General features: G+C 69.9%; 105 protein-coding genes and 1 pseudogene (1 of these 106 running past the window's edge). 41 read left to right on the forward strand and 65 right to left on the reverse strand.

Annotation, left to right across the window (positions count from 1 at the left end; genetic code table 11):
• Window positions 1–67: 67 nt before the first annotated feature.
• The 5 genes from ACWIFB_RS04470 to ACWIFB_RS04490 form a co-directional block, all read right to left on the reverse strand.
• Window positions 68–487: a MarR family winged helix-turn-helix transcriptional regulator gene (locus ACWIFB_RS04470; RefSeq protein ID WP_454057463.1), complete on the reverse strand. Its 420-nt coding sequence runs from the start codon at window positions 485–487 to the stop codon at window positions 68–70.
• Window positions 488–622: 135 nt separating this feature from the next.
• A complete protein-coding gene (locus ACWIFB_RS04475) occupies window positions 623–3,295 on the reverse strand; it encodes an AAA family ATPase (protein ID WP_454057464.1) in 2,673 nt (890 codons plus the stop codon).
• Window positions 3,292–4,479, reverse strand: a complete 1,188-nt coding sequence (locus tag ACWIFB_RS04480; RefSeq protein ID WP_454057465.1) for a metallophosphoesterase family protein — start codon at window positions 4,477–4,479, stop codon at window positions 3,292–3,294. The genes ACWIFB_RS04475 and ACWIFB_RS04480 overlap by 4 nt, the downstream gene beginning before the upstream one ends.
• 50 nt (window positions 4,480–4,529) lie before the next feature.
• Window positions 4,530–5,288 (reverse strand): hypothetical protein, encoded by a 759-nt coding sequence (locus ACWIFB_RS04485; RefSeq protein WP_454057466.1) that lies wholly within the window; start codon window positions 5,286–5,288, stop codon window positions 4,530–4,532.
• A complete protein-coding gene (locus tag ACWIFB_RS04490; RefSeq protein ID WP_454057467.1) occupies window positions 5,285–8,248 on the reverse strand; it encodes a DEAD/DEAH box helicase in 2,964 nt (987 codons plus the stop codon). Before ACWIFB_RS04490 ends, ACWIFB_RS04485 begins: the two co-directional genes overlap by 4 nt.
• Before the next feature lie 157 nt (window positions 8,249–8,405).
• On the opposite strand from ACWIFB_RS04490, the gene ACWIFB_RS04495 reads away from it, so the two are divergent.
• Window positions 8,406–9,122 carry an HNH endonuclease family protein gene (locus ACWIFB_RS04495; protein WP_454057468.1) on the forward strand — a complete coding sequence of 239 codons (717 nt, stop codon included), beginning with the start codon at window positions 8,406–8,408 and terminating at the stop codon, window positions 9,120–9,122.
• Between the two features lie 53 nt (window positions 9,123–9,175).
• On the opposite strand, the gene ACWIFB_RS04500 is transcribed toward ACWIFB_RS04495, so the two are convergent.
• Genes ACWIFB_RS04500 through ACWIFB_RS04520 form a run of 5 tightly spaced genes read right to left on the reverse strand, consistent with a single transcriptional unit; the run spans window position 9,176 to window position 15,693 of the window.
• Window positions 9,176–11,248 carry a DEAD/DEAH box helicase gene (locus tag ACWIFB_RS04500; RefSeq protein WP_452099995.1) on the reverse strand — a complete coding sequence of 691 codons (2,073 nt, stop codon included), beginning with the start codon at window positions 11,246–11,248 and terminating at the stop codon, window positions 9,176–9,178.
• A gap of 54 nt (window positions 11,249–11,302) precedes the next feature.
• Window positions 11,303–12,538 carry an MFS transporter gene (locus tag ACWIFB_RS04505; protein WP_452099996.1) on the reverse strand — a complete coding sequence of 412 codons (1,236 nt, stop codon included), beginning with the start codon at window positions 12,536–12,538 and terminating at the stop codon, window positions 11,303–11,305.
• Complete coding sequence (locus tag ACWIFB_RS04510) at window positions 12,535–13,869, reverse strand: M20/M25/M40 family metallo-hydrolase (RefSeq protein ID WP_452099997.1); 1,335 nt, start codon at window positions 13,867–13,869, stop codon at window positions 12,535–12,537. Before ACWIFB_RS04510 ends, ACWIFB_RS04505 begins: the two co-directional genes overlap by 4 nt.
• The gene (locus ACWIFB_RS04515) at window positions 13,866–15,047 is read right to left on the reverse strand and encodes an amino acid deaminase/aldolase (protein ID WP_454057591.1); all 1,182 of its coding nucleotides are present in this window, start codon (window positions 15,045–15,047) and stop codon (window positions 13,866–13,868) included. The genes ACWIFB_RS04510 and ACWIFB_RS04515 overlap by 4 nt, the downstream gene beginning before the upstream one ends.
• A 7-nt stretch (window positions 15,048–15,054) precedes the next feature.
• Window positions 15,055–15,693, reverse strand: a complete 639-nt coding sequence (locus ACWIFB_RS04520; RefSeq protein ID WP_452099998.1) for a TetR/AcrR family transcriptional regulator — start codon at window positions 15,691–15,693, stop codon at window positions 15,055–15,057.
• A gap of 142 nt (window positions 15,694–15,835) precedes the next feature.
• Between ACWIFB_RS04520 and ACWIFB_RS04525 the strand changes: the two genes are divergently transcribed.
• The 3 genes from ACWIFB_RS04525 (at window position 15,836) to ACWIFB_RS04535 (ending at window position 21,877) form a co-directional block, all read left to right on the forward strand.
• Window positions 15,836–17,170 carry a D-arabinono-1,4-lactone oxidase gene (locus tag ACWIFB_RS04525; protein ID WP_454057469.1) on the forward strand — a complete coding sequence of 445 codons (1,335 nt, stop codon included), beginning with the start codon at window positions 15,836–15,838 and terminating at the stop codon, window positions 17,168–17,170.
• A 116-nt stretch (window positions 17,171–17,286) separates the two neighbouring features.
• Window positions 17,287–17,982, forward strand: a complete 696-nt coding sequence (locus ACWIFB_RS04530) for a hypothetical protein (protein ID WP_454057470.1) — start codon at window positions 17,287–17,289, stop codon at window positions 17,980–17,982.
• A 130-nt stretch (window positions 17,983–18,112) separates the two neighbouring features.
• The gene (locus tag ACWIFB_RS04535; RefSeq protein WP_454057471.1) at window positions 18,113–21,877 is read left to right on the forward strand and encodes a multifunctional oxoglutarate decarboxylase/oxoglutarate dehydrogenase thiamine pyrophosphate-binding subunit/dihydrolipoyllysine-residue succinyltransferase subunit; all 3,765 of its coding nucleotides are present in this window, start codon (window positions 18,113–18,115) and stop codon (window positions 21,875–21,877) included.
• 115 nt (window positions 21,878–21,992) lie between these two features.
• Here the strand turns inward: ACWIFB_RS04535 and ACWIFB_RS04540 are convergent, their stop codons facing one another.
• Window positions 21,993–22,907: a glycine betaine ABC transporter substrate-binding protein gene (locus ACWIFB_RS04540; protein ID WP_454057472.1), complete on the reverse strand. Its 915-nt coding sequence runs from the start codon at window positions 22,905–22,907 to the stop codon at window positions 21,993–21,995.
• 142 nt (window positions 22,908–23,049) lie between these two features.
• Here ACWIFB_RS04540 and ACWIFB_RS04545 point away from each other — a divergent pair, with 142 nt between their 5' ends.
• Entirely contained in the window at window positions 23,050–24,123 is a 1,074-nt protein-coding gene (locus ACWIFB_RS04545; protein ID WP_454057473.1) for a magnesium and cobalt transport protein CorA, read from the forward strand.
• Window positions 24,124–24,138: 15 nt separating this feature from the next.
• Here ACWIFB_RS04545 and ACWIFB_RS04550 read toward each other — a convergent pair whose 3' ends face one another.
• Genes ACWIFB_RS04550 through ACWIFB_RS04560 form a run of 3 tightly spaced genes read right to left on the reverse strand, consistent with a single transcriptional unit; the run spans window position 24,139 to window position 26,281 of the window.
• Window positions 24,139–24,744: a suppressor of fused domain protein gene (locus ACWIFB_RS04550; RefSeq protein WP_452100003.1), complete on the reverse strand. Its 606-nt coding sequence runs from the start codon at window positions 24,742–24,744 to the stop codon at window positions 24,139–24,141.
• Window positions 24,744–25,250, reverse strand: coding sequence for a general stress protein (locus ACWIFB_RS04555; protein ID WP_452100004.1), 507 nt, complete (start codon window positions 25,248–25,250; stop codon window positions 24,744–24,746). Before ACWIFB_RS04555 ends, ACWIFB_RS04550 begins: the two co-directional genes overlap by 1 nt.
• Window positions 25,247–26,281, reverse strand: coding sequence for an HpcH/HpaI aldolase/citrate lyase family protein (locus tag ACWIFB_RS04560; protein ID WP_454057474.1), 1,035 nt, complete (start codon window positions 26,279–26,281; stop codon window positions 25,247–25,249). The genes ACWIFB_RS04555 and ACWIFB_RS04560 overlap by 4 nt, the downstream gene beginning before the upstream one ends.
• A 69-nt stretch (window positions 26,282–26,350) precedes the next feature.
• Between ACWIFB_RS04560 and ACWIFB_RS04565 the strand changes: the two genes are divergently transcribed.
• From ACWIFB_RS04565 to ACWIFB_RS04580, 4 genes are all read left to right on the forward strand, one after another.
• Complete coding sequence (locus ACWIFB_RS04565; protein ID WP_344993332.1) at window positions 26,351–27,667, forward strand: magnesium transporter MgtE N-terminal domain-containing protein; 1,317 nt, start codon at window positions 26,351–26,353, stop codon at window positions 27,665–27,667.
• Complete coding sequence (locus ACWIFB_RS04570; RefSeq protein ID WP_452100006.1) at window positions 27,664–28,215, forward strand: DUF1003 domain-containing protein; 552 nt, start codon at window positions 27,664–27,666, stop codon at window positions 28,213–28,215. Before ACWIFB_RS04565 ends, ACWIFB_RS04570 begins: the two co-directional genes overlap by 4 nt.
• An 88-nt stretch (window positions 28,216–28,303) precedes the next feature.
• Window positions 28,304–29,431, forward strand: a complete 1,128-nt coding sequence (locus ACWIFB_RS04575; RefSeq protein ID WP_454057475.1) for a lytic transglycosylase domain-containing protein — start codon at window positions 28,304–28,306, stop codon at window positions 29,429–29,431.
• A 39-nt stretch (window positions 29,432–29,470) separates the two neighbouring features.
• On the forward strand, window positions 29,471–30,610 hold the full coding sequence (locus ACWIFB_RS04580; RefSeq protein WP_230930408.1) for an Mrp/NBP35 family ATP-binding protein: 1,140 nt from the start codon (window positions 29,471–29,473) through the stop codon (window positions 30,608–30,610).
• Window positions 30,611–30,687: 77 nt separating this feature from the next.
• On the opposite strand, the gene tatB is transcribed toward ACWIFB_RS04580, so the two are convergent.
• From tatB to sigE, 4 genes are all read right to left on the reverse strand, one after another.
• Entirely contained in the window at window positions 30,688–31,182 is a 495-nt protein-coding gene (gene tatB / locus ACWIFB_RS04585; RefSeq protein ID WP_452100008.1) for a Sec-independent protein translocase protein TatB, read from the reverse strand.
• A gap of 66 nt (window positions 31,183–31,248) precedes the next feature.
• A complete protein-coding gene (locus ACWIFB_RS04590) occupies window positions 31,249–32,799 on the reverse strand; it encodes a S1C family serine protease (protein ID WP_454057476.1) in 1,551 nt (516 codons plus the stop codon).
• Window positions 32,800–32,809: 10 nt separating this feature from the next.
• Entirely contained in the window at window positions 32,810–33,277 is a 468-nt protein-coding gene (locus ACWIFB_RS04595; protein ID WP_452100010.1) for an anti-sigma factor family protein, read from the reverse strand.
• A gap of 127 nt (window positions 33,278–33,404) precedes the next feature.
• Window positions 33,405–34,028, reverse strand: a complete 624-nt coding sequence (sigE, locus tag ACWIFB_RS04600; protein WP_344993352.1) for an RNA polymerase sigma factor SigE — start codon at window positions 34,026–34,028, stop codon at window positions 33,405–33,407.
• A gap of 196 nt (window positions 34,029–34,224) precedes the next feature.
• Between sigE and ACWIFB_RS04605 the strand changes: the two genes are divergently transcribed.
• On the forward strand, window positions 34,225–34,830 hold the full coding sequence (locus ACWIFB_RS04605; RefSeq protein WP_454057477.1) for an O-methyltransferase: 606 nt from the start codon (window positions 34,225–34,227) through the stop codon (window positions 34,828–34,830).
• Window positions 34,831–34,870: 40 nt separating this feature from the next.
• On the opposite strand, the gene glgC is transcribed toward ACWIFB_RS04605, so the two are convergent.
• A complete protein-coding gene (gene glgC, locus ACWIFB_RS04610) occupies window positions 34,871–36,097 on the reverse strand; it encodes a glucose-1-phosphate adenylyltransferase (RefSeq protein ID WP_452100011.1) in 1,227 nt (408 codons plus the stop codon).
• Between the two features lie 143 nt (window positions 36,098–36,240).
• Here glgC and glgA point away from each other — a divergent pair, with 143 nt between their 5' ends.
• Window positions 36,241–37,410, forward strand: coding sequence for a glycogen synthase (gene glgA, locus ACWIFB_RS04615; RefSeq protein ID WP_452100012.1), 1,170 nt, complete (start codon window positions 36,241–36,243; stop codon window positions 37,408–37,410).
• On the opposite strand, the gene ACWIFB_RS04620 is transcribed toward glgA, so the two are convergent.
• From ACWIFB_RS04620 to dapE, 8 genes are all read right to left on the reverse strand, one after another.
• Window positions 37,399–38,394: a methyltransferase type 11 gene (locus ACWIFB_RS04620; protein ID WP_454057478.1), complete on the reverse strand. Its 996-nt coding sequence runs from the start codon at window positions 38,392–38,394 to the stop codon at window positions 37,399–37,401. The genes glgA and ACWIFB_RS04620 overlap by 12 nt on opposite strands.
• Window positions 38,391–39,974, reverse strand: a complete 1,584-nt coding sequence (locus tag ACWIFB_RS04625; RefSeq protein WP_454057479.1) for a leucyl aminopeptidase family protein — start codon at window positions 39,972–39,974, stop codon at window positions 38,391–38,393. The genes ACWIFB_RS04620 and ACWIFB_RS04625 overlap by 4 nt, the downstream gene beginning before the upstream one ends.
• Window positions 39,975–40,049: 75 nt before the next feature.
• Window positions 40,050–40,217 (reverse strand): DUF3117 domain-containing protein, encoded by a 168-nt coding sequence (locus ACWIFB_RS04630; protein WP_230930417.1) that lies wholly within the window; start codon window positions 40,215–40,217, stop codon window positions 40,050–40,052.
• Between the two features lie 105 nt (window positions 40,218–40,322).
• Window positions 40,323–40,658, reverse strand: coding sequence for a DivIVA domain-containing protein (locus tag ACWIFB_RS04635; protein ID WP_454057480.1), 336 nt, complete (start codon window positions 40,656–40,658; stop codon window positions 40,323–40,325).
• Between the two features lie 77 nt (window positions 40,659–40,735).
• Window positions 40,736–41,548, reverse strand: a complete 813-nt coding sequence (gene folP / locus ACWIFB_RS04640; RefSeq protein ID WP_452100024.1) for a dihydropteroate synthase — start codon at window positions 41,546–41,548, stop codon at window positions 40,736–40,738.
• 68 nt (window positions 41,549–41,616) lie between these two features.
• Window positions 41,617–42,171 carry an LOG family protein gene (locus tag ACWIFB_RS04645; protein WP_452100016.1) on the reverse strand — a complete coding sequence of 185 codons (555 nt, stop codon included), beginning with the start codon at window positions 42,169–42,171 and terminating at the stop codon, window positions 41,617–41,619.
• A complete protein-coding gene (locus tag ACWIFB_RS04650) occupies window positions 42,171–42,971 on the reverse strand; it encodes an LOG family protein (protein ID WP_454057481.1) in 801 nt (266 codons plus the stop codon). Before ACWIFB_RS04650 ends, ACWIFB_RS04645 begins: the two co-directional genes overlap by 1 nt.
• 67 nt (window positions 42,972–43,038) lie before the next feature.
• Entirely contained in the window at window positions 43,039–44,208 is a 1,170-nt protein-coding gene (gene dapE, locus ACWIFB_RS04655; RefSeq protein WP_454057482.1) for a succinyl-diaminopimelate desuccinylase, read from the reverse strand.
• 60 nt (window positions 44,209–44,268) lie between these two features.
• Between dapE and dapD the strand changes: the two genes are divergently transcribed.
• Window positions 44,269–45,234, forward strand: a complete 966-nt coding sequence (gene dapD, locus ACWIFB_RS04660; RefSeq protein ID WP_454057483.1) for a 2,3,4,5-tetrahydropyridine-2,6-dicarboxylate N-succinyltransferase — start codon at window positions 44,269–44,271, stop codon at window positions 45,232–45,234.
• Between the two features lie 220 nt (window positions 45,235–45,454).
• On the opposite strand, the gene dapC is transcribed toward dapD, so the two are convergent.
• The 3 genes from dapC to ACWIFB_RS04675 all read right to left on the reverse strand — a co-directional run bounded on the left by dapC (window position 45,455) and on the right by ACWIFB_RS04675 (window position 49,561).
• Complete coding sequence (gene dapC, locus ACWIFB_RS04665; RefSeq protein WP_452100702.1) at window positions 45,455–46,567, reverse strand: succinyldiaminopimelate transaminase; 1,113 nt, start codon at window positions 46,565–46,567, stop codon at window positions 45,455–45,457.
• A gap of 5 nt (window positions 46,568–46,572) precedes the next feature.
• Window positions 46,573–46,896 (reverse strand): ferredoxin, encoded by a 324-nt coding sequence (gene fdxA / locus ACWIFB_RS04670; protein WP_063972054.1) that lies wholly within the window; start codon window positions 46,894–46,896, stop codon window positions 46,573–46,575.
• A gap of 85 nt (window positions 46,897–46,981) precedes the next feature.
• Window positions 46,982–49,561 carry a bifunctional FO biosynthesis protein CofGH gene (locus ACWIFB_RS04675; protein ID WP_454057484.1) on the reverse strand — a complete coding sequence of 860 codons (2,580 nt, stop codon included), beginning with the start codon at window positions 49,559–49,561 and terminating at the stop codon, window positions 46,982–46,984.
• A gap of 98 nt (window positions 49,562–49,659) precedes the next feature.
• Between ACWIFB_RS04675 and ACWIFB_RS04680 the strand changes: the two genes are divergently transcribed.
• Both ACWIFB_RS04680 and ACWIFB_RS04685 read left to right on the forward strand, forming a co-directional pair.
• A complete protein-coding gene (locus ACWIFB_RS04680) occupies window positions 49,660–50,304 on the forward strand; it encodes a PH domain-containing protein (RefSeq protein ID WP_452100704.1) in 645 nt (214 codons plus the stop codon).
• A complete protein-coding gene (locus ACWIFB_RS04685; RefSeq protein ID WP_454057485.1) occupies window positions 50,301–52,022 on the forward strand; it encodes a PH domain-containing protein in 1,722 nt (573 codons plus the stop codon). The genes ACWIFB_RS04680 and ACWIFB_RS04685 overlap by 4 nt, the downstream gene beginning before the upstream one ends.
• Here the strand turns inward: ACWIFB_RS04685 and ACWIFB_RS04690 are convergent.
• Genes ACWIFB_RS04690 through typA form a run of 4 tightly spaced genes read right to left on the reverse strand, consistent with a single transcriptional unit; the run spans window position 51,993 to window position 57,112 of the window.
• Window positions 51,993–52,403 (reverse strand): hypothetical protein, encoded by a 411-nt coding sequence (locus ACWIFB_RS04690; protein ID WP_454057486.1) that lies wholly within the window; start codon window positions 52,401–52,403, stop codon window positions 51,993–51,995. The genes ACWIFB_RS04685 and ACWIFB_RS04690 overlap by 30 nt on opposite strands.
• Window positions 52,400–53,293, reverse strand: coding sequence for an N-acetyl-1-D-myo-inositol-2-amino-2-deoxy-alpha-D-glucopyranoside deacetylase (gene mshB, locus ACWIFB_RS04695; protein ID WP_452100707.1), 894 nt, complete (start codon window positions 53,291–53,293; stop codon window positions 52,400–52,402). Before mshB ends, ACWIFB_RS04690 begins: the two co-directional genes overlap by 4 nt.
• A complete protein-coding gene (locus ACWIFB_RS04700) occupies window positions 53,290–55,179 on the reverse strand; it encodes an ABC transporter substrate-binding protein (protein WP_454057487.1) in 1,890 nt (629 codons plus the stop codon). The genes mshB and ACWIFB_RS04700 overlap by 4 nt, the downstream gene beginning before the upstream one ends.
• A gap of 22 nt (window positions 55,180–55,201) precedes the next feature.
• Window positions 55,202–57,112, reverse strand: coding sequence for a translational GTPase TypA (gene typA, locus ACWIFB_RS04705; protein ID WP_452100709.1), 1,911 nt, complete (start codon window positions 57,110–57,112; stop codon window positions 55,202–55,204).
• A 402-nt stretch (window positions 57,113–57,514) separates the two neighbouring features.
• Between typA and ACWIFB_RS04710 the strand changes: the two genes are divergently transcribed.
• The 3 genes from ACWIFB_RS04710 (at window position 57,515) to aqpZ (ending at window position 59,950) form a co-directional block, all read left to right on the forward strand.
• On the forward strand, window positions 57,515–58,195 hold the full coding sequence (locus tag ACWIFB_RS04710; RefSeq protein WP_452100759.1) for an Rv1157c family protein: 681 nt from the start codon (window positions 57,515–57,517) through the stop codon (window positions 58,193–58,195).
• A 46-nt stretch (window positions 58,196–58,241) separates the two neighbouring features.
• Window positions 58,242–59,012: an SIR2 family NAD-dependent protein deacylase gene (locus ACWIFB_RS04715; protein ID WP_454057488.1), complete on the forward strand. Its 771-nt coding sequence runs from the start codon at window positions 58,242–58,244 to the stop codon at window positions 59,010–59,012.
• Window positions 59,013–59,188: 176 nt separating this feature from the next.
• On the forward strand, window positions 59,189–59,950 hold the full coding sequence (gene aqpZ, locus ACWIFB_RS04720) for an aquaporin Z (protein WP_452100712.1): 762 nt from the start codon (window positions 59,189–59,191) through the stop codon (window positions 59,948–59,950).
• Between the two features lie 61 nt (window positions 59,951–60,011).
• Here aqpZ and ACWIFB_RS04725 read toward each other — a convergent pair whose 3' ends face one another.
• From ACWIFB_RS04725 to ACWIFB_RS04760, 8 genes are all read right to left on the reverse strand, one after another.
• Window positions 60,012–60,584: a hypothetical protein gene (locus ACWIFB_RS04725; protein WP_454057489.1), complete on the reverse strand. Its 573-nt coding sequence runs from the start codon at window positions 60,582–60,584 to the stop codon at window positions 60,012–60,014.
• Between the two features lie 118 nt (window positions 60,585–60,702).
• Window positions 60,703–61,995 carry an acetyl-CoA hydrolase/transferase family protein gene (locus ACWIFB_RS04730; protein ID WP_452100714.1) on the reverse strand — a complete coding sequence of 431 codons (1,293 nt, stop codon included), beginning with the start codon at window positions 61,993–61,995 and terminating at the stop codon, window positions 60,703–60,705.
• Between the two features lie 41 nt (window positions 61,996–62,036).
• Window positions 62,037–63,023 (reverse strand): LLM class F420-dependent oxidoreductase, encoded by a 987-nt coding sequence (locus ACWIFB_RS04735; RefSeq protein WP_452100716.1) that lies wholly within the window; start codon window positions 63,021–63,023, stop codon window positions 62,037–62,039.
• A 90-nt stretch (window positions 63,024–63,113) separates the two neighbouring features.
• A complete protein-coding gene (locus ACWIFB_RS04740) occupies window positions 63,114–64,343 on the reverse strand; it encodes a glucose-1-phosphate adenylyltransferase family protein (protein WP_454057490.1) in 1,230 nt (409 codons plus the stop codon).
• 96 nt (window positions 64,344–64,439) lie between these two features.
• Complete coding sequence (locus ACWIFB_RS04745) at window positions 64,440–65,306, reverse strand: iron ABC transporter ATP-binding protein (protein ID WP_452100718.1); 867 nt, start codon at window positions 65,304–65,306, stop codon at window positions 64,440–64,442.
• A 14-nt stretch (window positions 65,307–65,320) separates the two neighbouring features.
• A complete protein-coding gene (locus tag ACWIFB_RS04750) occupies window positions 65,321–66,370 on the reverse strand; it encodes an iron chelate uptake ABC transporter family permease subunit (protein ID WP_454057491.1) in 1,050 nt (349 codons plus the stop codon).
• Window positions 66,363–67,385, reverse strand: a complete 1,023-nt coding sequence (locus ACWIFB_RS04755; RefSeq protein WP_452100721.1) for an ABC transporter permease — start codon at window positions 67,383–67,385, stop codon at window positions 66,363–66,365. The genes ACWIFB_RS04750 and ACWIFB_RS04755 overlap by 8 nt, the downstream gene beginning before the upstream one ends.
• Window positions 67,386–67,405: 20 nt before the next feature.
• Window positions 67,406–68,320 carry a siderophore ABC transporter substrate-binding protein gene (locus tag ACWIFB_RS04760; RefSeq protein WP_452100722.1) on the reverse strand — a complete coding sequence of 305 codons (915 nt, stop codon included), beginning with the start codon at window positions 68,318–68,320 and terminating at the stop codon, window positions 67,406–67,408.
• Window positions 68,321–68,489: 169 nt separating this feature from the next.
• Between ACWIFB_RS04760 and ACWIFB_RS04765 the strand changes: the two genes are divergently transcribed.
• The 3 genes from ACWIFB_RS04765 (at window position 68,490) to ACWIFB_RS04775 (ending at window position 71,201) form a co-directional block, all read left to right on the forward strand.
• Entirely contained in the window at window positions 68,490–68,810 is a 321-nt protein-coding gene (locus ACWIFB_RS04765) for a hypothetical protein (protein WP_452100723.1), read from the forward strand.
• A 63-nt stretch (window positions 68,811–68,873) separates the two neighbouring features.
• The gene (locus ACWIFB_RS04770; RefSeq protein WP_452100724.1) at window positions 68,874–69,440 is read left to right on the forward strand and encodes a protein-L-isoaspartate O-methyltransferase family protein; all 567 of its coding nucleotides are present in this window, start codon (window positions 68,874–68,876) and stop codon (window positions 69,438–69,440) included.
• Window positions 69,441–69,503: 63 nt separating this feature from the next.
• On the forward strand, window positions 69,504–71,201 hold the full coding sequence (locus tag ACWIFB_RS04775) for a fumarate hydratase (protein ID WP_454057492.1): 1,698 nt from the start codon (window positions 69,504–69,506) through the stop codon (window positions 71,199–71,201).
• A 25-nt stretch (window positions 71,202–71,226) separates the two neighbouring features.
• Here ACWIFB_RS04775 and ACWIFB_RS04780 read toward each other — a convergent pair.
• Window positions 71,227–71,706, reverse strand: a pseudogene (locus tag ACWIFB_RS04780) (VOC family protein).
• Between the two features lie 147 nt (window positions 71,707–71,853).
• On the opposite strand from ACWIFB_RS04780, the gene ACWIFB_RS04785 reads away from it, so the two are divergent.
• Window positions 71,854–72,369 carry an LGFP repeat-containing protein gene (locus ACWIFB_RS04785; RefSeq protein WP_452100728.1) on the forward strand — a complete coding sequence of 172 codons (516 nt, stop codon included), beginning with the start codon at window positions 71,854–71,856 and terminating at the stop codon, window positions 72,367–72,369.
• A 103-nt stretch (window positions 72,370–72,472) separates the two neighbouring features.
• The gene (locus ACWIFB_RS04790; protein WP_454057493.1) at window positions 72,473–73,732 is read left to right on the forward strand and encodes a multidrug effflux MFS transporter; all 1,260 of its coding nucleotides are present in this window, start codon (window positions 72,473–72,475) and stop codon (window positions 73,730–73,732) included.
• Here ACWIFB_RS04790 and ACWIFB_RS04795 read toward each other — a convergent pair.
• Window positions 73,707–74,444 (reverse strand): CPBP family intramembrane glutamic endopeptidase, encoded by a 738-nt coding sequence (locus ACWIFB_RS04795; protein WP_452100730.1) that lies wholly within the window; start codon window positions 74,442–74,444, stop codon window positions 73,707–73,709. The two genes, ACWIFB_RS04790 and ACWIFB_RS04795, sit on opposite strands and share 26 nt — an antisense overlap.
• Before the next feature lie 83 nt (window positions 74,445–74,527).
• Between ACWIFB_RS04795 and ACWIFB_RS04800 the strand changes: the two genes are divergently transcribed.
• From ACWIFB_RS04800 to ACWIFB_RS04815, 4 genes are all read left to right on the forward strand, one after another.
• Window positions 74,528–75,418: an oxygenase MpaB family protein gene (locus ACWIFB_RS04800; RefSeq protein ID WP_454057494.1), complete on the forward strand. Its 891-nt coding sequence runs from the start codon at window positions 74,528–74,530 to the stop codon at window positions 75,416–75,418.
• 134 nt (window positions 75,419–75,552) lie between these two features.
• On the forward strand, window positions 75,553–76,494 hold the full coding sequence (locus ACWIFB_RS04805) for a DUF808 domain-containing protein (RefSeq protein WP_452100732.1): 942 nt from the start codon (window positions 75,553–75,555) through the stop codon (window positions 76,492–76,494).
• Complete coding sequence (locus tag ACWIFB_RS04810; RefSeq protein ID WP_452100733.1) at window positions 76,494–77,021, forward strand: DUF488 domain-containing protein; 528 nt, start codon at window positions 76,494–76,496, stop codon at window positions 77,019–77,021. Before ACWIFB_RS04805 ends, ACWIFB_RS04810 begins: the two co-directional genes overlap by 1 nt.
• Window positions 77,022–77,070: 49 nt before the next feature.
• The gene (locus ACWIFB_RS04815) at window positions 77,071–77,553 is read left to right on the forward strand and encodes an FABP family protein (RefSeq protein WP_454057495.1); all 483 of its coding nucleotides are present in this window, start codon (window positions 77,071–77,073) and stop codon (window positions 77,551–77,553) included.
• A 54-nt stretch (window positions 77,554–77,607) separates the two neighbouring features.
• Here ACWIFB_RS04815 and ACWIFB_RS04820 read toward each other — a convergent pair whose 3' ends face one another.
• The 5 genes from ACWIFB_RS04820 to ACWIFB_RS04840 all read right to left on the reverse strand — a co-directional run bounded on the left by ACWIFB_RS04820 (window position 77,608) and on the right by ACWIFB_RS04840 (window position 82,088).
• Entirely contained in the window at window positions 77,608–78,489 is an 882-nt protein-coding gene (locus ACWIFB_RS04820) for an ABC transporter permease (RefSeq protein ID WP_454057496.1), read from the reverse strand.
• The gene (locus tag ACWIFB_RS04825; protein ID WP_452100736.1) at window positions 78,486–79,676 is read right to left on the reverse strand and encodes an ABC transporter substrate-binding protein; all 1,191 of its coding nucleotides are present in this window, start codon (window positions 79,674–79,676) and stop codon (window positions 78,486–78,488) included. The genes ACWIFB_RS04820 and ACWIFB_RS04825 overlap by 4 nt, the downstream gene beginning before the upstream one ends.
• An 8-nt stretch (window positions 79,677–79,684) precedes the next feature.
• Window positions 79,685–80,356 (reverse strand): ABC transporter ATP-binding protein, encoded by a 672-nt coding sequence (locus tag ACWIFB_RS04830; protein ID WP_452100760.1) that lies wholly within the window; start codon window positions 80,354–80,356, stop codon window positions 79,685–79,687.
• Between the two features lie 74 nt (window positions 80,357–80,430).
• On the reverse strand, window positions 80,431–81,549 hold the full coding sequence (locus ACWIFB_RS04835; RefSeq protein WP_452100737.1) for an acyl-CoA dehydrogenase family protein: 1,119 nt from the start codon (window positions 81,547–81,549) through the stop codon (window positions 80,431–80,433).
• Complete coding sequence (locus tag ACWIFB_RS04840) at window positions 81,546–82,088, reverse strand: DUF4242 domain-containing protein (RefSeq protein WP_452100738.1); 543 nt, start codon at window positions 82,086–82,088, stop codon at window positions 81,546–81,548. The genes ACWIFB_RS04835 and ACWIFB_RS04840 overlap by 4 nt, the downstream gene beginning before the upstream one ends.
• Before the next feature lie 159 nt (window positions 82,089–82,247).
• Here ACWIFB_RS04840 and ACWIFB_RS04845 point away from each other — a divergent pair, with 159 nt between their 5' ends.
• On the forward strand, window positions 82,248–82,934 hold the full coding sequence (locus tag ACWIFB_RS04845; protein WP_454057497.1) for a phosphate signaling complex PhoU family protein: 687 nt from the start codon (window positions 82,248–82,250) through the stop codon (window positions 82,932–82,934).
• 76 nt (window positions 82,935–83,010) lie between these two features.
• Here the strand turns inward: ACWIFB_RS04845 and ilvD are convergent, their stop codons facing one another.
• Complete coding sequence (gene ilvD, locus ACWIFB_RS04850; RefSeq protein ID WP_452100740.1) at window positions 83,011–84,744, reverse strand: dihydroxy-acid dehydratase; 1,734 nt, start codon at window positions 84,742–84,744, stop codon at window positions 83,011–83,013.
• A 55-nt stretch (window positions 84,745–84,799) separates the two neighbouring features.
• On the reverse strand, window positions 84,800–85,804 hold the full coding sequence (locus ACWIFB_RS04855) for an LLM class oxidoreductase (RefSeq protein ID WP_452100741.1): 1,005 nt from the start codon (window positions 85,802–85,804) through the stop codon (window positions 84,800–84,802).
• A gap of 51 nt (window positions 85,805–85,855) precedes the next feature.
• On the opposite strand from ACWIFB_RS04855, the gene ACWIFB_RS04860 reads away from it, so the two are divergent.
• Window positions 85,856–87,223 carry a cation:proton antiporter gene (locus tag ACWIFB_RS04860; protein WP_454057498.1) on the forward strand — a complete coding sequence of 456 codons (1,368 nt, stop codon included), beginning with the start codon at window positions 85,856–85,858 and terminating at the stop codon, window positions 87,221–87,223.
• Here ACWIFB_RS04860 and ACWIFB_RS04865 read toward each other — a convergent pair.
• Together ACWIFB_RS04865 and ACWIFB_RS04870 are read right to left on the reverse strand one after the other, a co-directional pair.
• Window positions 87,201–87,812, reverse strand: coding sequence for a hypothetical protein (locus ACWIFB_RS04865; RefSeq protein WP_454057499.1), 612 nt, complete (start codon window positions 87,810–87,812; stop codon window positions 87,201–87,203). The two genes, ACWIFB_RS04860 and ACWIFB_RS04865, sit on opposite strands and share 23 nt — an antisense overlap.
• Window positions 87,809–88,723 carry an endonuclease/exonuclease/phosphatase family protein gene (locus ACWIFB_RS04870; protein WP_454057500.1) on the reverse strand — a complete coding sequence of 305 codons (915 nt, stop codon included), beginning with the start codon at window positions 88,721–88,723 and terminating at the stop codon, window positions 87,809–87,811. The genes ACWIFB_RS04865 and ACWIFB_RS04870 overlap by 4 nt, the downstream gene beginning before the upstream one ends.
• A 177-nt stretch (window positions 88,724–88,900) precedes the next feature.
• Here ACWIFB_RS04870 and ACWIFB_RS04875 point away from each other — a divergent pair, with 177 nt between their 5' ends.
• Window positions 88,901–89,872: a pseudouridine synthase gene (locus ACWIFB_RS04875; RefSeq protein ID WP_454057501.1), complete on the forward strand. Its 972-nt coding sequence runs from the start codon at window positions 88,901–88,903 to the stop codon at window positions 89,870–89,872.
• Between the two features lie 68 nt (window positions 89,873–89,940).
• Here the strand turns inward: ACWIFB_RS04875 and ACWIFB_RS04880 are convergent, their stop codons facing one another.
• Both ACWIFB_RS04880 and ACWIFB_RS04885 read right to left on the reverse strand, forming a co-directional pair.
• Entirely contained in the window at window positions 89,941–90,468 is a 528-nt protein-coding gene (locus ACWIFB_RS04880; protein ID WP_454057502.1) for a DinB family protein, read from the reverse strand.
• Between the two features lie 82 nt (window positions 90,469–90,550).
• Window positions 90,551–91,015, reverse strand: coding sequence for a MarR family winged helix-turn-helix transcriptional regulator (locus tag ACWIFB_RS04885; RefSeq protein WP_454057503.1), 465 nt, complete (start codon window positions 91,013–91,015; stop codon window positions 90,551–90,553).
• A gap of 142 nt (window positions 91,016–91,157) precedes the next feature.
• Between ACWIFB_RS04885 and ACWIFB_RS04890 the strand changes: the two genes are divergently transcribed.
• Window positions 91,158–92,636 (forward strand): MFS transporter, encoded by a 1,479-nt coding sequence (locus ACWIFB_RS04890; RefSeq protein ID WP_452100748.1) that lies wholly within the window; start codon window positions 91,158–91,160, stop codon window positions 92,634–92,636.
• Between the two features lie 42 nt (window positions 92,637–92,678).
• Here ACWIFB_RS04890 and ACWIFB_RS04895 read toward each other — a convergent pair whose 3' ends face one another.
• Window positions 92,679–93,461: an isocitrate lyase/PEP mutase family protein gene (locus ACWIFB_RS04895; RefSeq protein ID WP_454057504.1), complete on the reverse strand. Its 783-nt coding sequence runs from the start codon at window positions 93,459–93,461 to the stop codon at window positions 92,679–92,681.
• 87 nt (window positions 93,462–93,548) lie between these two features.
• Complete coding sequence (locus ACWIFB_RS04900; protein ID WP_452100750.1) at window positions 93,549–93,710, reverse strand: hypothetical protein; 162 nt, start codon at window positions 93,708–93,710, stop codon at window positions 93,549–93,551.
• Between the two features lie 207 nt (window positions 93,711–93,917).
• Between ACWIFB_RS04900 and ACWIFB_RS04905 the strand changes: the two genes are divergently transcribed.
• From ACWIFB_RS04905 to ACWIFB_RS04920, 4 genes are all read left to right on the forward strand, one after another.
• Window positions 93,918–94,358 (forward strand): hypothetical protein, encoded by a 441-nt coding sequence (locus ACWIFB_RS04905; RefSeq protein ID WP_454057505.1) that lies wholly within the window; start codon window positions 93,918–93,920, stop codon window positions 94,356–94,358.
• Between the two features lie 49 nt (window positions 94,359–94,407).
• Window positions 94,408–95,997: an ABC transporter transmembrane domain-containing protein gene (locus ACWIFB_RS04910; protein WP_454057506.1), complete on the forward strand. Its 1,590-nt coding sequence runs from the start codon at window positions 94,408–94,410 to the stop codon at window positions 95,995–95,997.
• Window positions 95,994–97,877, forward strand: a complete 1,884-nt coding sequence (locus ACWIFB_RS04915; protein ID WP_454057507.1) for an ABC transporter ATP-binding protein — start codon at window positions 95,994–95,996, stop codon at window positions 97,875–97,877. Before ACWIFB_RS04910 ends, ACWIFB_RS04915 begins: the two co-directional genes overlap by 4 nt.
• Window positions 97,878–98,151: 274 nt before the next feature.
• On the forward strand, window positions 98,152–100,386 hold the full coding sequence (locus ACWIFB_RS04920) for an NADP-dependent isocitrate dehydrogenase (RefSeq protein ID WP_454057508.1): 2,235 nt from the start codon (window positions 98,152–98,154) through the stop codon (window positions 100,384–100,386).
• 102 nt (window positions 100,387–100,488) lie between these two features.
• Here ACWIFB_RS04920 and ACWIFB_RS04925 read toward each other — a convergent pair whose 3' ends face one another.
• The gene (locus tag ACWIFB_RS04925; protein WP_454057509.1) at window positions 100,489–100,860 is read right to left on the reverse strand and encodes a carboxymuconolactone decarboxylase family protein; all 372 of its coding nucleotides are present in this window, start codon (window positions 100,858–100,860) and stop codon (window positions 100,489–100,491) included.
• A gap of 170 nt (window positions 100,861–101,030) precedes the next feature.
• Here ACWIFB_RS04925 and ACWIFB_RS04930 point away from each other — a divergent pair, with 170 nt between their 5' ends.
• Complete coding sequence (locus ACWIFB_RS04930) at window positions 101,031–101,525, forward strand: hypothetical protein (protein ID WP_452100755.1); 495 nt, start codon at window positions 101,031–101,033, stop codon at window positions 101,523–101,525.
• A gap of 11 nt (window positions 101,526–101,536) precedes the next feature.
• Window positions 101,537–102,538: a hypothetical protein gene (locus tag ACWIFB_RS04935; RefSeq protein WP_454057510.1), complete on the forward strand. Its 1,002-nt coding sequence runs from the start codon at window positions 101,537–101,539 to the stop codon at window positions 102,536–102,538.
• A gap of 27 nt (window positions 102,539–102,565) precedes the next feature.
• On the opposite strand, the gene ACWIFB_RS04940 is transcribed toward ACWIFB_RS04935, so the two are convergent.
• The 4 genes from ACWIFB_RS04940 to ACWIFB_RS04955 all read right to left on the reverse strand — a co-directional run bounded on the left by ACWIFB_RS04940 (window position 102,566) and on the right by ACWIFB_RS04955 (window position 105,295).
• Window positions 102,566–103,495 carry an RluA family pseudouridine synthase gene (locus ACWIFB_RS04940; protein ID WP_454057511.1) on the reverse strand — a complete coding sequence of 310 codons (930 nt, stop codon included), beginning with the start codon at window positions 103,493–103,495 and terminating at the stop codon, window positions 102,566–102,568.
• A 294-nt stretch (window positions 103,496–103,789) separates the two neighbouring features.
• Window positions 103,790–104,095 carry a monooxygenase gene (locus ACWIFB_RS04945; RefSeq protein WP_452100758.1) on the reverse strand — a complete coding sequence of 102 codons (306 nt, stop codon included), beginning with the start codon at window positions 104,093–104,095 and terminating at the stop codon, window positions 103,790–103,792.
• Window positions 104,096–104,147: 52 nt separating this feature from the next.
• A complete protein-coding gene (locus tag ACWIFB_RS04950; protein WP_452100761.1) occupies window positions 104,148–104,744 on the reverse strand; it encodes a mismatch-specific DNA-glycosylase in 597 nt (198 codons plus the stop codon).
• 110 nt (window positions 104,745–104,854) lie between these two features.
• Complete coding sequence (locus tag ACWIFB_RS04955; protein ID WP_454057512.1) at window positions 104,855–105,295, reverse strand: YtoQ family protein; 441 nt, start codon at window positions 105,293–105,295, stop codon at window positions 104,855–104,857.
• Between the two features lie 276 nt (window positions 105,296–105,571).
• Here ACWIFB_RS04955 and arfB point away from each other — a divergent pair, with 276 nt between their 5' ends.
• The gene (gene arfB / locus ACWIFB_RS04960; RefSeq protein WP_452100267.1) at window positions 105,572–106,012 is read left to right on the forward strand and encodes an alternative ribosome rescue aminoacyl-tRNA hydrolase ArfB; all 441 of its coding nucleotides are present in this window, start codon (window positions 105,572–105,574) and stop codon (window positions 106,010–106,012) included.
• A gap of 80 nt (window positions 106,013–106,092) precedes the next feature.
• On the opposite strand, the gene ACWIFB_RS04965 is transcribed toward arfB, so the two are convergent.
• Window positions 106,093–107,040 carry a LysR family transcriptional regulator gene (locus ACWIFB_RS04965; RefSeq protein WP_452100268.1) on the reverse strand — a complete coding sequence of 316 codons (948 nt, stop codon included), beginning with the start codon at window positions 107,038–107,040 and terminating at the stop codon, window positions 106,093–106,095.
• Between the two features lie 125 nt (window positions 107,041–107,165).
• Here ACWIFB_RS04965 and ACWIFB_RS04970 point away from each other — a divergent pair, with 125 nt between their 5' ends.
• Both ACWIFB_RS04970 and ACWIFB_RS04975 read left to right on the forward strand, forming a co-directional pair.
• A complete protein-coding gene (locus ACWIFB_RS04970; RefSeq protein ID WP_454057513.1) occupies window positions 107,166–108,158 on the forward strand; it encodes a putative oxygenase MesX in 993 nt (330 codons plus the stop codon).
• A gap of 20 nt (window positions 108,159–108,178) precedes the next feature.
• Window positions 108,179–109,231 (forward strand): methionine synthase, encoded by a 1,053-nt coding sequence (locus tag ACWIFB_RS04975; RefSeq protein ID WP_454057514.1) that lies wholly within the window; start codon window positions 108,179–108,181, stop codon window positions 109,229–109,231.
• 86 nt (window positions 109,232–109,317) lie between these two features.
• On the opposite strand, the gene ACWIFB_RS04980 is transcribed toward ACWIFB_RS04975, so the two are convergent.
• Entirely contained in the window at window positions 109,318–109,854 is a 537-nt protein-coding gene (locus ACWIFB_RS04980; RefSeq protein ID WP_454057515.1) for a dihydrofolate reductase family protein, read from the reverse strand.
• Between the two features lie 152 nt (window positions 109,855–110,006).
• Between ACWIFB_RS04980 and ACWIFB_RS04985 the strand changes: the two genes are divergently transcribed.
• The gene (locus ACWIFB_RS04985; protein ID WP_454057516.1) at window positions 110,007–110,354 is read left to right on the forward strand and encodes a VOC family protein; all 348 of its coding nucleotides are present in this window, start codon (window positions 110,007–110,009) and stop codon (window positions 110,352–110,354) included.
• Between the two features lie 9 nt (window positions 110,355–110,363).
• Here ACWIFB_RS04985 and ychF read toward each other — a convergent pair whose 3' ends face one another.
• Complete coding sequence (ychF, locus tag ACWIFB_RS04990; protein WP_452100273.1) at window positions 110,364–111,443, reverse strand: redox-regulated ATPase YchF; 1,080 nt, start codon at window positions 111,441–111,443, stop codon at window positions 110,364–110,366.
• 98 nt (window positions 111,444–111,541) lie between these two features.
• Between ychF and ACWIFB_RS04995 the strand changes: the two genes are divergently transcribed.
• Window positions 111,542–112,049: the 5' portion of an AI-2E family transporter gene (locus tag ACWIFB_RS04995; RefSeq protein ID WP_454057517.1), read on the forward strand. 992 nt of this gene lie beyond the right edge of the window; 508 of the gene's 1,500 nt are visible here — the first part of the coding sequence; it begins with the start codon at window positions 111,542–111,544; the stop codon falls past the right edge of the window.

Consider the following 112,049-nt stretch of genomic DNA (forward strand, 5'->3'; position numbering starts at 1 on the left):
GGCCCGGGCAGATGCCCGGGCCCTTCCGCTGTCCACCGCCGGGCCCACCGGGTCCACTCGGGTGGTATCAGCCGGGCAGCGTGATCCCGTCGACCTGGTCGATACGCGCGACGACCCGCTCATAGATGTCGGTCAGCATCCGCACCTCGTCGTCGCTGATCACGTCGACGAACAGTTCCCGGACCTTCTCCACGTGCTTGGGCGCGACGGAACCGATCGCCTCGGCCCCCTGTTCGGTCAGCGTGACGATGGTTCCGCGCCCGTCCTCGGCGCACTCGTTCTTGGCGACCAGTCCGCGACCCTCCATGCGCCGGACCTGATGGGACACGCGGCTACGGTCCCAGCCGAGGGCCGCGCCCAGGTCACGGGCGCGGAGTCCACCGCGTTCGGACTCGCTGAGGCTCACCAGCACGGCGTAATCCGACTGCGACATCGCAGCATCCCGCTGTAGCTGGCGCTCGACTGCGAGGTCGAGCAGCTGATTCATGTCTCGGTACCTACGCCACATGCGCTGCTCTTCATCGTTCAACCAGCGTGTCTCGCTCATACGACCATTCAAGCACGGGCAGGGGCCGGTACCGGCGTCAGGCACCGCCGCGCGGACGGGGTCAGATAGCGGTGTTCACTCCGTACTCTGACCGGATCGACGCATCACATGGGTACGCGCGCCACCGATCCCTGCGAACCTCGCCCGGTCACAGGTGAGCACGATGACCTGGGAGGTCGTCGCAGCCGCGGCGATGACGGCCCCCATGGTCAGCCTGCGTGTGGGGTCGGTGTAACCCATCGTGTCGTCCAGGAACACCGGAACCCCGTCCGTGCCGACGAGGCGGGCACAGGCGATCCGGACGATGACCGCCAACTGTTCCCTGGCGCCGCCGGACAGCGAGTCGTAGTTCACGGTGACGCCGCCGATCCTGCGCGAGAGGATCGTCAGATCGTCGCCGAGCCGCACGTCGAACTCCCGGCCGTACACCAGAGCACCGAGCTCTACGACCGCTCGATGAAAGGGCTCCTGGTAGGCGCGCAACGCCTCGGAACGGCGCGCGGTCAGGGTGCGGTGCAGCAGATCTGCTGCGCGGGCGCGACGCCACAGGGCGCCATTCTCCCGCTCCGCCTCGTCCAGCTCCCTCTCGGCGGCCGACACATCGCCCAGACGTCCCTGATCACCGATCGCGTTCACCCGCCCCAGCGCGGTGGCCACCGCGCCGGCGGACTCGCGCTCCTCGTTCCGCAGTGTCGCAAGCGACGCCCGGGCGTTCTCCAGCAACTCCGGAGGAGCGTCGGACAGCGCCTCATCGAGAGATGCGCGAGCCGCCCGCGCGGATTCCCGGGCCTCCTCGAGCCTGGCGCGGGTCAGCTCCTCGGCTCCGGCCAGCTCCGCGTCCGCCGTGACCGCGCGGGCCGCGTCGAGGACCCGGGCCCGTTCCTCGAGCCGCGACTCCCCCTCCTCGGCCAGCGCGGTTCGCGTGGCGTACACCGTGCGGATGGTCTCCGCCTCGGTCGCCGCTGCGCGATCCTCCGCCCGCCGCGAGGACAGGGTCTCTTCCGCCTGAGCCGCCACGACCACGGGGTCGGACTCCGGGCCTTCGTCCGCAGACGCGCCGGATCCGATGTCCGGCGACGTCCCCTCCGCCGCCCGGTCCTCCACCCCTTCGGGGTCTTCCGCGGCCTCGTCCGCGCCGAGCCGTTCTCGTAGAGCGTCCCTGCGGGCACAGAGATCGTCGAGAGTCTCCCCGCTGAGCAGGTCCGCCCGCCTCCGGCGCAGTGCCTCGACCTGGGCGCGGAGTGCGTCGGCGCGTCGAGCGCGGTCCTCCGCCTCCTCCCGATCCGCCACCCCGAGCTTCCCGAGTAGCGCGGCCAGACGCGCTCGCGCCGAGGTCTCGTCGCGGCGCACGGTGTCCGTATCGCCGGCCGGCACCACGGTCAGCGAGACATCTCCCACCTCGAACACGGTGTCCTCGACGATGCGTTGGGACCATCCGGGATCGGCGTCCCGCGCCTCGCCGGAGACGACGACCTCGCCACTGCCCGCGACTTCGACAGTCGGAGCACTTGCATTGCTGCGCACGACGGCTTCTCGCAGCGTCTCATCAGCAGACCGGATCTCGTCGACCGCGTCGGCCGAGATCTCCACCTCGGAAAGCTGCGTCCCGGTGACCGCCAGGTCGTCGCCGACGGACGTGGCGGTCTCGATGAGCTGCTCGAGTCGCGTGAGCTCGCTACGGCGGTGCTCGCGGTCCCGGGCCTCGCGGGCCTCGTCGAGGTGCGCCCGCGCTCGTGTGAGATCCGCCTCGGCCGCCTCCAATGCCGACCGTGCCGCCTCGGCACGCTCCTCGGCCGGTGCCAGGCGCTCGCCCTCGGTGTCGACGGCGGCGCGAGCATCTGCGGCCCTGCGGCGTTCCCGCTCGACATCCTCCACAAGCGTCGCTCGTTCCCGGGTGCCGCGCACGGCCGCATCGTGTTCGGCGGCCGCCCGATCGACCTCGGTGTCCGCGGCGGAACTGATCTGCCTCCGATCGGCCACCACCAGCCCGGCTGCCTCCAGCCGTGCCACCTCCGCCTCCACGGTCCTCAAGGACTCGGTGTGGGCCCGGTGCACCGCCGCCTGCGCGGCATGATCGTCAACAGCGGCGTCCAGCTCGGCATGGCCGGCCCGGGCGGCGGACAGCGCTGTGCGTGCCTCAACCATCCGGGCCTCCGACCTGGCCAGCTCGCCGGTCGGCTCGCCTCGCCGCGTGGTGAGATAGCGATTGCGTTCCTCCGCGACCCGCGAGATCAGGTTGTCGTCCCCCGTCGGGTCCTCACCACCGGCCGCCGCATCGAGAGCCCGACGCAAGGAGTCCATTCCCCTGGCCGCGTCGACCTGCCCGATCGGCTCGTCCTGAGCGATGCGCAGCGCCCGCCAGAGCGAGCGGTCGACTCGTCGTTCCAGCAGGTCACGTACGTGATCGTGCGCGTCGTCCCCGGACATCGCCTGCCGGGCCGACCCGGGGAACTCCAGGGACGTCCGCTTACCCCGGACGAACTCCTTGCGGTACAGCATCCGTTGGTCGTCGATCGTGAACTCGGCCTCGACCACCACCGGGACATCCCTGCCCACCGGACTGGACGCCTTGACGTCCGCGCGACCGGACGACGCTTTGTGCTCGAGGAGCATGTCGAGCGCATCCATGAGGCTGGTCTTGCCCGACTCGTTGGGCCCCTCGACCACGAGGACCCCACGGTGTGGGACCTCGACCTCCTCACGGGTCACGCCCCGGAAGTCCTCGAGCATCAATCGGTGCAGGATCATCGTGTCCCCCCGTCCACGAATCGGTACAGCAGACTGAGTGCATGTCCGGCGTCCTCGGCCTCCGGACCACCGGCCGAGGCCATCTCCATCAGGTCCGCCACCGCCCGCCCCGCGTACCCGTCGACGAGGTCGGTGAGATCGGTGTCGTCCGCACGCACGACCAGATGGGTGCGCGTCTCGCGCAGATAGGCGCACGCGAACAGCGCCGACCACCGGTCCACCTCCTCGTCGATCCGCGCACGCAGGGCGACCCCGACGGTTCCGGTCAGCCCCAGCTTCAACACCGTGCGGGGCTTGTCCTCGATCGCCTCGATCCGCGTGGCGAGCGCATCCAGGTCCGCGTCCGTGTCGATCTGTGCATTGAGCGCGAGGAATGACCAACGACCGGTCCGCAGGGGTGTCACCGTGGATCCCCCGCGCCGGCCACCGGGGAGCGCGCGCTCGAGCTCGACGAGCAGGGCGTGACCGGAATCCTTCTCCACATCGTCGAAGTCCGTCGTCTCGGGGCTTCCCGAGAACCAGACCCGCTCCCCCGAGCCCACGCGGGTGACCGAATGGCGATCACCGAGAGCCACATAGTCGAGCCGCCCGGAGTCGACGGCCTGCTCGAGCGCGGAGACGGCGATCGCCTCCACCGAGGGCGAGTGCCCGCCGAAGACCTCGTCGGTTCCACCGTGTGCCACCAGGACGCGCAGCGCCGCGGACGGCTCGAGGGATTCCAGCAACGTGGGCAGGCGGGAGGGGTCAGGCCGCTTGGAGGTCCACGGGATGCCGACCACCTCGACCCCGGGGAGAACCTCGACCGGGCCGGATCCGTCGAGAACGACGACGGCGCCGCCCTCGACCGCCGACGAGAAGTCCCGACACCGCAGAACCGACGACACATCCAGCGGGTCGTGATTACCCGGCAGCACGAGGACGGGGACGGGGAACGACGCCAACACCTCGGCCGCGCGGAGCACCACGGACCTGGGGACCGCGTTGTCCTCGAACGCGTCACCGGCCACGACGATGAACTGCGCACCGTGCTCCGTGGCGAGATCACCGAGCGATTCCACCGCGGCCAGCCGGTCCGCGGTGTAGACGGCCTGCGACTCGTCACCCAGGAACCTCCTGGTCATGCCGAGCTGCCAGTCGGCCGAGTGGAGGAATCGAACGGTGTCGCCGTCCCGTGGGGTGGTCATGGTCGCATCGTAGGTCGCGGGTACGACAGCGGTCCCGGACGGCTCTGCCGTCAGCGCGATCGGTAGTCGCCGAACGCGTCGAGGAAGTCCTCGAGATCGGCGACCACGCGCAACTGCTCGAGCGGGTCGTTGGTCGCGGCGGCCGCCATCCTTCTGGTGACCGGGGCGTCCAGCAGATCCTCGAGCCCGGCCGGTGCGGGCGAGGGCACCGTCGGCAGTAGCGGGTCACTGCCCCACAGACTCTCCTCCACATCGACACCCACCGTGTCGCCCTCGCCGCCGGGGCCCCTCAGTACAGCGCCCAACTGGTCGGCGCCCAGGCCACGCAACTCGAACATCACCTGAGGCGAGGCATCCCACCACTCGACCATGACGTACGCCGCCGCCAGGACGTGACGACAGGGCCCGGTCTGCACAGGGCAGTGGCACGAGTAGGAGGTCGCGCCGTGGACCGCGGGCAGCAGCAGGAAGCCGATCGTGTCCGAGAAATCCCCGGCCAACGCGCCGAGCACCCCGTTCTCCTCCTGCCGAAGGGCCGTGCGGAGTGCGTCCGCGTCCGTCTCGTCCAGTGGCGCGAACGTGAACTCGACCGTGAAGGGCCGGGGTCTGGTGCTCTCGACGTCGCAGCGGACCGTCCGGCCCGAGTGTCCCAGGGACAGGACCTTGTCATTGCGCGCGTCGGTCCGGGCCAGGTGCGCTGCCCCGCGGGAGACCCCGGATTCGAGATCGCTGACCCACCGCCTGGCCCACATGTGCGCGCCGAACGGCCCGGCACGGGAGCGTGCCTCGATTCCCCGTCCGCTCTTCACGGTTCTTCCACCCCCTCATCGGTCAGGGCGACCAGCGCGCCCAGCTCCGCGTCGTCCAGCTCGGTCAACGCTCCGGCCATCGGCCCCAGGGTCAGCTCCGCCAGATCCCGCTTGGCCTCCAGGAGTTCGTCGATGCGATCCTCCACCGTGCCGGGGGCGACCAACGTCCGTACCTGGACCACCCGGGACTGGCCGATGCGGTGGACCCGGTCCGTGGCCTGGTTCTCCACCGCCGGGTTCCACCACCGGTCCAGGTGCACGACGTGGTTGGCCTCGGTCAGGGTCAGACCTGTGCCGCCGGCGCGCAGGGACGCGAGCATCACCGGGGGGCCACCAGGACTCTGGAACCCGCGGACCATCTCGGTCCGGGCCGCGGCGGTGACGCCGCCGTGCAGAAACGGCACCGCCGCGGCGGCCCGACGCTCCAGCATCGGGAGGATGAGGTCCCCGAAAGCCCGGTACTGGGTGAAGAGCAGGACCTTCTCGTCGCTGGCGAGGATCTCGGTCAGCACCTCGTCGAGCGCGGCGAGTTTGCCCGACCTGTGGCGCCCTCCGCGAAGGAGGGCCGAACCGTCGCCGAGATAGTGGGCGGGGTGATTGCAGACCTGCTTGAGTGCCGTGAGCCCGGACAGGATGGCACCCTTCCGAGCGGCGCCCTCCGACTCCTTGACCTGTTCCAGCATGTCCTCGACCACCGCGCGGTACAGGGTCGCCTGCTCGCGCGTCAGAGGAGCGTCCACCCGGATGTGCTGCTTCTCCGGCAGATCGGAGACCACCCGCGGATCCGATTTGAGCCTGCGTAGGACGAACGGCCCCGCGAGCGCCCGGAGCCGGGACGCCGCGGCCTCGTCGCGATGGGACTCGATCGGCACCGCGAACCGCGCGCGGAAGGTACTCGCCGATCCCAGGGCCCCGGGGTTGGCGAACTCCAGGACCGCGCGGAGCTCATCGAGTCGGTTCTCGACCGGCGTGCCGGTGAGCGCGATCCGGTGCTCGGCGGGGATCGCCATGAGCGCCCGTGACACGCCGGTCGACGGATTCTTGATGGTCTGCGCCTCGTCCGCCACGAGTCGGCGCCACGGTACCTCGGACAGCATGTCGACATCCCGGGCAGCGGTGCCGTACGAGGTCAGCACCAGATCGGCTGCTGCGAGCCGCTCGGCCGCCCCCTCGTCACGATCCCGCTCGGGTCCGTGATGGGTCATCACCGACAACTCCGGCGCGAACGTCGACGCCTCTCTGGCCCAGGTGGACAGCAGGGTCAGTGGCGCGACGACCAGGGTCGGGCCGACCCGACCGATCGGCTCGCCGGTCGGGCCCACGGCGCCGACCTCGGAGGCGGTGAGGGCGAGCACCTGCATCGTCTTGCCCAACCCCATGTCGTCCGCGAGGACCGCGCCGGTATCGGCGCGCGAGAGCGCGGTGAGCCAGCGCAACCCCTCGAGTTGGTACGGGCGTAGAGTCGCCCGGAACCAGTCGGGAAGATCGACCACGATCGACGACGACGAGGGGATCCAGTCCAGGGTCGGGGGCGCGTTCACCTCGACGCCCTCGGCCTCCTCGGACATCAGCGCCGCCGCGAGCGCGGGGGCGGTCACCCGGCCGCCCCTGCGCGCGGCGAGGAAACGGGCCGCACGACGCAGTGCTCCGGAATCCGCCCGGACCCACTGCCCGCGAAGTCTGACCAGATCCGACGCGTTGTCCAGGAGCATCTGCACCTCGGTGGCGTCCAGCGGCTCGTCGTCGACGATCATCTCCCAGTTGACATCGCTGAGCTGGTCCACACCGAGCCGCCTACCCGAGTCGACGGTCTCCGTCCCCGGCTCCGACACCACGACACGCACCGCGGTGCGGACCCGCGTCCATGCCCGCGGGAGCAGAACCTCGACGCCCCGGCCTCGCAGGGCCTCCACCCCCTCGTCGACCAGCTCCACCACGAGCTCGGTGGGAAGGAGCAGATCCGGTCCGCCCCGCGCGGGGATCGCCCGTCCCAGCGGGGGCCACGACCGGACGGCCCTCTCGGCGACGTCGCCCACCGCATCCGTGACCACCGAGGGATCCGGCAGCTCGGCGTAGGGGCGGAGCGAATCGGTGCCGGTCCGCACGAGGACCTCGAGGCGCCACAGGACCTCACCCCCGCCCTCGCCCGTGGACGAATCGTCGGAGGTCTCCCCCGCATCGTCGCCGAACTGGGGCTCGACGATGCGGAACACCACTTCCACGTCCCGGGCCGCGGCCGCCCGACCGAACTCCGCCACGGCGCCGGCCAGCGCCTGGCCGCCGGAGGGCACATCCGCTCCGATAATCAGTGCCGTGCCCAGCGCACTGCGGCGATCCCTGGCAAGTGGCGCGAGCGCCGTGCGCGCATGCTGGTCCGTGAGCGCGTCGAGCAGACGATCCAGCTCTTCGCGGCTCGTGACCAGTCCATGACACCGGGACAGGCTCTCCGCGGCCCACGCACTCACGACCGGTGACGCCGCCAGAGACCACCCGGCCACCCAGCCCCCCTCGAAACGACTGAGTTCCGGAACGAGATGCCCCGACCGGACGAAGGCGCCGACACCGGCCGACAACGCGGCCAGGGCCCGTAGCGCCGCGCCCGCCCAGAGCGCTCCGCCCTCTCCGACCCCGGCACCACCGGGACGCCCGGCGCCCACGGGGGGTTCACCGGCCTCGAGGAGCCGACACAGATCGATGGCGGCGCCGACCGAGATGCGGATGCCCGGGACCCGCGCCTCGCGGACCCTGCCCTCGACGGGAACGCGCACGGCGAGCTTGTGGGTGAGCGAATACCGCTCGAGGAACTCGACGACCGCCGCGGGCGCCCCGGCCCGTCCCACCGCCGTCACCGATCCGGCCGGCGCAACGGACCCCGGCCGCCGCAATCCCGTCTCACACCACAGACCGACGGCCCCCGACTGCCACACGGCGTGCAGGCGCGGTTCGGGTGTCTGGGTCACGCCCACATGTAAGCACGCAGGTCCGACATCGGGTCGGCGATGACCCCGGCGACCCCTCGTAGTCCTCCTTTCCACAGGCCCGGCCACCTCCACAGGTCCCGCCCTCTCCGCCCCTCGACGCGCAGGTCGGGCGCGACCGCGCACGGATACTCATCCCGTGGCAGGAAAGCTCCCTCCGATCCCCCGACGAGCACTGGCGTTGTTCGTGCTCACGGCAGCTGTGCTCGCGCTCGTCGTGGTGCTCGGTCAGCCCCGCGGATCCGCCCCCGGGAGCCCGACGCGGGACCGTGTCGCCCCGCTCCTCGACGCGGTCTCCGTGGTCCCTGAACGACCCGCGATACCCGGGTACGAACGGGACTGTTCCGGCGACTTCGCCTGCGTGTTCGGGCCCGCCTGGAGCGACGTGACCGGGGCGCCCGGCGGCGGCAACGGGTGTCCCACCAGGCAGGACGTCCTCGCCCGTGACATCCACACCGGCGCCGGCGCCACGACGGGCGCGTGCGCGGCCCCCTCCGGGGTGTTGGTCGACCCGTACACCGGTCGCACGGTCGACGTGGGCGGGTCAGGCGTGAGGGGAATCCATATCGACCACGTCTTCCCGCTATCGGCCGCCTGGGACCTCGGCGCGTGGGAATGGACCGCACGACGCCGCGCGGAGTTCGCGAACGACATCGACCACAACCTCGTGGCCGTCACCGGGGACGTCAACACCCGCAAGAGCGACTCCACCCCCGCCGACTGGCTGCCACCCGATCCCGCGCGACATTGCTTCTACGCCGCCCGCTACCTCACGGCCGCGATCGCCTACGGGCTGCCCGTGACCGATGCAGACCATGACGCGCTCTCGCGCGCGGTCAGCAGATGCCCGGGGTAACGCCGACGCCCCCGCCCGTGAACGGGCCGGGGCGTCACCGGGGGTCGGAGCTGTCAGTAGCGGTCGCGGCTGCCACCAGAGCGGCCGCGGAATCCGCCGCCACCACCACGGCGGTCGTCGTCCCGGCGCGGACCGCCCCCGCGGCGGTCATCGCCACCCCGGTATCCACCACGGTCGTCGCGTCGGTCATCGAACCTGCCGCCACGGCGGTCACCGCCCCGGTCGTCGCGGTCCCCACGCTGGCCGCGGTATCCGCCACCACCACGCGGCTTACCGCCCCGGTCATCCCGGTACGAGCCCGGTCGGCCCGACGGCGGACCGGAGTCCGGACGGATGTCGATCTCGGCACCGCCGACGACGATCCCCTTCATCGACTCGATCTGATCGGCCGGCAGATCCGCCGGGAGTTCGACGACGGAGTGATCGAAACGGATGGAGATGCGACCGATGTCACCGCCGCGGAGTCCCGCCTCGTTCGCGAGCGCACCCATGATCGAACCGGGCTTGACGTTGTTCCGCTTGCCCACGGCGATCCGGTACTGCGCCATGTCCTTGCCCGACCGCGACGGACGCGGGCCGTCGGAGAAGTCCCGCGCCGGACGATCCCGACGATCATCGCGACGTCCGTCCCGGTGATCATCGTGACGCTCACGGCGCTGCGGCCGCTCGGGCTCACGCATGAGGAACTCGTCGGAGTTGCGGGACTGGGTGGCGAGCGCCGCCGCGATATCCGCCATCGACACCGAATGCTCGGACGCGTAGTCCTCGACGAGTCGACGGAAGAGCGCGAGATTGGAGTCGTCCAGGCTCTCGGTGATCGACTGGGCGAACTTGGCCATCCGCATCTCGTTGACGTCGTCCACGCTCGGCAGCTGGATCTCGGTCAACGGCTGGCGGGTCGCGCGCTCGATCTGCGAGAGCAGACGCCGTTCGCGCGGGGTGACGAACAGCAACGCGTGACCGCTGCGGCCCGCGCGGCCGGTCCGGCCGATCCGGTGGACGTACGACTCGGTGTCGTGCGGGATGTCGTAGTTGACGACGTGGCTAATCCGCGGCACGTCGAGGCCGCGAGCGGCGACGTCGGTGGCCACGAGGATGTCCGTGCGGCCGTCCTTGAGCGCCTCGATCGTCCGCTCACGCAGGTTCTGGGGGATGTCGCCGTTGATCGGGGCGGCGGAGAAGCCACGCGCCCGCAGTCGCTCGGCGAGCTCCTCGGTGGCGGACTTGGTGCGCACGAACATGATCATCGCGTCGAAGTCCTCGACCTCGAGGATCCGGGTCAGCGCATCGAGCTTGTCGCGGTGGTGGACCAGCACATAGCGCTGCTGGATGTTCGGCGCGGTCGAGGTCTTGGACGCGACCTTCACCTCGGCCGGGTTGGTGAGGTAGCGCTGCGAGATCCGTCGGATCGCGGCCGGCATGGTGGCGGAGAAGAGCGCGACCTGCGTCGACTCAGGCGTATCGGAGAGGATCCGCTCGACGTCCTCCTGGAAGCCCATCGCGAGCATCTCGTCCGCCTCGTCCAGGACGAGGTGACGCAGGCCCGACAGATCGAGCGTGCCCTTCTTGAGGTGATCGATGACACGGCCGGGGGTGCCGACGATGATCTGCGCGCCTCGCCGCAGCCCCGAGAGCTGGATGCCGTACGCCTGCCCACCGTAGATCGGCAGCACGTTGACCTGCGGCATGTTCGCCGAATAGGTGACACAGGCCTCGGCGACCTGCAGGGCCAGCTCACGCGTCGGGGCGAGGACGAGTGCCTGCGGGCTCTTCACCGCCGGGTCGATGAGCGAGAGGATCGGCAGCGCGAAGGCCGCGGTCTTGCCCGTGCCGGTCTGGGCCAGTCCGACGACGTCCCGCCCCTCGAGGACCAGTGGAATCGTCGCTTCCTGGATGGCCGAGGGAACCTCGTACCCCACATCCTGGACAGCCTTGGCCACGGCGGGCGCGAGGCCCATGTCGGCGAAGGTGACGCCGGGGGCGTCGTCGCCACCGGCTGGGCTTGCTTCGGTGGACTCGGCCTCGGGGGACCCGGCCGGGGCTGACTCGGAAGATTCGGGCGTGCTGGCGTCGGTGTCGACCTCGTCGCCGGCAGTGGCGGTACGGTCCTCGTCGTTGTTGTTCATGAGGCCTTCCATGCTACGGCGTCGGTGGTCCGATAAGCGAGACGACAGCGCAGGTCACTCCCCCGTCGCGGCAGTGGCCGGGGCTCGGGGCGCCCCTCTCGCGAACAGCCAGGGTATGACCGCGGCCAACAACAGGGCGCCTGATACGGCGAAACCGGTCGTGTACCCCAGAGCGTCGACCACGAGCCCCACCACGATCGGTCCGAGGATCGCTCCGGAGTCGCTGGCCATCTGGAACGTGGCCAGAACCTTGCCGCCTGCCCGGTCCGAGCCGATCACGTCGGCGACAGAGGCCTGCTGCGAGGGGTTGAGGATGCCCGCGCCGATCCCGGCGATCACCGACGCCGCCACCAGGAGGGGCACCGTGTCGCACCACCCCATCACCGCGGTCGAGCCGCCGGAGATCACCAGGCCGGCGATCACCAGCGGCCGACGGCCGTAGCGGTCCGACAGCCAGCCCGCCACGGAGATCACCGACGCGGTGCCGACGGCGAACGACGCCAGTGCGGTTCCCGCGATGCCCGGGCCCGCGTCGAAGTTCGCCGCCGCGAACAGCGGGACGATCGCGACGCGCACACCGAACGACGCCCATCCGTTCACGAAGCTCGAGATGAGCGCGGCACGGTAGCGAGCGTCCGTCAGAGCTTCCCTGACCGGCAACGGCTTCTGTTCCGGGGTCTGGTCGTCAGCGGAACGCCGCCGCCCACCCCGGAGGAAGACCGCCACCACGCCCGTGGCCACGAGCAGAGAGGCGGCGTAGACGAAGAACGGGACGCGCATGCCGAACTCCGCCAGCAGACCACCGAGGACGGGGCCGCCGATATTGCCGATCAGGAAGGCGGTGGCGTAGAGCCCCATGATCCGGCCCCGTGCGCCCGGCGGCGCGAGACGGGTCAGCAGCGCCATGGCCGAGATCGTGAACATCGTCGAACCGAGCCCGCCCAGGCCGCGGAACACCAGGAGCTGCACGTACGACTGGGCGAGCCCGGTAGCGAGGGTCGATACCGCCACGATGAGCAGGCCCGTCATGTACACGCGGCGTTCCCCCAGCCGGTCCACGAGGAGGCCGCCGGCGGGGGCGAAGACGAGACGGAAGAAGGCGAAGGCGCTCACCACGACCGACGCGGCGGTCACCGAGACGTTGAAGCTCGTCGCGAACTGCGGGAGAACCGGAGCGACGAGGCCGTATCCGAGTGCCACCGCGAACGCGGCGGCCACGAGGACCCAGACGTCCGCCGGCAGCCTCGTGCGCTGAGCCTGGTCCGAATCGCTGCCGGGAGTGCCCCTCACGCCGATCGGAGGACGGTGGCCAGCACATCCGCCCCGAAGTGCAACGCGTCGACCGGCACCCGCTCGTCGACGGCGTGGAAGTGTCCGAACACGTCGAAATCGTCCGGTACGCGCAACGGGACGAAGCCGTACCCGGAGATTCCCAGCCGCGCGAGATGCTTGTTGTCCGTACTCGCCGGCAGGAGATACGGCACCACCAGGGCCTCCGGATCCGCCCCGCGGACTGCCTCACGGATCACCTCGACGATCCCGGCGTCCGCGGGCGCGGCGATCGGCGGCTCCCAGATCCACTCGACCTCGACGTCCGGGCCGAGTTCGGTCTCGATCTCGTCGCGGAACGTGTCCTCGCCACCCGGCAACACGCGGCAGTCGATCTCCGCATACGCCTCGGTGGGGATGACGTTGGTCTTGTAGCCCGCGGACAACACCGTCGGCGACGCGGTGTGCGCGAGCGAGGCCGCGACGAGGGGACCGAAGTGCCCGAGTACGTCGAGCCGCTCCGGGAGCTCCGCGACCTCTCCGCTGCCTCCGGCCAACTGTCCGACGGCCGCGGCGAGCGCGGTATTGGCTTCGGTCGGCTCGACCGGGAACTCGCGGGAGGCGACGCGGCTCACCGCGCCGGCGACCGCGGCGACGGCGTTATCGGCCGTCGGACGGGAGGCATGTGCGGCGGTCCCGTGTGCGGTGACCCTGGCCCACGCGACGCCCTTCTCGGCGACGGCGATCGGGTACAGCCGGCGCCCCTGGACAGGAACAGACCAACCGCCGACCTCACTCAGGGCCTCGGTCATGCCGTCGAAGATCTCCGGACGTTCCCGGACGACCCATTTGGCCCCCATGATCCCGGCGGCCTCCTCGTCGGCGAAGAAGGCCAGCAGCAGCGTCCGTCGGGGGACTATGCCCTCACGACGGTAGTGCCGGATCACGGCGAGGGTCATACCGAGCATGTTCTTCATGTCGACGGTCCCCCGGCCGTAGAGCCAGCCGTCCCGGATCTCACCGGCGAACGGCGGTACGGTCCAGTCCTCGGCGACCGCGGGAACGACGTCGACGTGTCCGTGCACGACCAGGCCCCCGGCTTCCGGGTCGGAGCCCTCGACCCGTGCGAACAGACTTCCGCGGCCGGGCACGGATTCCACCAGCTCACTGGTGATCCCGACCTCGTCGAGGTATTCGGCGATCCGACGGCACACGCGCGTCTCACCGTCGCCGATCGTGGCGGGATCGCCGGTGTTCGTCGAATCGATCGAGACCAGGTCCGCGGTGATGGACACCGCCTCGGAGTACAGCCGCTCGCGGGCCTCCTCGGACATCGACTGGCCGACGCTCATCCGAAACACTTCCCTTCGCCACGGTAGGTGGGCCAGCTCTCCACCACGGCTGGCCCCTCAGCAGTGTCGTCCACGACGTGCAGTGTGTCGAACCGCTCGCACAGTTCACCCGCCTTCGCGTGCCGCCACCACGCCCGCTCGCCGATGGCCACCTCGCCCCGCATCGGGGTCTGGACCTCGCCGGCCCCCTCGCGACCGAGGAAACGGAGCCCGGTCGGCGCCGCGGGCACCGGGAGTCGATCCCACCCGGGCACCCCGGAGGCCACGTATCCGCCGTAGAGGAAGGTGGTGAGCCCCCGCGCCGGGGTCCGCACCGCCGGCAGCGCGAAGAACAGCGAGGGGCGGGGCGTGAAGGTCCGGTAGTGGTCGAACAGACCCGGGACGTACAGACCGGAACCCGCCGTGACCTCGGTGACCGCGGGGGCCGCGGCGCTCTGCGCGACGGAACCGGAGCCCCCGGAGTTGATGATCTCGGGCGTCGAGCCGGTGAGTCTCTCGATCGTCTCCGCCACGGCCTCGCGGATCGCCACCAGGCGGCGCATCGACAGCCGCTTGACCGGGCCGATCCCACGAACGTTGTCCGGCACCCCGGCGACCTGCGCCTCGTAGAACATCGCGCCCACGACGCGGAAGCCCATGCCCACAGCCTGCCGGACCAATGACTCTACGTCCGTGGAGTCCCGCAACGGCGACCGGCGCACGCCGAGGTGGACGGGGCCCAGGCGGAGCGAACAGTCCACGTCAACGCACACGCGAGCACCGGTCGCGCCGGCGTCACGGGCGATATCGAGTTGTCGGACGTCGTCCACCATCAGCGTGACCGCCGCCAGCGCCCCCTCGTCGCCCGCCAACGCGGTGAGCGCCGCGCGGTCCACCGTCGGATAGCCCAGAAGGACGTCGTCACAGCCGGATTCGACCAGCCACAACGCCTCGGACAGCGAATAGGCCATGATCCCGCTCACCGCGCCGTCGCCCCGGAGGCCCTGTCCGAGCGCCTCTCGCAATACCCCCCGCGACCGCACCGACTTGCTCGCGATCCGGATTCGGGTCCCTGCGGCCCGTCGACGGAGATCCTCGAGGTTCGCCCGCAGGCTCGGCAGATGTAGTGCCGCCAGCGGCGCGTCGAGCTCCGAGGTGGCCGCCTCGAGCGCGGCCGTCACGTCCGACACCGGCGTCATCCCCGGATCACGCGGCGTCCAGGGCCTGCGCGTCGCGCACGACCAGGTCGACGGCATGGTGCAGGAGGGTGTTCGCCTCGTCGTCGTCGCGATAGATCTGCCACCTCTGACCGATACCGACGACGATCGCCAGCACCACCCGGGTGATCTCGTCCAGGCCCATCCCCCACCGCATGCCCGCGGAGGCGGCAGTGCGTTCGAGCACCGAACGGACGATCGCCTCGTTGGATTCCTGCTGATCACGCGCCAGCCCCACCTCGGGCAACCCGTAGGTACGCAGGGAATAGGACACGATCTCGTAGGTGAGGAGCTGCCGGTCCGGCGAGGCGGTGATGACCGCCCAGACCAGGTCGATGGCCTCGTACAGACGCTGCCGCAGCCCGTTCACGCCGCTGACCCCGGAATCGAAGTCCACGCTGACGAACGCGGTGGCCGCCTGGTGGACTTCGGAGTTCACCGCCCCGATCAGTTCGCGGAGAAGTTCTTCCTTATCGGTGTAGCAGTAGTGGACCACGCCGAGCGACACGCCTGCGCGCTCGGCGACGCCCCGGACGGTCACAGCCCCCAGCCCGTCGTGTTCGGCGATCTCCAGGGCGGCCCGGAGAAGTTGCGCACGGCGCTGATCGGCAGGAAGTCGTCTGGTCACCCGTTCATCGTACGACGCCGACGACGACGCTGACAGTGTCAACCGGGACGTCGGACCTTTCCGTCACCACCGTATAGCCGCGGGTCAGGTCCGACGTTCGGTATCACCTACGGCCGCCCACCGGCGGGTAACCTCAGCATCCATGACGACCCCGGCAGCCCCTTGGACGAACTGGACCGGCAACGTGGTGGCCGACCCGATTCGGCGCACCGCCCCCACGACCGTCGCCGAGGTCACCGCCGCGGTGATCTCCGCGGCGGAATCGGGAACCCGCGTCAAGTGTGTCGGAGCCGGACACTCGTTCACCCCGGCCGCGGCGACGGACGGGGTCCTCATCTCCCTCGACGACCTCACCGGGATCGAGTCCATCGTCCCCACCCGGGGCGCCGACGGCCGGGTGAACGGCGCGGACGTCACCGTCTGGGCCGGGACGCGGCTGCATCGCCTCGGCCCGCTGCTGTGGGACCTCGGGCTCGCACAGCCCAATCTCGGAGACTTCGCCGAGCAGTCCCTCGCGGGCGCGGTCTCGACCGGGACCCACGGCACCGGGTGCCGGGCCCCCGGCCTCCCGGCCACCGTGGTGGGGCTCCAACTCGTCACCGCCGACGGGACCGTGATGTCCTGCTCGCGCGATTCCCACCCCGACGTGTTCGCGGCGGCCCGGCTCGGGATCGGCGCCCTGGGGATCATCACCAAGATGACGATCCGGTGTGTGCCGGCGTTCGCCCTGCACGCCGACGAACGTCCGTGGACGCTCTCCGCCGTCCTGCAGGACATGGAGGGGTTCGCACGCTCGGCCGACCACGCCGAGTTCTACTGGTTCCCCCACACCGACGCGATCAACGTCAAACGCAACACCCGCCTGCCGGGGGACGCGGACCTCAGACCGGTGGGCCGGCTGCGGTCGGCGATCAGCGACGAGTTCCTCTCCAACGAGGGTTTCGAGGCGGTCTGCCGGGCGGCGACGCGGCGTCCCTCGATCACCCCGCGACTGAACCGCTTCACCGCGCGCGCACTCTCCGCACGCACCTACACGGATCGCAGCTACCGTGTGTTCGCCTCGCCGCGTCGCGTGCGCTTCCGCGAGATGGAGTACGCGGTGCCGATCGCCGCGGCCGGCGCGGTGCTCGGCGACATCCGCGACATGATCGACCGCTCGGGCGTGCTGACCCCGTTCCCGATGGAGGTGCGCTTCGCCGCCGCCGACGACGTGTGGCTCTCGACTGCCCACGGCCGCGAGGTCTGCTACATCGCGGTGCATCAGTACCACCGGATGGACCACACGGAACTGTTCCGGCTCGCCGAGGAGATCTTCCTCGCCGCGGACGGCCGCCCGCACTGGGGGAAGATGCACACCCGCGGCGCCGACGACCTCTCCTCGATGGTCGAACACTTCGACGATTTCGTCGTCGTGCGTGACCGCCTCGACCCGGACCGCGTGTTCGGCAACACCTACACCGAGCGCGTCCTGCCCTGACCACCTGCCCGCACGATTATCGTGCGGGTACGTAGCCTGGTTTCCGTAGCGGGACCCGAACCCGGGACCCGCGGCGCCACCCGCCAGCTCGCACCTCGAGAGAAGAAGGTGAGCCCGTGTCCGACGACGACACTTCCCGGCCCGACGTCTCCGGCCCCGCCGCGGGGGTGGTCACCGCAGCGCTCCGACGAGCGATCAGACTCCAGTCCGGCGCCGCACGCCGGTACGTGCACAAGCTACGCCAGGACCACCCGGACGAGAGTCCGGCACAGATCCGTTCGCGGCTCGATTCGTTGTTCCTCGGCGCCGTCACCGCCTCGGGCGCGGCCGTGGGCGGAACCGCCGCCGTCCCCGGGATCGGCACCATCATCGCCTTCGGCGCGATCGGTGCCGAATCGCTCGTCTTCCTCGAGGCGGCCGCGTTCTACACCCTTGCCGTCGCCGAGGTGCATGGCGTGGACGTCCGCGAAGGCGAGCACGAGGAACTGCTGGTCATGACCGTCATGCTCGGCGCCTCCGGCACCGCCGTCCTGGCCAACGCCGTCGGCTCCGGGGCGGGCTCGGCCTCCCGGGCGTCGCTGGCGAGCAGGGTGCTGCGCGTACCCGGCCTCAAGGAGATCAACTCGAGGATGATGCATCGTTTCGTCCGCAAGTTCGCGGTGAAGCGGGCGGGGTTGGCATTGGGCAAACTCGCCCCGGCCGGCCTGGGCGCGGCCATCGGCGGCTGGGGCAACCGCAAGCTCGGACGGACCGTGGTGGCCACCGCCGACGCCACGTTCGGCACTCCCCCACTTTCCTGGTTGGCCGGGTGAACCCCGGGTGACCGAGGCGTGGCATCCCCCTGTCAGGTGAGATCGGAAGGCCCGCTGCGGGCAGAACGTCTAGCCTGGGTGTCATCGACGTGTGAAACCCACCACAGAACCAGAGAGGCACCACAAGATCGTGAGCAACACCGTCTCACAATTCGGACAGAATCAGTGGCTCGTAGACGAGATGTACGAGCGCTTCGCCAAGGACCCCTCCTCTGTGGATGAGTCCTGGCACGAGTTCTTCAAGGCCAACCCGCAGGCCGCCTCCGCCTCCGGCAGGAACTCGTCCAACGGCACCGCCGCGGCGGGGGGTGACGCGAAGAAGGCGGCTGAGAAGAGCTCGGACCTGACAGTCGACGACGTCACCCCGACCGCCTCCGCCAAGGACGTGGCCGCCAAGCCCGATTCGGACGCCGCTCCGGCCCGCAAGGCCCGCGGTGAAGGCGTACCGGCGCCGGTGCGCACCCCGGAGACCCGGAACAAGCCCGACGTCCCTGCCCCCACCAGGTCGACGACCCCCGCGTATTCCCCGCCGGAGGAGCCCGAGGCCAAGGTGCTGCGCGGTCCGGCGGGCGCGATCGTCAAGAACATGAACGCCTCGCTGACGCTGCCCACGGCGACATCTGTCCGCGCCGTGCCGGCCAAGCTGATGATCGACAACCGGGTGGTCATCAACAACCACCTCAAGCGCACCCGCGGCGGCAAGATCTCCTTCACCCACCTCATCGGGTACGCCATGGTGCAGGCCGTCAAGGCCTACCCGAACATGAACAACCATTTCGAGGAGATCGACGGTAAGCCGAACACCGTCACCCCGACCGGGATCAACCTCGGTCTGGCGATCGACATGAAGACCAAGAACGGCCGCAGCCTCGTCGTGGCCGCGATCAAGAACTGCGAGAAGCTCGACTTCCGTGAATTCCTCGACGCCTACGAGGACATCGTCTCGCGGGCCCGCGTCGGCAAGCTGACGATGGACGACTTCTCCGGTGTCACCATCTCGCTGACCAACCCGGGAGGCATCGGCACCGTGCACTCGGTGCCGCGTCTGACCGTCGGTCAGGGCGCCATCCTCGGCGTGGGTGCGATGGAGTACCCGGCCGAGTTCCAGGGCGCCAGCGAGGAGCAGCTCGCGAACTCCGCGATCGGCAAGATCACCACGCTCACCTCGACCTACGACCACCGCGTCATCCAGGGCGCCGAATCGGGCGAGTTCCTCCGTGAGATCCACCGCCTGCTCATCGACGACGGTTTCTACGACGAGATCTTCGGCGCCCTCGGCATCCCCTACGAGCCGGTCCGCTGGCGCAAGGACATCACCGATCCGCGCGTGGACAAGGACGCCCGCGTCCTCGAGCTGATCGCCGCCTACCGCAACCGCGGTCACCTCATGGCGGACATCGACCCGCTGGACGGCATGCACGCCCAGCGTCGTCGCACGTTCCACCCCGACCTGGACGTGAACTCGCACGAGCTCACCCTGTGGGACCTGGACCGCAAGTTCTCGGTCGGCGGGTTCGTCGGCAAGGACCGGATGCGGCTGCGCGACGTGCTGTCCGCGCTCCGGGCCGCCTACTGCCGCAAGATCGGTATCGAGTACACCCACATCCTGGAGAACGAACAGCGCGGCTGGCTCCAGGACCGCATCGAGGGTGTCGACGACAAGCCGACGGTCGCCGAGCAGAAGTACATCCTGTCCAAGGTCAACGCCGCCGAGGCGTTCGAGACCTTCCTGCAGACCAAGTACGTCGGCCAGAAGCGCTTCTCCCTCGAGGGCGCCGAGTCCGTCATCCCGATGATGGACGCGGTCATCGACGAGGCCGCCGAGTTCGGTCTGGACGAGGTCGTCGTCGGCATGCCGCACCGCGGTCGTCTCAACGTGCTGGCCAACATCGTGGGCAAGCCGTACCGGCAGATCTTCACCGAGTTCGAGGGCAACATGGACCCCTCGGCCGCCCACGGCTCGGGCGACGTGAAGTACCACCTCGGCGCCGAGGGCATCCAGTACCAGATGTTCGGCGACAACGAGATCAAGGTCTCGCTGACCGCCAACCCGTCCCATCTCGAGGCCGTCGACCCGGTCCTCGAGGGCATCGTCCGCGCCAAGCACGACCTCATCGAGGACGCCGAGTGGCGTGCCGAGTACCCCGTCGTGCCGCTGATGCTGCACGGCGATGCCGCGTTCGCCGGCCAGGGTGTGGTCGCCGAGACCCTCAACCTCTCGCTCATCGAGGGGTACCGGACCGGCGGCACGATCCACATCGTGGTGAACAACCAGATCGGCTTCACGACCGCCCCCGGGGCCGGTCGCTCCAGCCAGTACTGCACCGACGTGGCCAAGATGGTCGGCGCGCCGATCTTCCACGTCAACGGTGACGATCCGGAGGCGTGTGTCCGCGTCGCCCGCCTGGCGATGGACTTCCGTCAGGAGTTCAAGAAGGACGTCGTCATCGACCTCGTCTGCTACCGCCGTCGCGGCCACAACGAGGCCGACGACCCGTCGATGACGCAGCCGCGGATGTACGAGGTGATCGACGGCAAGAAGAGCGTCCGTCAGTCGTACACCGAGGATCTCGTCGGACGTGGTGACATCACCGAGAAGGAGGCGGAGAACGCTCTCCGCGACTTCCAGGGACAGCTCGAGCGGGTCTTCAACGAGGTCCGCGAGCTCGAGAAGCACCCCGTGACGGCGTCGCAGTCCATCGAGCCCGACCAGCCGCTCCCGCGCGTGGTCACCGCGATCGACGAGTCCGTCGTGCACGCCATCGGTGACTCCTTCGGCAACCTGCCGGAGGGCTTCCACATCCATCCGCGCGTCAAGCCCGTCTACGAGGCCCGCCAGAAGATGGCCTACAACGGCAACATCGACTGGGCGTTCGCGGAGCTGCTCGCCATCGGCTCCCTCACGCTGGAGGGCCGCACGGTCCGTCTCGCCGGCCAGGACTCGCAGCGCGGTACCTTCACCCAGCGGCACGTCATGATCGTCGACAAGACGACCGCCGAGACGTACTCCCCCCTCCAGCATCTGGACGGGGCCGAGGGCCGCTTCGAGGTGTGGAACTCCGCCCTCACCGAGTACGCGGGTCTCGGATTCGAGTACGGCTACTCGGTGGGTGACCCCGAGGCGCTCGTCATGTGGGAGGCCCAGTTCGGCGACTTCGTCAACGGCGCCCAGACCATCATCGACGAGTACATCTCCTCGGGCGAGGCCAAGTGGGGCCAGAAGTCCTCGGTCACGCTGCTGCTGCCGCACGGCCACGAGGGCATGGGCCCGGACCACACGTCCGGACGCATCGAGCGGTTCCTGCAGCTGTGTGCTGAGGGCTCCATGACGGTGGCACAGCCCTCGACCCCGGCGAACTACTTCCACCTCATGCGCCGCCATGCCACCGGCATCAAGCGCCCGCAGGTCGTGTTCACGCCCAAGTCGATGCTGCGCAACAAGAAGGCCGTCAGCGCGGTCGAGGACTTCACCACGGGCAAGTTCCGCTCGGTGCTGGACGACCCCGCGTTCATCGACGGCAACGCCGACGCGAGCAAGGTCACCACGATGCTGCTGGTGTCCGGAAAGCTCTACTACGAGCTGGCCGCGCGTCGCGACAAGGACGAGCGTGACGACGTCGCGATCGTTCGCCTCGAGCAGCTCCACCCGATCCCGCACCGTCGCCTGCGGGAGGCTCTGGACCGCTACCCGAACCTCTCCGAGGTCCGGTGGGTCCAGGAGGAGCCGGCCAACCAGGGTGCCTGGAGCTTCCTCGCCCTCGAGCTGCCGGAGCGGATCGAGAACTTCCCGCGCCTCAAGCGGGTCTCGCGTCGACCCATGGCCGCCACCTCGACCGGACTGAGCAAGGTCCACGCCGTCGAGCAGAAGGCTCTGGTCGACGAAGCATTCGAGTGACCCGTCGCTGAACACCACGAAGGGCCCGTCCGGTGCGGACGGGCCCTTCGTGGTCTCGCGGGGTGAGCGGGACGGCGGAGCCGGCCCCGGCCGGCTCACCCGGAATCGACCCGGGTCAGTAGCCGTGTTCGTTCAGCCAGAAGTCGGCCAGCGCGACCGCCGAAGCCGACCCGAACTCGATCCCCAGTAGGAGTTCACGCACATCGTCTGTCGTCAGCTCACCGCTGATCCGGTTCACCAGAGCGAGTTGGTCCTCCGTGAGCGAGCCCTTGCGGAACACCGGAACCAGATGTTGCGCGGTGATGGCGTTGTCGTCGTCGTCCAACATCACCATGTCCCCCTCGTGGAGGACCGGATCCGACGAGCGCATCCCACCGACCCCGATCTGACCGGAGCGCAGGGCATCGAGCACGACCCGCGGGTTCGGACCGAGCGCCACCTGGCGGGCGAACACGCAATCGTAGATCTGCGAGATCTCCGTGAACAGCTCGCGGTCGGCGAGCATCTCCGCCCGGGCCCCCATCGTGAACTCACCGCACCGCCCCGCCAGATCCGACATCGTGCTGAGCCCGTGCGTCTCGGAGGTGTTGCGCGAGACCACCAGAGCGGGCTTGTCCTCCGCCGGCGCCGGATCGCCCGCGGTGACGCCCTCCGGGAGGGCCGCCATCATCGCCGGGTAGACCTCATCGGCCGCCACCGCCGGCGAGCCGGGGGCGAACTGACGCAGCAGACTCCCGGTGAACCCGACCGTGAACGTGGCCTCGCCGTTCGCCACGGACTCCACGACCTCAGCCCCGGTGCCGGACTGCGGGCGGGGCTGCACACGCCAGCCCTCGCGAATGAGCGCGTTGCCGTAGATGTATCCGATAACCTCGGCCTCGGCGAACGACGCGGTCTCGATCACCACCACCGGGGCGTCCTCGTGCGCCGGGACGATCGACGACTGCGCCTGGCATCCGGACACCGCGACGCCCGCGACAACCGCCAGCGCAGCCGTCCGCCACCCGGCTCGTCCCCACGTCCGCCGCATCCGACCACGCCCTTCCTCGCGCCGCCCCCGCGTCGGTGCGGGGCGCCTTCGACAGTCCAGTCTCCCAGCCCGAACTCGGCCACGTCACGCCGAGTCCCCGGCGTGCCGATAATGTCGAGGTCGACCAGCAGAAGGAGGGCCGGTGCCCGCACTCCCCCGTCGTCGCCGTCGCGCGTCCGTTTCCCGCGTGGCGTCATCACAGCTCCACACTCGCACCGATCACGCCGTTGTCGACTGCGGGGTCTACGTGGACGGGGCCCGCACTCCCGGCGAGGTCACCTACCTGGATGCGATCCGCCGGGTCCGGTCCGAGGGCCGGGGGTTCGTCTGGCTCGGTCTGCTCGCGCCGGACGCCCACCAGATGGCCTCCCTGGCGAGCGAGTTCGGAATTCACGAGCTCATCACCGAAGACGCCACCAACGGTGCGCAACGCCCGAAACTGGAGGCCTACGAGGACACTCTCGTCCTCAATCTCGCGGCTGTGAAGTACCTGGCGCACGACACGCTGAACGACGTCAGTGCCATCGTCTCCACCGGCGAGGCGATGGTGATCCTGGGCCGCGATTTCGTGGTGACCGTCCGACACGGCGAGTTCGCGGAGCTGGCCGGGATCCGGAGCGAACTGGAGAAGTCGCCGGACAGGCTCGCCCAGGGACCCGCGAGCGTCATGTATGCCGTCGCCGACCGGATGATCGACAGCTACCTCGAGGTCGCGGACGAGATCCGACAGGATGTCGACGAGCTCGAGACCGCGCTCTTCCAACCCCGGGCCGACGTCGACATCGAACAGATCTATCTACTCAAACGCGAGCTACTGGAGCTCAAGCACAACATCTCCCCGCTGACGCGCCCGCTGCAGAGGCTCTCGCTGGATCATCTGGACCTCGTCCCGCGGGACATCCGGCACTACTTCCGCGATGTGCAGGACCACCACGCACGGGCGGTGGCCGAGGTGGCGGTCCTCGACGAGCAGATGACCTCGCTGGTGGGTGCCGCGGTGGCCATGGTCGGGGTACGCCAGAACACCGATATGCGCCGGATCTCGGCGTGGGTGGCGATCGCCGCCGTGCCCACCATGATCGCCGGCGTCTATGGCATGAACTTCGAGAACATGCCGGAGCTGAACATCAGCTACGCCTATTTCCTGGTCCTGGCGATCATGGCCGGGATCTGCGTCGGACTGTTCTGGATATTCCGGAAGAACGACTGGCTCTGATCCCGCGCCGGAGGGTCAGCGGGACATCCCCGGGTTCACCGCCGCGCGTGCCGGATCGGTGACGTCGATCCCGGCCTCCGCCCAGGCCTCCTCCAGTTCGGCCGCGCCCTTCATCCGGACCCAGGCAGCCTCCGTATGGGTGACGGGGACCGCGCGGAACACGGAGACCGACGCCGTCTCACCGGGCAGCTCGACATCCGGGATCTCGGGGGCACGGAGGATCACCGCCGTGAATGCGGCTCCCGGCCAGAGGGGCTCCCCGAGATCGATGAGCGCGCCCTCCGACAGCACCAGCCCCTCGACCGCGGGCGCCGCTGCGAGCACGGACAGCGCCCGGACCAGCCCGTCGACGCCGCCCTGCAGGACCAGACTCAGTTCCGCGCGGGGCGCGGTCGGGTCCGGCACCAGCGCCGAGGGGTCACCCATCGGCTCGGCGGAGCACCCGAGCGAGACGTAGCGGACCAGCCCGGTCTCCACCTCCACGAACCGCAGGACGCGGATCGGGGGCGCGCCGAGGAACGTCACCGACGCCTCCTGCGGCTGTGGGCCGTAGTGCTTCTCGAGATGCGCGCGGACCGACTCCAGTACGCCCGGGGAACCGGGCGGGAAACCACCCGTCATCACTTCATCCCGAACCGCGCGAGTTCATCGCGCACCCGCTCCGCGTTGGCGGGTTCACACAGGACGTCGTACCGGCCGGCGACCAGTTGCTGCGTCGACGCGAAATCCCGCTTACCCCTGGTCGCCGCATACGACAGGGAGGCCGAGACGACACCGAACACCGACCCGCCCACGAGACCGGTCAGCACGACCCCCCACATCGGCTGGGTGAATATCCCGAGCAGCAGGCCCACGAAGAGTCCGAGCCAGGCACCGGTGGCCAGGCCGCCCAGCAGGACCTTGGGCCACGTCAGACGACCGGTCACCCGCTCGACCTGCATCAGATCGACACCGACGATGGTGACCTCGTGGACCGGGAACTCCTCGTCCGCCAGATGGTCGACGGCGGCCTGGGCCTGCTCGTAGGTCGAGTACGAGGCGACAACCCAGCCGGTCGGCGGGGTGGGCAGCCCCGGGGTCCGCCCGCCCCGCGTACCGCCGGTCGTCATGTTCACGCGAGAGGTCATGGAATCTGTCCTTCCGGGGGTCGCCCGTTCGAGGTGGCCTCGTCCGAGACGGTCATCCCGGCCGCGCGGCCGCGCGCGGAGACCACCAGTGCCATCTTACGGCTGGCCTCATCGAGCATCTCGTCGCCGAACATCACCGCGCCGCGGGCGCCCCCCTCTTCGGACGTCGAATGCGCATAGGCCGCGAGGATCCCCTCGGCCTTGTCGAACTCCGCCTGGCGCGGGCTGAAGACCTCGTTGCCCGCGTCCACCTGTGCCGGGTGGAGCACCCACTTGCCGTCGAAACCCAGGGCCGCGGTCCGGGCGGCCGCGCGACGGAATCCCTCCTCGTCGCGCACCTTGAGGAACGGGCCGTCGATCGCCTGCAGCCCGTGTGCCCGCGCCGCGACGAGAATCGACATCAATACATGGTGGTAGGCGTCGCCCGGGGCATAGCCGTCCGGCTGCTCGCCGACCGTCAGGGTCCGCATCCCGACCGACGCCATGAAGTCCGCCGGGCCGAACACCAACGTCAGCACCCGAGGGCTGGCCGTGGCGATCTCGTTGATGTTGGTCAGACCCAGTGCGTCCTCGATCTGGGGCTCGATCCCGATGTGACCGACCGGCAGGCCCGCCGCCTTCTCCACCTGCGAGAGCACCAGGTCGAGGGCGACCACCTCTGACGCGGTACGGACCTTCGGCAGCAGGAGCGCATCGACGTGCGCGCCGGCCCGCCCCACCACCTCGGTGACATCGCGCACCGTGTACTCGGTGTCCCAGGCGTTCACCCGGACCACGACGGTGGGTGCCGCGAACCCTCCCGCCAGCAGCGCCTCCACGACGTTGCCGCGGGCCTCCTCCTTGGCTGGCCCGGCGACGGCGTCCTCGAGATCCAAGAACACCTCGTCCACCTGCAGACCCCTGGCCTTGCCGATCATCTTGACGCTGCTACCCGGGACGGCCAGGACGGTCCGTCGCGGCCGCGAGCGGAGGTCGGCGATAGCGGCCGCCGGATCAGAGGGAACTGGCGTCCTGTGCGAGGCGTCTCTCATCGTGGGTGGCTCTCCCTCAGGTCAGGTTCGGCGTACGGCTGCCGCCGTTCGATGACTAGCCTGGTCCGCATGGCGAACCTCAACAAGGCCTTCGTCGCCAGGCTAGCCGGGCTTCCGGTGATCGGACCTGACGGGGATGACATCGGACGCATTCGTGACGTCGTGGTGACGATGCGATCCGGGCCCAGACCTCCCAGGGTCATCGGACTCGTGGTCGAGCTGCCGACCCGGCGCAGGATCTTCGTCCCCATGCTCCGGGTCGCCTCCATCGATCCCCGGTCCGTGTCGCTGGTGTCCGGAACCATCAACCTGCACCGCTTCCAGTCCCGCCCGGGCGAGAACGTCGTACTGGGTTCCCTCGTCGACTCGATCATCAACGTGGAGACCGACCAGGCGGGTCCGGGGTCGGCCGACGGTTCCGCAGGGTCCGTACGGCACCAGGTCGTCGATGTGGAGATCGAGCGTCAACGCTCGAGGGACTGGCTGGTCTCCCGGGTGGCCGCCCGGGTCCGCCGAGGTCGCACACCACTGAGCCGTCGGGGCCCCGTGTCGATCTATCCGTGGAACCGGATCAGCGGGATGGACGACACGGCAATCGGTGCTCCCGGCCATGGCGCCGAGAGCCTGGTCGAGCAGTTCGCCGACATGCGTCCGGCCGACGTGGCCAACGCACTACGCGAACTGCCGGAGGTCCGACGGCTCGAGGTCGCCCGCACACTCGATGACGAGCGGCTGGCCGACATCCTCCAGGAGCTGCCCCACGACGAGCAGACCGAGATCGTGACCCGTCTCGAACTCGAGCGCGCGGCGGACGTTCTCGAGGCCATGGATCCGGAGGACGCCGCGGACCTCCTCGGCGAGCTCCCCGAGAAGGACGCGGAATCCTTCCTCGAACGGATGAACCCCGAGGACTCCGCACCGGTCCGGATGCTGTTGACGTACGACGCCGACACGGCCGGTGGCCTGATGACGCCGGAGCCGATCGTCCTCACGCCGCAAACGACCGTGGCCGAGGCACTCGCACACTGCCGCAATCCCGATCTCAGTCCGGCGGTGGCCAGTCTCGTCTTTGTCGTCCGACCACCCACCGCCACGCCGACGGGAAAGTACCTGGGCTGTGTGCACATCCAGGCGCTGCTGCGGGAACTGCCGTCGACGATGGTCGCGGAAACCGTCGACACGAGCCTGTCCTCGCTGCGCCCCACGGATTCGGTGGACGCGGTGACCCGCTTCTTCGCCACCTACAACCTCGTGTGCGGGCCCGTCGTGGACGACGAGGGGCATCTCCTCGGCGCCGTGGCAGTGGACGACCTGCTGGATCACCTCCTGCCCGAGGACTGGCGCGATATGGACCTCCACGACGACGGGGAGAAGGATCAGAAGTGACCGAACCATCATCGCGCTCTCCGCTGTCCACGCCGGTCACCTCCCGCCGCCCCCGCATCAGCTTCGATTCCGATGCGGTGGGGCGCTACAGCGAGGCCGTCGCCCGGTTCTTCGGCACCGGCACGTACCTGCTCATCCAGACCGTGGTGGTGATCGTGTGGATCATCATCAACGTCGCCGTGGTGGCGCTTCGTTTCGACCCCTACCCGTTCATCCTGCTCAACCTGGCGTTCTCGACGCAGGCCGCGTACGCCGCCCCGCTCATCCTGCTCGCGCAGAACCGTCAGGAGGACCGGGACAAGTCGGCACTCAAGGAGGACCGGCTCCGGGCCACCCAGACCAAAGCCGACACCGAATTCCTCGCCCGCGAGCTGGCGTCGGTCCGATTGTCGGTCGGCGAGAACGTGACCCGTGACTATCTCCGCCGTGAACTCGACGATCTGCGCGATTCGGTCGAGAGGATCGAGACTCTGCTCGCCGGACTAAACAGTGGCGCAGGTAACACTGTTGACGGTAAAAACGATCCTGATACCAGGGGCCGGGAGTAACGTCGGCCCGGCCGGATGCGCCCGAGGGGGCGAGCATCGTGGGGCGTACAAGTCGCTTGCCGCATCCGCTGAGCAGTAGGGGGAAGTCTTGCGCAAAGTCGCGCAGAACGCTGATCGCAAGGTGCTGACCAGTGCCGCGGTGACCGCGACGGCGATCGCGGTCCTGGCCTCCGTCGGACTGTCGATGGACAACAGCCCACCGGAGGCCCCGGACATCACCCCCCTCGCGGAGTCCGCCCCGCACACCCCCGTCGTCACGGAGAGCCCGGTCACCTCGGAGAACGAGCCGGCCCCCTCCGATGAGCCCGCTCCCGCCCCGGACGACCCCGGCGCCGCACACATCCAGCCGGCGACGATCCCGGACGGCCCCCTCGGCATCCCGGGGATCGCGCTCGACGCCTACCACCGCGCGACCGACCGGTTGAGCGCCGAGCAGCCCGCGTGCGAGATGGATTGGACGGTCCTCGCCGGCATCGGCCAGGTCGAATCCAACCAGGGCCGCGGAAAGTTCGACGTCCACGGGAACACGATCGGCCGCATCGTCGGACCCCGCCTCGACGGTTCCATTCCGGGCACAGCCGTCATCACGGACACCGACGGCGGCCGTTTCGACGGTGACGCCGACTTCGATCGGGCTGTCGGCCCGGTGCAGTTCATCCCGTCGACCTGGGCGCTCCTGGGCCGCGATGGGAACGACGACGGGGTGGCCGACCCCAACAACATCTATGACGGGGCCCTGGCCGCGGCCACCCTGCTGTGCAATCAGGGCGGCTCCATGGCGGACCCGGCAGCACGGACCCGGGCCATCCTGGCCTACAACAACTCGCTGGCCTACGTCGCCAACGTCAACGCCTGGGCCCACGGTTACGCCGTCAACGCGTTCCCGCTCCCGTCCGACCTACCGCCGATCCACCAGCCCAAGCCGACGCACGAGGAGCCAAAACCCCCGGAGAAGTGCCCCGAGGGCTGGGAAGGCACCCCGACCGCAGCCCCCGAGCCGGCCGAGCCGGGCCAGCCGGAGGGTCCGGTCCCCGGATGCACCGAGGTGCCGGGGTCGTCCACTCCTCCGCCGCCGGAGCCGCCGCCGTCGACCCCGGAGCCGTCTGCTCCGCCCGTCGTCGAGGTGCCGGCTCCCCCGGCACCGCCCGCGCCGTTCGCACTTCCCGAGATCGAGTTGCCCTGTATCGCGCCGTTCTGCCCTCCTCCCCCGGCCTGAATCGTCACGGCGTGCCATGACGCCTAGACTCGGGTCATCATGAGTGCACCCAGCGAAGAATCGATCCGCGCCGCGCTGGCCAAGGTCGATGATCCGGAGATCCGTAAGCCGCTCACCGAGCTCGGCATGGTCAAGGGCGTGGAGGTGGATCCCGCCACCGGCAGAGTCGACGTCGGGATCTACCTGACCGTCGCGACGTGTCCCATGCGGGACACCATCACCGACCGCGTCCGGGCCGCGGTGTCCGACGTCCCCGGTGTGGGCGAAGTGGGCGTCGAGCTCGACGTGATGAGCGACGAACAGCGAACGGAGCTGCGTAAGCACCTTCGCGGCGACGCCGCCGAGCCCGTCATCCCGTTCGCCCAGCCCGGCAACCTCACCCGCGTCTACGCGGTCGCCTCCGGCAAGGGCGGCGTGGGCAAGTCCACCGCGACGGTCAACCTCGCCACGGCCCTCGCCGAGCGTGGACTGTCGGTCGGCGTCCTCGACGCGGACATCTACGGCCACTCGATCCCCCGGATGCTGGGGACGGACGCCCGCCCGACCCAGGTCGAGCAGATGATCCTGCCGCCGGTCGCGCACGACGTGAAGGTGATCTCGATCGCCCAGTTCACCAAGGGCAACACCCCGGTGGTCTGGCGCGGCCCCATGCTCCACCGCGCGCTCCAGCAGTTCCTGGCCGACGTCTACTGGGGAGACCTGGACGTCCTGCTCATGGACCTGCCGCCCGGCACCGGTGACGTGGCGATCTCCATCGCGCAGCTCATCCCGTCCGCGGAGATCCTCGTCGTGACGACCCCGCAGCAGGCGGCCGCCGAGGTCGCCGAGCGGGCCGGGTCGATCGCGCTGCAGACCCGTCAGCGAATCGCCGGCGTCATCGAGAACATGTCCTGGCTCGAACTCCCGGACGGGACCCGGATGGACGTCTTCGGCAGTGGTGGCGGAGCGGAGGTGGCGGCCAATCTGTCCCGCTCCGTCGGCGCGACGGTCAAGCTGCTCGGCCAGGTCCCCCTGGAACAGGCCGTGCGCGAGCACGGCGACGAGGGCACCCCGATCGTTCTCGCCGCGCCGGACTCCCCCGCCGGCAAGGCCTACCTGGAGATCGCCGACGGCCTCGCGGTGCGCCCCCGCGGCCTCGCCGGCATGAACCTCGGGATCGACACCACCCGCCACCTCTGACATCCGAGGCCGGGGCGGGCCGCAGCAGAGCGGCCCGCCCCGGGCGGACCGCAGCAGAGTCAGTGCGACACCTGGGTTCAGGTCGCGTCGTCCCAGTTCGTCGCGCCGCTCGGCGATGACGGAGCGGGTGCCGCCGTGGAACTCGTACCGGAAGCCGACTGCGGCTTGGTGGGCCGCGGCGCGGTTCCCGAGGTCGAGCCGGTGGCCGAAGGGCCGGTGGTGGCCGGGCCGGTGACCGCGGGGCCGGCCGCCACCGCGCCCCCGGCGGGCGCCGCGGCGTCGAAGTTGCCGGAGAACAACGAATCGTCGCCATCGAGCAGATGCTTGGTGACCATCGCCCGCGGGCTCAGTCCACGCAGTTCGTTGAGCTGCTGGAGTGGCTCCTTGAACTCGTCGAAATCCGCTCCGTAGTCGTCCTTGAGCTGCTGCTGGGCGTTGCCCGCGAACTCCTTGACCTTGCGGATCGCGGAGGCGAGCCACCGGGCGGCCTCCGGCAACCGTTCAGGCCCCAGGACCACCAGCGCGACAACGCCGAGCACCAGTAGCTCGGACCACCCCACGTTCGTGAACATATCGCTGTCGAGGATACGTCGTCCGGCGCGTCCACGGGAGTGAGACGTCGCCCACGGGGGCGGCGGTCAGCCCAGCACCGGACGGACGGTCAGTTCGACGCGGCTCCCGTCACGGACGACCTCGACCGGGACGTCGTCGTCCGCCCCGGCGCGCCGCACCGCGACCACCAGCTCGTCGGACGATCGCACCGGGCGGTCACCGACCTTGGTCACCACGTCGCCCTCCCTGAGTCCGCCCTCCTGGGCGGCCGAGCCGTCGCGGACGTTCACGATCTCGGCGCCCTCGACCGATCCGTTGTCGGCCTTACGCGCGTTGACCCCGATCGTGGCGTGCTGGACGGCGCCCTCCGTCATCAAGGAGGTCGCGATGTCACGGACGTCGTTGACGGGAATGGCGAAGCCGAGCCCGATGGATCCGCCCGATTGCGTGAAGATCGAGGTGTTGATGCCGATGACGGCGCCGGTGCCGTCGATGAGCGGACCGCCGGAGTTGCCCGGGTTGATGGCCGCGTCGGTCTGGATGGCGTCGATCACCACGTCGCCGTCCGAGGTGGACTCGCCGAGAGCGATCGGTCGCTGGGTGGCCGAGACGATGCCCTCGGTGACCGTCCGCACCAATCCGAGCGGGGAGCCGATCGCGATCACCTGTTCGCCCACCTCGACGCTGTCCGAGTCGCCCAGTGCGGCGACGGTGAGGTTCTCCACCCCCTCGACCTTGAGAACGGCCAGGTCGGTGGCGGGGTCGCGTCCCACCATCTCGGCGGGGGCGCGGGAGCCGTCGGAGAACACGACGTCGATGTCCGCGCGGTCGGTCGCCCCGTCCATGGTGACGACGTGGTTGTTGGTGACGATGTAGCCCTGCGGGTCGATCACGATGCCGGACCCCTCGCCGCGCGCGGACGGGGAGGAGACCTGGATGTTCACCACCGCCGGCTGAACCCGCTGGGCCACCTCGCCGACGGTGTTGCCGGGCCCCGCCACGGTGTCCGGGGCGTCGGCGATGCGCACCGTCGAGGTGGTGAGGACGCGCGCGGAATCCGCGACGACGGCGCCGATGGCACCGCCGACAAGGGCGACGACGGCGACGAGGGCAGCCGCACCGGCCAGTGCCTGCCGGCTCAGTCGACGTTCGAAAAGCGCCTCGGACAGGGTGAGACGGGGAGCCGGGGCGGTATCCGTGCGCGTGAGGTCCACGGGCGCGGGGTCCCGTTCCTCCTGCACGGCCGGCGCGCCGAAGCCCACCGGTGCGTTCGGATCCCTCCACGGGTCCGGCTGCGGGGGCGGCGGCGTGGCGACCTCGTCCTGCCAGGACGGGTGGCGCTCGATGCCCCGCCCGGCCCCGGGCGTCGGACCGAAAGCCTGGGCCAGCGCCGGGTCCTCCACGCGCGGTGCGGCGGCCTCTGTCGGCACCTCCGCGCCGGAACCACCGCCGGATCCGGTCGCCCCGCCGCCCGGGCGTCCGGGGGCGAACCCCCCGGTGACGCCGACGGGGCGGGAGAAACGCGCGGCGACGTCCTCGTCGACTCTCGGACGATCGATAGGGGCGGGCTCGCGCAGGGGGCGGTCGGGGTCCTCGCCTCGTCCCGCGCTCGCGGGCACGCCAGTCAGATCCTCCACCCGGCCCACCCTAGTGGCCGGGGCGGCGGAGTCGGCGCAGCAGCCTCGACCACGGCCCGCCGCGATCGGGCTCGACTGACGCCGCCGGGTGCCCCGGCGCCCGCTGCGGTGTCATCTCGCCCCGGCGGTCGGCCTCCGCCCGGCGGCCCTCGTCCTCCAGGGACCTCAGGCGGTCACGGAGGTCGCTGGGCATGCGGATGGGCCCGGATCCGCGTAGGGCGCGACGGGCCTCGCGCTGATCGTCGACCTCGCGACGGCACTGGTCACACAACGCGAGGTGGGCGTCGGCACGGTTCTGGCCGGCCTGCGGCAGCCGGCCGTCGACGTACGCGGCGGCGGCCTCCGTGGACAGATGGTCGGTGGACAGGAAGGTCCGGCGGGGCCGCGGCGGGCCGGTGCGGTCGGCCACCCGCCGGGCTGCCTCCTGGGAGAGCGTGAACTCGGGAGCGGGCTTGCGTCCGGAATGCCGTTCGTCCACCGGTCACCCTCCTGCCACGTGGTCACTCCGGGGCCGCCGTGACCCCGTCGGAAAGACCAACGTCCGGGGTCCCCTCGGGGTTCCCCGGACAGCCCGCTTCGCCGGCGTCCCGGCCGCGGCCGCGACCTCAGTCGATCCGGCTGTGTACTCCGGTGACCCCGGCCGCCTCGAGTTCGGCGCGGAGCGCGGCTCGACCACGGTGGATCCGGCTGCGCACGGTCCCCATCTTCACGCCGAGGATCCTGCCGACCTCCTCGTAGCTGAGATCCTCGATGTCGCTGAGGACGACCGCGGCGCGGAACTCGGGCGACAGATTCGCCAACGCCGTCTGCAGGACCGGATCGAACGACTCCTCCGACAGGACCTGCTCCGGACTGCGTTCCCGGCCCGGCACCCGCTCCGCGTCCTCGGGCAGCGCCTCGAAACGGATCCGACCGCGCCGCCGCGCGAGGTCCAGGAACAGGTTGGTGACGATCCGGTGCATCCAGCCCTCGAACGTGCCGGGCTTGTACTTGTCCAGCGACCGGAAGACCCGGATGAACGCCTCCTGGGTGATGTCCTCGGCGTCGTGCGCGTTGCCACACAGACGGAAGGCGAGGCGGTACACGCGGTCACCGTGCTGCGCCACGAGCTCGGACCAGGACGGCATATCTGCCGCGTCGCCGGTGCTGTCGAACCGTGCCGTACCCACGATCGCGTCTCGATCCGCCTCGGGGGCGATCGCTGTCCCGTGGACGGTTCGTGAGTACATTCGGCCACCTTCCGGCGCAGACCCGGTGCATCCTGCGCGGTGTTCGACGCACCCTCGTGGTGCGACGGTGCCCACCCTCCCTCATAGAGCTGTCCTGACGGTATACCCGCACTGAGATGTGGCTGAGAGTCTCATACCGATCCGATCACCGCGCGTTGCACGCCGTTCGTCACTGCTCGCCGGATACGCTGCTCACGTGTCCGATTCAGCTGATGTCCCCGCCAACCGTTCCGGACTCGACGGAATCGCGCGCCGCGGCGCCGATCTCGTCGACGACTCCCTCTACGCCCCCGCCCGTGCCGAGGCGGACGAGCTGGGAGCTGCGTCACCGGACGCGTTGACGGCCGAGGCCATCCGGCTCGTGGCCCGTCTGACCGGCGCCCGTGCCGCGGTGTGCCTCTCCCCCGCGCCCGGCGTACCCGCACTGGCGATCCTCGCCGCGGCGGGCCCCCGTGGCGGCACGGTGGTCACGTGCATCACCGACGACCCCCATCACCTAGACGCCGCCCGGTCGGCGGTCCGTTCGGCGGGCCACCCGTCGTCCGCGGCGAGGTATATCGCGGCCCGCCCGCTCGAGGTCGCCGACAAACTGGCCGACGGCGCCTACGACCTGGTCGTCGCGGATGTCCCCCAGCACTCGGTGTCGCGCGTGGTCTCGCGCTCCCATCAGCTCCTACGCGCGGGCGGCGCGCTGGTGTTGATCGGTGAGCACGCGCCACTCCCCGAGGACGCCGAGCTGCCGGAGCACGCCCACGTGACGGTCCTGCCGGTGGGCACCGGGCTGACCGTCGTCACACTCTGATCCGACCCGCGGGGCGGCACAGCGCCCATGGCCGGTACAGCTAGTCCTCCAGCGACGTGGTGGTGTTCTTGGCGACGCTCACGACGCCGCCCGCGCTGACCGGGAAGCGGCGACGATCGCGCTCGCGGTCCACACCGATGAGGTCGCCGTCACCGATGTGACAGTTCTTGTCGACGATCGCCTTGCGGACCACGGCGCCGCGGCCGATCCTCGCCCCCGGCAGCAGGACGCTCCCCTCGACCACCGCGCCGTCCTCGACGATGACGTTGTTCGACACCACCGAGTTCCGCACCGTCGCGGCCGAGATGATGGTGCCCGAACCCACCATCGATTCCTGGGACATCCCCCCGTTGACGAACTTCGCCGGCGGGAGATTGTCCTGCTGGGTACGGATGGGCCACAGGTAGTTGTAGAGATTGAAGACCGGATGGACGGACACCAGGTCCCTGTGCGCGTCGTAGAACGCGTCGATCGTTCCCACGTCCCGCCAGTAGCCGCGGTCCCTGTCGGTCTCCCCCGGGACCCGGTTCCTGGCGAAGTCGTACACGTAGGCCCGCTCCTGCTCGACGAGCGCGGGGATGATGTCGCCGCCCATGTCGTGCGAGGAATCCGGCTTCTCCGCGTCCGCCCTGAGCGCCTCGATGAGCGCCTCGGTGGTGAAGATGTAGTTGCCCATCGACGCGAACGTCGCGTCCGGGTCGTCCGGGGTCCCCGGCGGATCGGCGGGCTTCTCCACCCAGCCCCGGATCAGGTCGTCCTCGCCCGCGTCGATGCAGCCGAACGCGAAGGCCTCGCTGCGCGGTACCCGGATCCCCGCCACGGTCACCGCGGCGCCGGTGGCGACGTGCTGATCGAGCATCTGGCGTGGGTCCATCCGGTACACGTGATCGGCGCCGAAAACCATGATGTGATCCGGCCGCTCGTCATACACGAGGTTCAGGGACTGCAGGATCGCGTCGGCCGAGCCCGTGTACCACCGGGGCCCGAGTCGCTGCTGCGCGGGGACCGGGGTGATGTACTCGCCACCCATACCGCTCATGTGCCACACCTGCGAGATGTGGCGATCGAGTGAATGCGACTTGTACTGGGTCAGCACGCAGATCCGCATGAATCCGGCGTTGACGAGGTTGCTCAGCACGAAATCGATCAGTCGGTACGACCCACCGAACGGCACGGCTGGCTTCGCCCGGTCCGCGGTGAGCGGGAAGAGGCGCTTGCCCTCGCCGCCGGCGAGGACGATTGCTAGGACGTGCGGCTGGTTCCTCACGCCTCTACCGTAACCGTGTCGGGCGGATCAACGCGGGGCATCGAGGGCATTGCCCCCTCCTCGCACCGGCTGGCCACCGCGGTGTCGGACGGTGTTCACCGGGGCCGGGACGGGAAGGCTCCCCAGCGGCTAGGTTGGCGTCTGTGCGAGTAGCGATGATGACGAGGGAATATCCGCCGGAGGTCTACGGTGGAGCCGGCGTCCATGTGACCGAGCTGGTGTCCACGCTGCGGCCTCTCTGCGAGGTCGACGTGCTGTGCATGGGCGCGGACCGGGCCACGGCGCGCGCGTTCCGGCCGGACCCCGAGCTCGGTCCGGACGCCAACCCCGCGATCCGGACCCTGTCCGCGGGACTGCGGATGTGCGTCGGCGCCGAGGGCGCGGACATCGTGCACTCCCACACGTGGTACACCGGCCTGGCCGGGCACCTGGCCGGTGAGCTGTACGGGATCCCCCACGTGGTCTCGGCACATTCGCTCGAGCCCAGCCGCCCCTGGAAGGCGGAGCAGCTGGGTGGCGGATACCGGGTGTCGTCGTGGTCCGAGCGCACCGCCTTCGCAGGCGCGGACGCGGTGGTGGCCGTGAGCGCCCGGATGAAGGACGAGATCCTCCGCGTCTACCCTGAGATCGACCCGGATCGTATCCACGTGATCCTCAACGGCATCGACACCACGGAATGGGCCCCGGTCGAGCCCTTCACCGGCCCCGATTCGGTGCTGCGCCGCCATGGGGTGGACCCGGACCGCCCGATCGTCGCGTTCGTCGGCCGCATCACCCGCCAGAAGGGCGTGCCCCACCTGGTGCGGGCCGCCCGGGACTTCCACCCGGATGCCCAGTTGGTGCTGTGCGCCGGCGCGCCGGACACCCCGGAGATCGCCGCCGAGATGGAAAGTCTGGTCGCCGAGCTCCAGTCCGGCCGCGACGGGATCTTCTGGCTGCGGGACATGCTGCCGCGGAACGAGGTGATCGAGATCCTCTCGGCGGCGACGGTCTTCGCCTGCCCGTCCGTGTACGAACCGCTGGGCATCGTCAACCTGGAGGCGATGGCCTGCCGGGCCGCGGTCGTGGCGTCCGACGTCGGCGGGATCCCCGAGGTCGTGGTGGACGGTGAGACCGGCACCCTCGTGCACTACGACGACACCGAGCCCGAGGCGTTCGAAGCCGGGTTCGCCGCAGCCGTCAACGACCTGATAGCGGACCGGGACAAGGCGACCCGCTTCGGACTGGCGGGGCAGGAGCGCGCCCGCACCAGATTCTCCTGGCAGGCGATCGCGGAACAGACGCACCAGCTCTACGCGTCTCTACTGCGCTGATCGCACCGGGTGGAAGGTCCTGACCTCGACGTGCACACGCACCTCGCGGTCGCCGCCGCCGAGGCGTTGCTCGAGTCCGCCGCGGTCCAGGTGCACGCCGCTGGGCCCCATGAGCGCGAGATCCACGGCCACGGAGCCGGGCACCTGCGCGGTGAAGTCCACGACATGAGCCGCACCGGGTGCGAAATAGCCGGCCAGTCCGGCTTCGAGCCGGTCCGCCTTGCCCGCCTCCGGCGTGAGCATCCCGGCGTGCGAACGAAGCGGCTCCAGGTGCCCCGGGCCGGGGCCCGCCACGACCAGGACCCCGCCGGGGGCGAGCACCCGCGCGAACTCCGCGGCGTTCCTCGGCGCGAACACGACCTGCACCACGTCCACGGAATCGTCGGCCACGGGCAGCCCGTCCCATGTGTCCGCGACCAGGGCGGCGATGTCCGCGTCGGCTCTGGCGAGCCGTCGCGCGGCGGCGACGGAGATCTCGGTGCCGATGCCCAATGGTGCGGCGGCGTCGCCCTCCCCGCCACGGCCAGCGCCACCGCTGTGATCGCCCCCGCTGTCATCGCCACCGCGATCGCCGCGGAGCGTCGACAGGACCTGCTCGAGGTAGAAGCCGGTCCCCGCGCCGGCCTCGAGGACCACGGGCCCGGCGCCGCGGTCCTCTCGATCCGCCCGGCCGATCGCCTCGCCTGCGACCCGGCCGAGCAGCGTGGCCAGCGGATCGAGGACACCGGAAACCAGCACCCGCTCCCGGGACAGGACCTGATCGGCGGTGTCCCCGACGAACCGTCTTCCGCGGAGGCCGAAGAGCGTGAGCTGGCCCTGGCGGGCCCGATCGAACGCATGCCCGGAATCGCAGCGCACCCCGGTGACCGGGCCGGGCGTCCCGGGACCGGCCGACTCAACCTCGACCGCCGTGAGCGGCTCCCCGCACAGCGGGCACCGCAACAGCGGGATCGCTCGCCGGAGCGCCCGAGACGCCGGGCTCACGCGCGTGGCCGGTCCGCGAGATCCCGCAGGAAGCCGATCAACGTCCGGGTGGCGAACCCCGTCGCGACCGGCCCGACCTCGTCGATCTCCTCCGGGGACCGCGCGGGGCCGGCGATGTCCAGGTGCACCCAGGGTCGCCCGTCCACGAATCCCTCGAGGAACAGCGCCGCGGTGATCGCGCCCGGCCCCCTGGGCGCCTGGCGACGGTCGGCGATCTCCGAGCGGACCGCCGGGCGCAGATCGTCCGGCAGCGGCAGCCGCCACCACCGCTCCCCCGCCCCCGCGCCGGCGTCGGCGATGCGCTCGGCGAGGTCGTCATCCGTTGCCATCACGGCTCCCGTGCGCATTCCCAGCGCGACCTTCATCGCCCCGGTCAGCGTGGCGACATCCACCACGACATCCGGATCGGATTCCGAGATCCCGTAGGCGAGGCCGTCGGCGAGGACCATGCGGCCCTCGGCGTCGGTGTTGGTGACCTCGGAGGTGATCCCCCCGACGTGGGTGACCACATCGCCGGGCCGGTATGCCGACCCCGAGAGCATGTTCTCCGCGGACGGCACCACCACGGTCAGGTCCAGATCCGCGCGCACGGGGTCGGAGCCGGCCGCGCAGAACGCCTCGGCGGCCGCGACGACCGCCGCTGATCCGGCCATATCGGTGCGCATGAGATGCATGCCCTCGGCGGGTTTGACCGAGATCCCGCCGGTGTCGAAGGTGATGCCCTTGCCCACGAGCAGGACCCTGGGCCCGGGGCCGGGGCGACGTGCGACGAGCACCCGAGGCGCCGCGTCGGATCCGCCACCTACCGCGAGTACTCCCCCGAAGCCGCCGGCCTCGAGGGCCGCGCCCTCGAGGACCCTGGTCTGCATCCCCGCCGCCTCGAGCAACTCCGACATCCGGGTCACGAGCCACTCGGGGGTCTTCAGGTCCGAGGGTGCGCCGGCGAGATCTCGGGCCAGCGCGGTGGCGCGGGCCGCCTCGCGAGCAGCTGCGACGGCCCGGTGGACGTGGTTGGCGGTGGCGGCGGTGTCGTCGTCGTGGCCACTACCGGCCCCACGGTCTGATCGGCCGGCCGCCACCCGGGCGGTGTCCACCCGCACCACCAACTCCGGCGCCACCGGCGCCGGATCCGCGGCGAAGGTGTCCTGACCGCGCGCGCCGAGCAGGTACCCCAGGACCAGGTCGCCGACACGATCGGGCGACACCTCGTCCGGCACGTCCACCACCACCGGGGCCGCGGACCGCGCATCCCGCAGATGTCGCGCCAACGCCGCACCGGCACGGCGGTGGCCGAGCCCGTGATCGACCGCGCCGGCCCAGCCCGCCCGGGGAGGCTCGTCGGCGAGCTCGACCGCGATCACCGCACGCCCCTCGTGCACCTCCGCACGAACCTCGTCCGTGCGCCCGCGCGGCGCGCGGCCTCGCTCAGCGGCACGCGTGATCACGGGCGTGGCGTCCTCGGGCGCGGCGCCGGAGACCACACGAACCGCGGGCAGCGGGCGGCCCGGGAGGGGACGGTCGATCGCGCCGCGGCCGGACGCCGGGTGGACGGGGTGGCAGCGACTGGGATCAGCGGACATCAGGGAACCCTCCGGACATATGAGTCGGCGCATCCGCCACGAGGGTCGGATGCGCCGGGATCGGTGGACGTGCGATTACGAGGTGGCCTCCGCCAGCTCCACGCTCAGCGACTTGGCCTCATCGGGGGTCAGCTCGACGACAAGTCGTCCGCCGCCCTCGAGCGGGACGCGCATGATGATCGCACGGCCCTCCTTGGCCGCCTCGATCGGTCCGTCACCCGTCCTGGGCTTCATAGCCGCCATCAGGTCGATTCCCTTCGTCCTTGTCCGCGAGGCGACACTGCGAGGCAGCGCCTGACCCACGATCGGTACCGCTAGTGGATACCGACGATTCTAGCGTGTTCCGCGTTACCCGGACGCCGGAGTCGGTCGACCGTCCGACCGCCGGGACGAGGCGTCGGTCACGCCGGCCTGCCCGAGACGGGCCCGCAGCTCATCGATCTCACGCGCCGCCTGTTCCAGAGCCCAGTCGACCTCCGCCATCGTGTAGCCCCGGGCGGACATCCCGAAACGCACCGAGCGCAGATCGTCACCGGCGATCGGTCCCTCCGGCAAGGAGGTGATCGTGTGCCCCTTCTCCACCGCCGGGAGCACCTCGGATCGGCCGAACAGCACCACGGACAGCGCGAACAGCGCCGCCGCGATGATGAGGGTGACCACCACGTAGATGACGACGGTGAGCATGGCCTGGGTTCCCTCCTCCGGCAGGCGCGCCTCGTCAGGTGGCGGGCCCTGTTCGACTGCGAGTCTGGCACATCGGCTCAGGCCAGCCCGCGCACCGTCCGGGCCGGTGGGCGGGTGCCGACGATCGAGGCGACCATCTCGAGCGTGCGCAGGGTGCCGGGCACGTCGTGGGTGCGGAACACCCGGGCACCGCCGTACGCCGCCACCGCCGTGGCCGCGAGGGTACCCTCGCCGCGGTTGTCGACGTCCGTGTCGAGGGTCTCGCCGATGAAATCCTTGTTGCTCAGCGCCATCAGCACGGGGTGGCCCACGGCGACGATCTCGTCGAGGCGACGCAGCAGTTCGAGACCGTGGAAGGTGTTCTTCCCGAAGTCGTGCGTGGGGTCGATGAGCACCCCGTCCGCGGGGACCCCGGCCGCGAGCGCCCGATCGGCGGCCGCGGTGAGCTCCCCCACCACGTCCCGGACCACATCCTCGTACCCGACCCGGAACGGACGCGTCCGCGGCACCGCCCCGCCGGTGTGCGAGCACACGAATCCCGCCCCCGCCTCGCCCGCGGCGGTGAGGACACCGGGATCGTGCCCGGCCCAGGTGTCGTTCACCAGATCCGCGCCCGACGCGACCGCACGACGGGCGACCGCACCGCGCCACGTGTCGACCGAGATGAGCACGTCCGGATGCCGCCGCCGCACCTGTTCGAGGAACGGGACGACCCTGCGGGTCTCCTCCTCGGCGTCGACCATGTCGCCGGGCCCGGCTTTGACCCCACCGATGTCGAGGATGTCCGCCCCGGCGGCCACCACCTCGTCGACCCGCCGCATCGCCGCCGTGTCGGTGAACGTGGCGCCGCGGTCGTAGAACGAGTCGGGTGTGCGGTTGACGATCGCCATCACCAGCGGGCGCTCGATCGGCACCGCGCGACCGCAGAGGGTCGGTAGCGGAGCCGGGACGGGACGCGTCACCGACGACCCCCGCAGGCGTCGAGGGCGGCGTCCAGGTCGTCGCGGACCACGAGACAGTCGAAGGCCTCCTCGTGGACCAGACCCTGCTCGGCCAGGTTTGCGACCCAGTCCAGCAGCGGTGTGTAGAAGCCGATCGGGTCGTAGAGGACCACCGGCTTGTAGTGGAAGCCGAGGGAGGCCGAGGTCCACATCTCGAACATCTCCTCCATGGTGCCGATGCCGCCGGGGAGGGTGAGGAACGCGTCGGAGCGCTCCTCCATCTCGCGCTTGCGTTCCCGCATGGAAGTGACGACGACGAGCTCGTCGGCCGACGTGTCCGCCACCTCGCGGACCCGCAGCCCCTCGGGGATCACCCCGACCGTGCGCGCGCCGCCGGCGCGGGCCGCCTCGGCGAGCGCACCCATCATCGAGACGTTGCCGCCGCCGGAGACCAGCGACCAGCCACGGCGGGCGATCGCGTCGCCCACGTCGGTGGCGATCTCCAGGAGCTTCGGATCGTAGGACGACGAGGCGCAGTAGACGCAGACCCTCCGGCCCGGGACGGGTGACATCAGCGCTCGGTCCCCCGGTGCTCCTCGCCGTACAGGTCCTCCCGCTGTTCCGCGGTCACCGCCGCGCGCTCGTGCGCGTCCCGGATGTACTCGACGGTCTCGGACACCGAGTCTGTCACCAGGAACAGGTCCGCGTCTGGGGCGGAGATCATGCCGTGCTCGACGAGCGTGCCCCGGATCCAGTCGACTAGTGGGGTCCAGAAGTCCACGCCCAGCAACACGATCGGGAACCGGGTGATCTTGTCGGTCTGGACCAGCGTGATGGCCTCGAAGAACTCATCGAGGGTCCCGAAGCCCCCGGGGGTGCAGACGAACGCCTGCGTGTACTTGACGAACATCGTCTTGCGGATGAAGAAATACCGGAAGTGCAGGCCGAGGTCCACCCACCTGTTTAGTCCCTGCTCCATCGGTAGCTCGATCCCCAGGCCCACGGACCGGCCGTTGGCCTCCCAGGCGCCCTTGTTCGCGGCCTCCATCTGCCCGGGACCGCCGCCGGTGACCACGGCGTACCCGGCCTCGGTGAGCGCCCTGCCCAGCTCGACCGCCTGCTCGTACACGGAATCGCCCGGGCGGGTACGGGCCGAGCCGAACACGCTGACGGCGTCCGGCAGCTCGGCCAGCGCGCCGAATCCGTTGACGAACTCGCTCTGGATCCGCAACACCCGCCACGGGTCCGTATGCAGCCAGTCGGTGTCCTGGTTCTGGTCGAGCAGGCGCTGATCCGTGGTCGTCCGCTCGTCACCCTTCTGGCGGCGGACGAGCACGGGGCCGCGCAGGTGCACGGGGTCGGTGGGGGCCATGAGTCTTGAAACTCCTTCAGGTGTGTGGGGCGCGCCCGGCGTCCCGGTGTGCAGGGTGGGCGCGGGTTCAGCCGGTCATGGTGAGGTAGGCGCGGAGAGTGGCGGCCACCTCGGTGATCTGCTCGGCAGGACAGTGTTCGTCCCGTGTGTGGGCCAGGCCCGGATCGCCCGGACCGAGGTTGACGGCGGGGATGCCCAGGGCTGCGAAGCGGGACACGTCCGTCCAGCCGTACTTGGCGCGCACCCTACCGCCCGCCGCCTTCACGAGATCCGCGGCCGCGGGCGCGGACAGTCCCGGCAGCGCACCCGGCGAGAGGTCGGTCAGCTCCCAGGACAGGCCGGGCCCGGTGAGCGGCTCCTGCCCGTCCGGCACCCGGGGAAGGCCGGTGAGGCCGAGCGCGTCGAGAGCATGGGCCAGGGCGGCGTCCGCGTCGCGATCGGGGGCCGAACGGAAATTGACGTCGAGCCACGCCTCGTCCGGCACGGTGTTCCCGGCGACGCCTGCCGACATCCGAACCGCCTGGAGCCCCTCCCGGTAGACGCAGCCGTCGATGTCCACCGAGCGCGCCGCGTAGCTCGACACCGCGTCGAGCACGGGCGCCAGACGGTGCACGGCGTTGTCCCCCAACCAACTACGGGCGGAATGCGCCCGCACCCCGCGGGCGTGGACCCGGATCCGTAGCGTGCCCTGACAGCCGGCCTCGATCAGGCCACCCGTCGGTTCCCCGAGGATCGCCACGTCGCCGGCCAGCCACTCGCGGTGAGTGCGTTCGAGGAACCCCAGCCCGTTGGCCGTGGCCTCGATCTCCTCGCAGTCGTACATCACCAGCGTGAGGTCGTGCGCGAGTGCGGGTGAATCGGCGAGCGTGGCGAACAGGTGCAGGAACACCGCGTCGCCCGATTTCATGTCGACGGCGCCGCACCCGTGCAGAACCCGCTCCGTCCCGTCTCCGGTCACCCGGCACGGCACGTTGTCCGCGATCGGGACGGTGTCGAGGTGCCCGGCCAGCACGACCCGGGTCGGCAGACCTCGATCCGTGCGGGCCAGCACCCGGTTGCCGTCCCGGAGGACCTCGATCCGCCCCGCCGCCGGGCCCGTGAACGCGTCGACGGTGGAGACCAACGATGCGTGGACGATCCCGGCGATCCGGTCCTCCCCCCGGGACGGGCTGGGGACGTCGACCAGGGCACGGGTGAGGTCGATCGGGTCGGAGGTCAGATCGAGGACGTCGGTCACGGCGTCCACCTTAGATGCCCGTCACCGGTGCGCGTCGGGGGTGACGATTAGCATGGCACCATGAGTGCACACGGAGCCGTCGCGACCGGAATCGCCACCCTGACGTCCGACCACACGGTCCTCGACGTCTGGTACCCGCAGCCCGAGCTGGGGGTCGCCGCCGCCAGCGGTCACCGGGTCCTCTCCGGCGCCGAGGTCCCCGCCGAGCTCGCCGCCCTGACCGGGCCGGATGCCGACCGCGGCGTCGAGCGCGTCGCGGTGCGGGTCGAGATCGCAGACCTCACCGAGCCTCCGGCCGACGCGTACGACGCGTACCTGCGTCTGCACCTCATCAGCCACCGTCTGATCAGGCCGCACTTCGCCAACATGGACGGACTGTTCGGCACCCTGACCAACGTGGTGTGGACCAACTTCGGTCCCTGCGCGGTCCAGGGCTTCGAGATCGTCCGCGCCAGGCTCCGCGCCCGGGGCGCGGTGACCGTCCACGGCATCGACAAGTTCCCGCGGATGGTGGATTACGTGGTGCCGTCCGGCGTGCGTATCGCCGACGCGGACCGTGTCCGTCTCGGTGCCCACCTGGCCGAGGGCACGACGGTCATGCACGAGGGCTTCGTCAACTTCAACGCCGGGACCCTCGGCGCCTCGATGGTCGAGGGGCGCATCTCGGCCGGCGTCGTGGTGGGCGCGGATTCCGACGTGGGCGGCGGCGCCTCGATCATGGGCACCCTCTCCGGAGGCGGCACGGAGACCATCTCGATCGGCGAGCGCTGCCTGCTCGGTGCCAATGCCGGCGTCGGCATCTCGCTCGGCGACGACTGCGTGGTCGAGGCCGGCCTGTACGTCACCGCCGGCACCAAAGTCGAGATCCGGGCCGGTGCCTGGGCGGACAACGAGCCGGTCAAGGCCGGCCAGCTCTCCGGCCGGGACAACCTGCTGTTCCGCCGCAACTCGATCTCCGGCGCGGTCGAGGCCGTGCCGTGGAAGCGCGAGGGCGTCGCGCTCAACGCGGAGCTGCACGCCAACTGAGGGTCCCCGCGCCGGCCCGGGCCCGCGCGAGCCGATCGCCGTGGGCGGGGCCGGGAACCAGGCATCGACAAGAGCGTTCCGCACGCATCGGTCGAGCAGAAGGTGTGCGGAACGCTCTTGTCGATGAGGGGCTGTCGATGAGGGGGCGCGCGGGTGGGCAGCGGCGGAGCGGGGGCCGGAGAGCGGCTGAGCGGCGACCGGGCAGCGCGGCCCGGCCGGGTCAGGCCAGGCGACGGACCGCCTCGGCGATGGTCGCGTCCGTGGCCGTGAGGGCGATGCGGACGTGCCGGGCGCCGCGCGGGCCGTAGAACTCGCCGGGCGCCACGAGCACTCCACGCTCGGCGAACCAGTCCGCGGTGTCGCGGCAGGGCTCGTCGCGGGTCGCCCAGAGGTACAGTCCGGCCTCCGAGTCGTCGATCCGGAAGCCCGCCGCCTCGACGGCCGGGAGCAGCCGCTCCCGGCGGACGCGGTAGCGCTCGCGCTGCTCGGCCGTATGGGCGTCGTCGACGAGTGCCGCCGCCATGGCCGACTGGATCGGTAGCGGCATCATCAGCCCGGAGTGCTTGCGCACCTCGAGCAGCTCGGCCACCAGCGCGGGGTCGCCGGCCACGAACCCCGCCCGGTACGAGGCCAGGTTGGAGGTCTTGGACAGCGAGTGCAGTGCGAGCAGCCCGGTGTGGTCGCCGTCGGAGACCCGCGGGTCGAGGATCGAGGGCGCCCGGCCCTCCCACACCAGCCCGAGGTAGCACTCGTCCGAGGCCACGATCACGCCCCGTTCGCGTGCCCAGCCCACGACCTTGCGCAGGTGCTCGACGCCGAGGACCTTGCCGGTCGGATTGGACGGCGAGTTGAGGAACAGCAGGTGCGGCGTGGACGGGCCGAGCTGGGTGAGCGAGTCGGCGCGGACGACGGTGCATCCGGCGAGCAGCGAGCCGACCTCGTACGTCGGGTACGCCACCTCCGGGATCACGACCGTGTGGCCCGCGCCCAGTCCCAGCTGGGCGGGCAGTCCGGCGATGAGCTCCTTGGTCCCGATCGCGGGCAGGACCGCGTCCGGGGTCAGGCCGGTGACCCCATGGCGCCGCGCCATGGAGTCGACGACGGCCCGGCGCAGCGCGGGGGTCCCGGCCGTCGTCGGGTACCCGGACTGTGCGGAGTCCGCGGCCAGAGCGTCCCTGATGACCGGCGCCACGTGATCGACGGGCGTGCCGACCGTGAGGTCGACAAGCCCGTCGGGGTGCGCCGAGGCGCGGGCCCGGGTCTCTGCGAGGGTGTCCCACGGGAACACCGGCAGAACCCGCCCGGGCGGCCGGCGCTCCGGGCGTGGTGCCACCCGGATCACTCCTGGTTCATAGGAGGCAAGGCCTTCACGAACGGGACGTCGTAGTCCACCTTGCCCACCTTGGCGGCACCACCCGGCGACCCCAGCTCCACGAAGAAGTCGGCGTTGGCCGCGTTGTACTCGGTCCACTCGTCCGGGACGTCATCCTCGTAGAAGATGGCCTCCACGGGGCAGACCGGCTCACACGCGCCACAATCGACACACTCGTCGGGGTGGATGTAGAGCATCCGGCCACCCTCGTAGATGCAGTCGACAGGACACTCCTCGACGCACGACTTGTCCATCACGTCGACGCACGGCTCTGCGATCGTGTAGGTCACGTCAGCCACCTTCCTCGTAGCGGTATCACCAGTATCGTAAGCCACCTCACCGCCGACCGGCGATGCCGCCCCCACCGGCCACGGGCTATGTGACGACGGACACTCCGATGGGTCGGGAGGCGGGCCCGTACAGGGTGTCCCGCCGACGCACCGGCCGCCCGATCCCCGTCGCGATCTCCTCGATCTCCTCCGGCGACTTGGCCGACCCGTTCTCGGCGCCGGCCATCCGCGAGATGGTCTCCTCCATCAGCGTGCCGCCGAGATCGTCGGCGCCGGACCGCAACATCGTGCGGGTACCGGCCACGCCGAGCTTCACCCAGCTGGTCTGCACGTGGTCGATCGCGCCGTGCAGCATGATCCGCGCCAACGCGTGCACGGCGACGTTCTCCTCGCGCGTGGGGCCCGGCCGCGAGGCGCCCGCCAGGTACAGCGGCGCGCTCCGGTGCACGAACGGCAGCGGCACGAACTCGGTGAAGCCCCCGGTACGCTCCTGGATCCCGCGCAGCGTCCGCAGGTGTGCCACCCAGTGCGCCGGTGTGTCGACGTGCCCGTACATCATGGTCGAGCTCGACCGCAGCCCCACCTCGTGGGCGGTGGTGACGATCTCGATCCACTCGGCGGCCGGGAGCTTGCCCTTGGTGAGGACCCACCGCACCTCGTCGTCGAGGATCTCCGCGGCCGTGCCGGGAATGGTGTCGAGGCCCGCGGCCCGCAGCTCGGTCAGCCACTCACGTACCCCGGTCCCGGAGCGCGAGGCACCGTTGGAGATCTCCATGGGGCTGAACGCGTGCACGTGCATGGACGGCACCCGCGCCTTGACCGCGCGAACGAGGTCCGCGTAGCCGGAGACCGGCAGGTCCGGGTCGATACCACCCTGCATGCACACCTCGGAGGCGCCGGACACGTACGCCTCGTACGCGCGGTCGGCGACCTCGGACGCGGACAGCGAGAACGCGTCCGCGTCGCCCTTGCGCTGGGCGAACGCGCAGAAGCGGCAGCCGGTGTAGCAGATGTTGGAGAAGTTGATGTTCCGGTTGACCACATAGGTCACCGTCTCCCCCACCACGTCGGCGCGGATCCGGTCGGCCAGGCCGGCGACCGCCGCCAACCCGTCCCCGGTCGCGGTGGCCAGCGCGAGGTATTGGTCGTCGGTGAGACCGGCCGGGTCCGACTCGGCGGCCCGCAGTGCCGCGAGGACCTCCGAGTCCGCGCGCTCCGGGGCCAGCGCGGCCGCCCCGATCTCGGCGGCGCGCGCCCGGATGACGTCCCAGTTGCCGAACGCCTCGCCGATGTCCGAGCGCGTGTCCGTATTGCGGCCCTCGGAGTCGATCGCGGTGTGCAGATCGGTCCGCCCGGACGAGTCCCAGTCGTCGTCGGGCTCCTGCCAGGGCCGTCCCTGCGGGCGGACGACCTCGTCGTCGTCGCCCGGCGCGGCCAACCCACTGGCCGGGTCGGCCAGCGCGCGGACGTGGCCCGCCACCCGCGGGTCGATCCAGGCGTCTCCCCCGCCCACATAGCGCGGATGCGCGGTGAGGCGCTCGCGCAGGTCCCACCCACTCGCGGCGAGGTCCGCGGTGAGCTCGTCCAGGTGCGGCCACGGACGCTCGGGATTGACGTGGTCCGGCGTCAGGGGCGAGATCCCGCCGAGGTCGTCGACCCCCGCGCCGATCAGCGCCAGCACGTCGGCCCGGTCGACCAGGTTGGGCGGTGCCTGCACCGCCACGCGCGGGCCCAGGACCAGGCGCGCCACCGCGATCGCGGCGAGGAACTCGTCCCTGTCTGCGTCGTCTGCGGACCGCATCGCCGTGTCCGGCTTGGCGCGGAAGTTCTGGACGATCACCTCCTGCAGGTGGCCGAACTCGCGGTCCAGCGCGGCGAGGGCCAGCAGACTCTCCGCGCGCTCCGTCCGGTTCTCCCCGATCCCCACCAGGATCCCCGAGGTGAACGGCACCGCCAGCCGGCCGGCGTCGGTGAGCGTGCGCAGCCGCACCGCCGGATCCTTGTCGGGGCTGCCGTAGTGGGCCTCGCCGGGTGTGGTGAACAGGCGGGTCGCGGTGGTCTCGAGCATCATGCCCATCGACGGCGCGACCGGCTTGAGCTTGGACAGCTCCGCCCAGCTCATGACGCCGGGGTTGAGGTGCGGCAGCAGACCGGTCTCCTCGAGGACGCGGATCGCCACGGCCCGCACGTAGTCCAACGTCGACGAGTAGCCGCGCGCATCGAGCCACTCGCGCGCCTCCGGCCACCGCTCCTCGGGGCGGTCCCCCAGCGTGAACAGTGCCTCCTTGCACCCGGCCTCGGCGCCGCGGCGGCACAGGTCCACCACCTCGTCGGGCTCCAGGTACAGGCCCTCGCCCGCGGCGCGCAGCTTGCCCGGCACGGTGACGAACGTGCAGTAGTGGCACCGGTCCCGACACAGTCGGGTCAGCGGGACGAAGACCTTGCGGGAGTACGTGACCACCCCGGGGCGCCCCTCGTCGGCCAGGCGCGCGTCGCGGCGGGCCGCGGCCAGGCCGGTGAGCCGCCCGAGGTCCTCGCCCCGCGCGGCGAGGAGCACCGCGGCCTCGGTGGCGTCCAGAGTCAGTCCGTCGGAGGCGCGGCGCAGGGCGCGCCTCATGGCCGACGTCGTGGGCTCGGGATCAGCGGGGGTCGAGGCGGAAATCATATCCGCGATGATGCCCCACCCCGCCCGTTCCGCGCGCGGGCGGTGCCTGTCGGCCGGTCTCACCAGCGCGCGCGGGCCGCCCCACTAGTCTGGTGGCCATGTCCGAACCCGCCCAGGCTCTCCGCGCCAACGGTGACCCACTGGTCGCCAGCCCGCCCTCCGTGACAGGGGGCGCGCACGCACTGCGCGAGCCAGCGCGTCTGCCCGACGCCCCCGTGGAGGTGGACACCGGCGACGAGTTGCTGACCTCCAACCGGATTCTCATCTCGGCGCCCCGCCACCGGATCGAGAAACGCACCCCGTTCCTGTTCATCATCGAGGGCATCTGGTCGTGGGCGATCCTGGCCGGCCTGCAGGTCGCCTGGTATTTCTGGGGCGAGAACGTGATGGGGTTCTGGAACTGGGTGGCGCTGGCGGCCACCATCCCGTTCGCGTTCATGGCCATCGTTGTGGCGCCGTGGTGGCGCTACGTCGTGGCGCGCTGGGACGTCTCGGACACCGCGGTGTGTTCGCGTAAGGGCTGGTGGACCACGCAGTTCCGGATCGCTCCGCTGGTGCGCCTGCAGACGGTGTACACCACGCGCACCCTGTTCGAGCGGTGGTTCGGGTTGGCCACCGTCAACGCCTCGACCGCCTCCGCGCAGGGCACGGTCGAGATCCGCGGACTGGCCGTGGCGGACGCCGAGGCGCTGGCGCAGCACCTCATCGCGATCGCGAACCTGGACACGGAGGACGGGACGTGACCGCACCAGGCGGCGGGGACCCCACCGCCGTCGATGACTTGCCGACGGTGGTCACCCGGGTCGAGGGCGACGACGACGAGGGCTCCCGCCCGGAACCGTCCACGTCCCCCGGAGCCGACGCCGGGTCCGACGCCGCGCCCGCGTCCGGGAGCGAGCCCGTCGCGGAGGCAGTCGACCCGGAAGCGCCGTGGGAGCGCCTGTCGTGGCGGATGCTGCTGGTCGACCCGCTGGGATCGTTGACCCGGCTGGCGCCGCTGTTCCTGATCTCCCTGTGGCTGGGGTCGAACCGCAGCAACTACTGGTTCGAGTTCATCATCATCTCGCTCGTCGTCCTGGCGGGCGTGCTGCGCTGGCTGTCGACGAGCTACCAGGTCGGCCGGACCCACATCATCCTCAGGAAGGGCTTCTTCAGCCGCCAGGTGGTGACGGTGGCCCGCAACCGGATCCGCAGTGTGGACACCGAATCGGACCTGTTCCACCGGGTCATGCGGGTATCGATCGTGGAGGTCGGCACAGGGCGGTCCGACGCCGGGAAGTCCGGTGCCGAACGATTCCGGCTCAACGCGATCGACACCGCGCACGTCGAGCCGCTGCGCGACGAGCTCCTCAAGCATCGTCGTGCGCTCGACCCGTCGCTCGGCATCGAGGACGAGGAGCAGTGGGGCTCCAAGTATGGCGAGGACATCGCCCGCTGGCGGGTCACCTGGTCCCGGTTCGCCCCGTTCTCGTTCATCGGGTTCGGTGTCCTGATGTCGCTGTGGTTGATCACGTGGCAGATGGGCGACATGCACCAGCGCATCATGGACCTGGCCGTGGTCGAGGGGACCATCGCCTGGCTCGATTCGCTCGGTGAGCCGTTCGCCATGGTGGGCAAGGGCATCGCGATCTGGTTGGTCGCCAGCGTCCTGGCGATCATCACCTACGCGATCCGGTACGGCAAATACGCCCTCACCGAGCGCGGGTCCGTGCTCTATGTGCAGAACGGCATCCTACGTCGCAAGCACCAGGCGCTCGACAAGGCGCGGTTGCGCGGCGTCGAGGTCCGGGCGCCGATCTACCTGCGGATGATCGGCGGCGGCCGACTCGAGCCGATCATGACCGGCACCAAGTCGGGTGGCAAGGCGTCGACGCTGCTGCCCCAGGCGCCGATGAAGGACGTCCGGCGCGTGGCCACGCGCATCCTCGGCGACGAGACTCCGGTGACCGTGCGGCTGCGCCGGCACCCGTGGAAGGCGGCCCGCCGACGCATCACCCGCGGGCTCATGCCGTTCTGGGTGGTCGCGGCCCTGCTCATCCTCATCCGCATCGATTCGGGGCCGTCCGCGGATGTGTGGGTGCGATGGGGCATCCCCGCGGCCTTCGTCCTGTTCATCCTGCTGTCGATCGACCGGATCCGCATGCTAGGGCACGCCCTGTTGTCAGACACACTGGTGTCCTCGCACGGGTCGTGGGGCGCCAAGCGCACGGTCCTCGAATCCGACGGCATCATCGCCTGGACCGTCAGCCAGTCGGTGTTCCAGCGCACGGCGAGGGTCGCGACGGTCACCGCGGCCACCCCGGCGGGGGCCGGGGGCTACTCCGTCATGGACATGGATGCCGACGAGGTCTGGGCGCTCGCCGAGGCGCTGACCCCCGGGATCACGGACGTGTGGCAGTACGAGGGCGCCCCCGAGGACGCCGGCCGAACCTCACCCTCGATGGGTGTCCGCCGACACTGAGCGGCCGTAGGCGGCCACCCACAGCGGGATGAGCCCACCGAACACCAGCAGGGCGAGGCCTCGCAGACCGAGAGGCACCGGCATGTCGCCGCCGGGACCCATGTCGAGCGCGATCAGCGTGAGGATGAACACCAGGGCCGGAAAGGCCGCGACAGGCTTGCGGTCCGACCACATCGAGGCGACCCGGACCAGCACCAGCGACCAGGCACCGGCGACCAGGACCGTGATGGGGAACGGGACGGGGCCCACGTACAGGGTCAGCCACGCCGCGGCGAGAACGCACCCGGTCACCGCTCCCGCCGCGAGCAGGGCCAGCGCCCCCGCCAGCTCGACGCCTGACGACGCCGCCCGCCCGCCGGTGCCGACCACGGGCGCGGTCACGCGTCCCGCCCCAGCCCGCTGAGCAGGTGGGCGACGCCCGGCGCACACCGGTCGTAGTTCTCCCCGCGCTCGTCGAGATCGTGGCCGATGTACCACTCGGCCTGTGCCACGGGCTGCAGTACGCCGTTGGTCAGTGCCAGGAACCAGGGGTCGCCGTCCACGGTCGGCACCAACTCGAGCTGGGTGGCGTGCCCGGTGAGCGCCTCGAGCTTGGCCGCATATGCGCTCTCGTCCAGCGGCACCCGGTGGGTGAGCCGGGAGTCGGCGACGGACGGCAGTTCGTCGGCGTGGGCGTGCCGTAGGTGTGCCGGGGGGTCCGGATGTTCCCGCGAGACGTCGGACCGCGCGGTGACGGTCCAGGCGAGCCGGGTCGGCCGGTGCGTCGCTTCGGCGACCGCCGCGTGGACGACCTCGTGCGCACGGATGTGGTCGGGATGCCCGTAGCCACCGCGCGGGTCGTAGGTCACGACGAGGTGCGGTCGGAACTCATCGATCACGGCGACCAGGGCGGCCACCGCCTCCGCCCCGGATCCGACGAACGCGCGCGGATGCTCGGCCGCGGGGGTCCCGGCCATTCCGGAATCACGCCACCGGCCGGCCTCTCCCAGGAACCGGGGCCGGCCCACGCCCAGCGCCCGCAGCGCGGTCGCCAGTTCGCTGATGCGGTACCCGCCCAGTTGGTCGGCGCGGTCGGAGACGAGGCCCGCGAACCTCTCCCCCAGGACCTCGCCCTCCTCGCCGAGGGTGCACGTCATCACGCAGACCTCGGCGCCGGCGGCCACGAGGGCCGCGATGGTGCCGCCGGTGGTGATCGCCTCGTCGTCGGGATGCGCATGGACGAACAGTGCGCGGATCCCCGCTGCCGGCGGGGTCGTGGCCGTCGGAGTCATCCGGTCCTCCTCCAGGTGGGTGCGGTATCGAAGACGTCGGTGACCGTCAGGGGCACCCGCGCCCCGGCGGCGTCGTCCGGGGATGATCCGGCGGACGACCGACCGGACAGCTCGACCCCATCATCAGCCAGAAGCATCGTCGGCCGCACGAGCGGAACGCGGACGGCCTGCTCCGCGACCAGATCCCCGGCCTCCACGAGGTCGACCCCGTCGCCCGGGCCGACCCCGAGCGCACCGTCGATACGGGGATCACACAGGCCGGCGGTGTCCGAGGCGCGCGCCGGGGCATCGACTCCGAGCGTGCGCGCCGGCGTCGTGGGTGTGGTCGTCGTCCCCGCCTCCTCCGTCCCGGTGGCCTCGCTGTCCGGGGCCCGGCCCGGGCGCGCAGGGGTCATCGTGGTCGAGGTGGGCGGCACCAGGCTCGACACCGTGGTACGGGGCCGCGAGGGCGAAGAATCCGTCTGGGTCGCGGCCCCGGCCGCGACCGCCTGGTGCCCTGCCGCGCAGGCGAAGCGCGATACGGCGGCCACCTCGGCATCACCCTCCACGGGTTGCCAGCCCACCACCGCATCGACGAGGCCGTGCGGCAGGACGTCCGCGTAGAGCTCGCTGGGCTCGAGCTCCCACACGTGTGCCCCTACCCCGGTTCCGCGGAGCTGGTCGGCCAGCGTGTACGCGGCGGTACGTGCCCGGTCATCCGCGGCCTCGACACCGAGCGTCACGGTCAGCGGCGTGCCGGCGAGCTGCCACCGGCCCCCGTCCCGGACGTATCCGGCGGCGGTGAGTTCCGACTCGGTGACCGTGTCGTCCGAGGTCGCGGTGGTCGCGGCGTCGGCCGGGAACGGGAACGACGTGATCTGCGGGGATGGCTCACCCGTGACGATCCGGCCCACCACCTCGGGGTCGATCGCCGCCGCCAGTGCGCGGCGGACCCCGGGGTTCGAGACCGTCGGCGCGACGGTGTTGAACGCGAGCTCGAGCTGCGCCGAGGCCGTGACCGTCGTGTCGGTGACGCCCGGAATCGTCGCGGACACGTCGGCGACGACCGGTGCGTCGGCCACCATGGCCATGACCCCGGGGCCGTCCCGCAGGGCCGCCCCCAGCTGACCGGGACCGCTCTCCCGTCGGACGACGATCTGGCCGGTCTCCGGCGCCCGCGCCCAGAAGCGGTCGTTACGGACGAACTCGATCTCCCCCCGGCCGAGGTCGGCGGCGCGGATCATGTACGGGCCCGCGCTCATGACCGGCAGCCCCGCCATCGCCCCCTGGAACCCGTCGGGGGCGTCTTTGAGGATGTGCCCGGGCAGGAGGTCGGCGAACAGGGTCCGCCAGTGCTCGGGCGGCGACTCGAAGAGCACGTCCACGACCTTGCCGCCGGCGCCGGCGCGGACCGCCACGATCCGCTCGTAACCGGCCGGGTCGACGACCCCGGGCTGGGTGACCATCTGGCGCCACAGGTACTCGAAGTCCTCGGCCGCCACGGGCACGCCGTCGGACCACTGGGCCTTGGGATCGATCGTGTAGCGGATCGTGGCCGGCGCCTCGGGCAGGGGCGCCGCCGAGACCAACAGGTCACGGTTGAGAACCGGCTCCCCGTCCGGCCCGGGGACGAACGCGCTGGGCAGCAGGAGGGCCGCGACGAGGTCGGTGTCGACGCCCTGGTCGGCGAGGAGGTGCGGGTTGAAGCCGCTCTCGACACGGTCCAGGGCGAGGAGGAGTCCGCCGGCGGTGAGACTGACGTCCGTACCGGAGCCGGAGCCCTCCTCGCCGCCGACGACCGTGGGTGGCGGCGGGTCGGCCACGCACCCGGTGACGACGACGAGGGCCGCCGCCGCGGCCAGTGCCACCGCGGCCCGGCGGCGCCCTGACGCCCCCCTCGTGGTCACGTGTGCCCCCTCGGTGCGCCGACTACTTGTCGCGCGCCTTGGAGCGGCTGCGGGCCTTGGCACGCTCGGTGGCGGTGAGCAGGACCTTGCGCACGCGGATCGCCTCGGGGGCCACCTCGACGCACTCGTCGCCCGCGCAGAACTCCATGGCCTCCTCGAGGCTGAGGTTGCGGTGCTTGGAGAGGGTCTCCGTGGCGTCGGAGCTCGCCGCACGCATATTGGTGAGCTTCTTCTCCTTGGTGATGTTGACGTCCATGTCCTCGGACCGCGGGTTCTCGCCCACGACGACGCCCTCGTAGACCTCGGCGCCCGGCTCGATGAAGAAGTCGCCGCGGTCGGCCAGACCCAGCAATGCGAAGGTGGTGGCCTTGCCCGAGCGGTCCGCGACCAGCGAGCCGGTGTGGCGGGCGCGGATCTCGCCGGCCCACGGCTCGTACCCGGCGGAGACCGAGTTGGCGATGCCCGAGCCCCGGGTCTCGGTCATGAAGATGGTGCGGAACCCGATGAGGCCTCGGGCGGGGACGGTGAACTCCATACGGACCCAGCCGCTGCCGTGGTTGCTCATCTGCTCCATGCGACCCTTGCGGGCGGCCATGAGCTGGGTGACCGCGCCGAGGTGCTCCTCGGGCACGTCGATCGTCATGTGCTCGAACGGCTCGTGCAGCTTGCCGTCGATCGTCCTGGTGACGACCTGCGGCTTGCCGACGGTGAGCTCGAAGCCCTCACGACGCATGGTCTCGACGAGCACGGACAGTGCCATCTCGCCACGCCCCTGGACCTCCCAGTCGTCGGGACGCTCGGTGTCGAGCACCTTGAGCGAGACGTTGCCGACCAGTTCCTGATCCAGGCGGGCCTTGACCATCCGGGCGGTCAGCTTGTTGCCGCCGTTCCGGCCGGCCATGGGCGAGGTGTTGACGCCGATCGTCATGGAGATCGCGGGCTCGTCGACCGTGATGGCGGGCAGCGCGACCGGGTTGTCCGGGTCGGCGAGCGTGTCGCCGATCATGATCTCGCTGATGCCGGCCACGGCCACGATGTCGCCGGCCACGGCCTCGTCCGTCGGGACCCGCTCCACGCCGTCGGTCTTGAGCAGCTCGGAGATCTTGACCGTCTTGGTCTCCTGCTCACCGTCCGGCGTGTTGTGGATCCATGCCACCTGCTGCCCCTTGCGGAGACGGCCGTTGTGGATACGGACCAGGCCGATGCGGCCGAGGAAGTTGGAGGCGTCCAGGTTGGTGACGTGGGCCTGGAGCGGGGCCTCGACGTCGCCCTTCGGGGCCGGGATGACGTCGTAGAGGAGCTCGAAGAGACCGTCCAGGTTCTCGCCGTCCGGCTCCTGGCCGTTCGCCGGCTGGGTGGTCGACGCCTTGCCGGCACGACCGGAGGCGAACACCACGGGCAGCTCGAGCGCGTGCTCGGCCGCGGCCTGGGCGGCCGGGTCCTCGAGATCAGCGGCCAGGTCCAGCAGCAGGTCCTGTGCCTCCTCGACGACCTCGTCGATACGCGCGTCCGGGCGGTCGGTCTTGTTGACCACGATGATCACGGGCAGCGACGCGCCGAGCGCCTTCCGGAGCACGAACCGGGTCTGCGGCAGCGGCCCCTCGGACGAGTCGATGAGCAGCACCACGCCGTCGACCATCGACAGTCCACGCTCGACCTCGCCACCGAAGTCGGCGTGACCGGGGGTGTCGATGATGTTGAGGACGAGATCCCCGCCACCGGCGCCCGCACCCGGCCGACGCACGGCGGTGTTCTTGGCGAGAATGGTGATGCCCTTCTCGCGCTCGAGGTCGCCGGAGTCCATGACGCGGTCCACCAGCTCCGCCCGCTCGTCGAACGCCCCCGACTGACGCAGCAGTGCGTCGACGAGAGTCGTCTTGCCGTGGTCGACGTGCGCCACGATGGCGACGTTACGGAACTCGGTCAGGGCCATACGCTGGGTTCTCCCTCAGGGGCGTTCGGCGCCGGGTCGGCTGTACACCGCCGGGCGCATGACGGGAATCGGCGGATTCGCTCCGCAAGATCCACAGGCGCGTCCGGACAGGCCGCGCGTGCGGACCCACATTACCCGCTGCATGCCCCCGTGTTATATCCGCCGAGGCCCGGCCACGTCGCGCCGGTCGTCTCCGTGCGCACGTCAGCGGCACCCGGAGGACCCGCCGCATGGTCTGACTGTTATTTACAACACACGCCCCATCTGCAACACTGGCCCCAGACCGAGCACGTCACCACCTCCCCGGTGTCCACATCAGGGGGCATTGTGAGAACATCGAGCGGTCGACTGGTCGTCTCCGCCGACCGGTCCGCCCGCCTCATCCGAAGAATGGACTCGCCAGTGATCCGCCACTCGCTCAGGACCTCGTTCCGGACCCTCGGCATCGGCGCCGTCGCCGCCATGGCCATGGGCCTGGCCGCACCCGCCGCCGCCAGCGCACAGTCGCTCGACGAACTGGGGCGCCCGACCGAGCCCGTCCTGCAGGCCATGGAGGGCCTGGCCGAGCAGCAGTGGATCCCCGAGGACACCCGCGGCACGATCCTGCGTCTCGTCGGGTTCTTCCGCGGCACCGGCGAGCCCGGCACCCCGCTCCCGGAGAACGGCCCGGTCATCGCGCAGTTCGCCTATCCGACCATCATGCAGAACTGCATCGGTGGCGAGCAGACCGCCGTGGGGGCCGCGACCGCCATCCCCGGCCCGGCCGACCTCCCGCTCCCGGGTGTCCCGCAGAGCCAGCTGGGCTTCGTGTTCACCGCGCTGGGCACCGAGGGTGTGGCCGAGCACCAGGTGCAGCCCATGACCGTGGACTGGGTCAACATCCACAACGGCCGTCACGGTTCGACCGTCCTGACCTACAACGGCATCAACGAGGGCGGCCCCGCCACGCTCAACGGCGTCGCGGACACCGGCCCCGGCCACGTGCTGATGGTCCTTCAGGGTGGTGTCACCACCAAGCTCGAGGGCGGTGGAGACGTGAACTGCGTGCCGTTCCCGACCGTGGGATCCGCGTTCGTCGGCTGAGACCGGATCGTCGCCGCCCCGGTCGAGGGCCGGTCCCGTTGCGCTGATGAGCACTGACACCCCGGACACACAGGAGTTCCGTGCCGCGCTGAGCAAGGCCCGCCGCGCCCTCTCGGGCGGCGGGCCTCTCGTCGTTCTCAGCGGCGCCGGTATGAGCGCCGAGAGCGGAGTACCCACTTTCCGCGACGCCCAGACCGGGTTGTGGGAGCGCTATGACCCCACCGAACTGGCGACGCCCGAGGCCTGGCTACACGACCGGGACAGGGTGTGGGCCTGGTACCGCTGGCGCGAACATCTCGTGTCCACTGCCCCACCCAATGCCGGCCATATCGCCGTCGCCCGGGCCGAGAGGCACCGCCAGGTCGTGGTGGTCACCCAGAACGTCGACGATCTACACGAGCGCGCCGGCTCGACGGTGGTCCACCACATCCACGGCAGCCTGTTCGCGCACCGCTGCGACACCTGCGGGGAACCGATGGACCCCGGCCCGCCGTCGGCGGCGCCGGTGGATCACCTCGAACCGCCCCGCTGCCCCCGTGGCGACGGGCGGGCCAGGCCCGGTGTGGTGTGGTTCGGTGAGATGCTGCCGTCGGCCGCGTGGGAGGCTTCGGTGTCCGCCGTCACCGGGGCCTCGGCTGTCGTCGTCGTCGGCACGTCGGGCCTCGTCCATCCCGCCGCGTCACTGCCCGCGCTCGCCGCGGAGACAGGCATACCCGTCATCGAGGTCAATCCCGGCCCCTCCGGCCTGGGCCGCGAGGTGGACGTCCACCTCCGCGCGCCCGCGGGGCGGGTGCTCCCCGATCTGCTGTCCGACTGACAGCGGCCCGTGCTGCACTCCCCCATCGCGGCGCTCTTCCGAACGTGGCGGCCCCGCGGATCGTCGTTCCGACCTCCGCAGCCCGGCCGGCCGTCTAGCGTTCTGTTATCAGCGACGTCGCGGTGACAGCGCTGCCCGGCAGTGGCCCGGGACTTCCAGGAGGAGGAATCCGACGCATGTCCGACCCAACACCACCGTCCACTCCCGCGATCGTGGCCGCCGAACTCATCGGCACGTTCTGGCTCGTCCTCGGAGGGTGCGGCACCGCGGTCTTCGCCGCCATCCAGGTCGCCGACGGCGAGGCCGGTGCGCTCGTCCCCGTGGGGGTCGGCTACCTCGGCGTCGCACTGGCCTTCGGCCTCACCGTCCTGACCGGCGCCTACGCCGTCGCCCACATCTCGGGTGCCCACTTCAATCCCGCCGTCAGCGTCGGCGCCGCGATGTCCGGACGTCTGCCCTGGTCGCGACTTCCGCTCTACATCGTGAGCCAGGTGGTGGGCGGACTGCTCGGAGGCACGCTGATCTTCGTGGTCGCCAGCGGCAAGGCCGGTTTCGAGGCCACCGGCGGGATGGCGGCCAACGGCTACGGCGCCCATTCCCCCGACGGGTACAGCCTGCTCTCCGCGCTGATCATCGAGATCGTTCTCACAGCCCTGTTCGTATGGGTGATACTCGGCGCAACAGACCGTCGTGCTCCCGTCGGGTTCGCGCCGGCCGCCATCGGCCTGACCCTCACCCTCATCCACCTCATCTCTATCCCGATCACCAACACCTCCGTCAACCCGGCCCGTTCCACTGCCGTGGCGTTCTTCAACGGGGACGGGGCCCCCGGACAGCTCTGGCTGTTCTGGCTGGCACCCATCGTGGGCGCGCTCATCGCAGGCGCGCTGTACGAGCCACTGTTCGGCGGCCGGTCGCGCCGGGCCGTACCGGCCTGACACAGGCCTGGAGCGGGTCGGCCGCCTCCTCCGACGAGACGACCGACCAGCCTGCGGCCTCCTAGCGGCGAGGTGCGTCCGGATCGATACGGCCGGGCGCATCATCGAGCGGACCCGGGGCCCGGCGGCCGTCCGGGCCGGCGCCCGGTCCACTGATCCCCGCGCCCGCGCCCGAATCCAGCGGATCGTCGGCGCCGTCGGTCCGTACGCGGTGGCGCCCCTGGTCGTGGCCCGGGCCGGCGCCCCGATCGCGGAGTCGGTCACCGAGCCGGGCTTCGTCGTCAGCCCGGTGGCGGGGATCGAGCTTCTCCGCGGTGCGCTCCATCCTCCGCACGTCGCTCTTCTGCTCGTCGAGGGCCCCACGGCGGTGGTCGGCCTCGGCGCGAAGCATGTCCGCCTCCGCGGACTTGGCCCTGGCCTCCTGCTCGGCGGCGCCTGCCCGGTGCTCCTGCTCGCGAGCGGCGGCCTCCTGATGATCCAGCCTCTTCTCGCGTTGACGAGCGTCGCGACGAAGTTCCGACGCCTCCGTCAGCTTCTTCCGATTGTTGTTCCGGGCGGCCAGAGCGATGAGCGCGATGACGATGACGATGATCAACGCGATCACCGCGATAACTATCCAGATCACGGGATCCATGGCGGTCTCCTTTTCCGGGTCACTGTTCGTGCAGGGTCTTCAGTGCCTCCGGAACCTAATCCCGACCGCCGCGGGGCGCTACCGGACTACCGACGGCCGGTGCCCGTCAACGCCCGGCTCAGATGAGAGCCCGGCGGGTCAGACCTGCGTCCCGCGCCTCCCGGCTCAGCCGATCGCGGTGGTCGGGATGCGCGACGGCGATGAGGGCGGCGGCCCGGTCCGCCACCGATCTGCCCCGCAGCGAGGCGATGCCGTACTCGGTGACCACGTTCTCGATAATGTTCTTGTGCGTGGTCACCGGGCTGCCCGGCGTGAGCGACAGGGTGATGCGGCTGACCCCCTTGGAGGTCTGGGACGGCGTGACGATGAACCCGCGACCGCCGGGAGAGAACCGGCAACCGCGGGCGAAGTCGGCCTGACCCCCGGCGCCCGACCAGTAGTGTCCCGCGATCGTCTCCGACGCCGCCTGCCCGTACAGATCGACCTCGCTGGTGGCGTTCACGGAGTACAGATTGCGCTCCTGCCCGATGACCCGGGGGTCGTTGACGACGTCCACCGGCAGCATCGCGACGGACGGGTTGTCGTGCAGCCAGCTCATGAGCCGCCCGGATCCGACGGCGAACGTCGTCACATGCTTGAACGGGTGCCCGGTCTTGCGGGACCCGTCGATCACCCCGGCCTCGACGAGGTCCATCACCCCGTCGGACAGCGCCTCGGTGTGGATGCCGAGGTTCTTGTGTCCGGTCAGCTTCGACAGGAACGCGTTGGGCAGCTTGCCCACCCCGAGCTGGAGACACGCGCCGTCGGGGACCTGCTCGGCGATGAGGGCGGCGATCGTGTCGTCGACCTCGCCCGGGGTCGGCGGCTCGACGGTGATCATCGGTGCGTCGTTACGCGTCACCCCCACGACCTGCGAGAGGTGAATGTGATTGCGGCCGAACGTGCGGGGCATGTTGGCGTTGACCTCGACGAAGAACGGCACCTGACCGATGAACGACGCGACGTAGTCGGCGTTGGTTCCCATCGAGAAGTAGCCGTGCTCGTCGATCTCCGACACCGTGGTGATCGCCAGCCCCGGCGGCGAGAACTCCCGCATCGTCGCGGGAACCTGGGCGAAGTCGACCGGCACGAGGTCGCAGTGACCGTCATGGAAGTTCTTCCGCGACCCGGGCCCCAGGAAGTAGTCGACGTGCCGGAGCCGCCCCGGGTACGCACCCTCCATGAAGGGCAGGGACTCCCACGGGTCCATGTGATGGATCGTCACGTCCTCCAGCCGGTCGGCCCCGTCGTCCAGGGCGCGCAACAGGGCGGGCGGTGCGCCGTTCTGGATCGGCGAGATGATGTGCATCCCCGCCGCGACGTGATCGAGGATCGCCTCGGGGGGCAGTTCTTCGTACTCGGCATTCCTCATCGGGAGTCTGCTCTCGGTCAGGCGGATCGACGGGCGGTGACTCAGCTCAGGGCCGGGATGACCTCCCGTTCGAACAGCTCGAGTCCCGAGGTATCGGTGGCGATCTCCGGGAAGTAGAAGATCCCGTACTCCATCCCCTGCGCCCTGAGCCCGGCCAGATTCTCGATGATCTGCTCGGGGGTACCCACTGCCGGCAATCCCTGATAGGCGCCCAGTTGCCGGTCGGCCTCCTCGACACCGACGTGGCGGGCCATCCGATCGTGGATGAACGCGAGCCGGTCGGCGACCTCCCGCTCGGTCTCGCCGATCGCCACGTTGTAGTTCGCGGTGCGGGTGATCTCCGCCGGATCTCGACCGATGTCGGCGCAGTGGCCCCGCAGCACCTCGGACTTGTGGGCGAACCCGTCCGGGGTGCCGTCGAAATTCGTGTAGTCCGCGTGACGGGCCGCGATCCGCAGGGTCTTCCGCTCCCCGCCACCGGCGATCCACAGGGGGATGCCGCCCTCCTGCAGGGGTCGGGGCTGCACGATGGCACCGTCCACCCGGTAGTGGTCGCCGTGCAGGGAGGCGACACCGTCCGACCACGCGTCGAGCATGATCCGGACACCCTCGTCGAGCATGGCCAGCCGCTCGCCGCCGGACGGGAACCCGAAGCCGTAGGCCCGCCATTCGTGCTCGTACCACCCGGCGCCGACCCCCATCTCGACGCGGCCGCCCGAGATCACGTCGACGGTCGCCGCGATCTTCGCCAGCATCGCCGGGTTCCGGTACCCGATACAGGTGCACATCTGCCCCAGGCGGACGCGGGAGGTCACCGCCCCGAGCGCCGACATCAGGCTCCACGCCTCGTGCGTCGCCTCGGTCCGGGTCAGCGGGGAGGTGTGCATGTGGTCATAGACCCACACGGACTCCCACGGGCCCGAGTCGGCCCGCGCGGCGAGCTCCGAGATAGCGGGCCAGTGCCCGGCGGGCGGGACGTCCACCAGGTCGAGCCGCCAGCCCTGGGGAAGAAACAGTCCGAATCGCATGGCCGCGAGCCTAGCGCCGCGCGGTCCTTTCCGCCCCGAAGTCACCTCACGTTCAGCTGCCCGGGTGCCCGGGGCGGTCGCCCCCACGGTTCAGGTGCGTGGGTCCTCGTCGTCGGGTGGGTCCATCTCGCCCGCACGCACGGTGAACCCACTCGGACGCGGACCGTCCTGGGCGTGCCACAGCAGCGCGACCTGCACTGTCGCCTCGTCCGCATCGGCCTGGTGCTCACCGATCCGGGCGTCGACCGGGACCTCGACCCCGGAATCGACCACCGCGGTCTCCACCCGGGCACCGGCCCGCACCACGGCCCCGGGCAGGATGACGCTGTCGCGGACCACCGCGCCGTGCTCGACGACCGCCCCGGGTCCGATCACGGAGTGCTCCACCGTGCCGCGGATCACCGCTCCGCGCCCCAGGAGCGATCGGGTGACCTCCGCCTGTGGCCCCGTCCTGGCCGGCCCGCTGAACGACGACGCCGTCCGCAGCGGCCATCCCGGAACGTCGAGCTCATGGACAGGCGGCTCCCCCAACAGGTCCATGTGGCCGGCCCAGTACGACGCGACCGTGCCCACATCGCGCCAGTAACCGTCGTGCCGCCACTGACGCGCATGCCCGGCGGCGACCATCGCCGGCAGCACGTTCTCCCCGAGATCCCCGGGATCGCCGTCCCCGGCGGTGAGAGCCTCCTCATGGGCGGCCTCGAGCCGGGAGATCAGGGCCGCGGTGTTGAAGACGAAGATCTCGGCGCAGACCAGGTCGGAGGACGGGTCCTCGGGTTTGTGACTGTAAGCGGTGACGGCGCCGTCGTCGTCGACCTCCACCACCCCGTACCGACCGGCATCGCGCGGATCCACGCGCGTGGTCACCATCGTGACCTCCGCGAACGACGCCAGGTGATCGCGCACGATCGCGTCGTAGTCCAGGCGGTACACCGCGTCCGCACTGACCACGACGGTCACCTCGGGCGCCGCCCTGCGCAGCGGTTCGACCTGCTTCCACAGCGCGTCGGTCGTACCGGAGTGGAACCCGTCGCGGCCGGTGCCCTGCGACGGATGCAGGACCAGCAGTCCCCCGTCGAGACGGTCCAGATCCCACGGGCGGCCGCTGCGCAGGTGGGCGCCGAGCGACACGGGATGGAACTGCTGGATCACCCAGACGTCCCGGAATCCGGAGTTCGCCGCATTGCTCAGTGCGAAATCCACCAGGTGGTAGCCGGCGCCGAACGGGACGGCGGGCTTGGCGCGGTCCCTGGTGAGCGCACGCAGCCGCGAGCCGGCACCGCCGGCCAGAACGAGCGCGACGACAGAGGACGGGGCCATGGGCTCGGCTCCTCCCGTGGATGGACAGCCCGTGAGATGCGGGTCGGTTGCGTCAGCCTATCGACACACGACCGTCGCGCGCACCCGCTCGCCCGGTCAGGCGCTGACCACGGCCACATCGGGGGCGGCCGCCTCGTCCTCCCCGTCAAAATACAGCGCGACATAGCGGCCCGCGACCTGCGTGACCTGCATATCCATGTCGTACACCTCACCCAGGACGTCGGTTCGCATGATGTCGGCGGGCGCGCCGTCGGCGATGATCCGCCCCTCCTTCATCGCGATGATCCGGTCCGAGTAGGCGGCCGCGATGTTGATGTCGTGGATGACCAGCACGATGGTCTTGCCGCGCTCGGCCGCGGTCCGACGAAGCAGTCGCATGATCGACGTTGCGTGGCGGAGATCCAGATTGTTGAGCGGCTCGTCCAACAACACGTAGTCGGTGTCCTGGGCCAGGACCATCGCGATGTGCGCCCGCTGACGCTGACCGCCCGACAGCTCATCGAGATAGCGGTCGGCGAACTCCTCCAGCTCCATCGCCGACAGCGCGTACTCCACGTGCTCGATGTCGTCAGGGGCGGGGCGCCCGCCGTTGTGCGGAAAGCGGCCGAACCCGACGAGCTCACGCACCGTGAGTCGGATGGCCATCGAGTTCTCCTGGCGCAACACCGCGAGGCGGCGCGCAAGCTCGCGCCCGGCGTTCTTCGAGACGTCCACGCCGTCGACCAGGACGTGGCCTTTGTCCGCGGTCTGCAGGCGACTCATCACGCCGAGCAGGGTCGACTTGCCGGCCCCGTTCGGTCCGATGAGCGAGGTGACCCCACCCTGGGCGAAACACGCCGTCACGTCGTGGAGGACCTGCGTGTCGCCGTACGACGAACAGACCGACTGCGTCTCGATGCCGCAGCCCTGTACCCACTGGCCACCGGAACGGTCGTCGCGGCGTCGGAACGGGAGAAGGGACATGATGTGCCTCACTTTCAGCGAGCGCGGTTGGTCAGGAGCAGGAACAGGAACAGCAATCCACCGACGAACTCGATAATGATGCTCAGCGCGGACTCCACGCCGAGGACGCCGAGTACCAGCTCGCCGCCGGCCAGCGCGATCACGCCCAGCAAGCAGGCCACGGGGAGGGTGAAACGGTGCAGGGTCGTACCCAGCAGGGCGTAGGCCGCGTTCGCCACGATGAGTCCGAAAAACATCACCGGGCCGATCAGTGCCGTCGATGCCGAGACGAGGAACGACACCACAACCAGCACGATGACCGTGACCCGGCGGTGGTTGACGCCCAGCGCAACCGCGGGGTCCCGGCCGAGAAGCATGACGTCGAGGCGACGACCGAGCATCGTCACCACCGCGAGGCCGGCGACGACGATCGCGGCACAGGCGATCAACACATCCACCTGGACGCCGCGGAAGCTGGCGAACATAGCGTCCTGCACCTGCAGGTAGGCGGCCGGATCCAGCAGCCGCTGGAAGAACGACGAGACCGAGCGGAAGAAGACCCCGAACACCACCCCGACGAGAAGCAGCAGGTGGATGTCGGTCCTGCGGCCACCGAGCAGCCAGAGGTACAGCGAGGTCGAGGCGATGACCATGATCGCTGTCTGCGACAGGAAGCCGGACAGTCCGCCGCTGGTGAGGCCGCCGATGATCGCGGCATCGCGCGGCACCATGAAGAACACCAGCAGCGTCTGGATGAGCAGATACAGCGAGTCGAAGCCCATCAATGCCGGGGTGAGGATCCGATTTCCCGTGACGGTCTGGAACAGCACGGTGGACACGCCGACGGCGACCGAGACGAGGACGATCGCCACGGCATGGCGTGACAGTCGGTCGAGCGAGTAGCTCCAGGCCTTGGAGCCGACCGTATCCGGTAGACCGACGAGGACCAGCGCCGTCAGGGACGCGGCCGCCAGCATTGCGCACACGACAACGACGGCCCAGCGTCGACGGCGATCGGACTCCGCCCGTGTACGCACAGGGGCCCGGCCCTCGGGCGGGGCGACGAGAGTTGCGGAGTCAGCCATTGCGCACCCCCTTGAGCATCATCGCCAGGAAGACCGCCCCGCCCAGGACTCCGACGATGGTCCCGACGGGGATCTCGCCCGCACCGGGAGCGCCGTCCGTGAACAGCCCCGGGAGAGACCGGCCGACGATGTCGCAGACGAGAACAGTGACTGCACCGAGCATCGCGACCAGAGGCAGACCGCGCCGGGCGTCGTCACCCACGAGACGGGACACGACGTTCGGGACGACGAGCCCCAGCAGCGGGAGCGCACCGACGGTCACCACGACGACAGCGGCGACCGCGGCGACGATGGCCATCCCCAACGCGACGACCGTACGGTGATTCAGCCCGAGTCCGGTCGAGACGTCTTCGCCGAGGCCGGCAACGGTGAACCGGTCGGCGGCGATGTAGGCGATCACGCCCAGCCCGGCGACGAGCCAGAGCAACTCGTACCGCCCGGCGAGCACGGCGGAGAAGTCGGCCAACATCCAGGAGTTGAGCATCTGCAGCAGGTCACGGGTCATCGCGAGGAACGCCGCGACCGCGCCGATCACCGAGCCGAGCATGATCCCGATCAGCGGCACGACAAACGTGTCCGACGTCGGGACCCGACGGATCGCTGCGAGGAACAGAGCGGTGCCGCCCAGCGCGAAGAGCATCGCGGCGAGCATCTTGACGACGATCGGCGCCCCGGGGGCGAGAATGGCGACCAGCACCAGCCCGAGCCCCGCGGATTCGACGGTGCCGGCCGTCGACGGCTCCACGAATCGATTCCGGGTGAGCAGCTGCATGAGCAGACCTGCGATGGCCAACGAGGCCCCGGCCAGTGCTGCGGCCGCCGTTCGAGGAAGGCGGGCCTCCACCAGGTAGACGGCGTGCGCTTCGGTGAGACCGCCCGTAAGTACGTCCCAGACGGTGATGTTCGCGGCGCCGACGAACACACTCGCGACGAGCGAGATGACGAGCGCGAGGACGCCGAAGGCCGGCCACAGCGAGAATCGCTGTGACCGGCTCTCACGCGCTGTCGTTGTCATGTGGGCGTGTTCTCCGGCCGTCAGGAGACGGCGTTGTCGATCTCGAGGATCATCGAGTTGAGCACGCCCAGGCCACCGCCCACGAGGTACCAGTTCTGGCCGTCGAGGATGTGGACGTTGCCGTTGGTAGCAGCCGCGGTGCGGTTGAAGACGGCGTTGTCGAGCAGCGCGGTGGCGGCCTCGCCCTCCGAGCCGATGGCGGCGTCACGATCGATGACGAAGACGTGGTCGGGGTTCAGCTCGGCGATCTGCTCCCAGCTGAGCGGGGCGCCGTGGCTACCCTCGGTCTCGAGGTTGCCGGCGACGGGCTCCATGCCCAGCTCGTTGTAGATGAGGTCGAAGCGCGAGCCCGGGCCGTATCCGGTGACCTTGCCGCCGGAGGTCATGAGGACCAGCGCGGTGCCGGCGTTCTCGGCCTTGCCACGGGTCGCGGCGACCTGGTCGTCGATCTCGGCGAGTTTGTCGGAGGCGGCGTCCTCCGCGCCGAACAGCCCGGCGATCTCCTCGACCTTGGCGCGGTTGGAGGCAATCGTGTCCGAGGTGTCGGGGTCGCCGGCCACGACCTGGTCGGAGATCTTGGCGAACTCGGGCTCCATCGCAAGGGTGCGGTTCCCGTAGAGGATGAGATCGGGCCCGAGCTCGGCGATGACGTCCATCTTCGGCTCCTTGAGGCTGCCGACATCCGTGAACTCATCGCCTGAGTAGGTCGAGAGCGCATCCGGGAACACGCCGGTCTTGGTCAGACCGATGACGTTGTCCTCAAGATCGAGCTCGTCGAGAGTGTTTGCCGCAGCATGGCTGGTGAGCACGACGCGACTCGGCCCCTCACTCTCGGCGCCGTCGGACTGCGCGTCCGAGGAACCGCAGGCGGTCAGTGCACCGCCGGTCAACGCGAGCGCGGCGGCGGCGGCGACGATCTTGGGGATTAGCTTCATTTCGCTCCAGACATTGGCGGAAGGTTAGGCTCACCTTAACCACATGGCTCGCCGTGGGGCAAAATTCAGGCTTGCCTAACCTGACTACCAGGACGTTTGTGGGGCGGAACACGCCTGAGCTTTCCTCGAGCGGATGCGAACAGACGCGGACTGCCCCAGACTCACGAGCATGGACACCGAGCATGAGGACGACCGCGAACGCGACTACGACCCGGACACGGTCGGCGACCATGACGAGAACACCCTCGACGGCAGCGAGGGGCTCGACGCCGACGTCATCACCACTGACGGCGAGGACCTCACCGTTGAGGCCCCCGAGACGTGGATCCCTGCCGAGGAGCACCACGACCTCGACGACAAACTTGCAGCCGAACGACCTGACGTCGACGAGAAAGCCGGGACGGCCGACGCCGAGCCGGATGCGGAGCGCCACGACCCGATAGATGACCTCGACCCTGAAGGGGAGACACGCGTCCTGGGCGAGAACTGAGTCGGGCGCGCGACCGCCGACTGGCTCATCACAGGGACCGATGTCGGGAGGGAGTGCCGAGCAATGCAGCAGGAATCGATCGCGGAGGCCATGAGCGCCCAGGATCGTCGCCGCTTCCTGCCGTCCGAGGTCGCCGAGTTCCACGACAGTGACCGTCCGCTGCCCATCGGGTACGGCCAGACCAACTCCCAGCCGTCGACGGTGGCCGCGATGCTCGACCTCCTCGAGCCGTTCCCCGGGATGCGCGCCCTGGACGTGGGCTCCGGAAGCGGGTGGACGGCGGCGATCCTCGGCGAACTCGGCGGGGCCGACTCCCGCATCTTCGCGGTGGAGCGCATCCCCGAATTGGTCGAGCGCTCCCGCGAGGCGATCGACCAGCCGTGGGTCTCCGTGCACCGGGCCTCGTCTGACGCACTCGGCCTCCCGGAGCTGGCGCCGTTCGACCGCATCCTCGTCTCGGCGATGGCGGAGGACGCACCCGCTCAGCTGATGGACCAGCTGGCCGACGGCGGCATCATGGTGGCGCCGTGGAACGAGGTCATGCACCGGGTACGCCGGGTCGGGGGCCGGATCGAGATCACCGAACACGGCGGCTACACCTTCGTGCCCCTCATCCACACCCGATTCTGACCTGCGCCCGCTGACGCTTATCCTGAACGGTGGTTTTACCCGTTCGAGAATCCAGGAGCGTCAATGGCCGAGTTCGTCTATGAGGACCTCCTCCCGATCGGGGAGGACACCACGGAGTACCGCCTCCTGACCACCGAGGGCGTATCCACCGTGGAGGGTCCGGACGGGACGACGTTCCTGCGTGTGGAGCCCGAGGCCATCCGTCTGCTCACCGAGACGGCGATGCACGACATCTCCCACTACCTCCGTAGTGACCACCTGCAGCAGGTCGCGAGCATCCTCGAGGACCCGGAGGCCAGTGACAACGACAAGTTCGTCGCCCTGGATCTGCTCAAGAACGCGAACATCGCCGCCGGTGGCGTCCTACCCATGTGTCAGGACACCGGCACGGCGATCGTCAAGGGCGAGCGCGGCCAGCGCGTACTCACCCAGGGTCCCGACGAGGAGACCGTCTCGCGCGGCGTCTACGACGCGTTCACCCGCCTCAATCTCCGGTACTCGCAGAACGCCCCGCTGACGATGTGGGACGAGAAGAACACCGGCCACAACCTGCCGGCCCAGATCGAGATCGGCGCCGACACCACTCCCGGCCACGAGAACTCCTACAAGTTCCTGTTCATGGCCAAGGGCGGCGGGTCCGCCAACAAGTCGTTCCTCTACCAGGAGACCAAGGCGATCCTGAACCCCGAGCGGATGATGCAGTTCATCGAGGATAAGATCCGCTCGATCGGCACCGCTGCCTGCCCGCCCTACCACCTCGCGATCGTCGTGGGCGGCACCTCGGCCGAGTACACGGTCAAGACCGCCAAGCTCGCTTCGGCCCACTACCTGGACGAACTGCCCACCTCCGGCGCCATGACGGGCCGCGGCTTCCGCGATCTCGAGCTCGAGGAGAAGGTCTTCGAACTCACGCAGAAGATCGGCATCGGCGCCCAGTTCGGCGGCAAGTACTTCTGCCACGACGTGCGCGTGGTCCGACTGCCCCGGCACGGAGCCTCGCTGCCCGTCGCGATCGCCGTGTCTTGCTCCGCCGACCGTCAGGCCAAGGCCAAGATCACCCCCGAGGGCGTGTTCCTGGAGCAGCTCGAGTTCAACCCGGGCCAGTACCTGCCCGCCACGACCGACGCCGAGCTGGATGCCGCCACCGACGGCATCTCGGGCACTGGCAAGGGCGCCGCGGTGCGGATCGACCTGAACAAGCCGATGCCGGAGATCCTCGCCGAGCTGAGCAGGCACCCGGTCAAGACCCGCCTGTCGCTGACCGGCCCGCTGGTCGTGGCCCGCGACATCGCGCACTCCAAGATCAAGGAGCGCCTCGACGCCGGCGAGGAGATGCCGCAGTACCTCAAGGACCACCCGGTGTACTACGCCGGCCCGGCCAAGACCCCCGAGGGCATGCCGTCGGGCTCCTTCGGCCCCACCACGGCCGGCCGCATGGACTCCTACGTCGAGCAGTTCCAGGCCGCCGGCGGCTCCATGGTCATGCTGGCCAAGGGCAACCGCTCCAAGCAGGTCACGGACGCGTGTGCGGCCCACGGTGGCTTCTACCTGGGGTCCATCGGTGGCCCGGCGGCCCGCCTGGCGCAGGACTGCATCAAGCACGTCGAGGTCATCGAGTACGAGGAGCTCGGCATGGAGGCGGTGTGGAAGATCGACGTGGAGGACTTCCCCGCGTTCATCGTCGTGGACGACAAGGGCGAGGATTTCTTCGCCCACACCGGCGAGGTCACGCTGACGATCGGCAAGCGCCCCGGCCTGTAGGACCGGCAGCGCCCGGGGAGGCGGTTCAGCCTGCCCGGGCGGCGGCCTCCAGGGGCTCGAGGTCCAGCTTGACCATGTCCATCATGGTGGCGAACGCGCGGCGCGCGGCCTCACCGTCGCCCGAGCGCCACACGTCATAGAGGAACACCGGGACGACCTGCCAGCGCACCCCGTAGCGGTCGATCAGCCATCCACACTGGAGTGCCCGCCCACCGCCGGCCAGCAGGCCGTTCCAGTAGTGATCGATCTCGGACTGGTCGGTGCACCGGATCTCGAGCTACATCGCGTTGGTGTACTCGACCCCCGGCCCGCCGTCGAGTCCGATAAACGGCCGGCCGTCCAACTCGAACTCGACGAGCGCCACCTCCCCGGCCTTCTGCCCCGGCGTGTCGACGGGGCTGGTGTCCACGAACGTCACCCGCGAGCGGGGGAACACGGAGCAGTAGAATTCGGCCGCCTCGCGTGCCGTGCCGTCGAACCAGAGGCATGTCGTCATCTCGGCCATCGGGGTCTTCTCCTCCCCGGCCGCCGCGCGGACCCGGCGGCGCTCCGACACCCCCAGTCTGCTCCGCGGGGTCGACGCCGGGAAGGGGGTACCGGTTGCGATCCGGCCACAGACCCGGTGGGGGCCGGGCGACTAAGATCGGCGGGTATGGACAGGATCACGCGCGTCCTCGCCGCCCTCTCCCTCGCCGCGGTCGCCGGTGCGGGCCTCAGCGCCTGTGCGGGTGGCGATGGGGGATCAGGTGACACCGCCGCGTCGGAGACGGCGGCGATGAGTACGACGACGACAACGCCGCCGGGCGGTTCGGCCACAGTGCCCGGACCTGCCGGGGACGAGGTACGCGTCCCGGGCGCTGTCGCCGAGCGCTGGGCGGAGCTCGGCGGCGTCGAGGGCGAACTCGGTGGCGCCACCGGCCCCGCCGAGGATGTCGACGGCGGATCGATCACCGGGTTCGAACGGGGCGCGCTCGTCCAGACGCCCTCGGGCAGGGCCTTCCTGGTCCAGGGCGAGATCCTCACCGCCTACCTCGAGGCCGGCGGCCCCGGCGGTGAGCTCGGCTTCCCGACAGCGGATGAGGCCACGACCGATGGCGGCTGGATCTCCACGTTCGACGGCGGCGTGATCACCTATCTCGACGGCGTCGCCGAGGTTGAACTGAACTGATCCGCCGCACAGTCGCCTGTCCGGGGACACGCGCCCGGCCGGGGGTGGGGCCGGGTTGGCGCGGCGTCCCGGATGGGGTGCCACGGCGGTAACGTGCCCCCTCGTGACCTCGACCCCCTCGCCCGACCCCGCCCGGCCCGACCGCTCCGCAGAACCCACTGCCACGCGCACGCTGCCCGGAACGATGCTCGTCGCCCTGGCCCTCGCCGGCGCGATCGGGCCGTTTGCGACCGACACCTATCTGCCGGCGCTACCGCTGATCGTCGAGGAGTTCGACGTCACGGCCTCCACTGCGCAGCTCACGCTCACCGCATTCATGGTGGCGCTGGCCGTGGGTCAGCTGGTGATCGGCCCGCTGTCGGACCGGCTGGGTCGCCGCGGGCTACTCATCGCGGGATCCGTCGGCACCCTCCTCGCAGCGGTGGCGTGCGCGCTCGCCCCGTCGATCTGGGTCCTGGTTCTCGCCCGGGTCGCCCAGGGCTTCTTCGGCGCCGCCGGCATCGTGCTGGGCAAGGCCATCGTGGTGGACGTGGGCCGCGGGCCGGGGGTGACCAAGGCCTTCGCCACGCTCATGGCCATCCAGTCGGTGGCGCCGGTGATCGCGCCGCTGTTCGGCGGGGCCGTGGTCCCCTTCGGCGGCTGGCGCGGGGTGTTCTGGTTGCTCGCCGGGCTGTCCGCCATCACGCTCGTCGGCGTGATCGCCGCCATCCCGGAGTCGCTGAGCGTCGAGGACCGCCGGGCCGGTGACCTCAGGTCGACTCTGGCCGACATGCGCGAGGTGGCCACGTTCGGCCCTTTCCTCGCCCGGGTGTCGACCTTCGTGTTCACCTTCGGCGTGCTGTTCGCCTACATCTCGGCCAGCCCGTTCATCTATCAGGACATGGCAGGCCTGTCTCCCAGTGCGTACTCGGTGGCGTTCACCGTCAACTCCCTGGGCATCCTCGTGTCGAACATCGCCAGTGCGCGACTGGCCGGTCGGTTCGCCGCCGAGAAGATCCTGTACACCGGCGTGGCCGGAATGGTCACGGCGATCGTCTACCTCGTCGTCGTCGTGGCCCTCTCCCCCGCCGGCACCCTGGGGCTGGTACCGGTCACTGCGGGGTTCATCCTGCTCACCCTGTCGATCGGGGCCGTCCTCCCCAACGCCGCGGCCCTGTCCATGCAGGCCACCGTCGGGCGCTCGGGCACCGGATCGGCGCTGCTCGGCGCCGCCCAGTTCCTCCTCGCCGCGATCGTCTCGCCGCTCACCGGCCTCGCCGGACCGCACTCGGCGATCCCCATGCTCCTCGTGATGGGAGTCAGCGCCGCGCTCGTCCTGCTGGCGGTGCGCGCGATGATCAGCCGGCCACTGCGCGCCACGTGAGCGCGGCAGCGAGCGCACCGACGGCGTTGAACGCCCAGTGCAGGCCGATGGGGGCCAGCAGGCTCCGACTGCGACGGCGGAACCAGATGAAGCCGGCACCTGCGACCGAGGTCGCGACCACGGCCAGGGCGATTCCCGCGAGCTGACCGCCCAGGCCGGTGCCCAACAGTCCTGACAGGCCGGCGTTGCCCGAGGTCAGCCCCAGCGACGTGGTGACGTGCCACAGGCCGAACGCGATCGACCCCACCACGAAGACACCCTTGGTGCCGAACGTGCGCTCGAGCGCTCCCTGCAGCACGCCGCGGAACGCGAACTCCTCCGGCAGGACGGTCATGAGCGGGATGAGCACGAGCGCGGAGAATACCGCCATCCGCAGGTCCGAGTAGCGCTCCGACAGGAAGAACGGGCTCGTCGCGGGGATGAGACAGCCCGCCGTGACCACCGCGGCGACGGCGGCGGTCGCCGCGACGCCGTACGCCAGCCCGCGGGGCATGTGCCGAAGAGACAGACCGAGCTCCGACCAGTGCATCCCGCGCGCCTTGACCACTGCCACGAGCGCGAGGACCGAGATCGGGATGACCCACTCGCGGTGGGCGAGATCGGCGAGGTTCGCGGTGAGGTTGATCGCCGCCAACGCGCCGAGGACCCCGACGACCCCGGCCACCCCCCGGAGGCGGAGGCGGCGGGACGGGAGCGGGTGCGGCGAGCTCATCAGCGCGACCATACCGCTCCCGACGTCCATACCGCGGGTATCGTGACCCACACGACGTCCTTCGGTGAGACGGGATTCCAGATATGACGACGGTGACGACGACCGCGTCGCGTGCGCTGAGCGGCGCGCTGACCGGTGCCCGGCGACAGGTGGGTCTCGTGGTGCGGTCGCGGATCGCGGGCGACGACGCGGCGGCCGGTCGGCAGCGCATCTGGCACTCCGAGGGTGCGAGATGGAACGACCCCGGGGACGCGATCTGCCGGGTCAACGGCGACGCGTCCATGTTCGCGGCGGGCCTGACCGCGCTCCTGCTCCAGTCGCTGCATCCACTGGCGATGGCCGGAGTGGCCGATCACAGCGACTACCGGGGGGATCCGTGGGGGCGACTGCAGCGGACGTCCGGCTTCATCGCCACCACGACGTTCGGCACGATCGCCGACGCCTCCGACCTCATCCGCACCATCAACGGGGTGCACCGCTCGGTGGTGGGCGTCGACCACCGCGGGCGACCGTATGACGCACGGGACCCGCACCTGCTGCGGTGGGTGCACGTGGCCGAGATCTGGAGCTTCCTCGAATGCCACCGCCTGTACGGGCGGGAACGGCTCACCCCCGGGCTGCGGGACGACTACGTCCGCCAGTCCGCACGGACCGGGCTGATGCTGGGCGCCCGCGACGTCCCGACCACCGCACACGAACTCGACCGGGCGCTGTCGGGATATCTCCCCGAGCTCGAGTCCTCCCCCGCCGCGCTGGATGCCCGGCACTTCATCCTCGACGAACCGCCCGTCGGATGGACCGACAAGCCGGTGTACACCCTGCTGCGCCACGGCGCGGTGGCCGCGTTGCCGCAGTGGGCCCGACGGATGCTCGAGCTGCCGGACGGCCCGCGGGGGTCGCACCGCCTGGGCGTGGCACTCGGCCGGAGAGGGGTCTCCACCCTGCGATGGGTACTGGACGCGGTCGACGACTGACGTCGGTCATCCGCCGCGTCGCACGGTGGCCGGCAGCGGATGTCGCATCGCGGCGATACCCTGTGACGGTCCGCCTGTTTTTCACAGGCCGGGCACCACAGCGGGGTGGCCCCGCCCAGATCAGTGAGGACATGATGGCCGGAGGACTCGCAGCACTGCTCGACGACGTCGCGGTACTCGCCCGCATGGCCGCGGCCAGTGTCGACGATGTCGCGGCCGCCGCCGGCCGCGCATCGGTCAAGGCGGCCGGCGTCGTGGTGGACGACACCGCGGTGACCCCGCAGTACGTCCGGGGCGTCGAGCCGTCGCGGGAGCTGCCGATCATCCGCCGCATCGCGACCGGGTCGTTGGGCAACAAGGCGGTCATCATCGTCTTCGCGCTGTTGCTCAGCCAGTTCGTTCCGTGGCTGCTTACCCCGATCCTCATGCTCGGCGGTCTCTACCTGAGCTTCGAGGGCGCGGAGAAGGTGTGGGAGCGCGTCTCCGGCCACCATCAGGATGAGACCCCGGTGGTCGAGAGGGGGCCCGATGCGGAGAAGAAGCTGATCCGCAGCGCGGTGACCACCGACTTCATCCTCAGCGCCGAGATCATGGTGATCGCCCTCAACGAGATCGCCGGCGAGGCGTTCTGGTCGCGGGCGGTCATCCTTGTCGTGGTGGGCCTGGCTATCACCGCCCTCGTCTACGGTGTGGTCGCCGTGATCGTGAAGATGGACGACCTCGGGCTGCATCTCGCGGGCAAGGACTCCCCCGGTGTGCAGAAGTTCGGCCACGGCCTCGTCAGGTCCATGCCCACCATCCTCAACGTGATCGGGTTCGTGGGCATGCTCGCCATGCTCTGGGTCGGCGGGCACATCCTCCTCGTGGGCCTCGACGAGCTCGGGGTCACCGGCCCCTACCACCTGGTTCACGTCCTGGCGGATCCCGCCGCCGGGATCGCCGGGGTCGGGGCATTCCTGAGCTGGCTCGTCAGCACCGTGTGCTCGGCGGTCTTCGGCCTGATCGTGGGCGCCGTGATCGTCGCCGTCACCCATCTCGTCCCGCGCCGGGGCGGCGAGCCGGACCCCGCCGCCTGATGTTGCTCACCGTCGGACACGGGCGCCTCGAGCACGACGAGCTCGCCGCGCTCCTCACCGGCGCCGGAATCGAGCTGCTGGTGGACATCCGGCGCTTCCCCGGGAGCCGTGCCAACTCCGCGGCGGCCAGAGGCGCGGTCCCGAAGATCACCGCAGACGCCGGGATCGACTACCGGTGGGAGGAGGATCTCGGCGGTCGGCGGACCCTCACCGCCGCCCAGCGCCGGGCCTCCCCGGACACATGGTGGCGGGTCGAGGCGTTCCGCGCCTACAGCGCGTGGACCCGCGACCCGGCGTTCCGGTCCGCCCTCGACCGGGTGGTGGCCGACGCCCGCACGCGACGCACCGTCGTGATGTGTTCCGAATCCGTGTGGTGGCGGTGCCACCGGCGGATCGTCGCCGACGTGGTCTCGACGGTGCACGAGTTGCCCGTCGGCCACCTCATGCACTCCGGCCGGATCAACACGCACACCCCCAGCGAAGGGTTGCGGCTGGACGAGGGCGCTGAGCCGGTCTGGGACAGGTGACACCGCCGCCCTAAATGGGCGGCGCCGGGGTGGCCTACCCTCTGAAGGCATGAACTCCCCCGCGTCCCTCGCCCCCAACCTGGCCCCCGTGCGCATGATCCTCGGAACCTGGACAGGACAGGGGGCGGGCTCCTACCCGACGATCGACGACTTCTCCTATACCGAGGAGATCACCTTCACCGACGTCGGCAAGCCGTTCCTGCACTACGTCCAGAAGACCCGGGGCCCCGCAGGGAACCCGATGCACACCGAAACAGGGTTTCTGCGGATCCCCGGAGACGGGACCGCCGAGTTCGTGATCGCCCAACCCACCGGGCAGGCCGAACTCGGTGAGGGCACCGTGCATGCCGAAGCGGGCTCCGTGGTCCTCGAGTTCGCCGCGAGCCTGCTCAACAGCGCCACCGCCAAACAGGTGACCTCGACCCGGCGGCGCTACGAGTTCGTCGGCGACGCGGTCACCACCACGTTCGCCATGGCCGCCGTCGGGCAACCGATGACGCACCATCTGCGCTCCGAGATGCGCCGATCCTGACCGTCACCGCCGGGTCGCGTCGACCGCGCCCCGGGCCGGGCCGCGCTGATGGCGCTAGCGCGCGGTGCCGCCCCGCAGTAGCAGTCGGGACAGGGAGTCGAGCGCGAAGCCGAGGACGCCGATCACGAGGATCACCGCCATCACCTGGTCGTACGCCAGCTGGTCACGGGCATTGAGGATCTGGTAACCCAGTCCCGAACGCACGCCCAGCATCTCCGCCGGCACCAGGACGATCCAGGCGGTACCCAGTGCCAGTCGGATGCCGCCGAGGATCGACGGCCGAACCGCGGGGATCACGACGCGGGTGAGCCGCTCCCAGCCACTCGCTCCCATCGTCCGGGCCACGTCGAGGTATCCGGGGTCCATGGCCTGGACGCCGGCGGAGGTCGAGAGCATGATCGGCCAGATCGCGGCGGCGGCGACGAGGAAGATCACCGGCTCGTTCCCGATGCCGAACACCGCGATGGCGACCGGTGCCCATGACAGTGGCGAGATCATGCGGAGGAACTGCACGAGCGGGCCCGCGACCGCCTCCGCGCGGCGCCGAAGCCCCAACCACAGTCCGAGCGGGACGCCGAGGAGTGCTGCCGCCGCGAGGCCGGCGACGAGCCGGTAGAGGCTGACCGAGGCGTCGGAGAGCAGCACCCCTCGATCGAGCAGATCGCCGAGGCCGAACCAGGTGCGGGCGGGTGACATGCCGCTGATCACCGGGTCGTCGGTGACCAGCCCGGAGGTGAGCAGCGCCCACACGCCGAGCCCCAGCACCAGGCCCAGGAGTCCCGCCCCCCACCGCGCAGCGAGGGCCGAGCCGGCCGTCGTGGGACCACCCTTGGAGCGATCGCCGCGACGGCGGCGTGCCTCGCGGGGGCTCGACGCCGCGAGCCCATCCGTGTCCGGGCCCCCGCCCGGGTGGGAGGTCGTGTGCGTGCGGGTCATGAGAGCAACCGTTCGTGTCGGGTGAGCGAGGTGGGGAGTCCGAGGGCGGCCGGTCCGCCGTGTCGTTCGATCGAGGCGCGGACGAACCTGTCGTCGACGAGTTCGCGGTGAACCCTCGCCGGGTCGAGGCCGTCCAGGAATCGGGTCTCACCGTCGACGACCGTCTGGCGCATCTGGCGGACCAGCTCCTCGGTGAAGCTCGGGAACGGGTACGGGTGGAAGTCGATCCGGGGCCTGTCGGGGCCTCCCGCGGGATCGGCGACCGTCCCGGCCATGGCGACCTCCACGGCCGCCGGGGGCTGCGGGAGGTACCCCTTACCGGACAGGATCGCGGCGGCGGCCGAGCGATCGGCCCGGATCCCCAATTGCGCGGCGACCGCCGAGTCGACCAATGCCTGGACCGTGTCCGGGCGGTTGTCGATGAGATCCTCGTGCACGACCGTCACGCAACAGGCGTGATCGCGCCACACCTCATCCAGGAGCATGTGCAGGGAGCCGACTCCCCTGGCGACCGCGCCGGCGTTGAACGGGTCCGCCACGGTGAACGCCGAGATCGACCCGGTGGCCAACGCCGGGATCATGTCGGCGGGCCCCATCACCACGAGCTCGACGGTTCCGTCCCCACGGCTCGGAGCCGTTCGCGCGACGGGGGTCAGGCCATTCGCCCGCAGCACCCGCTGCAGGAGCATGTTGTGGATCGACCACCAGCCCGGGATCGCGACCTGCGTGCCGGCGAGCTCCGAGACATCGTTGATATGCGGCGCGACGGTGATCGCGCCGCCGCCGGTGTGGTTCCAGCTCACCATCTTCACGTCGGCGCCGAGGACGTAGCGCAGCTGCACCGCCGACGGCATGAGCAGATGGATCAGATCCACCTGCTTGGTGAGGAAGGCCTCCATGAGCGACGACCAGGAGCGGAAGAGCACCGGCCGCCCGACGATGAGCTTCTGCTGCTCGAAGTATCCGTCCCCGTGTGCGACGAGTAGTGGCGCGGCGTCGGTGATCGGCAGGTAGCCGATCCGCAGCTCTTCTGTCGCGACCCCGCGCGGGGCGGTCGCCGCGGAGACGAGGTTGCCCAACGTCGCCGCGCCGCCGAGGGCTCCGGCCCCCACCGCGAGTGCGCCGCCGGTACGCAGCAGCGAGCGTCGGTCGAGTACGGGGCCGCGCGCCCCCGGATCATTCTTCATCGCCGTTGTCAGGCCGTCCGGTACGCGGCCAGGATCTCCCCACGCAGCGCCGGGTCCGAGTCGGTGGCGCCGTGGGAGGTGTTGGTCCACTCCCGCTGCACCCGACCGGACGAGCCCAGCAGGGCGATGCGGGAGCCGACCACCAACGCCTCGTCCACGTCGTGGGTCACCATGACCGTGGTGACGCCGAGGTCTGCGGTCACACCGACCAGCCAGCGTTGGGAGTCGGCCCGGGTCACCGGGTCGAGCGCGCTGAACGGCTCGTCGAGGAGAAGGATCTCCGGACGCGTCGCCGCGGCCCGGACGACGGCGACGCGCTGTGCCTGACCACCGGAGATCTGGTCCGGTCGTGAATCAGCCAGTTCCGCGATCCCGAAGTTCTCGAGCAGCTCGTCGACATGCCCGGAGGTCACCCGTCCGCGGAGGGCACGGAACCGGGCGCCCAGGGCGACGTTCTCGCGTACCGACAACCACGGGTAGAGCAGCGGCTTCTGGAAGACCACGGCATAGGAGTGCTCGTTGCCGTCCGCCATGGACTGCGAGCCCACCCGCAGGGCACCGCCCGCCGGCTCCTCGAGGCCGGCCAGCATGCGCAGCAGGGTCGATTTGCCGACGCCGGAGGGCCCGAGCAGCACCAGCGACTCACCGGCGCGGACCCGGAGCTCGAGGTCGTCGAACAGGGTCCGCCCGCCGGGGAGCCGGTGCTGCAGACCGGTCACGCTCACGGCGACCGGTCGCTCGAGGACCGCTGAACTCACGCGACCACCCCGAGGCGGTCCAGCTCCCAGCGGAGCTGGGACTGCGACGGCGACTGCACCGGAAGGAAGGCCGCCTCGCGCATACGGCGGTTGGCCGGAGCCCCCTGCGCGTAGCCCATCCCGCCGCAGAGGATCGCCTCGAGCCGGGTCGCGGCGGGTGCGATCTCCGCGCCATCCAGACGCAGCAGCAACAGGTCGGTGAGCGACGCCCTGTGCTGCGCGGCCGCGAGGCGGTGGAGCTCGGAGTGCATGTGCTCGTGCCGGCCCGCCAGCGCTTCGTGCTCGTCCGAGTAGAAGGCCCCGAGTCCCTCGAGCCGCCCCTCGGCCTCGGTGAGCGAGCGGGCGCCCACGCCGGAACAGAAGGCCGCCTGGAGGACGAGGAACTGCGGTCGCACGCCAGACAGGAAGTCGCCGAGGTCCTCGCCCAACACCTGCTGATCGGGCACCACGACGCCGTCGAGTCCGATCATCGTGGAGGCCGTCGCGTTGAGCGCGAGCAGGTCGGGAGCCGTACGGATCTCGACGCCGGGGGTCGAGGCCCCGAAGGTCAGGACGAGGCTGCGGCCGTCCTCGGTGTTGGCCGCCAGCACGATGGTGCTGTCCGGGTACACGTTGGACGCCCACGCGATCGGTCCGTCGATCCGGTAGCCACCGTCGACCGGGGTGGCGGTGATGGGCACGTTGCCGAGTCCGACGACCTGCCGCTGCGCGGCGGCCATGCCGGTCACCCCCGGCCGGACGCCGTCGGCGACCGCCCGGTAGCTCTGTTGAGCGGCCTCGGATCGGTCAGCGGCATGTCGGAGGTAGGCCGCGGTCATCCGCTGCGCCCAGGCGCCGAACGCCACGGCCAGACTCTCCGTCGCCACGGCTTCGATGATCGTCGCGGCGACGGGGACCGGCGTGCGGTCGACGTCGAAGAGTCCGAGACCGGCGAGTGCGGCGATGTCCTCCCGCAGGTCCGCGTCAGCGCGGTCCAGGGCGGAGGCCCGCGCGGCGATCGAGTCGATCACCGCGAGGAGCTCCGTCGCGTCGACGGAACCCAGATCGCCGGCGATCAGACGCGCCCGCGGGGCGCCGAGATCCGGGGTGAGAGTGCTGGCCGTGGGTGCGCTCATGCCAGCTCGTGTAGACGCGAAATCGGGGTGGACACGATCTCACGCGCCCGGACGACCGCGTCGGTGTCGGGGGCGTTGTAGAAGCACAGGCACTTGTCCGTGTCCTCACGGACGTAGGTGCGCAGGAATGAGACCTCGGGGATTTCGGCGTACTTCGGGGACTTCTCCTTCTTGCGGGTGAGGTAGGTGTCCATGTCGATCTCGGCCGGGATGTCCCACTCGACCAGGTAGCCGGCCTCGGGGCGGGCGGCCTTGATGGTCTCGAGGTCGGTGCCCACGAGGCGGACCTGGGCGGGCTCCGTGACCTCGGCGACGCCGAGCTTCGCGGCGTCCAGTGCGGGGGCCTCGGTGGCGCAGGCGCCGCCCGGGCCGTCGGCCAACTCCACGATGGTGAAGATCCGGGCGGCACCCTTGGTGATCTGGGTCTCGATGACCTCGACGCCCGCCTCGGTCAGCGTGGCGGCGATGGCGTCGATAAGCGCAGAGGGATCGGCCTGCTGCTCCTGGGACGGGGTGGTCTCGTACAGGAAGAGGGTCATGTCGTGTCCTTTCCGGGGACTTCTCGTGTCGGCCAGGGTAGGCAGGGACAGACCGTTCTGTCTACTAGCGCGCCCGATCGCCCCCGTTTGCGGGTCAGGTGGGTGAACACTGGGAGAACGGCGCTGCCCGGGGCCGCCGTGATAACTACGGTCGGAGGCATGCGTACTGTCTTCCGTTCCAAGCTCGACGAGTTCTCCGACCAGCTTGTCCGCTATTGCGAGACCAACACCACGCTCCTCGAACGCGCGACCGTGGCGCTCCTGGAGCGCGACGAGGTGGCGGCGACCGAGGTCATCGACGGCGCCACCCAGCTCGAAGAGCTCCGCGAGGTCAGCGAACAGCACGCGTTCGAGCTGCTCCTCCTGGAGGCGCCGGTCGCGCGGGATCTCCGTCAGGTCGTCTCGGGGATCTATATCGTCGAGCACTTCACACGGATGGCCGCCCTCGCCGGCCACATCGCCCGCGTGGCCCGTCGCCGCCACCCCGAAGCCGTGGTCCCGGAGCAGGTCGTCCCCCTCATCCGGGAGCTCGCCGAGCGCGATATCGCGATGTCCCGTCAGCTCACCGACCTGTTCGGCGACCGCGACGTGAACAAGGCCCTGCTCCTGGATTCCCAGGACGATGCCGTGGACGGGCTCCACGCCACGCTGATGCAGCAGCTCTCCAACGAGGACTGGCCCTATGGCTCGGTCGCGGCGGTGGACCTGGCGCTGCTGGCCCGCTACTACGAGCGCTTCGCCGATCACACCGTGAGCATCGCGAACCGTCTAGTCTACCTCGCCACCGGCGAGCTGCCCGACAACGGTTCGCTGTCCCACCTCGACGACGGCACGGTCCTCGACTGATCCCCCGCCGCCGCCACCGACTCGCCCCGGCGGCTGATCATCAGCCGGCGGGGCGAGTCGTCTGATCGATGCACCCTCAGCGGCAGATCGCGCCCTCGGAGGCGGACTGGACCAGCTTCGAGTACTTGGCGAGGACGCCACGGGTGTAGCGAGGCGGCAGCGGCTCCCATCCGTCCTTGCGTCCCTCCAGCACCGTCTCGTCGACCAGGAGCTCGAGTGTGCCGTTCGAGACGTCCAGGCGGATCCGGTCCCCGTCGCGTACGAACGCGATCGGACCGCCGTCGACTGCCTCCGGCGCGATATGCCCGACGCACAGGCCGGTCGTCCCTCCGGAGAAGCGGCCGTCGGTCATGAGCAGCACGTCCTTGCCCAGCCCCGCGCCCTTGATCGCCCCGGTGATGGCCAGCATCTCGCGCATTCCGGGACCACCCTTGGGCCCCTCGTAACGGATGACGACGACATCGCCGGCGGTGATCGTCCCGTCCTCGAGCGCGTCCATCGCGGCGCGCTCTCGCTCGAAGACCCGCGCGGTGCCCTCGAAGACATCCGAGTCGAAGCCCGCGGACTTGACCACCGCACCCTCCGGGGCGAGGGAGCCGCGCAGGATGGTGATGCCACCGGTCGGGTGGATCGGCTCGTTCATCGCACGCAGCACCAGGCCGTCCGGGTCCGGCGGCGAGATGTGCGCCAGGTTCTCGGCGACGGTCCTGCCGGTGACCGTCAGGCAGTCACCGTGCAGCAACCCGGCATCGAGTAGTGCCTTCATCACGACGGGCACGCCGCCGATCTTGTCGACGTCGTTCATCACGTGTGCACCGAACGGCTTGACGTCGGCCAGGTGCGGGACCTTGGCTCCGATGCGGGCGAAGTCGTCGAGGCTCAGCTCCACCTCCGCCTCGTTGGCGATCGCCAGAAGGTGCAGCACCGCGTTTGTCGAGCCACCGAATGCCATGACCACGGCGATGGCGTTCTCGAACGCCTCCTTGGTCATGATGTCGCGGGCGGTGATCCCGCGCCGCAGCATCTCCACCACGGCTTCGCCGCTGGCCTTGGCGAACCCGTCGCGACGACGGTCCGGCGCCGGCGGCGCGGCACTGCCGGGGAGGGACATCCCCATGGCCTCGGCGGCGCTGGCCATCGTGTTGGCGGTGTACATGCCGCCACAGGCGCCTTCGCCGGGACAGATGGCGCGCTCGATACTGTCCACGTCCTCGCGGCTCATCAGTCCCCGCGAGCAGGCCCCGACCGCCTCGAACGCGTCGATGATCGTGACCTGGCGCTCGGTCCCGTCCGACATCCTGGCGAAACCGGGCATGATCGACCCGGCGTAGAGGAAGACGCTGGCCAGGTCGAGACGCGCGGCGGCCATGAGCATGCCGGGCAGCGACTTGTCGCACCCGGCGAGCAGCACCGAACCGTCGAGCCGCTCGGCACTCATGACCGTCTCCACGCTGTCCGCGATGACCTCGCGGGACACCAGCGAGAAGTGCATACCCTCGTGGCCCATCGAGATGCCGTCGGAGACCGAGATGGTGCCGAACTCGAGCGGGTACCCCCCGCCTGCGTGGGTGCCCTCCTTGACCGCCTTGGCCAGCCGGTCCAGCGGGAGGTTGCACGGGGTGATCTCGTTCCACGACGACGCCACGCCGATCTGGGGCTTGACCCAGTCGTCGTCGCCCATCCCCACCGCTCGCAGCATCCCGCGCGCGGCGGTCTTCTCCAGGCCGTCGGTCACGTCGCGGCTGCGTGGCTTGATGTCGACTTCCGTCGTCGGGTTCTCGGATCGGGGGGTATCGGTTCCGGAGTTCATGGGGCCAGCCTAGGTACTCGGGCCGGACCCGCGCCGCCGGACGAGGCGGACGGGGTCAGCCCGACGACGAACCCAGAGCGGGGAACCGGTGCACCACGTGCTCGGAGAGTTCGTCGATCACCTCGCGGATCGGTCGCGTGCTCGCGCCCACACCCAGCAGAACGTGGTTCACACCGATCTGTCGGAGATCGTCGAGGTGCTGTACCAGCGCACGCCGGCCGAGCCGGAACCCGAAGTTGATCGGCGACGCCGTCTCGTCCGGGTCCTCGGACAGATCGACCTGCAGCGACTGCGCGAAGGGCTTGAAGGGGGCGTCCGCGACTCCTGCCGCCTCGACGAGCTCCCTCCATCGCGCGGCGGTGCGGCGCTGGGCGTCGAAGTCGCGCGGGTAGGTCATCCAGCCGTCCCCGTGCTCGGCGAGGTAGGTGACGCTCTGCTGACACGAACCGATCATGAGGATCGGCACGGACGCCGCGGTGGGCTTGGGCACCACGTCCGCACTGTGCATCCAGCCCCCCGGCCAGCGGATGCCGCGCATCTCCGTGCTGAGCGCGTGTCGGAGTACGCGCAGGTTCTCGCGGAACCGCTCGCCGCGTTCCCCCTGCTCGAGTCCGAACGCACGGAACTCCTCGGGCCGGTCGCCCGAGGCCAGCCCCAACAGGAAGCGACCACCGGTGATCCGGTCGAGGCTGGCGGCGGACTTGGCCACGTGCAGCGGGTGTCGGATCGACAGGACGATGCCGGCGGTCCCCAGCGCGATCCGCGAGGTGTGCGCCGCGATGTGGGACAGATGGATCCACGGGTCGTACACCTGCCCGAGGTCTCCGAACGACGGCACCCGCAGCGGTATGTCACGGACGTAGAGGGCGGCGAAGCCCCCGGCCTCGGCGGCGCGAGCGGCCTCGATCTGCGCGGCGAGATCCCCGACCGGCGCGTCGTCGCCCCGGCTTCGTAGTGGGAACCCCAGGCCGAGCGTGAGATGCCCGGGCGCGAAGGTGCGACGGAAGCCCGGGAGGTGGTGCGGGTCGTCGTCGGAGCGCGTGCAGAGCGGGGTCGTCATGCACCCACCTTGCACTAGGCTCACGCTCATCCCTCCGACGGAAGGCCGGACGTGACCACCACCCTCCTGGCTTTGGGGACCTCGTCGACGGAACTACTCTCGCTGTTCTGGATCGTGTTGGTCATCTGCGTCGCGCCGGTGCTGTCCTGGATGGCCCGGTCGTTCATCCCCGCGGTCGTCCTGCTGCTGGTCGGCGGCATGCTCATCGGCCCGAACGGGATCGGCCTGGCCGAGGAGAGCGGCGGCGTGGCGATGCTGTCGGAGATCGGGCTCGGCATGCTGTTCCTGCTCGCGGGCGCAGAACTCCGGACGTCCACGCTCGCCGGCCGTCGGGGCGCGGGCGCGACGGGCACTTGGGTGGTGAGCCTGATCCTGGCGACCGGCGTCGGGTACCTGGTCTCGGACCGCTGGGAGACCGCCGTGGCGATCGGCCTGCTGCTCACCTCCACCGCGATCGGCACGCTGCTGCCGATCCTCAAGGGAGGCGGCCACGACACCACCCCGGTCGGCCGCGCGGTGCTCACCCACGGCGCGGTCGGAGAACTCGGCCCCGTCCTGGCCATGGCGTTACTGCTCGGCACCCGGGACATCGGCTCGTCCGCGGTGGCGGTCGCCCTGTTCCTGCTGGCCGCCCTGTTCCTGTTCGCGGTACCGCGGCGCCTGCTCTACGTCCCCGCGATGGGGCGCGCACTGGCGCAGGGCAACACCTCGACCGGACAGCTCGTGGTGCGGACGGTGTTCCTGCTGCTGGCCGCGATGATGGCCGTGGCGTCGGTGTTCGGACTGGACGTGGTGCTGGGCGCGTTCGCGGCGGGCATGATCTTGCGCAGCCTCGTCGAGGCGTACGGCAGGCAACTCGTGGCCGTCCGGTCGGATTCCGCAGCTCCCCACGCGCCGCCCCGCGACCTGCTCGGCGAGCTGCTCGGCCGCCTGGACACCGTCGGATACTCCTTGTTCATCCCGGTGTTCTTCGTGGTGTCGGGGATGGGGATCAGCGTGGATGCGGTCGCGGCGGCCCCGTGGCTGCTGGTCGCCGGGGTGGCGAGCATGTTGATCCTGCGTGGCGGTGGCGTGTGGCTCTCGGAGACGTGGCTGCGGGTCAGCCCCGGCCTGGCGACGACGCGCGACCGCGCCCGGGTCGGTTTGTACGCGGCGACGGGTCTGCCGATCATCGTGGCGGTGACGGACGTGGCCGTGACCGGCGATCTGATGCGCGCCGAGGAAGCCGCGGTCCTGGTGGCGGCCGGGGCGGTGACGGTGTTGCTGTTCCCACTGCTCGCCGACGTGGTGCACGCCCCGGGCGTCGGTGCGGGGGCGCCGAGGGCGGGCGCGTCGCCGCCCGGCAGTGTCTCCGATGGCGACGACGACAACGGCGGCGGCATCACGACCGGTGACATCACCGGGACTCGCACCCCGTGACCGTGACAGCGATCGACGGGACCAGCAGCTGAGGCGTGCGGGCCATCAGCAGGCCCCCGAGCAGCGCCCCTGACGCGCCGGCGGCCATGTCGCCGATCGTGTCGTGGTAGGTCACGTGGATGTCGGCGGTGATCGCGGCATATCCGAACCATTCGACCATCTCCCAGAGCGCGCCGAGGGCCAGCCCCAGCGCCGTGGTGAGCACCACGGCTCCGATGGCGGTGAATCGTGGCGAGGCCGGCGGCGGCACGATGTCCCGGCGGGCGAGCACCAGGTACCCCATGACCGCGAGGGCGCCGGCCGTCGCCACGTGGACGGGGATGTCCCACCACCAGACTGCTCGATAGAGATCGAGTACGTTGCTCCACGCCGCGACGAGCAGCACCACGCACACCGCGGCGTCGGCCCCCGGCCGCATTCCGAGGAACCGTGGCAGCGTGAGCCCTGGCGTGCAGAACGCCACGATCGCCGCGTCGGTGACCCCGGACACCGCCAGCGCCAGCACCACACTCAGCACGCCGAGGAGCCGGACCGCATCCGCGACGACCTGTCCGCGGGTACCGGCAGGACGCAGGAAGTTGTCGATCACAGCGGTCCTGCCCCGGCCACGACAGGGCCTGATGGACCTGATGGACCTGATGGACTCTCTGTTCTCACCACGGCCTGCACCGGCAGGTGATCGGAAGGCCAGCCCCCGTCATGACGGAACGGATTGATCGCGGCTTGGGTCACCCGGAGACGGGATGAGGTGAGAATCCAGTCGATCCGATCGCCATGCCGACGCGGACGACGGTAGCGACCGTAGGTGCCCCACTCCCCGGTCGCACGAGAGCGCGCACCGTCCCAGCTGTCCACCAGTCCGGCCGCGAACAGGGCCCGCACGGCATCGCTCGACGGCCCGGCGTTGAGATCCCCGGCCAGCACCGTCGGCGGCTCGCCGGGACCGACCAGATCCCCGATCGCCACGGCCGCGCGGAGCCGCGACCTCGCCGAGAACGGATCCAGATGAGTATTCATCACGTGGATCCGCCGACTCGTGGCCCGGTCCCGGAATCGTGCACCGACCAGAATCCTGGGGAACGGGTTGCCCCACGACGTCGAACCGGGGAGCCGCGGGGTGTCCGACAGCGCGGATTGCTCCCACCCTTCGAGTTCGAGCCTGTCCGTGTCGTACATGATCGGGCACGCCTCGCCGCCGCCGTCGGCTGACCGACCGAAGCCGACGTGGTGGTACCCGCGACCGAGTCCCTCGTAGAGCGCCCCCAGTTGATCCGGGAGCACCTCCTGGGCGCAGAGCACCGTCGGACGCTCCGTGGTGAGCAGAGCGGTGATCCCGGGAGCGCGGCGGCACCACCGATCGGCCGACCGCGCCAGAAAGCGCGGCATCCGCCGCCGGATGTTCCAGCTCATGATGTGGAGCTCGGGCGCCCGCGCCGGCCCGATCACCGCCCGCGTCGTGCGGTGGGTCTCCGAGTCCCGCTCGGTCATCGCCGGAGTCACCGCCCTTCTTCGTCGCCGGGCGCGGCGTCGGCCCCGCCCCCGGCCCACCACCCGTGTGACGGCCCCGTCCGGCCCGGTAGCTCGCGACGCCGCTCCTTCCTGCCACCTTAGGTGTCAGCACCGTGCGCGTACGCCCTGCGCGCGGAAGTCACATACCGCCCGGCGCGGGATGAGACGATGTGGTCCGTGCCCACACCCCCGCCACTCCCGGTACGACACGGTGTCGGACCCACCAGGCTCCGCATCCCTGTTTCGGGACCGTGGACGACGATCGCCGAGTACATGGTGTCGAGATTCGCGCACCTGGACCCGGATGAGCTGTTCCGCCGGATCGACGCTGGGGAGATCGTGGGCGGGGACGGTCGGCCGATCGATCGCCACACCACGCCGGGCAGCCACGAGTTCGTCTGGTACCACCGGCAGCTGCCCGATGAGCGGCCACTGCCCTATCAGGAGACGATCCTGTTCGCGGAGGACGACCTCGTCGTCGTCGACAAACCGCATTTCCTCCCCACCACCCCGTCCGGCCGCTACCTACGCGAGACCGCCCTCGTCCGGCTGCGGGTGCGCCTGGGCAACCCGGACATCACGCCGGTGCACCGACTCGACCGGCCCACCGCCGGGTTGGTCATGTTCACCGCCCGGCCCGAGATGCGCGGCGCGTACCAATCGCTGTTCGAGCAGCGGCGCGTGACCAAGGTCTACGAGGCGGTGTCCGCGCTGCCCGTCGGCTGGGACCCGGACGCCGGCACCCTCCACGGGCAACCGATGCCGCTGGTGCGCCGCGACCACCTCCACTCCCCCGGTGGCCCGCAGCGGACCGTCATACGGCAGGGGCTCGAGCCCAACGCCGAGACCGTCGTGGACGTACTGGGTCACGGGACCAGCGCCACCGGGCGGCCCGTGCTGCACACGCTGCTACGACCGCGCACCGGAAAGCTACATCAGCTGCGCGTGCAGCTCGCCGCGCTCGCTATCCCGATCCTCGGCGACCGGCGCTATCCCGAGCTGTTGCCCGAGGCAGCCGACGACGGCTCACTCCCCCTCCAGCTCCTCGCCCGCGAGCTCGAGTTCACCTACCCGGTCAGCGGCGAGATCCGGCGCTTCCGGAGTCGGCGCACACTGTCGGAGGTACCGGTCGGCGTGTGACGGGTACGCACGAACCGGGCGACCGCCGGCTCAGCACACCGCGTCACCTCGAACGCCGTCGTCGAACGTCAACCGTCGACGTCGTGGAGGTGATGCTCCACGTCATGGACGATGTACTGACACAGCGTTGCGACGGTGAAGACGTACCCGTCACCCCTACGCCCGGTGCGATCCCAGTCGGCGTCGCCGACGCGTCCGAGGATCCCGCGCGTCCGGCCGGTGTCACGGACCAACTGCTCGGCGATCGACGCGGCCCGGGCTCGCCAGTACTCACGCTCGCGGACGGCGGCCTCGCCGTCGAAGTCCGCATATGTGGGGTTGTCGGCCTCGAGCACCGCCGCGAGCCGGTCTCCCAGTACCTCGATGAGGTCGCGACTGTGGCCCGCGTACTCCAGCGGCGACCACACCCGCGGGGCCGGTCGGGTGGCGACGTCCGGCCGGGCGAGCACCACGGCCCACCGCTCGGCCACGGCGGCCAGCCTCTCGTCGGTGGTCAGCGGATCGTGCGGTCGGTACCCACATTCATCGCATCCGCCGTCGAGCACGGTGGTCCAATCGCGGTTGTCCGGCATGCCCGGTTCGGGTTCAACATCCATGGGCGTCACTCTTCCACCGGGTCAACGCGCGTGCAGGCATAGCGGGCCGGTCACTTGTCACGCGGCCCTGCGTGGCGTCGGTTCAGCCGGCGGCGTTCTCGACCTCGCGCTGATAGTGGTCGAGGAACTCGTGCGCGAGGCCCAGGAAGGTCTCGGAGCCCTGCGGCCCCATATGCGAGAGCGCGGACGCGTAGGCGCCGAGAGAACGGGCCGTGTCCGCGTCGAACACCCGGCGGCCCTCGTCTGTGCGCTCGAACTCGTGGGCGCTGCCGCCATCTCGCCGCCGGCGTTCCACGTACCCCGAGGCCAGAGCTGCGTTGACCTGGCGATTGATCGTGGACTGCTCCAACCGGAGCTCGTCGGCGATCTCCCTCAGGGTTCGCGCACGGCCATCGGCGAGCAGCCACAGCAACCGCAGATCCGCGGTGCCGAGCCGCATGGCGCCCTCCATGGCACGGCGTTGACCGTCGAGTCGGCTGAGGATGGCAGCGAGCCGACGTTCCGCGGGCGCGTCAGGCCCCAACCAGTGCTCACTCGATGCCGTCACCTGCAGTCCTCCTTCGCGGACGCGCCCTCGACGAGGGACGGCTGACCGCCTGCTTGCCGTGCCCGTATGCGATATGTAGCCTACACAGGTCGGAATATGTATGTAACATACATATTCGGGCGCGAACCCCTGAAAGGAACTGATGAATCTCTCCCGCGACCGCGCGGCGGCGCCGCTGGCCGTCATCCTGGTCCTCGGCTTCTCAAGCATGTGCGCCTCGCTCATGCAGTCGCTGGTGATCCCCATCCAGCCTGAACTACCGAGGCTTCTGGACACCGCACCGGACAATGCCGCGTGGGTGGTGACCGCGACCCTGCTGGCCGGGGGTGTCGCGATGCCGGTGGCCGGCCGACTCGCCGACATCCGTGGGCGCAAGCCGGTCCTCGTGGCCTCCGCGCTCATCCTGTTGGTGGGCTCGCTCATCTGCGCCCTGTCGACCTCGCTCGTGCCGGTCCTCATCGGTCGCGCCCTCCAGGGACTCGCGATGGGGTACGTCCCCGTCGCGATCAGCTTCGTCCGCGAGATCGCCCCGCCCGCCATGCAGAACTCGGCGGTCGCCGGGATCAGCGCGACGCTCGGCGTCGGCGGCGCACTCGGACTCCCCCTCGCCGCGTGGATCGCACAAGACCACGACTGGCACGCCCTGTTCTGGGTCTCCAGCGCGCTCGCCGCGGTCATGGCCGTGCTCTCGCTGGTCGTGTTGCCGCACCGGCGACCGGTGGACCGGGCCCGGTTCGACTCCGTCGGCGCCATCGGGTTGGCAATCGGCATCGTGGCGATCCTCGGCGGCATCTCCAAGGGCGGCGACTGGGGATGGACCTCGCCGGCCACCTTGTGCGCGATCATCGGTGGCGCCGCGATCCTCCTCGCGTGGGGCTTCTACGAGACCCGCCACGACCAGCCGCTCGTCGACCTCCGGACAACGGCCCGGCGGCCGATCCTTCTCACCAATATCGCCGCGCTCCTCATCGGGTTCGGCATGATGGCGCAGTCGATAGTCGTTCCCCAACTCCTCCAACTCCCCGAATCCACCGGATACGGACTCGGTCAGACGATGCTCCAGGCCGGCCTGTGGATGGCCCCGGGCGGGCTTATGATGCTCGCGTTCACCCCGATCTCCAGCCGGATGCTCACCCGGTTCGGCGGCCGCACCACGCTCGCCCTGGGGGCGGCGGTGATCGCGGCGGGATACCTCGTCGCCGCCTTCTCCGCGCATGCCCCGTGGCAGCTGCTCGTCTCGACGTGCATCGCCTCCGCCGGTGTCGGCATCGGTTATGCGGCCATGCCGACTCTGATCCTCGAGAACTCCCCCGCCTCCGAGGCCGGGGCGGGGGTCGGTCTGAACTCGTTGATGCGCTCCATGGGCACCACCATCGCCGGATCGGTGATGGCCATCGTCCTCACCAGCCGGATGACCGACATCGGCGCGGGCGTCCAGGCTCCCACCCAGGAGATGTTCCGACTGTGCTTCTTCATCGGTGCCGGTGCGGCCGTCGCGGGCGCCGTCATCGTGCTGCTGATCAAGAGCGGGCATCGGCCGTCCGGCACGGGCGCCGAGCCGGTCGCCTCACCGACGTCCGCGGAGGGCACCGGGCAGGAGGCACTCGCCCGGGTCCGCTGACGTCTCCCGGCGCCCGCCGGGGGATCTGAGCTGCGGGGGGCGTCAGCTCCTCCTGTCTCCCGGCGCCCATCCCGCGAGCTCACCGGCCGACACCTCGCCGAGCCACTTCTGCCACAGCGGGCCGAAAGACACTCGTCGCACGCCGAGCCCACGCAACGCCTCGAGGTCCCCGGCACCGTGCCCGTTGACGGGGTGCGCGGTCACGTTCAGCGGTACCGTCACCGCCTGCACGAGACGGCTCACCTCGTCGGCGGTCGACAACCCCACCGGGTAGACCGCGCGGGCTCCGGCGTCCTCCATCATCGTGATGCGGGCTTCCGCCTCGCCCACCGGATCGTCGAAGGTGCCGGTGCCGAGCTTCACCGCGTCCGTCCTGCCGTTGATGACGAAGTCCACGCCGGCCTCGTCGGCAGCCGCACGGGCCGCGGCGATGTAGTCGGCATGCTCCCGCCGGTCACGCACTCGCTTGCCCTCGCCGTGCACGACGTCCTCGATGTTCGCGCCGGCCGCACCGGCCTCGAGCAGCCGCGTGATGAGTTCGGCCGGGTCCAGGCCATAGCCCGACTCGACGTCCACGCTCACGGGAACCCCGGCCGCCGCGGAGATACCGCTGACCACCGACAGGTACTCCGAGAAGTCCATGTTCTCGCCATCGGAGCTGCCGATCGCGTCGGCGACGGGGTGGCTGCCCACGGTCAGTCCGACGGCGCCCGCATCAACCGCGACCTGCGCACTCCAGGTGTCCCACACCGTGGGTAACACCACCAGCTCCCCCGAGCCGTGCCATTCCGCCAGCGCCCTCGCGCGCGCCGCTACATCCGTCATCGCAATCCTCCTCGCGGTGTCCGCGTCTGCACTCTGGGGCAGACCCTACGGGACCGACCCGCTGGACAACGGCGAAAAAGTCTCGATTCAGGACGCTTCGATCTCGCCCACCACGTCATAGCGCAACCAGACACTGCCGTCGGAGAGCGGCTCTGCGGACCGGAACGCGAACTCGACGGGGGCGGGCTCCGCGTCGGCTGAGGATTGGAACAGCGGGGGCGTGTGCCCCTCGGCGTCCGCCGTGGGCATGAGAACGAGGCTGAACGGCTGAACCAGTCGGCGTCGGGCTGCGCGATGGAGTCACCCTCGGAACCGGCAGGCGAGACCGGGGGGAGACGACGCGCGAGCGCAGCTCGTGGTTCCCGTGGATCGCGGCTTCCACAGGCGAGATCGCGAAATCCACTGATCGGCTTACAGGGGTGTTCCCGCCGGGTCATCGGATGAAGACTCGATCGCATGAGATTCGAAGAGCTTCCCGAGAACTGGAACACGATGCCCCTGGACGAGGGGCCGCTCGCCGCCGGTGTCATAGACCTGGTGGTGGGTTACCGAGATCGGCTACGCAACTCCCTGCTCATCCTCCCGTGCGACGAGTACGACGTCGGCCTGCCCGCGCCCCTGCTGGCCGCGGACGCGGACTGGTCCGAACCCGCCTGCGACCGCCAGGAGTCCATGAGGATCCTCCCCGAGATCCCGGCCCCGAGCTTCGTCATCGCGCTCTCGGCGCGGCACCGACTGCCCGACCCGCTCGTACGGGGGTGGTTGAGATCGGTCGAGGACACCCTCGACGCCTCCGGGCAGTCGCTGCTCGCGTTCGGTGTCGCGTTTCTGGGCGGGGTCGAGATCGTGGGCGGTCGCGCGGCACACAACGGCAGTCTCGGCGCGAAGGCCGGGTAGGCGCTCGCGGGAGCAGGCGTCCCGGCGCGCGGCGGTAACATCGTCGGTGATGCCCGACAACTCTTCCGACACCGGGCGCGCGAGCACCGTCGACTACGCGGCGCTCCCCGGCCCGGGCGGGCACAGGTCGCTCATCCCGCCCGTCGACGCGCGCTGGTGGACTCTCAAGGTCGCACTCTCCCAGCGGCCGTGGAGCTTCCTCGCCTCCGGGGCGATGGCCGTGGCGTTCGTCTGCAACGGCATCACCCCGGTGGTCGTGGGCCGCGCCGTGGACGACGCCGTGGCGACCGCGTCGCTGGCCAGCCTGTGGTTCTGGATCGGCATGCTGGCGTGTGTGTTCGCGGTGGCGATCGCCGCGAACTGGACCGCGCGCTTCATGCTCGTGCGCAGCCAGCAACTGGTGAGCCACGACCTGCGCACGCTGGTGACCGACCGCATCCAGGACCCGCGCGGGTTCGCCGGACGGGAGCGCACGCCCGGCGGGCTGCTGTCCATCGCCTCCTCGGATACCACCCGGGTCGGCGACATCGTGATGATGACCGTCATGCCGGTGGCCGAGCTCGCCGCCATCGTCTACGGCGCGGCAGTGATGTTCACCATCAACCCGTGGCTGAGTCTGGCCACGCTCGTCGGCGGTCCACTGCTGGCCGTCGTGGCGCTCCGCGTAGCGCGGCCGCTGCAGACGCGGTCGGTCGCCCGGCAGCAGGCGATCGCCGAGGCCGCCGCCACCGCCACCGACGTGGTGCAGGGCCTACGCATCCTCAAGGGACTGGGTGCGATCGTGACCGTCCGGGGGCGCTACGACGCGGTGTCGGACTCCGCATACTCCAAGACCGTTCACGCCAATGGCGCCGAAGCCCGACTCAACGGGGCCACCGACGCCGCGGGCGCGCTGTTCGTCTCCAGCCTCGGCCTGGGGGCCGGCATTCTCGCGCTGGGCGAGCACATCACCGTCGGCGAACTGATCACCGTGGTGGGCCTGACGCAGTTCCTCGTCGTCCCCATGACCATGTTCGGTCGCAACCTCGCCTCGAGGTGGGCCTCGGCGGAGGCATCGGGCCAGCGGATCCGTGAGGTCCTCGGTGCGGGATTCGAGCGTCCCTCGGAGATCGAGAGCGGACGCGCCGATCACGTTATCGGCGCCCTGCCCACGGGCATCACCGTCGTCCACGGCTCGTACCCCGCCCTGGTGCACGACCTCGAGGCCCTGCCCCGCACCCGCGTGATCGTCGCCCCGCACGCCGCGGACCTGTTCGACGGCACCGTCTCCGACAACGTCCACCCGGACCGGTCCCGGGCCGAGCAGGCGCTCCACATCGCCGCCTGCGACGACATTCCCGAAGGCCCCGACAAACGCGTGGGCGAGAACGGCCGCATGCTGTCCGGTGGTCAGCGCCAGCGGGTCGCCCTGGCGCGCGCCCTGGCCGCCGCCTCCGAGGTGCTGGTGCTGCAGGACCCGACCACCGCGGTCGACTCGGTGACCGAGCAGACGATCGCCGACCAGGTGGCCCGGCATCGCACGGAGGCGATCACGCTCGTGTTCAGCGAGGCGCCGGCCTGGAGCGCCGTCGCGACGATGCACATGACCACGGAGGACCTGACCGGGCTCATCGGCGCCCTGACGGAGGTCGCCCGATGAGCGTCGCGAATGTTCCGCCTCCCCCGGCCAAGGGCGACACCGCCCTGCGATTCCCGCTGGCGACCGCCGGTCAGGTCCGCCGTGAGATGGGGGCCCAGCTCCGCCGTGTCAGGCATGCGCGTCCGGCGCTGCTGGCCGCGCTGACCCTGCTCAGCCTCGGAGCCTGGGCCACCGTCACGGTGCCCCGGGTGATGGGCCAGATCGTGGACCTGGTCACCGGCGCGTCATCCCGACCGTTCTGGCAACTCGGGGCCGTCCTCTTCGGCGCGGCGGTCGCCGGTGCGGTACTCAGCGCCTGCGGCTTCTACCTGGTCTCGCGGGTCGCCGAACGGGTGATCGCCAACCTGCGTCAGGACATGGTCGGTACCGCACTCGGCCTCCCCACCCACCGCGTCGAGGACGCCGGCTCCGGCGACCTCGTCAGCCGTTCCACGGACGACGTCTCCGAGCTGTCGTCCGCGGTGACCGAGACCATCCCGATCCTCACCAGCTCGGTGTTCACTTTGGCGGCGACGGTGATCGCGCTGTTCACGCTGGACTGGCAGTTCATCCTCATCCCGGTGGTGGTCGCGCCCGTCTACGTCCTGGCCGCCCGCTTGTACCTCCGTAAGGCACCGGGACGCTACGCCGACGAACGGGCGGCGATGGCCGACCGCGCCCACCGCGTCCTCGAGGCCATCCGGGGCCGGGCCACCGTGCGCGCGTTCTCGATGGAGGAGCGCATGCATCACGAGATCGCGAACGCCTCCTGGAGCGTGGTCACCAAGGGCATCCGGGCGCGCACCACGATGCTCATCCTCAACGTGTGGATGCTCGTCGCCGAGTTCCTCATGCTCTCGATCGCGCTTCTCCTGGGATACCACCTCGTCGGGGCCGGGACGCTCACCGTGGGCGCGCTCACCGGCGCGGTGCTCATGATCATCCGCCTGCGCGGGCCGTTGAATATGGTCATGCGGGTGCTCGATGTGGTCCAGTCCGGGTACGCCTCGCTGTCCCGCATCGTCGGCGTCGTGGCCGATCCGCCGGTCCCGCTCCCTGATGTCGGGGTCGGCGCCCCGATCGGCAGGGTGGAACTTCGCGGTGTCAGCTTCAGCTACGGCGGGCAGTGGGCGGTCCGGGACATCGACTTCGCCGTCGAACCCGGAACGACCGTGGCGATCGTCGGCGCCTCCGGGGCGGGAAAGACGACCGTCGCCGCGCTTCTCGCCGGGCTGCTCGTCCCGGACCAGGGCCAGGTCCTGGTCGACGGCTATCCGGTCTCGACACTGTCCGACCGCGAGCGGATCGCGCGCCTGGCCACCGTCAGCCAGGAGGTCCACGTGTTCTCCGGAACCCTCCGCCAGGACCTCACCCTGGCCAGGCCCGAGGCGGGCGACGACGAGCTGCTCACCGCCCTGGACCGCGTCCACGCCCGGGGGTGGTACGACCGGCTGCCCGATGGTCTCGACACCGTCGTCGGCGCTCGCGGGATCCAGCTCGACCCGGTGGCCGCCCAGCAGGTCGCCCTGGCCCGGGTTCTCCTCCTCGACCCGGCGATCGTCGTGATGGACGAGGCCACCGCGGAGGCCGGTTCGGCCGGCGCCGGGGCCCTCGAGGACGCCGCGGACGAGGTGACCCGCGACAGGTCCGCGGTGGTGGTCGCCCACCGCCTCGACCAGGCCTCGCGGGCCGACCGGATCCTCGTCATGGATTCCGGACGTATCGTCGAGGCCGGCACGCACGACCAGCTCCTCGCCCGGGACGGCATTTATCACCGTCTGTGGGGCGCGTGGTCTGCCGGCCGCCGCGCTGCGCACTCCCGGGACGCGCCCCCGCCGTCCACCACGACGGCGCCCTCGACGACGCGCACCGACGTCGGACGACGAATCGATCCAGGCTAATCAGCACTCGTCCACATCGCGGTCGTTCGCGTGCTCACGGGCGGGAAATCAGACACATACGGGGTGGCCGCGCGACGTTTCGACGCACGCGGGCGTGGAGTAGACCACACTGGACGGGGTACCGAGACGACCGCGACCAACAGCGATGTCGACCGAGTCCTCCGGGTCGCCGGGTGGCGTCTGCCACAACGTCGCGATACGGGGGATGATGGTGCCGCGAGATGACGACGTTCCACAAGAACAAGATCAGCACAAAACGAAAGAGTCGATACCTATGACCGATGGCAGACAGACGATCATCTACACCCTCACGGATGAGGCCCCCCGCCTGGCGACCGAGGCGTTCCTGCCCGTCGTCAGCACCTTCGCCGATGCCGCCGGAATCGATGTCACCACCAGCGACATCTCGGTGGCCGCGCGCATCCTCGGTGCGTTCCCCGAGCGACTCACCGATGAGCAGAAGGTGCAGGACAACCTGGCCGCGCTCGGTCGTCTGACCCAGGACCCGGACACCAACATCATCAAGCTGCCCAACATCAGCGCCTCCGTCCCGCAGCTCACCAAGGCGATCGCAGAGTTGCAGTCGCAGGGTTACGACATTCCCGACTTCCCGTGGGACCCGCAGACCGACGAGGAGAAGGAGACCGCCGAGCGGTACGCCGGCATCCTCGGAAGTGCGGTCAACCCGGTTCTTCGTCAGGGCAACTCCGACCGTCGCGCGCCGAAGGCCGTCAAGGAGTACGCCAAGGCCAACCCGCACTCCATGGGCAAGTGGTCCATGGCCTCGCAGACCCACGTCGCGCACATGACCCACGGCGACTTCTACGCCGGCGAGAAGTCGATCATTCTCGACCGCGACTGCGACGCCCGCATGGAGGTAGTGACGCCCGACGGGAAGACCGAGGTCCTCAAGACCGTGCCGCTGCGGGAGGGCACCGTCGTGGACTCCATGTTCATGAGCAAGAAGGCTCTGCTGGAGTTCTACGAGGAGCAGCTCAATGACGCCAAGGAGACCGGCGTCATGTTCTCGCTGCACGTCAAGGCCACCATGATGAAGGTGAGCCACCCGATCGTGTTCGGGCACGCCGTCCGCGTGTTCTACAAGGACGCCTTCGAAAAGTACGGCGAGCTGTTCGACGAGCTCGGCATCAACGTCAACAACGGCATGGGCGACCTGTACGCCAAGATCGACACCCTGCCCTCGGCCAAGAAGGAAGAGATCATCGAGGAGCTGCACCGCTGCCACGAGCAGCGGCCGGAGCTCGCGATGGTCGACTCGGCCCGCGGCATCTCCAACTTTCACTCCCCCTCGGATGTGATCGTCGACGCTTCCATGCCCGCGATGATCCGCATCGGTGGCAAAATGTACGGCGCCGACGGCCGCAAGAAGGACACCAAGGCGGTCATCCCGGAGTCCACGTTCGCGCGGATTTACCAGGAGATCATCAACTTCTGCAAGACCAACGGCGCGTTCGACCCCACCACTATGGGCACCGTGCCAAACGTCGGACTCATGGCGCAGAAGGCCGAGGAGTACGGCAGCCACGACAAGACCTTCGAGGTCGAGACCGGCGGCGTGGCCAACATCGTCGACGCCGCGACCGGTGAGGTCCTGGTCTCTCAGGAGGTCGAGGCCGGCGACATCTGGCGCATGTGCACTGTCAACGACGCGCCGATCCGTGACTGGGTCAAGCTCGCCGTGGACCGTGCCCGCGCCTCCGGCATGCCCGCCGTCTTCTGGCTCGACCCGTACCGGCCGCACGAGAACAACCTGATCACGCTGGTCAACAAGTACCTCCAGGATCACGACACCGAGGGCCTGGACATCCAGATCATGTCGCAGGTGCGCGCCATGCGCTACACCCTCGAGCGCGCGTGGCGCGGCCTGGACACCATCTCGGTGACCGGCAATATCCTGCGCGACTACCTCACGGACCTGTTCCCGATCCTCGAGCTGGGCACCAGTGCCAAGATGCTCTCGATCGTGCCGCTCATGGCCGGCGGTGGGCTCTACGAGACGGGCGCCGGCGGTTCCGCGCCGAAGCACGTCCAGCAGCTGGTAGAGGAGAACCACTTGCGCTGGGATTCGCTCGGGGAGTTCCTCGCGATCGGTGCGAGCCTCGACGACCTCGGTCGCAAATACGACAACCCGAAGGCCACCATCCTCGCCCAAGCGCTGGACACCGCGACCGGCAAGCTGCTGGAAAACGGCAAGTCGCCCTCGCGCGTGACCGGCGAGCTCGACAACCGGGGCAGCCAGTTCTGGCTGGCGTTGTACTGGGCGCAGGAGCTGGCGGCGCAGACCGAGGACGCCGAGCTCGCAGCGCGGTTCGCCCCGCTCGCCGAGAAGCTGGACGCCGACAAGGACACGATCCTCGAGGAGCTGACGGTCGTCCAGGGCCACGCGGTCGATCTCGGCGGTTACTACCAGCCCGACACCGAGAAGCTGAAGTCCGCGATGCGTCCGAGCAAGACGCTCAACGACCACCTCGACAGCGCCTTCGCCTGATCTCCCGCTGAACCCTCACTACCCACCGCGCCCCCGCCGGAGTGATCCGACGGGGGCGCGGTGTGTCGTGGGACGAGGAATACGACGACGACTCAGCTCATGTCACTCGCCGAACGCTGCGCTCAGGCACCGCATCGCAGCCAGGGTCTTGGGCACGCCGATGTACGGCATGAGGTGCACGAAACACTCGGCGACCTCTTCCTTGCTCATCCCGGCCACCTCGACCGCGGTCCGGATGTGCCCGGTCAGCTGGGGCTCGGTGCCGCCCATCGCCGCCAGGGCCGCCATGTTGAGCATCTGACGGTCGCGCAACTCGATCCCCGGCCGCTGGTAGGTGCCGCCGAACACCGCGCCCACCACCCAATCGGAGGCGCCCGGGGCGAACTCGTCCAACTGTTGCTTCCAGGCGGCGGCGCCCTCGGGCGACTGTGTCTCCTCGACGAACTGGTTGCCCTTGTCCATACTCAAATCCACGAGTGTCCTTCTCGACGATCGGAAAGTGCCTGGTCAGGCTAGCAGTCTTCCTACACTGCGGCAGGTGGTGAGCGAGCCGGGCCGAGCTGTCGGAGCGCTGTGCCATAGTTCAGTTCCGCGCGCCGGGCCCGGTCTTACAAGGGCCTGCGCCATCAAACCGAGGAGAGGCCATGCCCCGAACCCAGCCCGATCTCGACTCCGGCCTGTGCTGGCGTCTGCTGCTCGCCGCGGTGCAACTGCTTTATGAGCGTGGGCTGACCGGCCTTCGGGTTGTCCCCTCCATAGGTGCCGTCGGCTGGTGGCGGATTGAGATCACCACCGCAGCGAATCTGCGCTCTGGCGTGAACCTGCCGGCACGCGACGAGAATGCCGTCTTCCGGGCAACGGAAGGAGCCTTCCCGCGTGTGGGTGAGCTCGAGATCCTGCCCTCCACGACCGTGGACCAGGTTGCGGACGAGATCCTCCGCGAACTCGGCCCTCTCACAGGGGCCGGTTACTTCAACGACCGGGAGTATTGCGGTTGGTTCACCGGGATGTGCCGACAGGCGGAAGCCCTCGGCTCGCCGCCTTCCGCTTTCGATGAGTTCCACAACGGGTGGCGGTGCGGAGCATTCGACATCACCCCACCTCCCGGATGGGAGGCAGCACAATGGTCCGACGCGTGAAAGGTGCCGGCATGGCCAGAACGCTGGTGATGATCGGCGCAGCACTCCTGGCCGGGGGCTGCGCGGCCGGGCAGGCCGGTGATCAGAGCGAACAGCCCACCAGCCAGATCCCGAGTTCATCCGATAGTCCCACCCTCACCACGACCGTCACCGCGGCCTCCCCCTCGCGGAGCAACTTGACCAGCGTGGGCCCGGACGCCTTCGCCGCGCCGAGCAGCCCGGGCGTCTATGCGTGGAACTACTCCACGGGCGGCCGACACGTGGGACTGTGCGTTTCCGCAGGAGATACGGTGACCTGTACCGGGAGACCAGTCTCGGAGATACCGGATCTGACCGAGCACTTCCCCGGCCGTCCCGGCGCCGTCGAACTCGGCGTAGCAGGTCTGCGCTATACGTTTGTCGAGGGGGTGCCGCCGGTGTCCGCCCGGCTCGAGACCGGTCAGGCTGTAGAGATCGGCACTGTGCGGTGCGCCATGCCTGACGCGGCAACGCTCGAGTGTGGCTCCGGCAGCAACTCGTTCACGATCAGCGGCCCCGGCCGGGTCATCACCACCTCGGGTGCCATCCTCGGCGAGCGCGATACCTCGAACCACCCGGGCCCGGACTCCACGGGCACTTCGTCAGCCATCCCGGCACCGGTGGCACCCGCTGGCCAGCCGCGGGAATTCATCGGGGCCACGGGTCTGGTCAGCGGGGTTCGCACGTCTTCCGGTCACCTGGTGACCGCCTCCGTCCCGCCGTGTGACGGCAGGGGAATCCTCATCCTCGACTCGTTCGTCGATTCACCCCAGCCGCAGGCTGGGATCGCGGCCCTTCTTGACCGCCACCCGGGAGCTGAGTTCGCCACCCCGGGCCAGTGCCCGTCACTTCGCGCCGGTGTCGACGGAGCGCGCGTCTACCCGATCTATATGGACCACGCGCACGACACCGCGGAACTGTGCCGCGATAAGGCGGCTCGCGGCGGCAATGCGAGGTTGCTCACCACGTCGGCGGAGTACATCGATCCGTGCTGATGCCGCCGGTGGCCGCCGCCCGCGCGGCTAGATCCCCTTTTTGAGCAGCCGCTCCCACTTGCCGGGCATAGGCGCCGCCACCACGAGCTCTGTGCCATCGGGCAGTGGAATCACCATCTTCGTGGCGTGCAGGTGGAGGCCCCTTCCACCCCGCTCCTCCACCAGCGCGTTGAAGCGCAGGTCACCGTAGCGGTCATCTCCGGCGATCGGGTGCCCGGCATGCTGGAGATGGACGCGGATCTGATGCTTTCGTCCGGTGAGCAGCCGGGCGTCCACGAGCGTGGCCCGGTTCCCCACCCTCCGGCGGACCTCGACATGTGTCTCGGCGCGCTGCCCGTTCGGGTGCACCACCACTTCGGCGGCCCGCCGCAGCAGCGGTGCGTCCAACGCCGTGACGTCCTCGGGCCAGCGGCCTGAGACGATCGCCAGGTAGTGTCGTTCGATCTCGTCCTCGCGGTCGCGGAGCATCTCGTGCAGATGCCGGAGCATCGAGTGGGTCTTCGCGAGGACGAGCACCCCGGAGGTATCCCGGTCCAACCTGTGCGCGAGTTCGAGTTCGGGCACGCCGGGTCGCAGGTGCCGGAGGGTCTCGATCACACCGGCGGGAACATCTGTCCCCCTGTGCACCGCCACTCCGGCTGGTTTGTCCACGATCAACAGGTCGGCGTCCTCGTAGAGAACGCACCTGCGCATCTGTTCCAGAAGTGCTGAGGGCGGCCTCGGTGAGACGGTGGCAGGGGCCTCCACATCGAGGGCGGGCACCTCGATCACGTCGCCTTTGACAAGACGGTAGTTCTGTTCGGTCCTACGACCGTTGACCCGGAGTCTGCCCTTGCGCAGCAGCTCGAACAGCAGGCCCGCCGGCACGCCTTTGAGGTGGGATCGCAGGAACTTGTCGAGTCTGCGGCCCGCGTGCTCGTCGTCGACGGTGATGGCGGCGGCCGGGCGCGAAACCATCGATTTTTCAGACCGGGATACCGACGCAGGCCTCGACGACTTCTTCCGGTGGGCGGGAGGCGGCCGCCCCGACGACCGGGTCCGGTTGCGACCGACGTGCCCACCGGCCCCTGTGTGCGGGCGACGCCCTGCAGCTCTCCCCGCACCGGAATCGGACCCTCTGGCAGACACTCTGACTCCACGTGACACGAACAGCGACCGGACCTTGACACCTGAACTCCACCACACTCCTGCACGACCGGCCACTCGGTGTGCCCCGGGGCACGCAACAGGAACGGGCGCAGGAAGCGCCGGTCAGCCCAGAGAGGCGTGGTTCAGTGTGCTCAACTGCTCGTTGACGTCAGAGAACGTGGCGGTCACGTCCATGATCCCGAACCCGGCAAGTCGCTCGGTGTGCATCCTGACGTAGGCCTCGGCGTTCTCGCGGGTGTCGAAGAGATAAATGCCCCCGGAGAGGTCGGCCGACTGGTCCTCGATCCAGAGCTTCCAGATGAATCCCGGCTCCTCGTTGATCGACTCCGCGAGCCCGCGGAACGCCTCCGCCATCTCCGCACCCCAGGGCCCCTGCATGGGGAAGTTCACCTGTACCACCACAGCCATCATCGACCTCCTGGTTTGCACCCGAACCTCAGGGTTACGCGTTGTGGATGGATCACCGATCCTCCCAGACCTGCCGCCAGTACCCGGCGAGTGAGTCGACGGTCTCGTGCGCGTTCAAGCCGCTCGGTTGGGGAACGACCCAGAGCGCGACCCCGTTTGGCCAGCCCCGGATCGCCGACGTGTCCTGCGGTCCCGTCGTCGCCCGCGGCTGCGCGAAGGAGATCCGGTAGGCGGTGATTCCCGCGACCGCCACGAGGTCGGGCCGTAGGTCGCGGACCCGCGAGATCAATCTTTCCCCTCCGGCGCGGAGCTCCTCGCGGCTGAGCTCGTCCGCTCTGGCGGTGGCACGACCCACCAGGTTGGTCACGCCGATGCCCCGCGACGTGAGCTGACGCTCGTCCGCGGCCGAGAGTCCGGCCGCGGCGTCCACGAGATGGTCGGTCAGGCCCGCTCGGTGAAGTGAGGGCCAGAAGCGGTTTCCCGGCCGGGCGAAAGGTGCGTTGACCGCCGCGGTCCACAGGCCCGGGTTGATCCCCACGATGAGCAATCGGAGCCGCGCGGGGGCGGCGGGCAGTACATCGTCCATCGCGTGCGGATCGTCTGTGGCGAAGCGTGCCAGGTCCTCGCGCCCGGGCCTACCCCCGCCCATCGGAGAGGGGCGCCGTGGGACGCCGGACGATGCTGCAGGTTCCGTCACGGGTTCGCAGCCTACTCGGCCGGGTGGCGCCTGTCTGCCCGGCCGAGCGGGCGGCGGTCCGATCAGGGCTTGAGGACGTACTTCAGGGTTTCCACCACCTGGTCGGTGGTCGTGCACCACGCCTGGGCTTCGGCGTCGACCTCCTTGAGTGGATGCACGATATCCGCGTCGTGGAGGGTCACGTAGGGCTTACCGAGGGCCGCACAGTAGCCGGCGTCGAATGCCGCATTCCACTGCTTGTACTTGTCGCCGAACCGCACCACGACCAGATCGCTCTGCTCGATCAACGTACGGGTACGGATGGCGTTGACCTTGGCGGACTGGTGGTCACGCCAGAACTGGCTACCGGTCTCGCCCAGGTGATCTCCGGCGGCGTCGCTGGCCGGGTGGTCGGTGACCGGGGCGGTGAACACGACGTCCAGCCCGGCGGCCTCTGCGCCGCGTCGGATCTCGTCACGCCACTCGGTGTGGATCTCGCCGGAGAGGTAGACGGAAAAACTCATATACTCAGACTCCTATATGGGAGTGACGTCGGTTCTGGCCACTGCCTCTGAACGTCACTTGTACTGGACGCTAGCCGCTGACCTGCGCTCGATCGAATCGAGGCCCGTCAGCCGATCGTGTAGGTGAATCCCCGCTGGAATGTGCGGTTGCCACGGTCGGTCTCCGGTATAAGTGTCCGCTTGGCCGGCAGCGGTCCGGGCGACGGTAGGCGTGATCGAACTTCGACTGCCACCTGCGACCGGCGGGAACCTCGAGAACCTCGGGACAATAGAACTATGGACGATCTGCTCATCCCTCTCGGCCCGGGTGCGCCTCATGGCCTCCGAGTGCCAGCAAATGAACTCGTCGAGCTGTTCTCCCGTTCCTCCGGCCCCGGCGGGCAGGGCGTCAACACCACCGATTCACGGGTCCAGCTCAGCCTCGATCTGGCCACCACCTCCGCCCTCGACGACGCGCAGCGATCGCGGGCGCTGCGCAATCTGGACGCCCGGCTTGACGGCACCGTGCTGACCGTCGCCGCCTCCGAGGAACGCTCCCAGAGGCGCAACCGAGCGGCGGCCCGTTCCCGCCTCTCCGAACTGCTGCGCGACGCCGTCGCCCCGGCCGTCCCGCGGCGCCCGACCCGCCCGACCAGGGGGTCACGGCGTCGCCGCCTGGAGGCGAAGACCCGACGCGGCGCGATCAAGGCGAACCGGCGCCGCCCCGATTCGGAGTAAGACCGCCGACGCCGCCAGTCACCTGCACACCGTTGGTTCATACGACGACGAGGTGATCACCACCGTCGGAACTGCGGCGTTCACCGCGAGTCGATCAGCTCGATTCCGTATGCCGCGACGACAGCCCGCACCTCGGCGAGGTAGCGCTGCGCCTGCCCGGTGAGCGGGATCCCGGAATGGCTGATCCAGCCGATCTCGATGCTCTCGTCCACCTCGAGCGGGATGGCGACGATCTCCGGGTCGAGGTCGTCACTGATGATGCCGGTCGAGATCGTGTAGCCGTCGAGTCCGATCATGAGGTTGAAGATGGTCGCGCGGTCGGAGACCCGGATCTCCCGCTTGCTCGACAGGGTGGAGAGGATCTCCTCGGCGAAGTAGAACGAGTTGTTCGCGCCCTGATCGAAAGTGAGCCGCGGCAGGTCAGCCAGATCGTCGAGTGTGACGCGATCCCGGGAGGCCAGCGGGTTCTGCCGGGAGATGAAGATGTGCGGTACCGCCGCGAAGAGCGGGTGAAAGACCAGCCCGGAATCCCGAAGGAGTTTGTCGATGACCTTGCGGTTGAAGTCGTTCCGGTAGAGAACGCCCACCTCGCTGCGGAGTGTGCGGACATCCTCGATGATGTCCCAGGTCCGGGTTTCGCGAAGCGAGAACTCGTACTGTTGAGCGTCGCCGGACCGCACCATCCGGATGAACGCCTCCACCACGAACGAGTAATGCTGCGCCGACACCCCGAGCAGCCGGCGGGACGGTGGCTGACCGAGGTATCGCTGCTCCAGGAGCGACATCTGTTCGACGACCTGCCGGGCGTAGCCGAGGAACTCCGCACCCTCGTCGGTCAGCGTCACCCCCCGGGCAGAACGAACGAGGAGGGTGCGCCCCACTCGGGATTCAAGGTCCTTCATCGCGGCAGACATGGTCGGCTGGGCGACGTAGAGCAACTCCGCAGCGCCGGTGATCGAGCCCTCCGCGGCGACCTCGATGAAGTAGTGCAGCTGCTGGAGTGTGATACCTCTGGATTCTCGATGCATAGCTACAGGCTATAGCGATCCATAGTAAACGCTAGTTACCCGATATCTGAACTGGGACTGCAGGATGGGGATACAGAATTTCCGTAGCGCCGAGCCCGGCCGACCAAGCCCTGAATTGGACGTACATGTCGAACGAACTCACGTTCAGCATCACCACCACCCGCTTCGACGAGAACTACTCGCCGTCGGAGAGCTCTCGGGCCACCACGAACTTCGCCAACCTGGCCCGGGGCGAGCACCGGCAGCAGAATCTCCGCCGAACCCTGTCGATGATCAACCACCGATTCAACGACCTCGCACGCCGGGATAATCCGACCGGGGACCGCTATTCGGTCGACCTCGAGATCGTTTCAGCGGACCTACAGTTCCATACGGCCGATGCCAATCACCGGTTCCCGCTGATCGAGGTGCTGGATATCCAGATCGTCGACCACCGGACCGGGCACCGCCTGCCGGGGATCGTGGGCAACAATTTCTCGTCCTACGTCCGCGACTACGACTTCAGCGTCCGGCTGCCGGCGGTCAACGAGGGAAGCTCCGAGTTCACCGTGCCCGGCGACTTCGGTGTCCTGCACGGCAAGCTGTTTCAGCATTTTCTCGACTCCGCGGCGTTCGGGGAACGATTCGAGGTGGATCCCGTGATCTGCATCAGCGTGTCGACGAGCAGGACCTATCGCCGGACCGGGAGCCACCACCCGACTCTCGGCGTGGAGTACCAGCAGGACGACTACTCGTTGACCGACGAGTACTTCCACAAGATGGGTCTCCAGGTCAGGTATTTCATGCCGCCCGGCGGGGTCGCCCCGCTCGCGTTCTATTTCCGCGGCGATCTGCTCAACGACTACTCGGACCTGCAGCTCATCGGCACGATCAGCGTCATGGAGACGTTCCAGAAGATCTATCGGCCAGAGATCTACAACGCGCACTCGGCCGCAACTGACGTTTACCGGCCGTCCTTGGATCAACAGGACTACTCGCGTACCCCCATTGTCTACGACCGCGACGAGCGCAGTCAGCTCGCGAAAAAACAGGGTGCGTACACGGAAGAACACTTCATCAAGCCGCACCGAGAACTCCTCGAGCAGTGGGCCTCCCGCAACCCCGTTCTCATCGGATGACCACCGGAGGAAAGTCGACCATGAACCGAACCCTGCCCACGTCCACCGTCGGCAGCCTGCCCAAGCCCTCGTGGCTAGCCCAGCCTGAAGTCCTCTGGTCGCCCTGGCGGTTGCAGGGCGACGAGTTGATCGAGGGCAAACAGGATGCACTTCGCATCGCGGCCCACGAACAGAGCAACCGCGGCATCGACATCGTCAGCGACGGCGAGCAGACCCGTCAGCACTTCGTGACGACCTTCATCGAGCATCTCGACGGCGTCGACTTCGAGCAGCGCGAGACCGTCCGGATCCGCAACCGCTACGACGCGAGCGTGCCCACAGTGATCGGCGACGTGAGCCGCTCAAAGCCCGTGTTCGTCGACGACGCGAGGTTCCTCCGGCAGCAGACGGATAAGCCGATCAAGTGGGCGCTCCCCGGCCCCATGACGATGATCGACACGCTCTACGACGGCCACTACAAGAGCCGAGAGAAGTTGGCGTGGGAGTTCGCGACGATCCTCAACCAGGAGGCCCGCGATCTCGAGGCCGCGGGGGTCGACATCATCCAGTTCGACGAGCCCGCGTTCAACGTCTACTTCGACGAGATGAAGGACTGGGGCGTGGCGGCACTGGAACGAGCAGCCGAGGGACTACGCGCGGAGACCGCGGTACACATCTGCTACGGCTACGGGATCAAGGCCAACACCGACTGGAAGGCCTCCCTCGGGTCGGAATGGCGACAGTATGAGGAGTCGTTTCCCCTCCTGCAGCAATCCAGCATCGACATCATCTCGCTGGAGTGCCACAACTCTCGTGTCCCGATTGACCTCGTCGAGCTCGTCCGGGGCAAGAAGGTCATGCTCGGGGCGATCGACGTGGCAGACGAGCGGGTCGAGACCCCGCAGGAAGTCGCCGCCACTCTCCGGCGGGCACTCGAGTTCGTCGACGCGGACAAACTCCTGCCGAGCACGAACTGCGGGATGGCGCCCTTCCCCCGGGACATCGCGCTCGCGAAGTTGAGCGCGCTCAGCGCGGGAGCACACATCGTTCGCGAGGAGATTTCTGCCGCGTCCCTGACCGAGGCAGTGAGGTAGCTAGGGTTCAGTCATCCGGATCCCGGGCGACCCCGTGGCACAGCTCGCGCGTTCATCACGTCAGCTGGGCTCGACCGCGCGCGTTTTCAAGGGCTTGTCAGTGGCCCCTGGACGTCGTACCGGACCACCACGAAGTCACGGTTCCGCTCGCACCCCTTGAGTTCGAGATCGAAGGCACCGCCGAACAGCGGCTTTCCCGAACCGAGGGTCACGGGCGCGATCGAGACCACCACCTCGTCGAGCATCCCGGCCCCGGCGAATTCGGCCGCGATGCCACCACCCCCCATCACCCACACATCGCGGCCGCCGGCCGCGGATTCAAGAGCCCCGCGATGATCCGCAGGGTCCCCGGCGACGAAGGAAACATGCTCGTTCACCGCCTCCAGACTGCGGTGGGTGAACACGAAGGTGGGGATCTCCGGCAGCCACTCACGGTCGTGCTGAAGCACCCACATATACGTGGACGAGCCCATGACCTGGGCCCCCACATCGACGAGGAACGCCGCGATGCTGTCCGGCCCGTTCTCGTCGATATCGTGTTTGAACAGCCAGTCCAGGGAGTGCTCATCGTCGGCCAGAAACCCATCGAGGGTCGAGGCTGTGAAGTAGCGGTAGCGGGTCATGGAAGCCCTCCTGAGGCGCGGCGGTTCCGCGTGATCGGATCCGGATCGAGGTGCGCGATGTCCCGGTTACTGCATGGTAAACCGGCATCCCACCGAGCCCCGGCACACACCATTCTCTTGTGCGGCGAATCGCAGGGGGCGACGGTGCTGTCATGAGCATCGAACGAATCGTTCCCGATCTGACGGTCACAGACCTCGGACGGGCGGTCAATGAACACGTCACGGTACTAGGGCTCGAAGTCGTCATGGACCACGGGTGGATCGTCACGCTGGCTGACTCTGCAGGCCATCAGCTGAGCCTGATCACCGCCGATGACACAGCTCCCGAGAACCCCGACGTCTCCGTCTTCGTGGATGACGTCCAGACCGCGTACGACCGCACCGTGGCGGCAGGTCTCGAGATCGTGCACCCTCTCACGACAGAAGAATGGGGCGTCGCCCGGTTCTTCTACCGCGACGCGTCAGGCAATGTGATCAACGTCGGCACGCATGCTCGGTGACCGCCCGACTCACACGTTGAACCGGAACTCCACCACGTCTCCGTCGACCATCACGTAGTCCTTGCCCTCCATACGGACCTTGCCGGCGGCCTTCGCAGCAGCCATGGAACCGTGCTCGTCGAGGTCGGAAAACGACACGATCTCGGCCTTGATGAAGCCCTTCTCGAAGTCGGTGTGGATCACGCCGGCCGCCTTGGGCGCGGTGTCGCCCTTGCGGATGGTCCAGGCGCGCGACTCCTTGGGGCCGGCGGTGAGGTAGGTCTGCAACCCGAGGGTGTGGAACCCGGCGCGGGCGAGTGCCGCGAGGCCGGGCTCGGTCTGGCCGATCGACTCGAGGAGCTCCATGGCGTCGTCCTCGTCGAGCTCGAGCAGCTCGGCCTCGACCTTGGCGTCGAGGAACACGGCGTCGGCCGGCGCCACGGCGGCGGTCAGCTCGGCCTTGCGCTCGTCGCTGGTCAGCACCGCCTCGTCGGCGTTGAACACATACAGGAACGGCTTCGCCGTCATGAGGTGCAGGTCGCGCAGCAGTCCGCGGTCGATCTCGTCCTGCGCCTTGAACAGGGTCCGGCCTTCCCCTAGCACGGCCTGAGCTTTGCGGACCTCGTCCAGGACCGGCGCGAGTGACTTGTCCTTGCGGGAGTCCTTCTCCAGGCGCGGGATGGCCTTCTCGACCGTCTCGAGGTCCGCGAGGATCAGCTCGGTGGCGATCACCTCGATGTCGGACATCGGGTCGACCTTGCCGTCGACGTGGATGACGTCCGGGTCGTCGAACACCCGCACCACCTGGCAGATGGCGTCGGCCTCGCGAATGTTCGCGAGGAACTTGTTGCCCATTCCCTCACCGGTGCTCGCGCCCTTGACGATGCCGGCGATGTCCACGAAGGACACCACGGCCGGCAGGATCCGCTCCGAGCCGAAGATCTCGGCCAGGCGGTTCAGCCGCGGATCGGGCAGGTCCACGACGCCGACGTTGGGTTCGATCGTGGCGAACGGATAGTTCGCCGCGAGTACGTCGTTGTTCGTCAGGGCATTGAACAGGGTCGACTTCCCGACGTTGGGCAGTCCGACGATTCCGAGGGTGAGGCTCACGGGACCCGAGTCTACGTCCCACTCCCCTGCCGGCCCGCCTCGCCACCCACGCCGGTGTCCGGCAGCACACCGCCGCTCCCTCTGACATCATGAACCCCATGAGTGACGAGCCGGTACGTCCGCCCACGCAGGACTCCGACGACCAGCATGTCGACCGTTCAGTACTACTCGGGATCGGGGGCCGCTGGCTCACGGACTGGGCACTGCGCCTGGCCATCGTCCTGGTGGCCGGTTGGCTGCTGTCCCGGGTCGGCGGCGCCCTGTGGGTCGGCATTCTGCCGATCCTGCTGGCGCTCATCGTCGCCACCGTGCTGTGGCCGCCGACGGGCTGGATGACGAGACACCACGTCCCCAAGTCCCTCGCCGCGCTCATCTCGATCCTCGGATCGCTGGGCGTCGTCGCCGGAGTGATCGCCCTCATCGCGCCGTCGATCGTCGAGCAGAGCGTCCAGCTGGCCGACCAGACGTCGGAGGCGATCGGCACGGTGCAGGACTGGCTGCGCGGGCCCCCGCTCAACATCCGGGACGAGCAGCTCGACGGGGTTCTCAACCAGCTCAGCACCACCCTTCAGGACCGCGGTGACCAGATCGCCAACGGCGTGTTCA

This window comes from Dietzia sp. NPDC055340, from assembly GCF_053645335.1.

Excerpts from the sequence above, each read along its gene's own strand:
- ACWIFB_RS04470 (WP_454057463.1), bottom strand. The coding sequence starts at position 487 with ATGAATCAGCTGCTCGACCTCGCAGTCGAGCGCCAGCTACAGCGGGAT.
- ACWIFB_RS04475 (WP_454057464.1), bottom strand. The coding sequence starts at position 3,295 with ATGATCCTGCACCGATTGATGCTCGAGGACTTCCGGGGCGTGACCCGT.
- ACWIFB_RS04480 (WP_454057465.1), bottom strand. The coding sequence starts at position 4,479 with ATGACCACCCCACGGGACGGCGACACCGTTCGATTCCTCCACTCGGCC.
- ACWIFB_RS04500 (WP_452099995.1), bottom strand. The coding sequence starts at position 11,248 with ATGAACAACAACGACGAGGACCGTACCGCCACTGCCGGCGACGAGGTC.
- ACWIFB_RS04510 (WP_452099997.1), bottom strand. The coding sequence starts at position 13,869 with ATGAGCGTCGGCCAGTCGATGTCCGAGGAGGCCCGCGAGCGGCTGTAC.
- ACWIFB_RS04515 (WP_454057591.1), bottom strand. The coding sequence starts at position 15,047 with ATGACGCCGGTGTCGGACGTGACGGCCGCGCTCGAGGCGGCCACCTCG.
- ACWIFB_RS04525 (WP_454057469.1), top strand. The coding sequence starts at position 15,836 with ATGACGACCCCGGCAGCCCCTTGGACGAACTGGACCGGCAACGTGGTG.
- ACWIFB_RS04540 (WP_454057472.1), bottom strand. The coding sequence starts at position 22,907 with ATGCGGCGGACGTGGGGACGAGCCGGGTGGCGGACGGCTGCGCTGGCG.
- ACWIFB_RS04550 (WP_452100003.1), bottom strand. The coding sequence starts at position 24,744 with ATGACGGGTGGTTTCCCGCCCGGTTCCCCGGGCGTACTGGAGTCGGTC.
- ACWIFB_RS04555 (WP_452100004.1), bottom strand. The coding sequence starts at position 25,250 with ATGACCTCTCGCGTGAACATGACGACCGGCGGTACGCGGGGCGGGCGG.
- ACWIFB_RS04560 (WP_454057474.1), bottom strand. The coding sequence starts at position 26,281 with ATGAGAGACGCCTCGCACAGGACGCCAGTTCCCTCTGATCCGGCGGCC.
- ACWIFB_RS04565 (WP_344993332.1), top strand. The coding sequence starts at position 26,351 with ATGGCGAACCTCAACAAGGCCTTCGTCGCCAGGCTAGCCGGGCTTCCG.
- ACWIFB_RS04580 (WP_230930408.1), top strand. The coding sequence starts at position 29,471 with ATGAGTGCACCCAGCGAAGAATCGATCCGCGCCGCGCTGGCCAAGGTC.
- tatB (WP_452100008.1), bottom strand. The coding sequence starts at position 31,182 with ATGTTCACGAACGTGGGGTGGTCCGAGCTACTGGTGCTCGGCGTTGTC.
- sigE (WP_344993352.1), bottom strand. The coding sequence starts at position 34,028 with ATGTACTCACGAACCGTCCACGGGACAGCGATCGCCCCCGAGGCGGAT.
- ACWIFB_RS04625 (WP_454057479.1), bottom strand. The coding sequence starts at position 39,974 with ATGTCCGCTGATCCCAGTCGCTGCCACCCCGTCCACCCGGCGTCCGGC.
- ACWIFB_RS04630 (WP_230930417.1), bottom strand. The coding sequence starts at position 40,217 with ATGGCGGCTATGAAGCCCAGGACGGGTGACGGACCGATCGAGGCGGCC.
- ACWIFB_RS04635 (WP_454057480.1), bottom strand. The coding sequence starts at position 40,658 with ATGCTCACCGTCGTCATCTACGTGGTGGTCACCCTCATCATCGCGGCG.
- folP (WP_452100024.1), bottom strand. The coding sequence starts at position 41,548 with ATGGCGATCGTCAACCGCACACCCGACTCGTTCTACGACCGCGGCGCC.
- ACWIFB_RS04645 (WP_452100016.1), bottom strand. The coding sequence starts at position 42,171 with ATGTCACCCGTCCCGGGCCGGAGGGTCTGCGTCTACTGCGCCTCGTCG.
- ACWIFB_RS04650 (WP_454057481.1), bottom strand. The coding sequence starts at position 42,971 with ATGGCCCCCACCGACCCCGTGCACCTGCGCGGCCCCGTGCTCGTCCGC.
- dapD (WP_454057483.1), top strand. The coding sequence starts at position 44,269 with ATGAGTGCACACGGAGCCGTCGCGACCGGAATCGCCACCCTGACGTCC.
- ACWIFB_RS04675 (WP_454057484.1), bottom strand. The coding sequence starts at position 49,561 with ATGATTTCCGCCTCGACCCCCGCTGATCCCGAGCCCACGACGTCGGCC.
- ACWIFB_RS04680 (WP_452100704.1), top strand. The coding sequence starts at position 49,660 with ATGTCCGAACCCGCCCAGGCTCTCCGCGCCAACGGTGACCCACTGGTC.
- mshB (WP_452100707.1), bottom strand. The coding sequence starts at position 53,293 with ATGACTCCGACGGCCACGACCCCGCCGGCAGCGGGGATCCGCGCACTG.
- typA (WP_452100709.1), bottom strand. The coding sequence starts at position 57,112 with ATGGCCCTGACCGAGTTCCGTAACGTCGCCATCGTGGCGCACGTCGAC.
- ACWIFB_RS04715 (WP_454057488.1), top strand. The coding sequence starts at position 58,242 with ATGAGCACTGACACCCCGGACACACAGGAGTTCCGTGCCGCGCTGAGC.
- aqpZ (WP_452100712.1), top strand. The coding sequence starts at position 59,189 with ATGTCCGACCCAACACCACCGTCCACTCCCGCGATCGTGGCCGCCGAA.
- ACWIFB_RS04725 (WP_454057489.1), bottom strand. The coding sequence starts at position 60,584 with ATGGATCCCGTGATCTGGATAGTTATCGCGGTGATCGCGTTGATCATC.
- ACWIFB_RS04730 (WP_452100714.1), bottom strand. The coding sequence starts at position 61,995 with ATGAGGAATGCCGAGTACGAAGAACTGCCCCCCGAGGCGATCCTCGAT.
- ACWIFB_RS04735 (WP_452100716.1), bottom strand. The coding sequence starts at position 63,023 with ATGCGATTCGGACTGTTTCTTCCCCAGGGCTGGCGGCTCGACCTGGTG.
- ACWIFB_RS04740 (WP_454057490.1), bottom strand. The coding sequence starts at position 64,343 with ATGGCCCCGTCCTCTGTCGTCGCGCTCGTTCTGGCCGGCGGTGCCGGC.
- ACWIFB_RS04745 (WP_452100718.1), bottom strand. The coding sequence starts at position 65,306 with ATGTCCCTTCTCCCGTTCCGACGCCGCGACGACCGTTCCGGTGGCCAG.
- ACWIFB_RS04750 (WP_454057491.1), bottom strand. The coding sequence starts at position 66,370 with ATGGCTGACTCCGCAACTCTCGTCGCCCCGCCCGAGGGCCGGGCCCCT.
- ACWIFB_RS04755 (WP_452100721.1), bottom strand. The coding sequence starts at position 67,385 with ATGACAACGACAGCGCGTGAGAGCCGGTCACAGCGATTCTCGCTGTGG.
- ACWIFB_RS04760 (WP_452100722.1), bottom strand. The coding sequence starts at position 68,320 with ATGAAGCTAATCCCCAAGATCGTCGCCGCCGCCGCCGCGCTCGCGTTG.
- ACWIFB_RS04765 (WP_452100723.1), top strand. The coding sequence starts at position 68,490 with ATGGACACCGAGCATGAGGACGACCGCGAACGCGACTACGACCCGGAC.
- ACWIFB_RS04770 (WP_452100724.1), top strand. The coding sequence starts at position 68,874 with ATGCAGCAGGAATCGATCGCGGAGGCCATGAGCGCCCAGGATCGTCGC.
- ACWIFB_RS04775 (WP_454057492.1), top strand. The coding sequence starts at position 69,504 with ATGGCCGAGTTCGTCTATGAGGACCTCCTCCCGATCGGGGAGGACACC.
- ACWIFB_RS04785 (WP_452100728.1), top strand. The coding sequence starts at position 71,854 with ATGGACAGGATCACGCGCGTCCTCGCCGCCCTCTCCCTCGCCGCGGTC.
- ACWIFB_RS04795 (WP_452100730.1), bottom strand. The coding sequence starts at position 74,444 with ATGAGCTCGCCGCACCCGCTCCCGTCCCGCCGCCTCCGCCTCCGGGGG.
- ACWIFB_RS04800 (WP_454057494.1), top strand. The coding sequence starts at position 74,528 with ATGACGACGGTGACGACGACCGCGTCGCGTGCGCTGAGCGGCGCGCTG.
- ACWIFB_RS04805 (WP_452100732.1), top strand. The coding sequence starts at position 75,553 with ATGGCCGGAGGACTCGCAGCACTGCTCGACGACGTCGCGGTACTCGCC.
- ACWIFB_RS04810 (WP_452100733.1), top strand. The coding sequence starts at position 76,494 with ATGTTGCTCACCGTCGGACACGGGCGCCTCGAGCACGACGAGCTCGCC.
- ACWIFB_RS04815 (WP_454057495.1), top strand. The coding sequence starts at position 77,071 with ATGAACTCCCCCGCGTCCCTCGCCCCCAACCTGGCCCCCGTGCGCATG.
- ACWIFB_RS04820 (WP_454057496.1), bottom strand. The coding sequence starts at position 78,489 with ATGACCCGCACGCACACGACCTCCCACCCGGGCGGGGGCCCGGACACG.
- ACWIFB_RS04825 (WP_452100736.1), bottom strand. The coding sequence starts at position 79,676 with ATGAAGAATGATCCGGGGGCGCGCGGCCCCGTACTCGACCGACGCTCG.
- ACWIFB_RS04835 (WP_452100737.1), bottom strand. The coding sequence starts at position 81,549 with ATGAGCGCACCCACGGCCAGCACTCTCACCCCGGATCTCGGCGCCCCG.
- ACWIFB_RS04840 (WP_452100738.1), bottom strand. The coding sequence starts at position 82,088 with ATGACCCTCTTCCTGTACGAGACCACCCCGTCCCAGGAGCAGCAGGCC.
- ACWIFB_RS04845 (WP_454057497.1), top strand. The coding sequence starts at position 82,248 with ATGCGTACTGTCTTCCGTTCCAAGCTCGACGAGTTCTCCGACCAGCTT.
- ilvD (WP_452100740.1), bottom strand. The coding sequence starts at position 84,744 with ATGAACTCCGGAACCGATACCCCCCGATCCGAGAACCCGACGACGGAA.
- ACWIFB_RS04855 (WP_452100741.1), bottom strand. The coding sequence starts at position 85,804 with ATGACGACCCCGCTCTGCACGCGCTCCGACGACGACCCGCACCACCTC.
- ACWIFB_RS04875 (WP_454057501.1), top strand. The coding sequence starts at position 88,901 with ATGTGGTCCGTGCCCACACCCCCGCCACTCCCGGTACGACACGGTGTC.
- ACWIFB_RS04880 (WP_454057502.1), bottom strand. The coding sequence starts at position 90,468 with ATGGATGTTGAACCCGAACCGGGCATGCCGGACAACCGCGATTGGACC.
- ACWIFB_RS04890 (WP_452100748.1), top strand. The coding sequence starts at position 91,158 with ATGAATCTCTCCCGCGACCGCGCGGCGGCGCCGCTGGCCGTCATCCTG.
- ACWIFB_RS04895 (WP_454057504.1), bottom strand. The coding sequence starts at position 93,461 with ATGACGGATGTAGCGGCGCGCGCGAGGGCGCTGGCGGAATGGCACGGC.
- ACWIFB_RS04900 (WP_452100750.1), bottom strand. The coding sequence starts at position 93,710 with ATGCCCACGGCGGACGCCGAGGGGCACACGCCCCCGCTGTTCCAATCC.
- ACWIFB_RS04905 (WP_454057505.1), top strand. The coding sequence starts at position 93,918 with ATGAGATTCGAAGAGCTTCCCGAGAACTGGAACACGATGCCCCTGGAC.
- ACWIFB_RS04910 (WP_454057506.1), top strand. The coding sequence starts at position 94,408 with ATGCCCGACAACTCTTCCGACACCGGGCGCGCGAGCACCGTCGACTAC.
- ACWIFB_RS04915 (WP_454057507.1), top strand. The coding sequence starts at position 95,994 with ATGAGCGTCGCGAATGTTCCGCCTCCCCCGGCCAAGGGCGACACCGCC.
- ACWIFB_RS04920 (WP_454057508.1), top strand. The coding sequence starts at position 98,152 with ATGACCGATGGCAGACAGACGATCATCTACACCCTCACGGATGAGGCC.
- ACWIFB_RS04930 (WP_452100755.1), top strand. The coding sequence starts at position 101,031 with ATGCCCCGAACCCAGCCCGATCTCGACTCCGGCCTGTGCTGGCGTCTG.
- ACWIFB_RS04935 (WP_454057510.1), top strand. The coding sequence starts at position 101,537 with ATGGCCAGAACGCTGGTGATGATCGGCGCAGCACTCCTGGCCGGGGGC.
- ACWIFB_RS04940 (WP_454057511.1), bottom strand. The coding sequence starts at position 103,495 with ATGGTTTCGCGCCCGGCCGCCGCCATCACCGTCGACGACGAGCACGCG.
- ACWIFB_RS04945 (WP_452100758.1), bottom strand. The coding sequence starts at position 104,095 with ATGGCTGTGGTGGTACAGGTGAACTTCCCCATGCAGGGGCCCTGGGGT.
- ACWIFB_RS04950 (WP_452100761.1), bottom strand. The coding sequence starts at position 104,744 with ATGGGCGGGGGTAGGCCCGGGCGCGAGGACCTGGCACGCTTCGCCACA.
- ACWIFB_RS04955 (WP_454057512.1), bottom strand. The coding sequence starts at position 105,295 with ATGAGTTTTTCCGTCTACCTCTCCGGCGAGATCCACACCGAGTGGCGT.
- arfB (WP_452100267.1), top strand. The coding sequence starts at position 105,572 with ATGGACGATCTGCTCATCCCTCTCGGCCCGGGTGCGCCTCATGGCCTC.
- ACWIFB_RS04965 (WP_452100268.1), bottom strand. The coding sequence starts at position 107,040 with ATGCATCGAGAATCCAGAGGTATCACACTCCAGCAGCTGCACTACTTC.
- ACWIFB_RS04970 (WP_454057513.1), top strand. The coding sequence starts at position 107,166 with ATGTCGAACGAACTCACGTTCAGCATCACCACCACCCGCTTCGACGAG.
- ACWIFB_RS04975 (WP_454057514.1), top strand. The coding sequence starts at position 108,179 with ATGAACCGAACCCTGCCCACGTCCACCGTCGGCAGCCTGCCCAAGCCC.
- ACWIFB_RS04980 (WP_454057515.1), bottom strand. The coding sequence starts at position 109,854 with ATGACCCGCTACCGCTACTTCACAGCCTCGACCCTCGATGGGTTTCTG.
- ACWIFB_RS04985 (WP_454057516.1), top strand. The coding sequence starts at position 110,007 with ATGAGCATCGAACGAATCGTTCCCGATCTGACGGTCACAGACCTCGGA.